At 45.5% G+C, this 113503-nt stretch carries 91 protein-coding genes, 3 pseudogenes and 1 riboswitch; of the genes and pseudogenes, 41 read left to right on the top strand and 53 right to left on the bottom strand.

Going from position 1 to position 113503, the window contains the following annotated elements:
* Positions 1-225: 225 nt before the first annotated feature.
* The 7 genes and pseudogenes from QUA10_RS05200 to QUA10_RS05230 form a co-directional block, all read right to left on the bottom strand.
* Positions 226-816, bottom strand: a complete 591-nt coding sequence (locus QUA10_RS05200; protein ID WP_333085750.1) for a class I SAM-dependent methyltransferase — start codon at positions 814-816, stop codon at positions 226-228.
* Positions 817-1129: 313 nt separating this feature from the next.
* Positions 1130-1321, bottom strand: a complete 192-nt coding sequence (locus QUA10_RS05205) for a hypothetical protein (RefSeq protein WP_333085751.1) — start codon at positions 1319-1321, stop codon at positions 1130-1132.
* A 14-nt stretch (positions 1322-1335) separates the two neighbouring features.
* Positions 1336-1710 (bottom strand): hypothetical protein, encoded by a 375-nt coding sequence (locus QUA10_RS05210; protein WP_333085752.1) that lies wholly within the window; start codon positions 1708-1710, stop codon positions 1336-1338.
* A gap of 153 nt (positions 1711-1863) precedes the next feature.
* Positions 1864-3125 (bottom strand): annotated as a pseudogene (locus tag QUA10_RS05215) (ISAs1 family transposase).
* Positions 3126-3209: 84 nt separating this feature from the next.
* On the bottom strand, positions 3210-3524 hold the full coding sequence (locus tag QUA10_RS05220) for a hypothetical protein (protein ID WP_333085754.1): 315 nt from the start codon (positions 3522-3524) through the stop codon (positions 3210-3212).
* Positions 3525-3672: 148 nt separating this feature from the next.
* On the bottom strand, positions 3673-5298 hold the full coding sequence (locus tag QUA10_RS05225; RefSeq protein ID WP_333085758.1) for a cation:proton antiporter: 1626 nt from the start codon (positions 5296-5298) through the stop codon (positions 3673-3675).
* 91 nt (positions 5299-5389) lie between these two features.
* Positions 5390-5478, bottom strand: a riboswitch (Fluoride riboswitch).
* 472 nt (positions 5479-5950) lie between these two features.
* Complete coding sequence (locus tag QUA10_RS05230) at positions 5951-6961, bottom strand: Gfo/Idh/MocA family oxidoreductase (RefSeq protein WP_333085755.1); 1011 nt, start codon at positions 6959-6961, stop codon at positions 5951-5953.
* 524 nt (positions 6962-7485) lie between these two features.
* On the opposite strand from QUA10_RS05230, the gene QUA10_RS05235 reads away from it, so the two are divergent.
* Positions 7486-7785: a ferredoxin gene (locus tag QUA10_RS05235; RefSeq protein WP_106149950.1), complete on the top strand. Its 300-nt coding sequence runs from the start codon at positions 7486-7488 to the stop codon at positions 7783-7785.
* Positions 7786-8129: 344 nt separating this feature from the next.
* On the opposite strand, the gene QUA10_RS05240 is transcribed toward QUA10_RS05235, so the two are convergent.
* Positions 8130-9785: a SpoIID/LytB domain-containing protein gene (locus QUA10_RS05240; protein ID WP_333085756.1), complete on the bottom strand. Its 1656-nt coding sequence runs from the start codon at positions 9783-9785 to the stop codon at positions 8130-8132.
* A 209-nt stretch (positions 9786-9994) separates the two neighbouring features.
* Positions 9995-11185 carry a M20 family metallopeptidase gene (locus tag QUA10_RS05245; RefSeq protein WP_333086193.1) on the bottom strand — a complete coding sequence of 397 codons (1191 nt, stop codon included), beginning with the start codon at positions 11183-11185 and terminating at the stop codon, positions 9995-9997.
* 528 nt (positions 11186-11713) lie between these two features.
* Between QUA10_RS05245 and QUA10_RS05250 the strand changes: the two are divergent.
* Both QUA10_RS05250 and QUA10_RS05255 read left to right on the top strand, forming a co-directional pair.
* A pseudogene (locus QUA10_RS05250) lies at positions 11714-11782 on the top strand (NAD(P)H-quinone oxidoreductase); the annotation flags it as partial.
* Between the two features lie 173 nt (positions 11783-11955).
* Positions 11956-13794 carry a hypothetical protein gene (locus QUA10_RS05255; RefSeq protein ID WP_333085935.1) on the top strand — a complete coding sequence of 613 codons (1839 nt, stop codon included), beginning with the start codon at positions 11956-11958 and terminating at the stop codon, positions 13792-13794.
* A gap of 128 nt (positions 13795-13922) precedes the next feature.
* On the opposite strand, the gene QUA10_RS05260 is transcribed toward QUA10_RS05255, so the two are convergent.
* The 3 genes from QUA10_RS05260 to QUA10_RS05270 form a co-directional block, all read right to left on the bottom strand.
* Positions 13923-15101, bottom strand: coding sequence for a M20 family metallopeptidase (locus tag QUA10_RS05260; RefSeq protein WP_333086187.1), 1179 nt, complete (start codon positions 15099-15101; stop codon positions 13923-13925).
* A gap of 117 nt (positions 15102-15218) precedes the next feature.
* Positions 15219-15398 (bottom strand): ribbon-helix-helix domain-containing protein, encoded by a 180-nt coding sequence (locus tag QUA10_RS05265; RefSeq protein WP_332957637.1) that lies wholly within the window; start codon positions 15396-15398, stop codon positions 15219-15221.
* Between the two features lie 202 nt (positions 15399-15600).
* Positions 15601-15813, bottom strand: a complete 213-nt coding sequence (locus QUA10_RS05270) for a ribbon-helix-helix domain-containing protein (RefSeq protein WP_333082533.1) — start codon at positions 15811-15813, stop codon at positions 15601-15603.
* 140 nt (positions 15814-15953) lie between these two features.
* Between QUA10_RS05270 and QUA10_RS05275 the strand changes: the two genes are divergently transcribed.
* A complete protein-coding gene (locus QUA10_RS05275) occupies positions 15954-16187 on the top strand; it encodes a hypothetical protein (RefSeq protein ID WP_333082532.1) in 234 nt (77 codons plus the stop codon).
* Positions 16188-16230: 43 nt separating this feature from the next.
* On the opposite strand, the gene QUA10_RS05280 is transcribed toward QUA10_RS05275, so the two are convergent.
* The 8 genes from QUA10_RS05280 to QUA10_RS05315 all read right to left on the bottom strand — a co-directional run bounded on the left by QUA10_RS05280 (position 16231) and on the right by QUA10_RS05315 (position 31763).
* Positions 16231-16989 carry a DUF3226 domain-containing protein gene (locus QUA10_RS05280; protein WP_333082529.1) on the bottom strand — a complete coding sequence of 253 codons (759 nt, stop codon included), beginning with the start codon at positions 16987-16989 and terminating at the stop codon, positions 16231-16233.
* Positions 16986-18083, bottom strand: coding sequence for an AAA family ATPase (locus QUA10_RS05285; RefSeq protein ID WP_333082528.1), 1098 nt, complete (start codon positions 18081-18083; stop codon positions 16986-16988). Before QUA10_RS05285 ends, QUA10_RS05280 begins: the two co-directional genes overlap by 4 nt.
* A gap of 87 nt (positions 18084-18170) precedes the next feature.
* Positions 18171-19964: an aspartate--tRNA ligase gene (gene aspS / locus QUA10_RS05290; protein ID WP_333082526.1), complete on the bottom strand. Its 1794-nt coding sequence runs from the start codon at positions 19962-19964 to the stop codon at positions 18171-18173.
* Positions 19965-20118: 154 nt separating this feature from the next.
* A complete protein-coding gene (locus tag QUA10_RS05295) occupies positions 20119-20706 on the bottom strand; it encodes a hypothetical protein (RefSeq protein ID WP_333082525.1) in 588 nt (195 codons plus the stop codon).
* A gap of 381 nt (positions 20707-21087) precedes the next feature.
* Complete coding sequence (locus QUA10_RS05300; RefSeq protein WP_333082524.1) at positions 21088-21717, bottom strand: macro domain-containing protein; 630 nt, start codon at positions 21715-21717, stop codon at positions 21088-21090.
* A gap of 349 nt (positions 21718-22066) precedes the next feature.
* Complete coding sequence (locus tag QUA10_RS05305) at positions 22067-23041, bottom strand: diguanylate cyclase (protein WP_333082523.1); 975 nt, start codon at positions 23039-23041, stop codon at positions 22067-22069.
* A 10-nt stretch (positions 23042-23051) separates the two neighbouring features.
* On the bottom strand, positions 23052-26147 hold the full coding sequence (locus QUA10_RS05310; RefSeq protein WP_333082522.1) for a response regulator: 3096 nt from the start codon (positions 26145-26147) through the stop codon (positions 23052-23054).
* Positions 26148-26273: 126 nt separating this feature from the next.
* Positions 26274-31763: a PAS domain S-box protein gene (locus QUA10_RS05315; protein WP_333082521.1), complete on the bottom strand. Its 5490-nt coding sequence runs from the start codon at positions 31761-31763 to the stop codon at positions 26274-26276.
* 2012 nt (positions 31764-33775) lie between these two features.
* On the opposite strand from QUA10_RS05315, the gene QUA10_RS05320 reads away from it, so the two are divergent.
* From QUA10_RS05320 to QUA10_RS05335, 4 genes are all read left to right on the top strand, one after another.
* Complete coding sequence (locus QUA10_RS05320; RefSeq protein ID WP_333082520.1) at positions 33776-35119, top strand: nitrate/sulfonate/bicarbonate ABC transporter ATP-binding protein; 1344 nt, start codon at positions 33776-33778, stop codon at positions 35117-35119.
* A gap of 124 nt (positions 35120-35243) precedes the next feature.
* Entirely contained in the window at positions 35244-36980 is a 1737-nt protein-coding gene (locus QUA10_RS05325) for an ABC transporter permease subunit (RefSeq protein WP_333082519.1), read from the top strand.
* Positions 36981-37174: 194 nt separating this feature from the next.
* Positions 37175-38575, top strand: a complete 1401-nt coding sequence (gene mgtE, locus QUA10_RS05330) for a magnesium transporter (protein WP_333082518.1) — start codon at positions 37175-37177, stop codon at positions 38573-38575.
* Positions 38576-38828: 253 nt separating this feature from the next.
* On the top strand, positions 38829-39752 hold the full coding sequence (locus tag QUA10_RS05335) for a hypothetical protein (RefSeq protein ID WP_333082517.1): 924 nt from the start codon (positions 38829-38831) through the stop codon (positions 39750-39752).
* A gap of 346 nt (positions 39753-40098) precedes the next feature.
* On the opposite strand, the gene QUA10_RS05340 is transcribed toward QUA10_RS05335, so the two are convergent.
* Positions 40099-40617, bottom strand: coding sequence for a hypothetical protein (locus QUA10_RS05340; RefSeq protein ID WP_333068371.1), 519 nt, complete (start codon positions 40615-40617; stop codon positions 40099-40101).
* A gap of 20 nt (positions 40618-40637) precedes the next feature.
* The gene (locus QUA10_RS05345) at positions 40638-41720 is read right to left on the bottom strand and encodes a ParM/StbA family protein (RefSeq protein ID WP_333082516.1); all 1083 of its coding nucleotides are present in this window, start codon (positions 41718-41720) and stop codon (positions 40638-40640) included.
* Positions 41721-42043: 323 nt separating this feature from the next.
* Between QUA10_RS05345 and ftsH2 the strand changes: the two genes are divergently transcribed.
* The 5 genes from ftsH2 (at position 42044) to QUA10_RS05370 (ending at position 50194) form a co-directional block, all read left to right on the top strand.
* Positions 42044-43930 (top strand): ATP-dependent zinc metalloprotease FtsH2, encoded by a 1887-nt coding sequence (gene ftsH2, locus QUA10_RS05350; RefSeq protein ID WP_333082514.1) that lies wholly within the window; start codon positions 42044-42046, stop codon positions 43928-43930.
* 133 nt (positions 43931-44063) lie between these two features.
* Complete coding sequence (locus QUA10_RS05355; protein ID WP_333082513.1) at positions 44064-44474, top strand: hypothetical protein; 411 nt, start codon at positions 44064-44066, stop codon at positions 44472-44474.
* A gap of 138 nt (positions 44475-44612) precedes the next feature.
* Positions 44613-45902: an aminopeptidase P N-terminal domain-containing protein gene (locus QUA10_RS05360; RefSeq protein ID WP_333082512.1), complete on the top strand. Its 1290-nt coding sequence runs from the start codon at positions 44613-44615 to the stop codon at positions 45900-45902.
* Between the two features lie 128 nt (positions 45903-46030).
* Complete coding sequence (locus tag QUA10_RS05365; protein ID WP_333082511.1) at positions 46031-48958, top strand: PAS domain S-box protein; 2928 nt, start codon at positions 46031-46033, stop codon at positions 48956-48958.
* Positions 48959-48964: 6 nt separating this feature from the next.
* Positions 48965-50194 carry an ATP-binding protein gene (locus tag QUA10_RS05370; RefSeq protein WP_333082510.1) on the top strand — a complete coding sequence of 410 codons (1230 nt, stop codon included), beginning with the start codon at positions 48965-48967 and terminating at the stop codon, positions 50192-50194.
* 15 nt (positions 50195-50209) lie between these two features.
* Here QUA10_RS05370 and QUA10_RS05375 read toward each other — a convergent pair whose 3' ends face one another.
* From QUA10_RS05375 to QUA10_RS05390, 4 genes are all read right to left on the bottom strand, one after another.
* Complete coding sequence (locus QUA10_RS05375) at positions 50210-50791, bottom strand: HAD family hydrolase (protein ID WP_333082509.1); 582 nt, start codon at positions 50789-50791, stop codon at positions 50210-50212.
* A 282-nt stretch (positions 50792-51073) separates the two neighbouring features.
* Positions 51074-52219, bottom strand: a complete 1146-nt coding sequence (locus QUA10_RS05380) for an ATP-binding protein (RefSeq protein WP_333082508.1) — start codon at positions 52217-52219, stop codon at positions 51074-51076.
* Entirely contained in the window at positions 52216-54186 is a 1971-nt protein-coding gene (locus QUA10_RS05385; protein WP_333086188.1) for a WD40 repeat domain-containing protein, read from the bottom strand. The genes QUA10_RS05380 and QUA10_RS05385 overlap by 4 nt, the downstream gene beginning before the upstream one ends.
* Position 54187: 1 nt before the next feature.
* Positions 54188-55561, bottom strand: a complete 1374-nt coding sequence (locus QUA10_RS05390; RefSeq protein ID WP_333082506.1) for an AAA family ATPase — start codon at positions 55559-55561, stop codon at positions 54188-54190.
* A gap of 360 nt (positions 55562-55921) precedes the next feature.
* Here QUA10_RS05390 and QUA10_RS05395 point away from each other — a divergent pair, with 360 nt between their 5' ends.
* Positions 55922-56131 carry a hypothetical protein gene (locus QUA10_RS05395; protein WP_333082505.1) on the top strand — a complete coding sequence of 70 codons (210 nt, stop codon included), beginning with the start codon at positions 55922-55924 and terminating at the stop codon, positions 56129-56131.
* Positions 56132-56269: 138 nt separating this feature from the next.
* Here the strand turns inward: QUA10_RS05395 and QUA10_RS05400 are convergent, their stop codons facing one another.
* On the bottom strand, positions 56270-57232 hold the full coding sequence (locus tag QUA10_RS05400) for a glycosyltransferase family 9 protein (protein WP_333082541.1): 963 nt from the start codon (positions 57230-57232) through the stop codon (positions 56270-56272).
* A 172-nt stretch (positions 57233-57404) separates the two neighbouring features.
* Here QUA10_RS05400 and ispD point away from each other — a divergent pair, with 172 nt between their 5' ends.
* Together ispD and QUA10_RS05410 are read left to right on the top strand one after the other, a co-directional pair.
* On the top strand, positions 57405-58091 hold the full coding sequence (gene ispD / locus QUA10_RS05405) for a 2-C-methyl-D-erythritol 4-phosphate cytidylyltransferase (RefSeq protein ID WP_333082503.1): 687 nt from the start codon (positions 57405-57407) through the stop codon (positions 58089-58091).
* 85 nt (positions 58092-58176) lie between these two features.
* Entirely contained in the window at positions 58177-58500 is a 324-nt protein-coding gene (locus QUA10_RS05410) for a hypothetical protein (protein WP_333086189.1), read from the top strand.
* A gap of 153 nt (positions 58501-58653) precedes the next feature.
* Here QUA10_RS05410 and QUA10_RS05415 read toward each other — a convergent pair whose 3' ends face one another.
* The gene (locus tag QUA10_RS05415; protein ID WP_333082501.1) at positions 58654-59586 is read right to left on the bottom strand and encodes a LysR family transcriptional regulator; all 933 of its coding nucleotides are present in this window, start codon (positions 59584-59586) and stop codon (positions 58654-58656) included.
* A 239-nt stretch (positions 59587-59825) separates the two neighbouring features.
* On the opposite strand from QUA10_RS05415, the gene QUA10_RS05420 reads away from it, so the two are divergent.
* From QUA10_RS05420 to QUA10_RS05435, 4 genes are all read left to right on the top strand, one after another.
* On the top strand, positions 59826-60119 hold the full coding sequence (locus QUA10_RS05420) for a hypothetical protein (RefSeq protein WP_333082500.1): 294 nt from the start codon (positions 59826-59828) through the stop codon (positions 60117-60119).
* 91 nt (positions 60120-60210) lie between these two features.
* The gene (locus QUA10_RS05425) at positions 60211-60477 is read left to right on the top strand and encodes a hypothetical protein (protein ID WP_333082499.1); all 267 of its coding nucleotides are present in this window, start codon (positions 60211-60213) and stop codon (positions 60475-60477) included.
* A gap of 184 nt (positions 60478-60661) precedes the next feature.
* Positions 60662-61726, top strand: a complete 1065-nt coding sequence (locus QUA10_RS05430) for a tetratricopeptide repeat protein (RefSeq protein WP_333082498.1) — start codon at positions 60662-60664, stop codon at positions 61724-61726.
* Positions 61727-61958: 232 nt separating this feature from the next.
* Positions 61959-62468 carry an N-acetyltransferase gene (locus QUA10_RS05435; RefSeq protein ID WP_333082497.1) on the top strand — a complete coding sequence of 170 codons (510 nt, stop codon included), beginning with the start codon at positions 61959-61961 and terminating at the stop codon, positions 62466-62468.
* A gap of 243 nt (positions 62469-62711) precedes the next feature.
* Here the strand turns inward: QUA10_RS05435 and QUA10_RS05440 are convergent, their stop codons facing one another.
* Positions 62712-64289 (bottom strand): adenylate/guanylate cyclase domain-containing protein, encoded by a 1578-nt coding sequence (locus tag QUA10_RS05440; RefSeq protein ID WP_333082496.1) that lies wholly within the window; start codon positions 64287-64289, stop codon positions 62712-62714.
* Between the two features lie 88 nt (positions 64290-64377).
* Between QUA10_RS05440 and QUA10_RS05445 the strand changes: the two genes are divergently transcribed.
* The 9 genes from QUA10_RS05445 to QUA10_RS05485 all read left to right on the top strand — a co-directional run bounded on the left by QUA10_RS05445 (position 64378) and on the right by QUA10_RS05485 (position 70851).
* Positions 64378-64638, top strand: a complete 261-nt coding sequence (locus tag QUA10_RS05445; protein ID WP_333082495.1) for a hypothetical protein — start codon at positions 64378-64380, stop codon at positions 64636-64638.
* Between the two features lie 288 nt (positions 64639-64926).
* Positions 64927-65757: a prepilin peptidase gene (locus tag QUA10_RS05450; protein WP_333082494.1), complete on the top strand. Its 831-nt coding sequence runs from the start codon at positions 64927-64929 to the stop codon at positions 65755-65757.
* A gap of 61 nt (positions 65758-65818) precedes the next feature.
* Positions 65819-66040: a DUF2007 domain-containing protein gene (locus QUA10_RS05455; RefSeq protein ID WP_242719282.1), complete on the top strand. Its 222-nt coding sequence runs from the start codon at positions 65819-65821 to the stop codon at positions 66038-66040.
* Between the two features lie 122 nt (positions 66041-66162).
* The gene (accD, locus tag QUA10_RS05460) at positions 66163-67113 is read left to right on the top strand and encodes an acetyl-CoA carboxylase, carboxyltransferase subunit beta (protein ID WP_333082493.1); all 951 of its coding nucleotides are present in this window, start codon (positions 66163-66165) and stop codon (positions 67111-67113) included.
* A gap of 380 nt (positions 67114-67493) precedes the next feature.
* Positions 67494-67685, top strand: a complete 192-nt coding sequence (locus tag QUA10_RS05465) for a translation initiation factor IF-2 (RefSeq protein WP_333058460.1) — start codon at positions 67494-67496, stop codon at positions 67683-67685.
* A gap of 145 nt (positions 67686-67830) precedes the next feature.
* Positions 67831-68319, top strand: coding sequence for a photosystem II cytochrome c-550 (gene psbV, locus QUA10_RS05470; RefSeq protein ID WP_333035576.1), 489 nt, complete (start codon positions 67831-67833; stop codon positions 68317-68319).
* 154 nt (positions 68320-68473) lie between these two features.
* Positions 68474-68974, top strand: coding sequence for a photosystem II cytochrome PsbV2 (gene psbV2 / locus QUA10_RS05475; RefSeq protein WP_333059362.1), 501 nt, complete (start codon positions 68474-68476; stop codon positions 68972-68974).
* A 125-nt stretch (positions 68975-69099) separates the two neighbouring features.
* On the top strand, positions 69100-69438 hold the full coding sequence (gene petJ, locus QUA10_RS05480) for a cytochrome c6 PetJ (protein ID WP_333068405.1): 339 nt from the start codon (positions 69100-69102) through the stop codon (positions 69436-69438).
* 393 nt (positions 69439-69831) lie between these two features.
* Entirely contained in the window at positions 69832-70851 is a 1020-nt protein-coding gene (locus QUA10_RS05485) for a CHAD domain-containing protein (protein ID WP_333082540.1), read from the top strand.
* A 356-nt stretch (positions 70852-71207) separates the two neighbouring features.
* Here the strand turns inward: QUA10_RS05485 and QUA10_RS05490 are convergent, their stop codons facing one another.
* The 3 genes from QUA10_RS05490 to QUA10_RS05500 all read right to left on the bottom strand — a co-directional run bounded on the left by QUA10_RS05490 (position 71208) and on the right by QUA10_RS05500 (position 74451).
* Positions 71208-71705, bottom strand: a complete 498-nt coding sequence (locus QUA10_RS05490) for a 2TM domain-containing protein (RefSeq protein WP_333082538.1) — start codon at positions 71703-71705, stop codon at positions 71208-71210.
* 169 nt (positions 71706-71874) lie between these two features.
* Positions 71875-72711: a cyanoexosortase A gene (gene crtA / locus QUA10_RS05495; RefSeq protein WP_333082491.1), complete on the bottom strand. Its 837-nt coding sequence runs from the start codon at positions 72709-72711 to the stop codon at positions 71875-71877.
* A gap of 1014 nt (positions 72712-73725) precedes the next feature.
* A complete protein-coding gene (locus QUA10_RS05500; protein WP_333082490.1) occupies positions 73726-74451 on the bottom strand; it encodes a PEP-CTERM sorting domain-containing protein in 726 nt (241 codons plus the stop codon).
* A gap of 1460 nt (positions 74452-75911) precedes the next feature.
* Between QUA10_RS05500 and QUA10_RS05505 the strand changes: the two are divergent.
* Positions 75912-76112, top strand: a pseudogene (locus QUA10_RS05505) (DUF255 domain-containing protein); the annotation flags it as partial.
* On the opposite strand, the gene QUA10_RS29060 reads toward QUA10_RS05505, so the two are convergent.
* Both QUA10_RS29060 and QUA10_RS05510 read right to left on the bottom strand, forming a co-directional pair.
* Positions 76049-76180 (bottom strand): hypothetical protein, encoded by a 132-nt coding sequence (locus QUA10_RS29060; protein WP_445243571.1) that lies wholly within the window; start codon positions 76178-76180, stop codon positions 76049-76051. The pseudogene QUA10_RS05505 and the gene QUA10_RS29060 sit on opposite strands and share 64 nt — an antisense overlap.
* A 189-nt stretch (positions 76181-76369) precedes the next feature.
* Positions 76370-77944 carry an outer membrane protein assembly factor BamB family protein gene (locus QUA10_RS05510; protein ID WP_333082489.1) on the bottom strand — a complete coding sequence of 525 codons (1575 nt, stop codon included), beginning with the start codon at positions 77942-77944 and terminating at the stop codon, positions 76370-76372.
* Between the two features lie 127 nt (positions 77945-78071).
* Here QUA10_RS05510 and QUA10_RS05515 point away from each other — a divergent pair, with 127 nt between their 5' ends.
* Entirely contained in the window at positions 78072-80159 is a 2088-nt protein-coding gene (locus QUA10_RS05515) for a thioredoxin domain-containing protein (RefSeq protein WP_333082487.1), read from the top strand.
* A gap of 246 nt (positions 80160-80405) precedes the next feature.
* Here QUA10_RS05515 and QUA10_RS05520 read toward each other — a convergent pair whose 3' ends face one another.
* From QUA10_RS05520 to QUA10_RS05540, 5 genes are all read right to left on the bottom strand, one after another.
* A complete protein-coding gene (locus QUA10_RS05520) occupies positions 80406-81494 on the bottom strand; it encodes an ABC transporter ATP-binding protein (protein ID WP_333082537.1) in 1089 nt (362 codons plus the stop codon).
* A 219-nt stretch (positions 81495-81713) separates the two neighbouring features.
* Entirely contained in the window at positions 81714-82775 is a 1062-nt protein-coding gene (locus QUA10_RS05525; protein WP_333082486.1) for a spermidine/putrescine ABC transporter substrate-binding protein, read from the bottom strand.
* Positions 82776-82826: 51 nt separating this feature from the next.
* Complete coding sequence (locus QUA10_RS05530; protein WP_333082485.1) at positions 82827-83678, bottom strand: ABC transporter permease; 852 nt, start codon at positions 83676-83678, stop codon at positions 82827-82829.
* A gap of 111 nt (positions 83679-83789) precedes the next feature.
* Complete coding sequence (locus tag QUA10_RS05535; RefSeq protein ID WP_333082484.1) at positions 83790-84635, bottom strand: ABC transporter permease; 846 nt, start codon at positions 84633-84635, stop codon at positions 83790-83792.
* Between the two features lie 85 nt (positions 84636-84720).
* Positions 84721-85935 carry a transposase gene (locus tag QUA10_RS05540; RefSeq protein ID WP_333082482.1) on the bottom strand — a complete coding sequence of 405 codons (1215 nt, stop codon included), beginning with the start codon at positions 85933-85935 and terminating at the stop codon, positions 84721-84723.
* Positions 85936-86126: 191 nt separating this feature from the next.
* Between QUA10_RS05540 and QUA10_RS05545 the strand changes: the two genes are divergently transcribed.
* Positions 86127-87638, top strand: coding sequence for an FAD-dependent oxidoreductase (locus tag QUA10_RS05545; protein ID WP_333082481.1), 1512 nt, complete (start codon positions 86127-86129; stop codon positions 87636-87638).
* A gap of 77 nt (positions 87639-87715) precedes the next feature.
* Here the strand turns inward: QUA10_RS05545 and QUA10_RS05550 are convergent, their stop codons facing one another.
* From QUA10_RS05550 to QUA10_RS05570, 5 genes are all read right to left on the bottom strand, one after another.
* Complete coding sequence (locus tag QUA10_RS05550) at positions 87716-90529, bottom strand: chloride channel protein (protein WP_333082480.1); 2814 nt, start codon at positions 90527-90529, stop codon at positions 87716-87718.
* Between the two features lie 169 nt (positions 90530-90698).
* Positions 90699-90881 carry a hypothetical protein gene (locus QUA10_RS05555; protein ID WP_333082479.1) on the bottom strand — a complete coding sequence of 61 codons (183 nt, stop codon included), beginning with the start codon at positions 90879-90881 and terminating at the stop codon, positions 90699-90701.
* Positions 90882-90895: 14 nt separating this feature from the next.
* Positions 90896-91852 (bottom strand): GDSL-type esterase/lipase family protein, encoded by a 957-nt coding sequence (locus QUA10_RS05560; RefSeq protein ID WP_333082478.1) that lies wholly within the window; start codon positions 91850-91852, stop codon positions 90896-90898.
* Between the two features lie 114 nt (positions 91853-91966).
* Positions 91967-93262 (bottom strand): TldD/PmbA family protein, encoded by a 1296-nt coding sequence (locus tag QUA10_RS05565; protein WP_333082536.1) that lies wholly within the window; start codon positions 93260-93262, stop codon positions 91967-91969.
* Positions 93263-93572: 310 nt separating this feature from the next.
* Entirely contained in the window at positions 93573-94433 is an 861-nt protein-coding gene (locus QUA10_RS05570; RefSeq protein WP_333082477.1) for a Tab2/Atab2 family RNA-binding protein, read from the bottom strand.
* Between the two features lie 271 nt (positions 94434-94704).
* Between QUA10_RS05570 and QUA10_RS05575 the strand changes: the two genes are divergently transcribed.
* The 3 genes from QUA10_RS05575 to QUA10_RS05585 all read left to right on the top strand — a co-directional run bounded on the left by QUA10_RS05575 (position 94705) and on the right by QUA10_RS05585 (position 97596).
* Positions 94705-95490 (top strand): nucleotidyltransferase domain-containing protein, encoded by a 786-nt coding sequence (locus QUA10_RS05575; protein ID WP_333082476.1) that lies wholly within the window; start codon positions 94705-94707, stop codon positions 95488-95490.
* Between the two features lie 61 nt (positions 95491-95551).
* Entirely contained in the window at positions 95552-96274 is a 723-nt protein-coding gene (locus tag QUA10_RS05580; protein ID WP_333082475.1) for a pyridoxine 5'-phosphate synthase, read from the top strand.
* Positions 96275-96849: 575 nt separating this feature from the next.
* Positions 96850-97596 (top strand): hypothetical protein, encoded by a 747-nt coding sequence (locus QUA10_RS05585; RefSeq protein WP_333082474.1) that lies wholly within the window; start codon positions 96850-96852, stop codon positions 97594-97596.
* A gap of 93 nt (positions 97597-97689) precedes the next feature.
* Here the strand turns inward: QUA10_RS05585 and QUA10_RS05590 are convergent, their stop codons facing one another.
* Together QUA10_RS05590 and QUA10_RS05595 are read right to left on the bottom strand one after the other, a co-directional pair.
* On the bottom strand, positions 97690-98712 hold the full coding sequence (locus tag QUA10_RS05590) for a tetratricopeptide repeat protein (RefSeq protein WP_333082473.1): 1023 nt from the start codon (positions 98710-98712) through the stop codon (positions 97690-97692).
* Positions 98713-99066: 354 nt separating this feature from the next.
* Positions 99067-99429, bottom strand: coding sequence for a hypothetical protein (locus QUA10_RS05595; protein WP_333076518.1), 363 nt, complete (start codon positions 99427-99429; stop codon positions 99067-99069).
* A gap of 397 nt (positions 99430-99826) precedes the next feature.
* Here QUA10_RS05595 and deoC point away from each other — a divergent pair, with 397 nt between their 5' ends.
* The 4 genes from deoC to QUA10_RS05615 all read left to right on the top strand — a co-directional run bounded on the left by deoC (position 99827) and on the right by QUA10_RS05615 (position 104668).
* Positions 99827-100507: a deoxyribose-phosphate aldolase gene (deoC, locus tag QUA10_RS05600; protein ID WP_333082472.1), complete on the top strand. Its 681-nt coding sequence runs from the start codon at positions 99827-99829 to the stop codon at positions 100505-100507.
* A gap of 234 nt (positions 100508-100741) precedes the next feature.
* Complete coding sequence (gene recO / locus QUA10_RS05605; RefSeq protein ID WP_333082471.1) at positions 100742-101617, top strand: DNA repair protein RecO; 876 nt, start codon at positions 100742-100744, stop codon at positions 101615-101617.
* 225 nt (positions 101618-101842) lie between these two features.
* The gene (locus tag QUA10_RS05610; protein WP_333082470.1) at positions 101843-103414 is read left to right on the top strand and encodes an MFS transporter; all 1572 of its coding nucleotides are present in this window, start codon (positions 101843-101845) and stop codon (positions 103412-103414) included.
* A 27-nt stretch (positions 103415-103441) separates the two neighbouring features.
* On the top strand, positions 103442-104668 hold the full coding sequence (locus QUA10_RS05615; protein WP_333082469.1) for a glycosyltransferase family 4 protein: 1227 nt from the start codon (positions 103442-103444) through the stop codon (positions 104666-104668).
* A gap of 230 nt (positions 104669-104898) precedes the next feature.
* Here the strand turns inward: QUA10_RS05615 and QUA10_RS05620 are convergent, their stop codons facing one another.
* The 3 genes from QUA10_RS05620 to QUA10_RS05630 are packed head-to-tail and all read right to left on the bottom strand — an operon-like array spanning position 104899 to position 107667.
* On the bottom strand, positions 104899-106578 hold the full coding sequence (locus QUA10_RS05620) for a phosphatidylglycerol lysyltransferase domain-containing protein (RefSeq protein WP_333082468.1): 1680 nt from the start codon (positions 106576-106578) through the stop codon (positions 104899-104901).
* Positions 106579-106589: 11 nt separating this feature from the next.
* Positions 106590-107510, bottom strand: coding sequence for an alpha/beta hydrolase-fold protein (locus QUA10_RS05625; RefSeq protein ID WP_333082467.1), 921 nt, complete (start codon positions 107508-107510; stop codon positions 106590-106592).
* A 4-nt stretch (positions 107511-107514) separates the two neighbouring features.
* Positions 107515-107667 carry a hypothetical protein gene (locus QUA10_RS05630; RefSeq protein WP_333086190.1) on the bottom strand — a complete coding sequence of 51 codons (153 nt, stop codon included), beginning with the start codon at positions 107665-107667 and terminating at the stop codon, positions 107515-107517.
* Between the two features lie 19 nt (positions 107668-107686).
* Here QUA10_RS05630 and QUA10_RS05635 point away from each other — a divergent pair, with 19 nt between their 5' ends.
* The gene (locus QUA10_RS05635) at positions 107687-108115 is read left to right on the top strand and encodes an NUDIX hydrolase (RefSeq protein ID WP_333082466.1); all 429 of its coding nucleotides are present in this window, start codon (positions 107687-107689) and stop codon (positions 108113-108115) included.
* 106 nt (positions 108116-108221) lie between these two features.
* Positions 108222-109139: an NAD(P)H-dependent glycerol-3-phosphate dehydrogenase gene (locus QUA10_RS05640; protein ID WP_333082465.1), complete on the top strand. Its 918-nt coding sequence runs from the start codon at positions 108222-108224 to the stop codon at positions 109137-109139.
* 271 nt (positions 109140-109410) lie between these two features.
* Here QUA10_RS05640 and QUA10_RS05645 read toward each other — a convergent pair whose 3' ends face one another.
* The 4 genes from QUA10_RS05645 to QUA10_RS05660 all read right to left on the bottom strand — a co-directional run.
* Positions 109411-109641 carry a hypothetical protein gene (locus QUA10_RS05645; protein WP_333082464.1) on the bottom strand — a complete coding sequence of 77 codons (231 nt, stop codon included), beginning with the start codon at positions 109639-109641 and terminating at the stop codon, positions 109411-109413.
* An 82-nt stretch (positions 109642-109723) separates the two neighbouring features.
* Positions 109724-110029, bottom strand: a complete 306-nt coding sequence (locus tag QUA10_RS05650; RefSeq protein WP_006635311.1) for a small RNA NsiR4-regulated ssr1528 family protein — start codon at positions 110027-110029, stop codon at positions 109724-109726.
* A gap of 281 nt (positions 110030-110310) precedes the next feature.
* Positions 110311-111297: a threo-3-hydroxy-L-aspartate ammonia-lyase gene (locus QUA10_RS05655; protein WP_333082463.1), complete on the bottom strand. Its 987-nt coding sequence runs from the start codon at positions 111295-111297 to the stop codon at positions 110311-110313.
* Between the two features lie 640 nt (positions 111298-111937).
* The coding region (locus QUA10_RS05660; RefSeq protein WP_333086191.1) for a calcium-binding protein at positions 111938-113503 on the bottom strand (1566 nt) is incomplete at its 5' end.

Raw genomic sequence — 113503 nt, forward strand, 5'->3', positions numbered from 1 at the left:
AACGGGACAATTCGGCATAGTTCACAAAAAACTTATCAAGGCTACTATCTTACCATCATTACTTCTTGGCCACTACCCATTTGGGATGCCACCAGAAGCAGACTCTTGGCTGTACGGAGAGAGTGCAACACCTTTGTGCAAAGATAGCTAACGGTTCTGGTCAGAGGTTGTTGGGATCTCTGCATCTCACCTAAGCAGATTCAGGCAATCCGCTGCACCAGAATGTTATATTTCTTTTGATGCGATCGCCTGAACTACTGCGCCAATGCCCGTGTGATAAATACCTTCTACTACATCACGCTCAAGCTCAATTAGATGCTTAAACTTTAAGCCAGCTAACTCAAGGCTTAAAGATTCTTTAGATTGCATCACATCTACTGAATTTCCGCCACCAGTACCATGCTTCAACTGATCGGGTGTATAAGCCTCAAGCATAAAAACACCGTTTCGCTTTAACGCTGCTTCAACTTTTTTATGAAGTTGTTTTCTTATTGAAGAGGGCAATGGACAAAATATAGATACAATTCCGTCCCATTTATTTTCGCCTAAATCATACTCTGCTAAGTCAGTATGAATAAACTCAACAATCACCCCATTATCTTCGGCCAGCTTTCTGGCCTTATTCAAGCCAACTAAAGAGGCATCTACAGCGGTTACAGAATAACCCTGTTTGGTAAGGAAAACGGCATTCCGCCCTTCTCCTTCGGCTAAGCTCAGAACTTTACCTTTTGGAATACTGCTGACGTTTGCTTCCAAAAATTTGTTCGGGTTTGTGCCATATGCGTACTCTTCGGCACTGTATCTTTCATCCCACATCTGTTTTCTCCAATTGTTGCTGTTGGCACATTTGATCCCAAAAAAATATAGCTATGTATTCCACCGCAGATATGCTGGATAATACCTTTAGCTTCGGTGGATTATCCATCATATCTGTTGGACAATATCCTAGTTTTAAGTAATTAAACAGAAACTTTGCAGGTTAAGTCCGGGTTCTTGGGTGTTATCCATCGCTTCTGATAGTTAATCCTGGAAATCAGGGGTGTTATTTGTCACTTTTGCTGATAATATCCTCTCTATCGGTCTTATCCAGCATTAACCTCATGTCGCAATCTACCGCTCCGATGCAGCTTTACCGCTTGCTTGAGGCGGAGCCTTCGCATAGCAGGAACGAGTGCGATCGCCCCTCGCTGTAGGTTGGGTTGAGTCTGTCACGTCCTTGCTTGTGAATCAGCAGGTAACGCGAAACCAAACAAATGGCGATCGCGCGTCGTGTAGCGATCGCCACGGGTAAGGGTATTCCGCTAGTTCCCTGAGTGGACAAGTCAAATAAAAAGGTTATTCCTCATCACCCGTCTGGCAAGTAATACTTTTAAAATAGGTTGTACACGAACGGCAAAACCACCACCTTGTGGCTTTTGTATCCCATTGCATAGTACCTGTACCTTTCTCTTCTCCTTTAAGAAAGTCCTTTTTGTATGTTAAGGCTCGGTCATATTCTTTATATCGACAAAATCTCTCTGCTCCTATTTTTTCCGCCGCGGGATCTGTCCCATCTTCTCCTTTCAAGACCGTGCCCACTAGAATACCGTCTATCTGAGGCTTGTAAAACACCTTCTTCCCTTCATCGTCTTGAGCAATAGCTACAAAAGTCATCATCACCATCCCAGCTACTGTAGCACTAGAAAATAAAATCCAATTTCTGTTAATCATTTAAGTTCTCTCCTGAGATTTTTTGGCTTTTTCCTTCAAACTTTAATTCTAACATTAAATTAATAGTCCGGACTGTTTTTATATAAACGCCTGAAACCGTCATTCTATCGTTGGCGATGCCTTCGGCTGGCTACCAGGGTAAGAGCGTCTCAATCATGCTTGACAAAAGGAATCCGAAGAATCTAAGATCTTGTCAAGAAAACAATAACTGATAATTTGAATCAGATAATCATTATCCATAGCTGCCCGTTTCATTTTTTGTCGAAGACTACGTTTGTAAGTAGGTTAGCAGTTGAGGGCATTCAGCGCAATACGTCGCAGGAGGGCCAAATTTCGGGGACTGTGGAAAGAGCATTTCCGGCAAGCATCTTCTGCAAAGGTACAATCTAAAGTCCAATGAGCCTGATTTTCAATCCCCCAATGTTTGCGGATGGCTCGACCCAAAAGTTGGGCAATTCTATCTAAAGAAGTTAGATAGAATTGCACTTCCCTCCTTAGTTTTGTTCCAAAGATGACGCACTCGAACAACCATGACCACACTTTTTAATCCCGCCCATAATCGCGGTTGGTAAAGCTAACCAATGACCGTAATTGGCACAGACCAAACTTGACGAATTTCTCGCCGATGATGACCGGACTCAATCCGTTGCTCATCACTGACATCAATCCCGGAAAATTGCTGTGCAGAAGCTGTCTCAAACCATTCTTTAACCTGATGATGGAGAGTCGGATGATTAGCTTTAAGTGTCAGGACATAATTTCCTTTTTTTTCAATAATCTTTTGAGCAATTTCAGTTTGAGTACCCATAGCATCAATAGTAATGATAGAATCAGTGATGTCTAGCAACTCTAATAATGCCGGAATAGCCGTGATATCATTCGATTTATCCTCCACTTTCATCTGTGCCAAAACCAGATGTTGTTCAGAAGACCAAGCAGTAATAACATGGAGTGCCGATTTGCCTTGATTGCGGTCATAAGAACCTCTAATTGTTTTACCATCAATGGGAATAATTTCTCCTCCTGTCTTAGTGACGAGAGTTTCTACCCATCGTCCAAAGCATCGATTCAATGCTTTTGGGTCAATGAACTCAAATACTCGACGAAAAGTGTCATCGGAAGGGATGCCATAAGGTAATACCAAAAACTCTTCTAACCACTTTTTTTTACTAATGCCATAATTCTCGATGTCTTCCCACCCTTGCGCTCCGGCGATGATAGCGAAAATTGTGATCGCTAGGATATCGGTGAGTTGATGTTTCTTAGTTCGCTCGACTCTGGAGTCTTTAATATCTGCAAAATGTGCTATTAAACGGGCGTTGAATATTTTGAATCTTTGCTACTTCCCGGAGCGGTAGTTGAGGAAGAGAGCTTTTTTTGCCAGAGGTAGATTTAATCTCAAAACCCTGAGACATAAAGTGTATTCCTAAATATTTTATTGGGCGGCATTGTTGTCATCTCACTTATTTGACTCATTGTCAACTACAATTTATACCAAATTAGATGAGCTTACCCTGCATTCGTAAGGAAATAATGCTTTGGGGATGATGAATCTCTTCGAGTAAAAGATTATTTCCGGCTTGTACTTTTTTGCTATATTTATGGTAAATCCAACCGCTGAATAATCCACCTAGCGGTAGTAAGGCGATCGCCCATAATAAATGAGATTCTCGCCAATTAGTTGCCCATTCTAAAGATGCGAGGAGAGCGGCGGAACCAAGACCAAAAAGCATACCAACTATACAAGAAATAATGAACCACTTGCTGAGTTGCGGAATGATGGTGAACTGCTCAAATTGAGGGCGACGTTTCATAAGAAATGATTCTTTGGGGTAAAGTTAGGCTCGTTGCGAGCGAGCCAAAATCTGCGTTAATTACCGCCTTGATTATGAACCGCAGAGGGCGCAGAGGACACAGAGAGGGGAGAAGAGTATCAAGGAGATATAAAACCCATATTTCGTATTACTTGTAACTAGATTCCACCAAAATGACAGGAATAGGACTGGTTTCTAAGACGGCTTGAGAAACTGAACCTACTAGCACTTGTTCCCAAGGTTGATCCCCTCGTTTCCCGATCGCAATATATGCCACTTGCCGAGCTTGCGCCACGCGGATAATCTCTTCGGGAACTGTACCAGAAACACTCAGGAACTCATAGCGAATATCTGATAATATTCGTTGTGCTTGTTGTTGTAATTGTAAGTTTGTGCTTTGATCTCCCACATTATCTACATACAAAACAATCACATCCCCATCACTGCGCCGAGCTAAGTCTGCGGCTTTAGTTAAAACATCTGTTGTTAGGGGGGAATCGTCTACTGCGGCGAGAAAAACTCGACGACCGGAAATAGGTACTTTGGTAGCGTCAACTTCGCCTTTTTCTAATAGTTTGGGGGCAAAAGTGGGAATTGCCCAAGCACCCAAGGGAGCTGTTAGTAAAATTGAGAGGGCTGCGATCGCCAAAATCGTCTCGCCACCAGCAATGCCCTGAGCTAGGGGAATTGCCCCAATTGCCGCCTGTACCGTTGCCTTAGCGGAATTTCCTGCTAGCAAAAACAGCCGTTCTTTCCCAGTCCAATTACTACCTAAAGTGGAAAGATACCAACCGAGCGATCGCCCAATCAGAGTCCCGATCGCCAACACCAACAGACCAACCAGCAAGGTATTGCCTAATACATTAAGTTGAATACTGGCTCCCAGCAGCACAAACAAAATAATTTCGGCGATCGTCCACAAACTGTCAAAGCCACCCCGCAATCTTCGTGCTAAAGGCGCATCCAACTCAATCAGGAAAAACCCCGCAGCCATGACAGCTAAATAGCCAGAGAAAACCGGAATATGTTCGGCTGATACTACCAGCCCTAGGGCAAAACCAGCAGCCACTAGGGAGTCCTGAACCGCAGTTTGAGTCCAGTTTTGCTTGACTAATAGTGACACCAAAAGTCTCGCAGCCACCCATCCCAAAAGCACCCCCAAGGTAATTTGGATGATGATTTGAAATGGCAGCAATTGCAGAGGGCTGAGGGTGATTCCTCCCAGCAGGGTAATGGCTGTAGCTTTCCCTTGGGAGAGAAATGCTAGCAGTAGGCTAAACACTAGCAACAGCAATACATCTGACAAGGCACTTCCCGTCAGAATCGCATCGGGAATTCCTTTTTTTACTCCCCAACCTAAACTTTTTAACCGCAGCATTCCGGGAACAATTACTGCTGGAGATTCCGCGCCAATGATGCAGCCTAGCAGTAGCCCCGTCAAAAAATCAAACTGAAGTAACCACATCGCAGCGACAGCAATGGCGATGGCCTCGCAAGCAGCAGGCAGAAAGCCTAATCGCAGCGCCACGGTTCCCTGTTGGGATAGCTTTTCGCGATCGATTCCTAACCCCGCTTTCATCAAAATCACCATCACGGCAATGGTGCGAAGAGAATTCGCAGCGGCCAAAACCTCTGGGCTAATGACATTCCCCAGTTGCGGGCCTAATAAAATGCCCACCAGCACCATACCTACGAGTGCTGGAGCTTTCAGCCGTCGAGCAATCTGCCCGACAAAAAAGCCCATTAATAAAATCCAGATCATACTTTCTAACATCACGCTACCTTGAAGCTGAATGGATAAACGTGACTTGTAGGGGAAAGATCGATCGAGGCATCCGCACCATCCTACCCTTCCGCCACAAGTCGGAACAGTAGGAGCCATCAGCCTTTTAAACGTTATGAAGATTATTAATAACGCAGGGCGGTTTCGGCGAGCTCCATCGCCATCATTACTTTTATAGCACTATTCAAGCTGATAAGCTGTTCGGCATTTAAAAGACGATAGTATGGTGCGTCAGTACAGAAGTGTTTCCCGCATAAGCGCGTAAGTGTTCACTCCTGACGCACCCTACAAGCCTCGTTAGTTGTTTAAATGCTCCACAGCTTATTCCATTTCCGTGCCTCCCGGAATGCCTACCCTTGTTCATAGACTTCGACGGTTTGAACTTATCTTTTTGGGATGGAAACTAGCTCATATCCTGGAAGGAATGCTATAGCATTCCTTCCAGGAGTCTTACAAAGATGTAGGGGTAATGCCTTTCTTTGCCTACCCGGCTCCATGGGGGCAACCACGGGGGGTTTGCCCCTACAAGAATTACACAAATGATGCGAGCGAGGATTGCTATAGGTAATTGAGAACGGTGCAATATCTCAGTTATATTTGATTTTTCCCAAATTTAAATAACCTTCCTTTTCCTAGCTTTTTATCAATTTATAAGGGCGATGGTTTGCCTAATTTCGCTCGATTGCCTCGCAGTATCTGCCACCTTCAATGTGTACAAACTACTAGCATTGTCTACGTACAAAGGCGTACCGTTTGACAAATATTCCAACACCATATCGGTGTCTTTGGCAAACAAACCGCGCCGCGTCCCTACTTTGAGGGTGCGCCGATTTTCTCCCTGAATTAATTGACCGGATTCGGGAGTAAAAACCAGCGTTCCTGTTTCTCCGTAGATGGTAAAAATGTTTTCCGACTGCCAAAAAGTCTCTCCTTTTCCATAAACAGCTTCAGCGACAACCCCATTGGCAAAGCGCAACTGTGCGTTGCACAAACAAGCTTTGTAGAAATCCGGCTGACTGTCCCAAAATTGAGCTTGACAGTTAACGCTTGTTACTTCCCCGAACAAATCGGTAAATCGGTGCAGTCGCGAAATTGCACCAACTAACGGAAAGCCAAAGAGGGAATGTTGATAAGTCCACCGCTGCGGGGCTGGATGTTGAGGAGTCATAGTAATGTAGCGGGCGTAAAAAACTTTACCGATTAAGGGCAAAGATTCTTTGATTGCTTGGTGCAACCCGCCTAACAGTTCGATGTGTTCGATGTGGAGGAGTTTTTGCTTTTGGGTGGCAAGTTCGATCGCCCTTTCTGCTTCAGATACGTCTAAAGATAGAGGATATTCCACCACAACGTGCTTGTCATTTTCGAGCGCTGCCAGGACGATCGCCCCGTGATCCCGATTCACCGTACAGACAATCACCAAATCTAAATCGTCTCTTTCTACCAGCTTGCGCCAGGAAACCGCAGCTTCTGCCCCGAAGCCTTGACAAAATTCTGCGGTTTTCTCCGGGGTGTGGCCCGCAACCGCTACCAAGTGCGATCGCCCATCAGCTTGAATTGTCTCGGCCCTCAACTTAGCGGCAAAACCAGTACCCACAATCCCCACGCGAATTGGAGAATTAACCGAAAAACCAAAGTGAGTATCAATATTAGTCATGGGATTTGAGATTTAAGATTTTAGATAGTTACAGACTTGCGGTGCAGGGCTTTAGGGTTCTGTCGCCCCGATTTTAAGCTGTGGTTGTGGTGCGATTTATTCGATCGAGCCTTTAACACCCAAGCCTTGATGCGATCTAACTATACATTTCAGCGCCTGCTGGGACTTGCCTGGCAGCAAGTCTTGCTGAAATTCGATCAATACACCGCATACCAACAACCCGGTTTTTGTGCTGTAGGGATCAAAATAGGATTTTTCCTAGAAACCCGGTGGTTTAGCGCAAGGCTTGCGGCAACAGTATCACAAGGCTGAACCCAACATAGGTATAAGTAATCAAGATGAAATTAGAAAAAGTTATAACTAATCCCATTCAAATGTTTTGTAAATAAGTGTGTCAACCTCCCTTCTATCCCCTACTATCATAGAGGGAACAAACCTAAGACCCAACCTCAAAGCTAATAGAGCCTTGAAGGTTGCATTAGGAAAAATTATAGATCTTGTTGAATTTTTGAGAGGATTAGTGCATGGCAACTTACAAAGTTACCCTCATCAGCGAAGCCGAAGGAATTAACCAGACCATTGACGTTGATGACGATACTTACATTCTTGATGCTGCTGAAGAAGCAGGACTCGACCTCCCCTACTCTTGCCGCGCTGGAGCTTGCTCCACCTGCGCCGGCAAAATCACCAAAGGCGAAATTGACCAATCCGACCAATCTTTCTTGGACGATGACCAAATCGAGGCCGGATTTGTCCTCACCTGCGTCGCCTATCCCAAGTCTGACTGTACGATCGAAACTCACCAAGAAGAATCGCTCTACTAAGAAAGGACGCTCTGCGTGATACCCTAAGAAACCCGGTTTCTCGTTTCCAGAATTAAGCTGAAATAGCGCAATTATGTTAAGAAACCGGGTTTCTGTGTCTAACATTGCAACAAAGCCGCCAGCAGTCTGTCACTCCTAGCTATGAATTCCTAGCTGTTTGAGCAGATAGCTGACCAAATAATTTTAGATTTTAGATGGCAGATTTTAGATTAACTGTGAAACCAATCTAAAATCCAAAGTCTAAAATCTAAAAGTTTAACGGCTAATATTTAGTCTCGCGTTGCGCGGACTTTGTTTGTGTAGTGGCGATTTAAATTGCCAACTCTTAGGCAGACTTTGATCGACTATTCGCGCCAAAATGTAATGTTATCGCTGAGCGGCACAACTTGAGCGCCGGGAAAATAAAAGCTCAGAATTTGAGATCCATTCCAGCCCAAATTAGCCAAATTGTAAGAACCAGTCTGACTCATTCCCACCCCGTGTCCGAAGCCGCCTCCGACAAAAGCATAACCGTTGAGAGTTTTGTCTGGATTGTAAATTGGTTCGAGGTAAAAAAGCGTGCTAATCGGCGGGTAAAAAGCATTGCGAATCTCGTCTTTGTCGATATCGATCGAGCCCAAGTCAGTTTGAACCTTCATTTTCAAAACTCGACCTGCGGGCGACCTTTCTACCACTTCCACTTGAGTGACAGTTTTAAGATTAGCCAGCGGGTGCTGTTTCTTCTGAAGATACTGTTTAAGAAATCCACCAATCGCCGTCAAAGAAGCTGGTTCGCGCCACCGAAAAGTGTCTTCTTTTTCCTCATTAAACCCTTTTTGCAAACTGATAAAGCGGCGGAAGTTGTTTTCGTCAGACAAACTCTGCTTGGACAAATCCCAGACATTATTAGGGGAATCGACGATCGATCGCAAATATGGACGTTCCGCGCCCTGCCACACATCGTTAAAAGAGGCTGTCACGCCGCCGCTAGACGCGGAATAGAGCGCGTCTACTAGCTGATTTTCGTAAGTTAGCACCAAACCGCTCGTTTGCGCGATCGCCTTATCACTTTGCGGGTAAACCTCGGTCAAACCTTGATAAACTTGGCAGTTAACATCAGCGCACAACTCATAATTATCCACAGCAAAACGGCGCAAATTTCTCAGGGCGTAAGTTCTGGCCAAAATAGTTTGAGCGACAATCGCAGCGTAAGGCGAAAAAGCCCCTATTTCGTGAGGAACAACACCCCGCAAGTAAGTTTCCGTCAGCACTTCATTCACCAAAGTATAAGTGCCGTAAGCATTTTTTTGCAGCCGCAAATTGCCACCATAACGGCGAGTTTGTTGAATTGCTTTTTCGGGTTCAGTAGCTGTCGCCTCGTGGGTAGTTTGTTCCAATACCTCAATCACATTTTTCCCGGCCGTCACATCCAACTCATTGCGATTGAAACGAAAGCCGTTTAAAACCCAAAATGCCTGGGGTATTTGTTTAACAACCTTGGAATCCAAAAAAGCTGTTGTGTTCCCTTGAGCTTGCAAACTTTGCAATAGCCAGCGCCGCACCAAAGGAGAGTTGTAAGTATCTCTTTTCGCCCAAACTTGCCAGCGCAAAGGTTGAGCAATTTCTACTTCTATTCCCTTAGCGCGCCACTGATTGGCGCTGTCTTCCGCACTCTCGAAACTGCGGTGAGAACTTAGTACCACTCGTTCTTCTACTAAGGGCGATTCCAGCGGTTTGGGGGCTATTTCTAACTTGACGCTAGCAGCAGTTTTGGTTTCTATGCCTTGAGGAGTTTTGTAACGCAAAGTTAAGCTGTCGCCCGGTAATGCTTTCAGCGTCAGTTTGTCGGTTGCTTTGGTGCCAAACCGCTGCACTACGCCAATTTTGATCGGTCTATTTTGGGGAGTTTGGGCGTATCCCGCAGCGCTGAAAATGGGCAACAGGCACAATGCGGTGAAAACAGTGCTAGAAACGCAGCTAAACCATTTGTAATTGGGAGTGGGAGGTGCTTGAGCGAACACGGTTATCTGTCTCGCGATAGTTGAAATTGAGGGATTTTTGATTGTACGTTAGCACATTTGGCCGCTGCTATAGGGGAATTGCCGAAGATTAGCTGGTTTGGTTGCCAGAATTCTGTTAAGTCGCTAAGCGCAAATAAACTTTACATCAAGAAATTTTGAGCCATTACCCACCCCACAATCTTATTATGGGTAATTCAAGGAAAGCGAATTTACCTACTTACTTGGTTTTTCCAATATTGGTAAGCCGCATAGGCCAAGGTGGCAGCGCCGGTCACAATGGCCGCTTCATCAACCTCAAATTGCGGGTGATGGAGGGGATAGTTCGGTTTGTCAGTCAGTCCCACTCCTAAGCGAAACATGGTTCCCGGTGCGTGTTCTAAGTACATCGAAAAATCTTCGGCGCCGAGGGAGGGTTCTGGTAAAATTTGGACGCGCGATCGACCTAAAGCTTCTAAAGCCGCACTTTCGACTAATTGCGTGAGTTTTGGGTCGTTTTGGACTCCGGGCACGCCGCGCTTGTAGGTGAGTTCGTACTTAGCGCCGTAAGTCGCGCAGACGCTAGAAACAATTTGTTCGATCCAAGCCGGCAGTTTTTCGTGGGTTTCCGGATGCAGCGATCGCACGGTTCCCAGCAATTTTACTTGATCGGCAATCACGTTCGGCGCTCGTCCGCCGTTAATTTGCCCGATCGTCAAAACCAGTGGTCTCAAAGGATTTTGCGTGCGGCTAATGGCCTGCTGCAAAGTGGTAATTATCTGAGAAGCAATCCAAATTGCGTCGATCGCCTCGTGGGGACGCGCACCGTGGCCGGATTCGCCCATCACAATCAATTCTAGGTCATCTGCTGCCGCTGTCAGTGCCCCGTGGCGGATACCGATGCAACCGCCGGGAATCGTCGGAAAAACGTGCACTCCGAGGATGCCGTCAACATCTTGCATCGCCCCATCTTTAATCATCCATTGAGCACCTTGGGCAATCTCTTCCGCCGGCTGAAACAAGAAGCGGACGTGACCGGGCAGTTTTTCCTCTAGCTGAGACAATATCATTGCTGCGCCTAAACCGACGGTGGTGTGGATGTCGTGGCCACAGGCGTGCATTACTCCCTCGTTGCGGGAGGCAAATTCTAAGTTTGTGCGTTCTTGAATCGGCAAAGCGTCCATATCGGTGCGAATTGCCAGCCACCGGGACTCGCTGCTGTTGCCTTTGATTTCGCCGATGACGCCGGTTTTGCCGATTCCTTCGATGGCGCGGACTCCGCTGGATGCGAGAACTCCGGCTACATAGGCTGCGGTTTGATATTCTTGGCCGCTGAGTTCGGGGTGGGAGTGGATGTGGCGGCGAATTTCGATTAAGCGGGGGGCGAGGGTGGCTGCTAATTCTTGGATGCGGGAAGCATGAATTTTGCTGGGGGAAAGGTAAGATATTTAATCAAATACGGTAGCGCAAGTTTCTGATTTTTTACGGGCGATCGATGCGGGTTAAACGCGGAACAATTGCTGTTGTTTGATGGGAATATTTTTTTATGTCCCGAACAAGTTTTTTTATTAACCGCAGAGAACGCAGAGAACGCAGAGAAAGAGTTAGAGAGAAGTTGTAAGGAAATAAAATTTCGCGTTTTGCAGTCTACAGCGGGTCTGAAGGATTTGTGTAAATAAAAGAAAAATGGTAAGCTGAAACTTAAGAAAAAAAAGGAGGAGACAAGAGTTAGTGGGAGCATCGGGCGATCGCGCTCATGTAGGAAAGAAAAAAAGCAGAAAAAAATGTTAAATAAGTCACCAAAAGATTTGATAGAGTTACAATTAGAAGAGTTGCAAAACTTTATTTTACATACAAAATATATCATGGAGTGGAAAAGAGGGCAAGGGGAAAAGTCAAGAAAGAACGGTAGTCAAATCGAATATTTGACGGTTTTGCGAACTTGAGAACCGCGAATTAAGGTAGTAGTGGAAATAGGAGGCGATGGCGCCTTTCGCTGGACTCCCCTAAAAGATGCTTGAATCGCAGCTTAAACTCAAGTTGAAGGCGATCGCAGCCATTTTAGAGTTGTGATTGTTATTTACGCACTGCTTGCTTGCATAGGCTGCTACATACAAGATATTGAGGTGCGGTTTAAGGTACTTGAGGATCGAGATAGGTAGAATAGCTGCTAAATGTTGAGGGTGTATAAACAATGACTATCCCAAGTTTAAAACTAAAAATTGCTAATAATGATGGGAACCCTTGGTTTCATCCATTGCTGGTGCTAATATGGATAGCCATTGGCACAGTTTTACGCTTTACTAATTTGGCAGATAAGCCACCTTCAACAATTGAGATAGCAACGTTAATTTTTAGTTTGGGAAATAGTTTGCAGACGATACCGCTAGATAGTGCGATCGCGCTTGATACCCTCTTGCAGCCATTACAAGTGAATTCTCAAGCTAATATCACCTCAGTCATCCACAATTTGATGACAGAAAGCACCCATCCTCCAGTTTATTTTGTGCTGGCTCATTTGTGGATGAAACTATTTTCGACCGAGGCGGGTTTAGTTTCTTTATGGGCCGCTAGAGCGCTTCCTGCGATTCTCGGTGTCGCCTCAGTTCCAGCTATGTTTTGCTTTGGTTTTGTAGCATTTCGATCTCGTTTAATAGCTCAAATGGCGGCCGCAATGATGGCGGTTTCTCCCTACGGGATATTTATCGCCCAAGAAGCTCGACACTACACTTTACCAGTTTTATTAATTATCGCTTCTTTGTGCTGTTTGGTAATAGCAACTCGCACTATAAATAATCGTAAAATTTTACCAATTTGGGCAGGATTACTTTGGGTAGTAGTTAACTGTTCAGGGATTGCAACACATTACTTTTTTGTTCTCGTTGTCGCTGCTGAAGGTTTAAGTTTAATAGCTGTTATTTGGATAAAAAAACGGACAGAGCGCCAGGAAAAATTAGAGTTAGATTCGACTCAAGATTTAACCCTCAGTCCTCAATTACTAATTTCCAATTCTCTATTCCGAATCTACACGGTTGCTGCGGGTACGTTGGTGGGATGTTTAGTTTGGCTTCCGGCATTGCGTACAGCTTCTGAAAGTGAAATGACGCGCTGGATTTATGAGGGAAAAAACCCGATTGAATTGCTAGAACCAGCACCCAGAGTTTTAGCGTGGATGGTGACAATGTTGGCATTATTGCCAGTGGAAGGAGTATCTTTACTAGCGATTTTTGCCTCTGGTTTGGCATTGTTAATTTTCATATTTTTTGCTTTGCCAATTTTGATTAGAGGTCTTAAAATTAAGTTAGGAGAATCAGATGGTAGCTTAATTACTCAAGTTTTAGGCGGGTTTATGTTGGGTGCGATCGCCATCTTTTTAGGGATTACCTACATTTTGGGTGCCGATCTAACTTTGGCGGCTCGTTATCAGTTTGTCTACTTTCCCGCTGTTATCATTTTGCTCGCAGTAAGTTTGGCTGTTTGTTGGGAAAATCAATACTTAGAAATAAACAATAAATTAAGTCAATTTTTAAAATTGCCAATTCTAGCGTTAAAAATAGACGGAAGAAAAGCAGTAACAATCATCTTATTAATGGGTTTACTTGGTAGTATGACAGTTGTTTCAAATTTTGGCTTTCAAAAATCCAAACGCCCCGATATTTTAGTTCCCCACATTGTTAAAATACAGTCAGCATCGCCAAAGATTCCTGTTTTAATTGCCACTGTTCGCAAAAGCCACTCAGAAACAAGAGCTATGATGGGGATAGCGTGGGAATTTAAACGTTTATCTAGTTCATCTTTGAGTACAAAGTCTCAACCAAATTATCCTCAATTTCTTTTAGCAAAAAAAGATAGTGATTCTCAAACTGCGACAGATGCACTGCACAAAACTTTAGCTCAAATGCCAAAAATTTTGGATTTGTGGACGATAAATTTTACAGCTTCAGTGGAAGGAAAAGGGCGAAACTGTACGATTGATTCGCAACCTCAACCCAAAATAGCTGGCTATAAATACCGATTTTATCACTGTTTATAATTGTAGAATTGGAGGATTATGACAATTTATTTCTACAGCTTCTATAGCGTTTCTCTGTCTGGTGAGGTACATAAACGATTCCCCTAAATCCTCCTTAATAAGCTATTCGCGAGGTAGAAGTGTCAACCTTAATCCTGTTTCCAATATTGGTAAGCCGTATAGGCCAAGGTGACAGCGCCGGTCACAATGGCCGCTTCATCAACCTCAAATTGCGGGTGATGGAGGGGATAGTTCGGTTTGTCAGTCAGTCCCACTCCTAAGCGAAACATGGTTCCCGGTGCGTGTTCTAAGTACATCGAAAAATCTTCGGCGCCGAGGGAGGGTTCTGGTAAAATTTGGACGCGCGATCGACCTAAAGCTTCTAAAGCCGCACTTTCGACTAATTGCGTGAGTTTTGGGTCGTTTTGGACTCCGGGCACGCCGCGCTTGTAGGTGAGTTCGTACTTAGCGCCGTAAGTCGCGCAGACGCTAGAAACAATTTGTTCGATCCAAGCCGGCAGTTTTTCGTGGGTTTCCGGATGCAGCGATCGCACGGTTCCCAGCAATTTTACTTGATCGGCAATCACGTTCGGCGCTCGTCCGCCGTTAATTTGCCCGATCGTCAAAACCAGTGGTCTCAAAGGATTTTGCGTGCGGCTAATGGCCTGCTGCAAAGTGGTAATTATCTGAGAAGCAATCCAAATTGCGTCGATCGCCTCGTGGGGACGCGCACCGTGGCCGGATTCGCCCATCACAATCAATTCTAGGTCATCTGCTGCCGCTGTCAGTGCCCCGTGGCGGATACCGATGCAACCGCCGGGAATCGTCGGAAAAACGTGCACTCCGAGGATGCCGTCAACATCTTGCATCGCCCCATCTTTAATCATCCATTGAGCACCTTGGGCAATCTCTTCCGCCGGCTGAAACAAGAAGCGGACGTGACCGGGCAGTTTTTCCTCTAGCTGAGACAATATCATTGCTGCGCCTAAACCGACGGTGGTGTGGATGTCGTGGCCACAGGCGTGCATTACTCCCTCGTTGCGGGAGGCAAATTCTAAGTTTGTGCGTTCTTGAATCGGCAAAGCGTCCATATCGGTGCGAATTGCCAGCCACCGGGACTCGCTGCTGTTGCCTTTGATTTCGCCGATGACGCCGGTTTTGCCGATTCCTTCGATGGCGCGGACTCCGCTGGAAGCGAGGACTCCGGCTACGTAGGCGGCCGTTTGATATTCTTGGCCGCTGAGTTCGGGGTGGGAGTGGATGTGGCGGCGAATTTCGATTAAGCGGGGTGCTAGGGTGGCGGCTAATTCTTGGATGCGGGGAAGCATGAATTTACTTGGGGAGTGCGGTACAAGCTGTAGTCAACTAGGTTAACGCAAATGTTTGGGCGTGAACCTACATCAAGCACCATTCTCCAGAACAGACATCCTGCCTGTTCCAGCGGATTAATCGTCTTTGGATTCATTAAACTTGCCTTCCTTCTGCGCTCTTTCGAGTCCTTCTTCTACCAAAAGTAATGCCATTTGGGAAATAGAACGACGCTCAATGCTCGCCAGTTTTTCTAACTTCTCCTTGATTTCGGGCGGCGGGTAAAAGGCAACTCTGGGAGATTTTGCAGGACTCACATTGTTTGGGGGTAGCGTGTTAACGATGTTATTTTAGCTGACTGCAAATTTTTTAGAGTTTTTTTAAGCCAAGGTAGCACACCACAATCTAGTTTAGGCTATAGCAATCTAAACACCCCAAAACCAAACCCCACTCCAACACAAAATCAACGGCCCGACAGGTTGGCAGTTGAGAATGACTCATCAGCGTAGAGATCAAAGGTTAATTGCTGCTGGGTTCATCTTCTGTAGTCTTTTTAGCCAAATAAGCATCTACAGCTTCAGAGACAATCCGACTTACGAGATTGCTGACTGTTCGGTCTTCTTCCTTGGCCCAATCTTCCAAGACGTTGTAGGCGTTTGGAGGAACGTAGCTGGTGACTCGTTTTAGGTTTTTTGCTGGCAAGTTAGGCAACTGGGAATTTACTTCATGCATCGATCGTACTTTCTTTGTACGCCTCTTGCATAGTGACACACGGTGTAATACCGTGTAAATAGTCAAACACAAAACCCCCACCGGTCAGACTCACGATCGTTCGGTGGGGGCTTGAACTCCCATATTTAGGAGGAAACTCTATGATATCACCGCCAAAGTCAGTTCCCGAACTGCTCCGGGAAGAAATTCCTGACGTACCTCAAGGTAAACAACCGATTCGTTTGCTGTTGTGTGGCGCTCCCAAAGCAGTAGACAGCATTGTTAATCTGCTGCACGTTTTAGGTTTTGCAGAAGTTGGGGAATGGAGCCCGCCTCTACCATCGCCGATAGCGGGTGAGGTGATTCGGATTTTAACCCGTTACTGGAAAGAGTAATCTTTGAGGGCGATCGCACGAATTCCAGAAGTGCGATCGTCCATTAACTCACTTCCAAAAGTTGACTCAAAAACTGAATAAAATTTGCCAAAGCCGGAACCTGCTGCTGTGTCTGTTCGCTCACCCAATTATTATCAGCAATACTTGTTGTATTAGTCTTTCCAGGTTTGAGAACACTTACAACAGTAGCAACTAAAGCCTTCCGATCATCAAACGGGCCCCAGTGATTTTTGTGTGCCTCAGACAGTCCATTCAAATAAGCCAGCCCGCAATTCATAACTTCAGGATAGACAACGTTGCCGCACTCGCACAATAAATTATCTAAAACACCTTGCTGCTGATTATCTGGCAAAACATAAATTCCTGTTCGCGGTGGCCCTTGCTGACAAATTCCCGCCTGATTGGGAAATCCAGGAAAATCATTCTGAAACTGCTGATAATATTCTCTAGCAACAGTATCAGGATGCTTCTTGTCAGAATCAGCAACTATTCCAAAGGCTGCAATATCTGTTTTATATTCAGGATGGTTAGCAAAACTTGCTTTAAGATTTCTTCCCAAATTGCTACCCTCCCCAGAATAGATAGCCACAGAAAGAGTCTCGGTCAACAAAATAGAAGGCATATCAAGACGCTTGTATAAGTTTCCCTGTCTGGGATAAGGAGGTATGAAATTGCGCCAAAACGGCTCTAATTTCGATTCTTGTCCGTCAAAAGATTGAAACCCGAGGAACTTCAGCACTTTGCCTACAAATGCTTGATCTTGTGGGCCTTCTACTCCGATGAGTGCGTAACTGCGGTTCACCTGCGAACCTCCTGTCCCAACTCATCCCGAACTATATGGAGTGTTTCTCTATCTAACCGAATAGCTTTAGTTTGTGACTCCCGTTTCTCTAAACGATAAAGAACTAAGTCTGTCTCCGAATCGCTAGCATCCAACATCGCATCAACCGTTTCTAAACTGTGGGTAGTTGCAAATAATTGAACATTCATTTGCTTGCACCACTGCACAATCCAAGCAAATGAACTGCGAAGTGCTTCAGTATGAATTGCTGTTTCTATCTCATCAATTAGCAAAACTCCACCTCTGACTTTTGTCAGCGTTAGAGCAATAAATAGCAAGCGACGTACTCCATCACCAAAAGAACTTAATGGTGCAATTCCCACTTGTTTGTGGTCAATATAGAGACTGCTACGATTGCCGCCATGCGAGAGAATCACTAAATCAATAATTCCTGAATCCATCACTTGCAATAGCTTAATCACTTCCGGCTTAAAACGCTGAAAAATAGCTTCTGAGAGCAAGCCAACTTGTGACTGTTCTATGCGGTGAGAAAAAGGTGTCACAGTATCAACTGACAGCATTGCATCTGAGCGAACTCGCCGATTAGTTAAACGCTCATTTTCCCAAATTTCAAAAAATTCAGATAATTCATTTGGTGAATCCGATATAATAGCTTTTAGCTCTATTTCTGCACCTCGCAGAGTATTATCAAATCCAATATCGTCTGAGGACTGACTTTCGTCATCTTCCGATAATTCCACTCCCTCAATTTCTTGGTAAATTGCCCTCGACTCTCTCACTAAAAACTTACCATTACCAGAAACACGAGTTTCCAGTTGGTAAAAATCCAATTGTTCTTCTTCTTTATTTTGAGGAAACAGCCATTGTAGTGCCTCCAGTCTTGGCTTGCGAGAATATTTGATTTCTCGCCGCCACGATGTGTTCAGCCATTCCAGCGGATCTAAGGGGCGACAATAGGTTGATATCGCCTCTAAAACGCTGGTTTTACCTGAGTTATTCCCACCAACCAATATGTTGATTTGACCCAAGTCCTGCAAGTTCAAATCTCGCAGACCTCGGAACCGATGAATGGTTAAATTGTCAAGGTGTTTCATAATTATGACTTAGGCATTTCAACGTAATTCTGAGATGCTTCCCTTCTCTCAGCATGACACATAGGCTTTGCCTAAGTCCCGATCGCCTTATGACTTGGGCGTATAAGTCGATCGCACTTGCAACTCCTTCAACTGCTTCTCATCCACACCAGACGGCGCATTTGTCAACAAACACCCCGCTTGCTGCGTCTTCGGAAAAGCCATTACGTCCCGAATAGATTCCTCACCAGCTAACAGCATTACCAACCGATCCACACCGTAAGCAATGCCTCCGTGGGGCGGAGTTCCATACTCAAACGCATCCAACAAAAAGCCAAACTTATTGTAAGCTTCCTCAGTCGATAAGCCGATAGCCTCAAACACCTTTTCCTGAACTTCCCGCTGATAAATCCGCAGAGAACCGCCACCGACTTCTGTACCGTTTAACACCAAGTCGTAAGCTTGAGCTCTCGCAGTTTTCAAATCATTAATATCGTCAGGATGTGGCGCAGTAAACGGGTGATGCAATGCTTCCAAACGCTTCTCGTCAGCGTTCCATTCAAACATGGGGAAATCTGTCACCCACAGCAGATTCATCTTGTCTTTGTCAATCAATCCCAATTCGTTACCGACAAACAAACGCAATCTATCCAAAGTCTTATTGACAGTTGCCACATCAGCCGCTGCGAATAACAACAAATAACCTGGTTGCGCGCCCGTGCGATCGAGCAATTGCTGTTTTTGTGCTTCCGTCAAATTATCCTTAATAGCACCGATCGTATCAATTTCGCCATTATCCCGCACCCGAATGTAAGCCAATCCCTTCGCACCGGCGTCGCTGGCTTCCTTAAACAAATCGCCTTTCGGGCCCGGTTTAATCCGCACGTTAGAAATCGCATCATTCCCGCCAGGAATCGGCAAAACTTTCACAATTCCGCCCGCAGCAACCGCCCCGGAAAATACCTTAAATCCCGAATCTTTCATCAAATCGGAAACATCGACTAATTCCATACCGAAGCGAGTATCCGGTTTGTCGCTACCATAGCGATCCATTGCTTCAGCGTAAGTCAAGCGCGGAAAAGGACGAGGCAATTCTACGCCTTTGACACTATGGAAAATATGGCAGACTAAACCTTCATTTAAGGCAATTACTTCTTCCACAGACATGAAACTCATTTCCATGTCCAATTGCGTAAATTCTGGCTGTCTGTCGGCGCGCAAATCTTCATCGCGGAAACAGCGGGCAATTTGATAATATCTGTCAAAACCAGACACCATCAACAATTGTTTGAACAACTGCGGCGACTGCGGCAAAGCATACCATGCACCGGGATTGACGCGGCTGGGAACTAAATAATCTCTCGCACCTTCGGGAGTCGCCCGAGTTAAAATCGGCGTTTCAATTTCCATGAAACCTTCGACATCTTCCAGGTGGCGGCGTATGGCTTTGACAACTTGGTGGCGAAGCTGCAAATTGCGACTCATACGATCGCGCCGCAAGTCCAAATAGCGATATTTCAGCCGCAAATCTTCCCGCACGCTTTCATTTTCCGCCGTCGCCACCTGAAACGGTAACTGTTTGCGAACCGCATTTAACAACTCAATTTCGTCAGCGTAAATTTCCACTTCACCCGTAGGCAATTTCGGGTTGAGGGAATCTGCGGGGCGGCCGGTGACTCGCCCGGTAATTTTAACCACGTATTCGCTGCGTAAAGCCTCAGCCCCGTGATAGGAATCGGGGGTGCGTTCAGGATCGCTGACAATTTGCACGATACCCGATCGATCGCGCACATCCAGAAAAATCACCCCGCCATGATCGCGGCGGCGATCCACCCAGCCGTAAAGGGTGACAGTCTCTCCGATGTGTTCGCTTCGCAGTTCGCCGCAGTAGTAACTTCTCATGGTTGGGGGTTATGGATTAAAAATAAAGCTTTTTGATTATAGCGCTTAGTGTCAAAACCTTTTATGAACAGGCAAGATGCCTGTTCCACAAGAAAATTAAATCTTTGTGGAACAGGCATCTTGCCTGTTCTTTAAAATGGTGTCATATCTGAGTTTAATGCTTCTTGTCAAAAAACGCCGTTAGCGCATTCCATGCAGACTTAGCGGTTTCTGTCAAGCGAGTGTTGATCGACTCAATTTGCTTCACAATAAGGTGCCAATTCTTTTCAGCTTCCGTCTGAATGTGGTCAACAGCTTGTTCGATGCGATCGCGTTCGATCAATTTATTTTGTTCCACCGCTTCTCGCGCTTGTCGCACTGCTTTCAAATAAGCTTCACGACTGATTTCGCCTGCATCTTGCACCTGCGCTTGCGCCCGCGTTTTAATCGCATCTACCACCAGCCAATTTTTCTCAGTTTCTTGTTTAATCAGCCTGACTGCTTCTGTGAATCTCTCGTGGGCGAGATCCTTATTTTCTTCGATCGCCCCGGATGCCTTATTCACAGCTTTTAAATAAGCTTCGCGGGTGAGTTCGCCCGCTGCTTGCACTTCCGCGGTGGCGCGTTTTTTAATTGCTTCAAACAGCGCCGCAGTTTCTGCGATCGCCTCATCAGTTGCGTCGGGCATCTCTTGTTTGACGAGCTCCGTCGTTTCGACAGTTGCCTCTAAAACTGGTTCCTCGGTTACTTTTGGATCTGTCATATCAATCTTCTCCTGTGGTAGTAAACATTTTCAAAAAATCTCACAGTCCCTGGATGCAGACTTTGTAGGTGTAGCGCCAGAAAGAATTGTGGTCTTTTATACAGACTTTGTACGTGTAGCGCCAGAAGGAATTCTGGCATTTAATAAGAACTAGGCAATTCTTGTTCCAGCTTTATCAACTTTTGTATCCGCGCTTACCTAGTTGGAATGACCTCAGTTCTATTACATTATATCTACCAAAGTTGCTCTCGTGTGTAGGATACCGCCAAATTGCAGGTACGGTTTAGCGCACTTAAATTTGTGATAACTCTCTCTACCTAAAAAAACACACACTAATAAACTTGGTTTCTCAACACAATAAAACAGGCAAATTTAAGAGTTTCAATTTTCCAACTGCCAATCTTCGCTTTCGTCGGTATATAACAAGTGGTGACATCTTTGAGCGTGCAGTAAAGATTGAGGAAATTCGTACTTAGATAAGAGGTTCTCTTCGAGTGCAACTTTCATTTGATTGGCGCAGATATGTGGAGGCACTTTGCCCATTCCCGTACCCATGCCGGGAATAGCGATAGTTTCAATGATATGTTTGACTGGCGTTCCATCTGGGACTGAGCCAAATTTTACGATAGTCAAAATAGCGCGGGTTGCTAGATAAACATTTACTGTTTCTCTTAAAACTGTGGGAACGCGCATAATTGGTGCCGCGATTAAATAGGGAATTTCAGCATGATCTGTATCTACAACTTCTGCCATTCCTACTAATAGTTCCCCGTGATGTCGAGCCTGAATTAGTTTTTGCAAGCGTTCAAGAACCTGCCCTCCAAAATATTCCGAAATTTCTAACTCTAAGCCGTCGTCCATGAAACCAAAACTATTCCCCGGACTCACAATAGCATCGCATTTCACATCAAATATTGAACCGTGATGTATCTTTACATTTTCCATACTGCCGCAAGTGCTTTCCCACGCTCTAACTAAACCATCGTCTAAGGTAGCCAGCACAATTTGCATAAATACTCTCTCTTAATTTTAATTGCGAACAGCCAGAGCGATCGCCAATTTAATCCTACAATACTTTACATAAGTCGGCTGAATTTTAAATTCAGCTCGATTTCAACTACCAAATGTTCAATAGCTACGACATTTTTTGATCGCACACACCATTAACCTAATACAGAGAGAGCTTTTAACCCGGTTGCTACCCTGTCAGGTTTAGGTGTGATGATGTGTACTGCATCGTGTTTTCCGGCCCAGGGGCTAAAGTCTGCAAGCTGTTTCCCTCTCTTGTTTTCAGTTTACTCTTTCTCGGTTGAACTCACGTTTAATAAATAATGCTTATGGCGCTCCAATATCCTTGTTCTCAAAAGAACGGTTGAGGATTTAAACAGCGTTTGGTGCGTTTATGCTCGTACATGAGTTTGTCAGCCTTTGCCAGCAATTGTTCTAATAAAAATTCATTGTTTAAATCCCCAAACTCCACACCAAGACTTATTGATATATAAGCTCGCTCGGACTGTTGATTAAAGCGATCTATATTTTCTTGCAGCCGAGAATGGAAATTAGTAGATGAATCACCCGAAAAGTTAGGAATAAATAAAGCAAATTCATCTCCTCCCAGTCGAGCCACAATATCCGCCTCACGAAAGGTTTGCTTCAATATTTGAGCTGCGTCAACGATTACTCTGTCTCCCATTTCGTGTCCTAAAGTGTCGTTAATCTTTTTTAAACCATCTAAGTCAGCGAACAAAATAAAATAGGGTGTTTGCGTGCGTCGAGCAATTTTTAGTTGTTGATCTGCTAGTAAAAAGAAGCCTCGTCGGTTATATAATCCAGTTAATTCATCGGTTACAGATAGCTGTCTTACTTCTGCTTCTGCCCTCAGACGTTCCTGGATTTCGTGTTCTAAACGTTGATTTTGTTCTATAAGTTGTTGGCGTTGCTGTTGGATGAGTAATTGATTTTTTACTCGCATCAGCACTTCCTGCTCTTGAAAGGGTTTGGTAATATAGTCTACACCACCCAGTTCAAAGGCTCGTACCTTGTTTTCCAGTCGTTCGAGCGCGCTGATAAAAATAACAGGTATCTGAGAACTCGTTTCCGATGCTTTTAACTTTTGGCAGACTTCGTACCCATTCATCTCCGGCATATTAATGTCAAGTAAAATCAGACTCGGTGGGTCGCGCTGAACACCTTGGAGTGCCATTCTGCCGTTGAGCGCTTTACGCACAATATAGCCCTGTGACTCTAGAATTTTGGCTAACAAGCGCAGATTGTCTGGGGTATCATCGACGATGAGAATATTCGTTTGGGCCACAAGTTTGAATAAAGCTGTCATGGTCTTATTCCTAAATCTGGGTGAGAGTTGCGATCGCTTCAAGCTGAAAGTTATCCACCAAAGATGTCATCGCCGCGATGAAATCTTGTTTCTCCTTGGGAATTTGAGCAATAAGTTCATAAAGCTTATTATCACTAAGATCTAGTGCTGCTTCATGAACTTCTGCAATCCACTTGGTTGGCATGGTTTTCAAGTCGGGAGTAAATATCTTGGGTGGGGAAGCTGATGAGTCTGGCCCAACTTTTTCGGCGTAGCAGTACCGGACGCCCAAGTGATGAGCTATTTTGTTGAAAAGTGTGTCTTCAGTAAACGGCTTGGCAATGTAGTCATCGCAACCGACTTGCAGGCTGGCGAGACGATCGTCTTCAAAAGCATAGGCAGTGAGGGCAATGATGCGTGTAATTTGTCTTTTGTCCTGTGACATTTGCCCTGAGTTATCTGCTGATGACTCATGAGTCATGACTAATGACTGTTGTGTTCGAATCTGTCTCGTGGCTTCATAACCATCCATGACAGGCATTTGAATGTCCATCAAAATCAGGTCAGGGTGCCATCTTTGCCAACGAGCGATCGCCTCTACCCCATTTTCCACCGCACACACATCAAACCCAACTGATTCCAGCAGTGTTACCAGCAGTTGCCGATTTTCTGGAACGTCTTCTACTACTAGAATTCGGTAGAGAGGTTGCCCAGGTTCGATCCCGATAATCCGATCGCTAATTTCAGGTTCCTCTAAATCAAGCGACTCTGGTAGTTCCAAAACAACTTGGCAGGTAAAAGTCGAGCCTAGATTCAGGGTGCTTCGCACGGTGATATCGCCTCCCATCAGACGCGCAAACTGACGACTGATAGACAGTCCTAAACCTGTTCCTCGATCGTGACGACCGCGATTGGTTTGCATGAAAGCGTCAAAAATTGATTCTAAATCTGAGGGAGAAATGCCAGCTCCGGTATCCTCAACTTCGAGACACAGGGTAATAGTTGGTTTAATATCGGGTGGATGAGTAGCGCGATCGCAATTTGTACCGGATGGCATATCCTCTGATGAAAAAGCTCGTCCGCGCAGCACGATCGTTCCTGTTGTTGTAAATTTGATCGCATTCCCCAGCAGATTAATCAAGATTTGGCGAAGTTTTGCTTGATCGCCACAGACATAACGCGGGACAGTAGCATCCCACTCGCTGCTCAGATGTAACCCTTTCTCAGGCGCTTTGATGGTGAACATCTCGTTAATAGAACCCAGCAGTCGATGCAGATTAAAACAGCTTTTACTCAGTATCAATTGCCCTGCTTCAATCCTAGACATTTGTAAAACATCGTCGATCAATGTCAGCAGGTGTTCTCCACTACGGGTAATGATCCCTAAATGCTCTTGAAATTCTTCTGGGATATAGGGGCTGCGGTTCATAAGCTGGGTAAATCCCAGAATCGCGTTGAGTGGCGTTCTGAGCTCGTGGCTCATGTTGGCAAGGAACTGGCTTTTGGCACGGTTGGCTATAGCTGCCCTTTCTGCAGCGTGTTCTAGGGCAGCTTGCGAAAATTCTAACACCGCCAGCATGAGGATATGTCTCATTTCGGCAGCAGCTTCTAACTCTGCAATCTGCCACGGATAAGACATCTGGCGCACTGTCTCTTGCCACAGTTCAAAGGATTTGCGGGGACACAGGTGCATTTTTCCAATTTCGTCGATCGACACAGCATCCTGTGGATTACCTGCCCAGTTTATGGTTTGAATTTGTTCGGGTCGGAACCAAAGGATATGGTATGACTTTTGTATGGCGTAGCATAAGAAGATTGAGATTGCTAAAACACCGCTAGCTCGCTCTTTGAATTGCTTCGCTTGGGGATACAACTGAGACAAAGAAGCTGTTGCAAACACTCGTTCTTTGTTCTGTTCTAGCAACCATTGCAGGAGTTCGTCAACCTCAGCTTCAGATGGTGTTTGACCCACCAATGTGAGACGACCATCGAGAATAATTGCCGCTCCCTGAGCATGAACTAAATCTAGCAATTGAGAAGCATTTTCGGTCAATACCTGTTCGATAAAATTAGAATCTCGCCGGAATGCCTGCTGAAGTTGATCCTGAATTGTTTTCGCTTGCGATCGATAAACGTTCAATTCTCGCTCTTGCTGATGCACCAGTTCTATCGAGGCAAATTGTCCTAAAAATTCACAGGTTTTGCGAGTTTCGTAATCTACCAATCGCGGGCTGTAATGGTGACAGGCAATTAATCCCCAGAGACGCCGATCGTCAATTAACGAAATCGTCAGTGTCCCAGCAACTCCCATATTCTGCAAATATTCAATGTGGTAGGGAGATACTCCCCTTAACACACAAGCACTTAGATCCTGGGGTGTATCGCTTACGGGATGGTTGGTAGGAATTAGGCGGGCCGGAGTGTAATTGATATTGGGAATTTGGCGTATCCAATTGCGGTAAAACAATTTGCGGGCGGGTACGGGAATATCGATCGCCGGGTAATGCAACCCCAGGTAGCTTTCTAGATAGCTTTCTTTCTCTTCCGCAATCACCACCCCATGGTCATCGGCTTCAAAGCGATAAATCATCACGCGATCGAACCCGGTCATGGCTTTTACTTCTTTAGCAATGGTTTGAGCTAAATCCGAAATATCGATCGCACTGCGAAAGTTGAGGATAACTGTTTGCAGACGCTGATAAAAATCTATTGAATGATTATTTTCAATAGTCAATTGGGGTTCTAGCTCCAGAATCAACTCATCTGGTAGTTGATGCAGTGTGCTTCTAAATGTTTGAATTTTGCCGTCTTTTAGAGGTATTTTTAGATCGAAAGTATTATGAATGTTGAGTTCTTCTTGATTTAGATGCCTGACAATTTCTTGTACTTGCTCGTACCCCAATAAATTTGGCAATGGCTGACCTAGCAATTCTAGGGCAGAAATGCCAAAAAACTGTTCTACATTTTCGCTAGCTTGTAAAATATTGAGGCTGTTTCCTTGCATCAATAAAACGATTCCGTGGGGCTGAATATGACCGGGAGCATACACGGATTCTTCACTGCATTCCTCTAAACTTGTTAAAGTTAAAGGAGTGATTTGGGAAAATTTGGTAATTTTATGAGGCATTTTAGAGCAGTAATTTTCAATAAAAATTAAGGAGGTTTTGGTCAAGAATTACGAATAACTAGATTGTATTCTTGTTGGCTGTTCCTAATTCCCTAGTCCTAATCAAACGTTTAACTGCACAACAGCTTATAAATCCAATGGAGGAATTCCACTTGGGAAATTACCGTGAATTAGATTAATGATTTTCTCAAATTGATACTGGTTGGCGAGTTCCGTCAGATGAGTACCGAATTGAGCGAGTTCTGAGGAAAGTTGAGCTACCAGTTCAATTATCGCAACATCATCCCCACATAAAGCAGCATCTTCCAACTGAACCACCCATACTTTTGGTAATGTTGCCAAAAGCATTGGATCGAGGGAATCTGAAACGGAAGAGGCAACAGAACAGAGGTAAAAAGGAAAACAATCTGTTCCCCGTTCCCCTTTTTCTGTTTCCTCTTCCTGATATACATACTCTAAGCCTAGGTATTCCGCCATCTTAAGAAATAGGGTCTGTTCCCGGAACGGCTTGCTGATGTAGTCGTTGCAGCCAGCAGCCAAGGCGAGGGCGCGATCGCTCTGGGAAGCCTGGGCCGTAAGTGCAATAATGATACTGTTCTGTCCGTCTTCCATTGCCCGAATTTGCTTCGTAGCCTCGTATCCATCTAACACGGGCATCCGAATGTCCATCCAGGTTAGGTCTGGTTGCCATTGTTGCCAAATCTGCACAGCTTGCTGTCCGTTGGTAGCTTCTTTTACCTCTAATCCTAATTGTGTCAGTAATCTGACCATTAGCAAGCGATTTTCTGCTTGATCGTCAACCACCAAAATGCGATGATCCCCTTGACCGGGAGCCAGCCCCATCACGAGGCGATTATTCTCTTCGGGTGTAACATTAACTCCACTGATGGGGCTGACGGGAAGGGTAAAGGTGAAGGTACTCCCCTGTCCCACAGTGCTGCTGACAGAAATTTTTCCGCCCATGAGTTCCAACAATTTGCGGCTAATGGTGAGACCTAGCCCCGTACCGCCGGTCGATCGCTTCCCAGCTTGAGCTTGCACAAACGCATCGAAGATAGTATTGAGTTCGACCGGTGCAATGCCTAAACCTGTGTCAGCAACTACAAACTGGAGAATCGGCCGAGTTGTGCTTAATGCCACTGTACCGGAAGCCTCAATGCTGACTTGCAAAGTAATGCTTCCCCGATCGGTAAATTTGATGGCATTACTCAGCAGATTCAGCAAAACCTGGCGCAGTTTTTGAGCATCGACAAGCATAAATTGGGGAACTTCTGGCGCAATCTCGAAACAAAGGTCAAGTCCTTTAGAACTTGCTCGTTCCGCCAACATATTTCGCAGGGAATGCAGCAGCGCAATTAAGTCCAATCCGCTTTGTTCAACTGTGCAGTGTCCCGATTCAATTTTCGAGAGATCCAGCACATCGTTAATCAAACTCAAGAGGTGATCTCCACTCCGTCGAATTGTTTGCAGGTCTTGTTTTTGGTTGGGAGTTAGGGAGGGGTCATGGGTCATCACTTGGGCAAATCCTAGAATTACGTTGAGAGGAGTGCGTAATTCGTGGCTCATATTGGCTAGGAAGGTACTTTTTGCCAAGTTCGCTGCTTCTGCTGCTTCCATGGCGTGCTGCAGTGCCAGTTCTTTTTGTTTGCGATCGCTGATGTCTTTGTGCGTTCCAATCATCCGTAAAGGCTTACCATCTTCATCGTAGGCAACGACTTTCCCGTAGTTAGCGATCCACTTCCACTCACCTGACTTGCAACGCACACGATAGTCAAAGGCATATTTGAGAGAGCTATCTTGCAAGTTACTATTGAGAGCCTCAAAAACCCATAATTTATCATCAGGGTGAATCATCTGTTCCCAGACGTTCACATCAATCACCAACTCACCGGGCTTGTAGCCCAGCATCTCCTGGTAGTAGGAATTAATGTAAATTTCTCCAGTTTCAATTTTCCAATCCCATAGTCCATCTCCAGAGGCTTCTAGTGCCAGCATTAAGCGTTCCTCACTGCGTTGTAAAGCGGTTTCCGCTCGATGTTGTCGTGTCACATCGATCGCCACACCACCTACTAGCATTTGCCCAGGTAAGTCGGGGATGAGAAATTTGTAAACCAGAAACTCACCCAGGGTTCCATCTCGACGGCACGCAATCTCAATCGTTTCAATTAGCCGGTTGGTTTGAGCAACCGTTTGGATATTGTCTAGAAATTGTTGAGCGATGGCGACGGGGTAAAGTTCAAAAATGGATTTTCCAATCACATCGTCAGTGGGTAACTCCAAGGTATTGAGATAAGTCTGGCTGGCATAGAGCATTACACCATTTTCATCGGTAATCCAGGCAGGGGCAGGGCTGTGATTCATGAAGGCTTGGAAGCGAGTTTCACTCTCTCTGAGTGCCTGTTCTGCTTGTTGGCGTTCGGCTTCGTGGCGTTTGCGATCGCTAATATCCCGGCAGATACAGAAGTTCATCATCTCATCTTGTAATTCCACCCGGTTCCAGCTAATTTCCACGTCATATACAGAACCATCCTTACGGCGATGTCGCGTCTCAAACAGCGGAATAACCTCCTCTCTCTGGAGCATAAGTTGTAGTTCTTCCCTCGTCCATTCAGCATCCCAATCAAACACACTCAGATTCAGGGTTTCTTCTAGGGTGTAGCCCAGCATTTGAGCAAAACTGGGACTAGCTTCGACAACTTTTCCGATCCAATCCATGACAACAACACCGTCCAGGGAAGTGTTGAAGAAGGTTTTACTCCGCAGGAGTTCCTGTTCTAGTGCAAGTTCGGCTTTTTTGCGATCGCTAATATCTTTCATGAAGCAGTAATGCCCCATAAATTGGTGCTGTTCGTCGTAAGTTGAAATCATCACCAATTGCTTATAAAAAACCGAACCGTCTTTACGGACCCCTCTAGTTTCAACTTCAACTCTGCCCTCTTGCACCATCAGCCCATAGGCTGCAACCAGTTTTTCCAACTCATCGGGATCTACGGTTTTTTCCCAGGACATCCCGATCATGTCTTCTGGCTGATAGCCTGTCATGTCAGCATAAGCTTTATTCACATAGAGGTAACGTCCTTGAGTGTCTATTTTGGAAATGCCGGACACCGCATTTTGCATCACCTCACTCATTTCTTTACGCTCGGCTTCTGCGTGTTTGCGATCGGTGATATCTTCTGAAAAACAAAGTAGGTACTGGGGCTGATGCTGCTCGTCGTAAATGGGAATCTTCATTGTATGCAGCCAACGTTGACCCAGGCTATGACTGTCAATAACTTCTTCGAGAATATCCTCAGTTTTACCTTTCTCAAAGGCTTCTCTATCCTTTTTGTCGAAAAAGATAGCCTGTTCTACTGGGAAAAAATCATAACAGCTTTTGCCTATCGCTTCTTCGGCTGAGATGCCAAATAACCGTTCGCTGGTTTTATTCCAAAACTGAAATACGCCAAATTGTTTAGGCTCTGCGTCCTTAACAAAAACCGCCACCGGTAAATTATCCAGCAGTGCTTGTAAGAAAGTGCCAGTTTTTTGGATTTCCAGCTCTACTTTTTTGCGCGTACTAATATCAATAAACGTAACTACAACCTGTGTAATTTGACCATTTTGATCGAACTCCGGGTAGGCATTAACTAATACCCAAACACAACTATCAATTTCTTTTTTAATTCCTAAAACATAATTTTTGAGGGAACTTCCACTGGATAAAACCTGATTTACCGGATATTCCTCTAGGGGCATAACGCTGCCATCTTCCCGCACAAAATGCCAGGCCGGAGATATCGCAGTTTTTCCCAGCATTTGATCCATTGAAAGCCCTAGTAATTCACCGGCCGTTTCATTACATAATTGAATGCTGGTATCTGTCGCATGAATCACAAAACCCGCATTTAAGTTATCGATCAATTGCCGATATCTGGCTTCGCTTACCTGTAGAGCAACTTCAGCTTGCTTGCGCTCCGTAATGTCGGTGTGAGAGCCAGCCATCCGAATTACATTACCTGCATTATCCCAAAGCGCCTGACCGCGATCCAAAATCCATTTGTAGGAACCATCTTTGCAGCGAACACGATGTTCTGTGATATAAAAAGGAGTTTTTTTGGCAAAATGGTCTTGAACGGCTTGCATCATCCATCCCCAATCATCGGGATGTACCAGGTTAGCCCATTCGTCTAGAATGTTTGGGAGTTCGTGGTCTTGATAACCCAACATTTGCTTCCAGCGACTAGAAAAGAAGACCTCGTTGGTTTGAACATTCCAATCCCAAATGCCGTCATTATTCCCACGTACAGACAGTTCCCAGCGTTCTTCACTTTCACGTAGTGCTGCTTCTGCTTGTTTGCGGTCAGCAATATTCCGGGCAATCTTTGAGGCTCCAATTATATTCCCTGCTTGGTCTTTAATGGGGGAGACACTCATCGAGACATCGATTAATGTTCCATCTTTCATCACCCTCTTGGTATCGTAGTGTTCGATGCGTTCTCCTCGCTGGATTTTGGTGAGAATTTCGTTTTCCTCATCTCGATAGTCTGCGGGAATCACTTTTCTCCCTGATTGCCCTACTATTTCGGCCGCTGTATAGCCAAAAATTGTTTCGGCTCCTACATTCCAACTTGTAACTACACCCTCTAAATCTTTACTGAGAATGGCATCTTCCGAAGATTCAACGATCGCAGCTAGTCGAGCGATCGCAATTTCTGCCTGTTGTCGCTGGTGAATTTCCCATTGCAACTGGCGATTGGCTTTTTTGAATTTATCGACTTTGCAATAACTAACTTGTGCGAGATACATGACCCACATCAGCAGCCCAACTAAAACTAAGCCACCAATTAATACAAGTCTAGGCCAATAAAACTTGACTCTTTCTACTAAATCTAAATTTGGATAAACATCGATTTTCCAGTCTACACCATAGGCTTTCACTACAACTGTTTTATGGTCGGCATATTGAGAAAAAGACTCTTGACCGTAGAGCAAAGTTGTGCCATCAGAGATAGCCACCTTGTACCCTGGGGACACTTTTAAAATACTTTCAAACAGAGTTTTAAACTGAAAAACTCCGACAATAAACCCATCAAAACGTTCACCTACAAACAAAGGAAAACTTGCTAAAAATCCTTGACCACCTTGAACAAGTGAAATATTGCGACTTAAGATAGGTTGACGCAAATCACGAGCCACTTGCAAAGTGATTTTGCGACGCAGTTCACGATTAAAATCTAGGTTTTGCGCTGCCTCATTCCCAGCCAGTGGCACAACCGATCGCACTTTAAATAATGGATCGACTAATGCGATCGCCTGATAACCGTAGAAGTCCTTTACATAACCCTCAGCATCGGCTTCCCAAAGAGCCTTTGGTGTACCGCCATTGGCTTCCCAGCGATTCGCCATTTGCCGAAGTGTCAACACCCGAATTGATAATCCTTCGCTCAGTTGTGACTGAATCGCATTGGCTTCCTGCTGAATTAAATGCTCGATGTGAATTTGTCCGTTGATGGTTAGCTGTTGCCACGTAAATAAAACAGCAAGAGAAGCCACCACACCAAGCAAAAGAGGTAGCAATCGTTTAAGTTGTGTTTGGTCTAAACTTATAATTACTTTCCGTCGAGGGATTACCATAAATTAAGCAATAGATGAATAGAGCTGTCTTCAATTTTTTGGGCTATACTTGGGTAATTCAATGATGCAATAGAACTAAGTATTGAGCCTGAAAACCAGTTAGCGATAAGGCACTCTCTAAACTTTATACCCCCTAAGTTGATCTGTTAACTTCCCTCTGTAAAGAATGTTGTTCCTGAACCCCTAGCCCTTTAACTAGATTTATAGAGGGCAATGAGCCACATCTGTTCAGATTGTAAATAGGTATTGTTTGCCAATATTGACGACAAAAGCAGTAGATTTGGCGATCGCAAACGTGACGCAGCATTTGATTGGAGCAGCAGGGGCAGTGTGTCATAAAGACCTCTTTTTTAACTAAAGGGTATTTCACTGTTGTTGCAAAGTGCTCTAAGCTCGCTAGAAGCAACCATAACAAGACTCTCGAAAAAAAAATAAAGATTTGGTAAAGAATATAAAAGGGTTAAGGAAAAGATACAAGTTTAAACATTCCGTAATAAAATTAAGAGCGCAGAGAATTTTTATCCCACAATACGCAGCTTGTAATGTCCGATATGGTGTGTTATAATCCTACACTATTCAGATGCAGCTTGTGAAGTCCATTCCTACCTTAAATAGTTTTCCTGTTCCCTGTTCCTTAATTTGATCGGAGAGTCTAAATCCCAGCGCAACACATTGGCAGTTTGAACAGGAAGCATAGCTGGGTCGAGGGGGTTCACTATCACTGATTGTAGGTGATATGGACAGTTTTAATTAATTGTTAATGATCGCAAGGTAAGAAGGTGTTAAACCAATTATTGCCCAACATTTCTTTTTGTGTATAACCCGTGAAGGTGAATAAGAAAGAATTTAGGTAGTTAACATTTCGCGATCAATCGAGTCGGACGACGCTCAACTGCACGTTATCCAATAACGATCGCTAGCGTAGTTATTGATGATAGCCGATCGCACGGGCACAGCAATTGGGTTATCGGTTCGGCTGTGCGATTGTGGCTGTGGCAGCTTTTTTTGTGGCTGAAATTGCTGTTGGTACTTCAGCAAATTTATCTTAATCCGCGCGATTTTGAAGCAGGAGCGTTGGGAATCAAAGGGAAGGGCGGCCGGGGCTGTTTTGGGTTTCTTTAGATGCTTTAGGGCTGATTGGGGCTGGCTATGGAGATTTTCCCTTCATTGCCTTTAACCCTACCTAAAAACGAATATAAGCCCCCGACTCCTTTGGTGGAGAGATAAAAATTTTAGACTCTTGTTCCACCTCCCAGATTCATCTGTGGAGTAAATCAGAAATCTTAAATCCTTCGACTGAGCGCTCACAAAGAACTCTCAAATCTCAAATCGACTTACTTTCACAGAAGTGCGATCGCATTTGACAGCCAGATTCCTATATTTTAGCTTTGGGCAATGGGGAGTGAGGCGATCGCATCCCGGATTTTTGTCGATCGCCTCGGTCTCTTAACCCTAATGTTTGCAGTGATTTTTTGTTCACTGTTTGCCCCATTGGTATTGTTCAGAAATGGGCAGGGGGGATTGCTAGGAATGACTTTATAGGGTATAGGTATGGGAGTCCAGGAATCGATTTTGAAAGTCGCGGTAGCTCGACTCGTGCCTGCAAACAAGAGAGGTTCCGTCTATGGGGTTAACACAGGCTAGGACTGATCGTGATTTCTGGGCAGTTGGGCGATGATATTTTTTTACGATCGCTCAATTACTTGGCTGGTTATATTTTCAGTTGCGCTCCAACTCGCTGCTTTTCCAGTCTTGTTGCTGCTAACAAAGCGATCGCCTGTCACAGAAAACTCACTGAATACTCAGCAGTCATACCATTTTTGATTTTCGATGGATAATGACAGACTGTATCATGGTTTGGGCTGGCCTGCAGTTGCTTATTTTACGAAACTGGTATCAATTAGCCGTTATCAGTTGTCAGTTTCCCAGAGTTTTTAACTACTGACTACGGACTACTGACTAATAACTACTGACTACTAACTAAATTTAAACAAAACATAGGAGATTTAATTGTGGTAGTTAAAACAGCAACAGAGGGTCTCATCACCTTAGAAGGAGTTAGCAAAGCTTATCAGCAGCCCAATGGTCAAAAAATCTCTATTTTAGAGTCAATTAATTTAGATATCCGACCGGGAGAAATAGTAGCTTTGCTCGGTCCATCCGGTTCAGGAAAATCAACATTAATGCGGATGATTGCCGGACTTATTCCGCCCACAGAAGGTCAAGTTCTATACCACAATCGTCCTTTAGTCGGCTTAAATCCGGGAGTGGCAATTGTATTTCAAAACTTTGCCCTTTATCCCTGGCTGACGGTACTAGAAAATGTAGAATTAGGCTTAAAAGCTAAAGGAGAATTGCCCGAACCGCGCTTGCAAAAAGCCTTGCGAATGATTGATATTATTGGTTTAGACGGATTTGAAAATGCTTATCCGAAAGAACTTTCCGGCGGAATGCGGCAGCGGGTGGGATTTGCTAGAGCTTTGGCGGTAGAACCCGAATTGCTTTGCATGGATGAACCGTTTTCAGCTTTAGACGTGCTGACGGCAGAAAACTTGCGGTTTGAGTTATTAGATTTGTGGCTGGAAAAAAAGATTCCGACTCAAGCTGTGTTAATCGTAACTCACGGGATTGAGGAAGCGGTAATTTTAGCTGATCGCGTTGTAGTCTTGGGCCGCAACCCAGGGCGAATTCGCGCCGAATTGACGGTGACTTTGCCGCATTACCGCGATCGTAAAACTCCGGAATTCCAAGCTCTGGTAGACCAAGTTTACAAAATTCTCACCAATCCCGAATTGAGCTGCGACACAGTGACTGCACTGGCTGAAAGTGTAGCTACTGTCTCTCAACCTCAACCCCCTCAAAGCGCTAAATACCAATCTCTGCCGCAGGTGCGAACCGGGGCGATCGCGGGTCTGTTGGAGCTCTTGGAAGACCGCAAGGAAAAAGACCTCTACCGCCTCGGTCAAGAATTAATGTTAGAGGTTGACGACATTTTGCCGATCGTGGAAGCAGCAAAATTAATGGAATTTCTGGTAATCCAAGAAGGCGACCTCCTTTTAACACCAGTTGGCATTCAGTTTATTGCAGGCGGAATTGACCAGCGCAAAGAAATTGTTCGCACCCAAATTCTCAGCAATATTCGCCTCGTACAGCAAATTTCTAGAATGCTTCAGTCCAAGCGCAATCAGCGCATTTCTGAAGAGTTGATTTTGGATATTCTCGAAGCCCACTTTAGCCCCCAAGAAGCAATGCGGCAATTGAAAACTGCTATTGATTGGGGACGTTATGCAGAGTTGTACAGCTACGACGAACCAGGGGGCGAAATTTTCTTAGAATCGGAAGATAAAGCTGAGTAGTTATTTGACTGTTGTCTGTTGACTATTGACTGTTAAGTGTTGTCTGTTTTCATTAGTTACCAATGCCCGATACCCGATGCCCGATGCCCGATGCCGGATGGCCCACTCCCAATAATTAATTATTATGACAAGACCTCTAACACCAGCAAATAAAACTTTAGAAAGGTCAGCTTGGACTTGGCAAGACGGTTTGCTGATTCTAGCAATCTTCTCTTTGATTTGGGTAATTGTCCAAACAGCTTCTCAATTCACCAGTGACTACAACCCAAATTTTAAAATTGAGACCACGCTAAATGTCTTGCCAGCATATACAGCCCAGAGTCTTTTACGTATGGTAGCCGCCTATTTTTTATCGCTGCTGTTTACCCTAGTTTATGCTTATTCTGCTTACCGTTTTCCCCTGGCTGCCAAAATTTTAATTCCCTTGTTAGACATTTTGCAGTCGATCCCTGTTTTATCTTTTTTGCCCGGAGTTGTTTTAGCGCTAGTCACTTTATTTCCCGGTCAAATAATTGGCGTAGAACTTGCATCGATTATCTTAATATTTACTGGGATGACTTGGAATATGACCTTTAGTTTCTATCAGTCGCTTTCCGGCATTCCGAAAGAACTTAAGGAAGCTGCTCAAATTTATCGGCTCAATGCTTGGCAGCAATTCTGGACATTAGAATTGCCCGCTGGTGCGATCGGACTCGTGTGGAATAGCGTCATGTCAGTGGCGGGCGGCTGGTTCTTTTTGATTGCGATCGAATCTTTTACCTTGGGGGACAAAAACTTTAATTTGCCCGGACTCGGTTCCTATTTGGGTAAGGCCGCCAATGAAGGCAACTTTGGGGCGATAGGCTGGGGTTTAGCAGTCTTAATTGGGGTGATTGTAGCCATAGACTTTTTCATCTGGCAGCCTTTGATTGCTTGGGTAGAAAAGTTTAAATACCAAGCGGGGGAAGCTACCAATGTACCGCAGTCAAATGTGTTAGATTTTTTCAGGCGATCGGCGACGCTGCGCCTTTTGAAGTCGCATATTTCGCCGATCGGCGATAGTTTTGATCGTGGTTTGGCAAGAGCTTTTGCACCTGTTAATTTACCAGCAAATCCTCGCCAACGAAACCCCATCGGAAATTGGATAAATTGGATATTTTTCAGCGGGTTTGCCGTCATTGTGCTTTGGGGAACTTGGGAAGCGGTGCTGCTGCTGCGGTTGCTGAATTTGTCTGACTGGCAAAAAGTTATGACAGGTGCATTTTTCACAGCTTTGCGCGTCATTTGCGCGCTATTTTTATCGCTGTTGTGGACAGTGCCTGTCGGAGTGGCGATCGGTCGAAATCCCCGTTTAGCTCAGATTTTGCAACCCTTGGTACAAATAGCCGCTTCTGTACCGGCAACTGCTTTATTCCCAGTGTTGCTACTAGCTTTAATTCACGCTGGAGGAGGCTTGCAAATTGGTTCAGTAGCGCTGATGATGTTGGGTACAATGTGGTATTTGCTATTTAATGTTATTGCCGGGGCTCAATCGATACCTTCCGAGTTGTTTGAAGCCGCGCAAGTTTACAAACTTTCCCTGGTTCAGCGATGGAAAACTTTAATCCTACCCGGAATTTTTCCTTATTTAATTACAGGAATTATTACGGCGGTTGGCGGAGCTTGGAATGCCAGTATTGTCAGTGAATACGTACAGTTTAAAGGTGAAATAATTACCACAAGCGGTTTGGGGGAAACGATTTCTCAGGCGACTGCATCGGGAAATTTTCCCTTGCTTTTGGCTGCTACTTCTGTGATGTCGCTGTTGGTTGTAGTGACTAACCGTTTAGTGTGGCGACCACTTTACCGTCTGGCCGAAGAAAAATATCAATTGTTGGTTTAAGTAAATCAATATAAAAAACATCATACCAAAAAACCCGGTTTCGAGAATAGATATTCGTTTGGGTGGTGAAGCCTCCACGAAGAAACTGGGTTCCTAACCCCGCCCGTATAACTCGTATAACTGCAACCAGTGGCGTCAATAGGCTCTAAACTGGATTCAGGAAGGCGCGCAGCACAGGTTTAGGAGGGTCATCAGTGACAACAGAAAAAAATTATCAATCGTCTTCTCTACCCACCTACGCGCGAAAGGAACTGCGGGAATTAGTTCGATCGCAGTTAAGGGCCCTGTTGGAAGAAGGAGACTTTAAAGGAGCAAAAGCGATTTTGCACCCGGTGCAGGAAGCAGACATAGCTGAAGCTATCGAAGGCCTGCCAGAAACCATGCAAGTAATAGCTTTCCGCTTGCTTTCCAAAGACGAAGCAATCGCAGTTTACGAATATCTCGACTCCAGCGTTCAGCAGTCCCTATGCGAAAAATTCAAACGCCAAGAAGTCATTGACATTGTAGACAAAATGTCCCCGGACGATCGAGCTAAACTCTTTGACGAACTGCCGGCAATATTAGTCCGTCGCCTGTTGGGTGAATTGAGCCCGACGGAACGGGAAGCAACGGCCCAACTTTTGGGTTACGAAGCCAGTACCGCCGGCAGGATCATGACCCCGGAATATATTTCTCTGAAAGAAAGCTTTACCGTCGCCCAAGCTTTAGACCGAATTCGCTCTTTGGCTAAAACTACCGAAACAATTTATTCTCTTTACGTCACCGACGCCGGACGCAGCTTGACCGGCATTTTATCCCTGCGGGATTTAGTCACTTCGCCCCTCGACAAAACAGTCGGCGAAATTATGACCCGCGACGTAGTTTCTGTTCAAACAGGAACGGATCAAGAAGAAGTAGCTAGGCTGATCCAGCGTTACGATTTTTTAGCTGTGCCCGTTGTAGACCGGGAACAGCGGCTGGTCGGGATCATTACAGTTGACGACGCGATCGACATTTTAGAACAAGAAGCAGCCAAAGATATTTATACCTTGGGCGGCGTCCAGTCCGGCGGCGACAATTATTTTCAGACCGATTTAATCACTGTTGCTCGGAAAAGAGTCGTGTGGCTGTTTGTTCTGCTTTTAACTAATACTGTCACCGGCGCAATTATTAGAGCTCAAGAAGATATTTTGAACCAAGTAGTCGCCTTAGCAGCTTTTATTCCCCTGCTGACTGGCACTGGAGGCAATGTCGGAGCTCAGTCCTCAACAGTTGTAATTCGCGGTTTGAACACTGATGAAATTACAGCAATGGGGCCGTTTCAAGTAATTGTTCGCGAGGGGATGGCGGGAGCGCTGCTAGGAGCTATATTGGGGACTGTAGCGACGGGCTGGGCTTATACTTTGCAAGGGAGTTTACCAGTGGCACTCGCGGTGGGAGTGAGTTTGTTTGCGATCGCAATTTTAGCTTCTCTTGCCGGTTCAGCTCTGCCGTTTCTATTCCGTTCTTTGGGTTTAGACCCGGCTTTAATGTCTGCTCCTTTTATTACCACCGCAGTGGATGTCCTCGGGGTCTTGATTTATTTCACTTTAGCTCGACAAATTTTGCAGCTTTAATATATTTAATTACATGGCTGTGAATAAAAAACTTAATCTGTTTTTCACCACTGTTAAATTCGGGGTTTACGTGCGATTACATACCGGATATCTGCCATCGCGCGTACTTTATTTTTATCCGCATACTTGTACGAGTTGAAAAAAATAATGCAACTATAAGCCCGTGCTCTAAACTCCGAGCTTCATCAGTCATTCCCAATCTAAAATCTAAAATCTAAAATCTAAAATCTAAAATCTAAAATGGTATTAGCCTATGTCATCATCCAATTCACCAACGAAAATCCAAAATCCCACGTCCAGCAATTTGTTAGAAACTGCTGAAGTGGTTTTTATTGCTGCCTCTGCTGTGGGATTGGCTGCTAGCTTGGTTTGGGAACAGAGCGTTTATACTCAAGTGCCTGTAGTGATTGCGTTGGTGTTGAATTTTGTGAATCGGCAGAAGCTGCACAGGCAAGTTAAAGCAAGTACGGCGGCCACGTTCGATCGCGTAAATCAACAAGCAGCTACTACCGATCGCGCGATCGAGCAATTGCAACTTGCTGTAAATGCTTTAGACGAAGCTGTTGCTCAAACATCTCGCGAAAATCTCAATGTTGGGCCTGGAGAAAACGTACACTCTCTAATTTCAGCCATTGAGAACCTGCGCCAGCGACTAATAATTTTAGAAAAAACTATTAAAATGATTCAAAGCGAGATCGAACTCACCAGCCGCCAATTCAAACAGCGACCGGAGTTGCAACAAGTCGAAACTTTGACAACAATAATTCTCGACTTGCAGCAGTTTATCAACGAACTGCCGCAGTGGGGCAATTTGCAGCAGCGGCAGCTAACAGAACTTCAGCAAAAAGTAGACAATGCTCTGGCTGAACTCTCAGAAGAAATTGCTGTGATTCCCAACCGCGTGCAAGAGGCGCTAGCTAGTCGCAGTGGGGAAATCAACCCACAGTTAGGTTCGGGTTTGAATGCAGATCAAAAGAATGGTTATCGACCTAAAACCCAGAATGAGAAAATTCGCCAGAAATATCCCAGAGCTTATGTCAAGTGGAGTCAGGATGAAGACGAAAATTTGAAGAAAGAATATGCTAGCGGTCAACAAATTGGCGAATTAGCTCAGAGATTTCAGCGACAGCCTAGTGCCATTCGTTTGCGCTTACAAAAATTAGGATTAATCGAATAAGGGTAATTGGTAATTGGTAACCACACAAAACAGACAAGCGTCAACAGTCAACTGACAACTAACAAATAATATCAAATCTGTTAGTATCGCAATTATTCCTATCTCTCTGATATTCATCTGCGTGAATCAGCGTCAATCCTTTGTCATCTGCGGTTAATAAATTCTCTTTTTTTAACCGCAGATGAGGGCAGATAAACACAGATTAACGCAGATGAATTGATATAACAAAGCGATCGCCCTTTTTTTTCAAAAGAGCGATCGCTTTGTTTCTGTATTCAGTACCGGCTGCCAACAGCGGGCCACTAACATTACATCTCAAGGCTTTTAAGCCTAGGTCTACCTCATTTTAGAAATCTTGGGGTAACAAAGAACTTAAACGCTCCAACAAAGGATCGGATTCCCGACGAGGAGCAACCTCAGCGTCAGACACTACATTATCATCCGCCACAGACTCAGACTCAATGGGGTCAGGCTCTACTACTTTTGAAACTGGGGCAAAAGAAACTTGAGCAAACTTACTGTTAACACTCCCCTGCAATTGATCCAACTGCGCGCTGAGTTGAGTCAGGTGATGTTCCAGTCCCTCCAAACGGCTTAATTCCTCTGCCGAAACATTGTGCTCAAACTCAGCAAATTTGACCACAAGTTCAGCAATACGCTGTTCCAACCGCTGAAAGCTCTGTGTAGAGCTCGTAGACTCAGATACAGATAAAAACTGCCACAAAGCCTGCTTGCAGAGATTGCTGAAAGTCTGATACTTCGTGAAAGCCAACTCTTTTTCAATAGCGGCCAGCAAAGTTTGATCCGCGGCATCTTCCGTAAACGCCACCGAGAAATTCGCCTTATTTTTTGCCCACAGTGCCATAGGGTTCAAGCCTTAATGCGTTACTTTATCGTGGCTAGCTGAGCCTCAGCATAAATAAACTGTCCCAAAGCATTAGCTTTCCGAGAAGGCTGAGCCAAGTGAGCCTTAAGATTGGCGTCTTTAAGCAAAGGTTGCAAAACCTCCCAGAAAAACTCGCCGCCACCGCCAGTCAGAACCACATCCGTCACACGTTCGGGCAGCCACTGCACCAAACGTTCGGACAGTTCGTTAGCGAAAGCCTCCCGCAAATCCTTAATAATCGGATCTAAATTAGTCGGCTTAGTCGCTCCTCTGGGACGGTAGAAACGCTGGCCTTCGGGTTTATTCACCGCTTCCAGTAAAGACAGAGATTGAGGGTCTGCCCCCGGAATCTTTGAGGCAACTTGTTCGTAGAACTTGTTCATTGCGAAGGAATCGCTCTTGGAAGCCGCCCGGGCGAACCGGAAACGATCGACCATTAACAAATCGGTAGTTTGGTGTCCGATATCCACAACAGCCACCGACAGTTCCGGCAACTCCGGCGTAAACTCCTTGTTATCTTGAGCCTCGCACCAAATCAGGCTGCCGAACCCTTCCGGCATTACCCAAACGTGACTGATGTTAATATCCACACGCTCGCCCCGGTAGACCACAACGTGGGGAGAGCGCAGTTGGCTGATAATCTCTTCCTTTTCCTTCTCAAACTGATCCTGCGAATAAAACGGCAAACCCAGCACAACTGCTATTTCGCCTTTCATCTGGAAATATCCAGCACAGGAAAAGACCTTAACCAAAGCATCTACTACTTTCGACTGGTCAGCGCCACCGAGATTAGCGCCAAAATCTGCCGCCAATTGACCTATAGCGTAACCCCTGCCCTGGTACTCCAGCCACATATCCAACAGAGGGTCTGTTGCTTTGGACTCAAAGCTGCCGCCCCGCACCTTTTCCACGGGCATAGTAGCCACGTTGGCAGGGATGAAAACAACGCTACTAGGGTTGCGACTCACGCAAGCTTTAGTTGCCGTCCGACCCAAATCTGCACTAATAATCGATTTGTTAGAAGCGACTTTAGTCTGCTGGGTCAGCATAGCCGAATTAGGAACAAGCTGTCTAGTTGTCATTGAAATGTATTACCTCACTGAGCCTCACCATTATCATGCCTTATCCCTTGACACTGCCACGCTTAAAGACAGTGGGTGAAAGCGGCGATTCTTCTAACTCTACCTAGATCGGTATCGAAATCAGCACCAAACATTATATTCGGGACGATCGCCCTTACCGTAACTAACCTAACTTTTTCTGGAGCCATCGTCCTCAAAGCTCTGTTGCCTGAGAGTGCATTGTTAAGTTAAATTTAGTTAAGATTCTGAGTGTAAACTTTTGTCGCACTTCTCCGACACCGCGATCTTACCCGATCTGTCCCCAATTCAAGGCATCCGCATTTATGAAAATTTCTTGGCGAACTATACTACTTTGGACTTTACCCGCCTTAGTCATCGGCTTTTTCTTGTGGCAGGGGGCCTTTGCCCCATCCCCCGCTGAAATGAGCAAGAACACTGCCAGCACCCGCCTGAGCTACGGTCGATTCTTAGATTACTTAAACGCCGGTCGAGTGACCAGCGTTGACCTTTACGACGGAGGTCGGACGGCGATTGTCCTAGCAGTCGATCCCGAACTGGACAATCACGAGCAGCGGTGGCGGGTAGACTTGCCCTCAAATGCCCCGGAACTGGTTTCTAGGCTCAGAGACTCCAAAATCAGCTTTGACACTCACCCACTACGCAACGACGGCGCTGTCTGGGGACTTTTAGGCAATCTAGTCTTTCCCCTCTTGTTGGTAGGAGGCCTGTTTTTCCTCTTCCGCCGCGGTGGCAACGTTCCCGGCGGCCCTGGCCAAGCCATGAACTTTGGCAAATCCAAAGCTCGCTTTCAAATGGAAGCTAAAACAGGCGTACTGTTCGATGACGTAGCAGGCGTTGAGGAAGCAAAAGAAGAACTTCAAGAAGTGGTGACATTCCTCAAAAAACCCGAACGCTTCACCGCAGTCGGGGCGAAGATTCCCAAAGGCGTGCTGTTAGTTGGCCCTCCCGGAACCGGTAAAACCTTGCTGGCCAAAGCCATCGCAGGCGAAGCCGGCGTGCCTTTCTTCAGCATCTCCGGTTCAGAATTTGTGGAAATGTTCGTCGGTGTCGGCGCTTCCCGCGTCCGCGACTTGTTCAAGAAAGCTAAAGAAAATGCTCCTTGCATCATCTTCATCGATGAAATCGATGCAGTGGGCCGCCAGCGTGGCGCCGGTATCGGTGGCGGTAACGACGAACGGGAACAAACCCTGAACCAGTTGCTGACCGAAATGGACGGTTTTGAGGGCAATACTGGCATTATCATCATTGCTGCCACGAACCGCCCCGACGTGCTCGACTCGGCGCTGCTGCGTCCGGGACGTTTTGACCGCCAAGTTAGCGTAGATACGCCGGATATTAAAGGCCGCTTGGAAATTTTGGAAGTTCACGCGCGCAACAAAAAGCTGTCTCCAGAGATTTCTTTGGACGCCATCGCCCGCCGCACTCCTGGTTTTACCGGCGCTGATTTGGCTAACTTGCTCAACGAAGCGGCTATTTTAACCGCCCGCCGCCGCAAAGAAGCGATTACGATGCTCGAAGTTGACGATGCAGTCGATCGCGTGGTAGCAGGTATGGAAGGCACTCCTTTGGTGGACAGCAAGAGCAAGCGCTTGATTGCTTACCACGAAATCGGCCACGCGATCGTCGGTACAATCATTCAAGCCCACGATCCTGTTCAAAAAGTTACCTTAGTTCCTCGCGGACAGGCCCGCGGCTTGACTTGGTTCATGCCCAGCGAAGACCAAGGTTTGATTTCTCGATCGCAAATTTTAGCCCGAATTAGCGGTGCTTTGGGTGGCCGCGCAGCCGAAGAAGTAGTTTTCGGTGATGCCGAAGTAACCACCGGTGCCGGCAACGACTTGCAGCAAGTCAGCGGTATGGCGCGGCAAATGGTGACTCGCTATGGGATGTCTACCTTGGGCCCGATCGCCCTAGAAGCACAGCAAAGCGAAATTTTCCTCGGCCGCGACTACACAGCGCGATCGGAATATTCCGAAGAAATAGCCTCTCGGATTGACGGACAAGTTCGATCGATTGTCGATCATTGCTACGACGACGCCCGCCGAATTATTCGCGAAAATCGCACTGTGATCGATCGCTTAGTCGATTTGTTAATTGAAAAAGAAACCATCGACGGCGAAGAGTTGCGCCTAATCGTCTCTGAATACACTTTTGTTCCTGAAAAAGAACAATACGTTCCTCAGCTTTAAGACTTGTTTAAAAAATAGGGACACGGCCTTGCTGTGTCTTTAAAAAGTAGGGACGCAGCACTATTGCCACGTCCCTACTTTTTTATTAAACTGTCAATAATATTAAACCGCCCCTAAATGCCAATTAACGCAGATGAATACTACATTTGCCATAAATACTAAGAATTTGTCATTTTTTTTAATAGCAACTTTGATTTTTGTTTCCCTCAATACTTTGAGCGCCCGCGCTGAAAAATTAAGATGTTTTGTAGATATTTGCCTCGACCCCAGCAGCGTTGAATTAAGTAAATCCGATATTCCCGGTGCTCATTCTTATCCAGTCAGAACTATTTTAGGAACTCAACAGTTTAGTAACGAGAAATTGTTGGCGCAAATGGAAGTTAACTGCCAGCAGCGACAGTTTAGAACTGTCAGAGTTAGCCAAGATGGCGAAAATTGGTCGAATTTCGATCCGAGATGGACTTTAGTCGATCGCAACTCATCTTTGTCTGGTCTGGTTGACTATACTTGTCAATTGGCGATCGCAGAACAAGAGAATAAATAAGTAGATCAAGAAAAAAAACCGATCACCTATATCTTCAACCCTGGGCTTGCGGGTGCAAGTTTGACAAGCACCGCTTGAAACCGCCGAGTGTTAATATTAAATTTAATCTAAAATCTAAAATCTAAAATCTAAAATCGAATGACAAACCCCACCGAGTATCGGCAAAGACGCGAACAATTAATGGCAAAAATTGGCAGCGGGACGGCGATATTTCGCAGCGCGCCCGCAGCCGTCATGCACAACGATGTAGAATACGCATACCGACAAGATAGCGATTTTTTCTACTTAACTGGTTTCAACGAAGCTGCGGCGGTAGCAGTGCTCGCGCCGCACCACGAAGAACACAAATTTGTGTTGTTTGTGCAGCCAAAAGACTTGGAAAAAGAAACTTGGCATGGTTATCGCGCCGGAGTAGAAGGGGCTAAGGAATTGTACGGCGCGGATGAAGCTTTCCCCATCGCCGAACTTGCCGAAAAATTGCCGAAATATTTAGAAAAAGCCGATCGCATATACTATCACTTCGGACGCGATCGTAGTTTCGACCAAATAGTCCTCAATCACTGGCAGCGCTTGATGGCAACCTACCCGAAACGCGGCACGGGCCCGACAGCAATCGAAGATTCCAACATCATTTTACACCCGATGCGGCTGGTGAAAAGCGAAACTGAATTAGCATTAATGCGAAAAGCCGCTAATATCTCAGTTGCAGCGCACAACCGCGCCCAAGAATTCGCCAAACCGGGCAGATACGAATATGAAATTCAAGCTGAAATAGAACATACTTTTGGCTTAAATGGCTGCACTCCCGCTTACCCTTCAATTGTTGCATCAGGTTACAATTCCTGCGTCCTCCACTACATCGAAAACAACAGGCAAATGCAGGAAAACGATTTGCTGCTAATAGATGCCGGTTGTGCTTGCGGCTACTACAATGCTGATATTACTCGCACCTTTCCTGTTAGCGGCAAATTTACAGCCGAACAACAGATAATTTATGACTTAGTTTTGCAAGCACAATTGCAGGCAATTAGTCAAGTATATCCGGGAAATCCTTACAGCAAAATTCATGAAACAGCGGTGCGCGTTTTGGTGGAAGGTTTAATGGATCTAAAACTTTTGGTGGGGGACATTGAAGAGATAATTAAAGAAGAGAAATACAAGCCATTTTATATGCACCGCACTGGTCATTGGCTGGGATTGGATGTGCACGATGTCGGCGTTTATCAGTACGGCGAAAATCCGCAAGTTTTGCAGGCCGGACAAGTGCTGACGGTGGAACCGGGGATTTATATTTCTCCTTATATTAAATCGGTTGAAGGACAGCCGGAGGTTCCTGAAAAATGGCGTGGTATTGGCGTGAGAATTGAAGATGATGTTTTGGTGACAGTGGAAAGTCATGAAGTCTTGACGGCGGGAGTTCCTAAATAAATGCAAAGTAGAAGGCTTTGGGCAGAAGTCAAGAAAGATTGATTAATTAAGTTAGCAGTGAAGGCTTGAGCTTTGTTAGTATTGGCTTGAAAAAGCTCAAGTCCGCAACTGCCAAACAAAGAGCGCTTATGTGTATTGATCCTACCAAGATCGATCGACCTCTGGAAACCTGCGAAGCATTAGTAGCAGAGCAAACAGCAAAAATTCGGCAACTCGAAGAGAATTTGCAGCAGCAGAGAGAATTGTGCCAGAAATTAGAAGCACAACTCAAAGCAGTCGAGAATGCTGGCTTTTCGGGTTCGGTAACTGAATTTGATATCACCGATGACGATCGCCTTCGGTTAATCGCATCTCTGGAAAAAAGTCAGGAAATGTACCGAACTCTCATCAAGCATTATCCAAATGGCTCGGTGTTGTTGTTCGATCGCGATTTGCGCTATACTCTGGTTGACGGTCAAGGTTTGGCAGCAGTTGGTTTGTCTAAAGAACTGTTGGAAGGCAAAACCTTGTGGGAAGTATCCCCACCTGAAGATTGGCAACTTTTTGAGACTAAATATCGCGCGGCTTTGGGGGGAAAAGAAAATACTTTTGAATATAAATACGGAAATCGCGTTTATTTAATAACAGTTGCTCCAGTCAAAAATGACCGGGAAGAAATTTTTGCAGGAATGCTCGTTACTCAAGATATTACCGAAAAAAAACAGGCAGAAATAGCGCTGGAAGAAATCAAAAATCAGCTAGAAATTAAATATCAAAAGCGCACTGAAGACTTGAAAACAGCAAACGATCAATTGCAGGAAGAAATTCTCTCTCGCTGGCGCGCCGAAAAAGATCTGCGGGAAAGCCAGGAACAGCTAGAATTGTTTTTCTCTCAATCTTTAGATGGTTTTTTCTTTATGATGCTGGACGAACCCGTGCAATGGGACGATAGAGTTGACAAAGAAAATGTTTTGGATTACGTATTTACTCACGGGCGGGTAACGAAGGCAAATGATGCTTTGATAGCTCAATACGGAGGTATTAGGGAACAGTTTATTGGCCGCACCCTTGACTCTTTATTTTCGCACAACTTGACTGGTAGCAGAGAGATAATAAGGCAATTTTTTGATACTGGAAGAATTCACATCGAAAATGAAAATCGCAAGTTTGACGGTGTTCCAGTTTGGGTGGAAGGCGACTATATTTGTATTTACGATTCCCACGGCAGAATCGTGGGCTATTTTGGCGTGCAGCGCGATATTAGCGATCGCAAAAAAGCAGAAGCAACCCTCAGAGATAGCGAAGAACGCTTTCGGGCAACCGTCGAACAAGCGGCAGTAGGTATTACCCACCCTGACCAAACAGGTCGCTATTTGCGAGTCAATCAAAAATTTTGCGAGATAGTGGGATATACTGCGACTGAACTGCTGTCGCGAACTTGGATGGACGTTACTTACCCAGAAGATATAGATGCAGATTTAGAACAAAACAATAAATTATTTGCCGGGGAAATTGACAATTTTAAAATGGAAAAACGCTTGCTGCACAAAGACGGGAATTTAGTTTGGGTAAATATTACAGTATCGCTAATCAAAGAACCGCTGAGCGGGGCAATTTACAATGTAGTAGTGACAGAAGATATTAGCGATCGCAAAGAAACCGAAGCAGCACTAAAAGAAGGCGAAGAAAGGTTCCGACAGCTAGCAGAAAACATTGAAAGCGTGTTTTGGATGGTAAACGTTATAACCCAGAAAATTATTTATATCAGTCCGGCTTACGAAAAGATTTGGGGCAGAAGCTGCGCTGATTTGTATGCTTACGGGCGCTTTTTTGCAGATTCCCTCCATCCAGAAGATCGCGAGCGTGTTATTGCTAGTTTAACGAGAAAAATTGAGTCTGAAGACGAGATAGAATATCGAATTGTCAGGCCGGATGGCAAAACCCGCTGGATTCGCGATCGGGCTTTTCCGATTAGAAATCAATCTGGTAATATCTACCGCATTGTGGGCATTGCAGTAGATATTACCGCCCGCAAACAGGCAGAACAAACCATCCGCGAAAGTGAAGTACGCTTCCGCCAGCTAGCAGAAAATATCCAAGATTCCGTCTGGCTAATGTCTGCGGAATTCACCGATTTATTGTATCTGAGTCCAGCTTACGAACAAATCTGGGGGCGCAGTCGCGAAGAATTGTATGCTGATCCCTTAAAAATGATGGAGTGGCTGCATCCAGAAGATAAACTCCTGTTGGAAGAGGCAATGGGGCGAGTGTTGCAGGGCGAGTCTACCAATACCGAATATCGGATTTTTCTGCCAGACGGCACAATTCGCTGGGTGTGCGATCGAGCTTTTCCCATTTACGACGAATCGGGCAAAATTTACCGCATCGCGGGTATTGGCGAAGATATTAGCGATCGCAAATTTACGGAAGCCCGCATTCAAGCAGCACTCCGCGAAAAAGAAGTATTGCTGAAAGAAATTCACCACCGAGTCAAAAATAATATGCAGGTAATTTCGAGCCTGCTGCAACTTCAAGCTCAATATATTGAAGACGAAGCGACGCTAACTTTATTTGAAGAAAGCCAGACTCGCATCCATTCAATGGCTCTGATTCACGAGCAACTTTATCAATCCGAACATCTCGATCAGATCGCCCTGGCGCCCTACGTCGAAAACTTGGTTGCTAATTTGTATCAATCTTTTGGTTGCGGCAACACTTCCATCCAGTTTAACCTCAAAGTTGACCCCATTTATTTAAACATAGAAACAGCAATTCCGTGCGGTTTAATTATTAACGAACTGGTTTCTAACTCTTTAAAATATGCCTTTGTCTCTAGTTTGGCTGGTGAAATAGCCATTAATTTCAATGAAATAAATAAACACCAATTTCATTTAATTATTCAAGATAACGGTCGCGGATTTCCGGCTGATTTTGACGTGGAAAATACTGAAACATTAGGATTGCGATTAGTGAAAATGTTGGCTTATCAATTAGACGCGAGTATTGCCATTGACAGTCAGCGTGGAACCTGCTACACTCTGATTTTCCAAGAGTTAAATTATCGGCAGCGTATTTAACGAAAAATGAACCCTATACAAATTTTGGTTGTAGAAGACGAAGTTATTGTAGCCCAAGACATCGCAGGTCGATTAAAAAAACTGGGATATGGAGTAACAGCTACAGTTTCTTCAGGAGAAGAAGCAATTCAAAAAGCGATAGAAAACCCCCCAGACTTAGTGTTGATGGATATCGTGCTTAAAGGTGACATGGACGGGGTAACAGCGGCCGAGAAAATCAAAACTAATAAAAATGTGCCGACAGTATTTTTAACAGCTTATGCCGACGATAAAACGCTGCAAAGAGCGAAACTTACAGACCCACTCGGTTATATTATCAAACCATTTCAACAAAATGATTTGCGGGTGGCGATCGAGATTGCCCTGCACAGACACGAAATCGAAACCAAGATGCGAGAATCTCTCAAAGCTGCCGAAGCAGCCATAGAGTCGGTGGAAGAAAAATCGCACCGCCAAAACCAGTATATTTCAATGGCCGCTCACGAATTGCGGAATCCCCTCAACGCGATTTTAATTTCTGCGGAACTTCTCGATCTCGATCGAACTCGCAGCAGGGACGAATCCCAAGTTAGAACCCTGCGGCTGGTGCACTCAGCTACCCAAAAGATGAACCAGCTAATCGACGATATGCTGTTCATGGGCAGAGCAGAATCAGGCCAACTCAAATGCAATCCATTACCGATAAATTTAGTCGAATTTTGTCAAGACTTGCTGGCTCAATTGCAGTTAGGAAATGAAGCCAAGCACAAACTAACATTCATCCCGTCAGATGTTACCAGCGCGATGTTAGATCAACAATTGCTGCACGGCATTATTTCTAACTTAATTGTCAACGCCATCAAATATTCTCCCAACGGCGGGCAAGTCACCTTGGAATTGGAATGCCGTCCAGCAAGCGAAGGAGACCAAGAAGCTATTTTCGGCTTGTCTCTTCAGTGTTTGTTTCGCAATTCCCACTTTACAAATATTAACTCTCCCTTACTAATTCTGCGTATCCGAGACGAAGGTATCGGCATCCCCGAAACCGAAGTAGGGAAAATATTTGAAATGTTTTACCGCTGCAAGAATACGGGAAAGATTAAAGGTAACGGTTTGGGATTAACAATTGTTAAAAAAGCTGTGGAATTGCAAGGAGGGGCGATCGCCTGCGAAAGCACAATGGGCATCGGTACAACCTTCACAGTCGCGCTTCCTTACGTAGCACTTTCCTGTAGGACTCAACGAGAAACAACTTAAGTACCACTACAAACACTAATCAAAGTGTTGCAAAATCCACTCCACCGCCGCAGCTAAATTTGCTGCAATAAAATCCGGTTTAGTATGATGCTGATACTCCCCACTCAACACACTTTCTCCGTAACCAGTCTGCACCAAAATACCAGTACAGCCCGCATTGTGAGCCATATCTACATCAGTGGCTTTATCCCCGACCATAAAACTATTTCGCAAATCTAAATCCTGTTCCCAAGCCGCCGCTACCAACATCCCTGTATTTGGTTTTCGCCACGTCGTATACCGCGTAAATTCTGGGTGGGTTCCGCCTTCGGCTGCGCTTAAATAAGGACAGTAATAAAGAGCATCTAACTTGGCTCCCGCTTCATTTTCTAATAGCTGACACAGGCGTTTGTGCAAATCTTCTACGTGGCTAACCGGATAATAATCTCTCGCTGGGCCGGATTGATTGGAAACTAAACAGCAAAATATTTCTTTGTCATTTAAACGGCGTACAGCTTGGGCTACTCCGGGGATTAAATGCAAATCTTCTACTTTGTGAATGTAGCCGGCTTCGATATTGAGAACGCCATCTCTGTCAAGAAATACTGCTCGTTTCATTGTTGTATTGTTGCTTTAAAATTGAGTTTAGGGTGAGGCTGCGGCAGTGTTCGTTGGTGTTAACTTAAGCCTAAAAACCTTTGTATCTATCGTTTATAGTCGAGTCTAGATCCCCCTAAATCCCCCTTAAGAAGGGGGACTTTGAGTGTTGCAGTGCTCCTCTTTTTCCAATTGGGACTTTGACTCCTCTTGTCCCCCCCTTATTAAGGGGGGTTAGGGGGGATCGGGAAGACTGGACAAGGAAGACTATAGGCGGGCACAGCGAAAATCTAGGTAAACTCATCATTCTAAAATAGATTGTTTGCCTAACCATTCGCGGAAACTATTATGATACAAACTATAGCAAATTTCTCCTCCGATTTCCTGCTTATTTAAGAACTCGATCCAATTGTCTAACACTTTTTCAACATCGTATTCATCCTGATCAATTATATTGGCGATCGCACTTACAGATAAACTTGCTGTTGATTGTACCAAAACATTCAGCACAGACAACTCGATCGCCGATAAAGCATCACCTCTCATCCGCAGCCAGTGGTTTTGATAATACGCTGCTAAACCGGGAGGAAGTTCAGAGACAAGTGAGGATTCCCCCAGATTAGCATCGGGGTGTGAATTCTCGTTAATGGCAGGTAAGATCTGACTCAGATACATGAAATTGTTTTCGCTGACAGTTGCGAGTTGTTGGCCCAATTCCGGTGCAGTTAAATCCGGTGCGGTTGATAGGTATTGCTGAATGTAGTTAAGGGTATCTTCGCGATTTTGGGCGGGATAATCTCTTAAATCGAGAGTTTGAGAGGGGGTTTCAATTAACAAACCGGATTTCTCTCTCAAAAACGGGCGGCGGGCGAGGATAAAATAAGTACGATCGCCCAAATATCTCGGCAGATAAAACAGATTTGTGCTGGGAGGCTGACTCGTGCGGGCGATCGCGTCTACAGAATCAATGACTATTATCAACTTTTGGCGATGACGTGCCGTCTCGCAAGCTACGGCTAATTTGTCGCTAATTTGCTGAAGCAACAAAGACAGAAACCAACTCCCATCATGGGATTCGAGATTTTGAAGTTGAGATTTGAGCTTGAGAATTTCCGATGTTTCCCCATTGGCGGCAAGGTATTTGTCAATCAGTTGAGTGCAGACAGAAGCGAGAAAATCTTCAGCTCGATTTTTGCCCTCAACTCCAGCGTTGTAATAGATACTGCGAGGATGGGCGGTGACATATTGGGCGAGGATGGAACTTTTGCCACAGCCGGGTGTGCCGACAATTGTGAAATAACCGCGGCTGTAGGAGGCTAGAAAGTCGGAAATGGCAGAAAAAACAAACTTGCGCCCGACAAAATTCTCGGTTTTTTCTCGCAGGAGTTGCTGAAATTCTTTTGGGTAAGAATCGGTAGAGATGGGAGTTGGCAGAGGTGAGGAATTCATGTTAGTTCCTCCATGCCTTCTAACCGCAGGAAATAGACGCGGCCATAGTAGTCGCCTGCGACAATTGTGACTCCATCTGGTGCAATAGCGCAATAGGCGATCGGGCTTTCAGCCGTGAAAGTGGCAATGACATTTCCACTCGATAAATCCCAAACTTTGATGGTGTTGTCCCAAGAACCAGAAATCGCCCGATTGCCATCAGCAGTGACAGCTACTGCATTTACCCTGGTGTGACCTTTGAGAGTAAACTGTTGCTTTCGAGTTGTTAAATCCCAGACTTTGAGGGTATTGTCATCTGAACCAGAAATCGCCCGCTTGCCATCAGCAGTGACGGCTACTGCATTTACCCAACCAGTGTGACCCTTGAGAGTAAACTGTTGCTTTCGAGTTGTTAAATCCCAGACTTTAAGGGTTTTGTCAATTGAACCAGAAATCGCCCGATTGCCATCAGCAGTGACAGCTACTGCATTTACACTGGTGTGATCTTTGAGAGTAAACTGTTCCTTTCCAGTTGTTAAATCCCAGACTTTCAGGGTTTTGTCACCTGAAGCAGAAATCGCCCGCTTGCCATCAGCAGTGACAGCTACTGCATATACCGATTTGGTGTGACCCTTGAAAGTAAACTGTTCCTTTCCAGTTGTTAAATCCCCGACTTTCAGGGTTTTGTCAATTGAAGCAGAAATCGCCCGCTTGCCATCAGCAGTGACGGCTACTGCATTTACAAAACTGGTTTGACCTTTGAGAGTAAACTGTTCCTTTCCAGTTGTTAAATCCCAGACTTTCAGGCTTTTGTCAATTGAAGCAGAAATCGCCCGCTTGCCATCAGCAGTGACGGCTACTGCATATACCGAACGGGTGTGGCCATTAAGAGTAAACTGTTCCTTTCCAGTTGTTAAATCCCAGAATTTGAGGGTTTTATCAATTGAACCAGAAATCGCCCGCTTGCCATCAGCAGTGACGGCTACTGCATATACCAAACTGGTGTGACCATTGAGAGTAAACTGTTCTTTTCCAGTTGTTAAATCCCAAACTTTGAGGGTGTTGTCCCACGAACCAGAAATCGCCCGTTTGCTATCAACAGTAACGGCTACTGCATTTACCGAACTGGTGTGACCATTGAGAGTAAACTGTTCTTTTCCAGTTGTTAAATCCCAGACTTTGAGGGTTTTGTCTCTTGAAGCAGAAATCGCCCGCTTGCCATCAGCAGTGACGGCTACTGCATTTACCCAACTGGTGTGACCATTGAGAGTAAACTGTTCCTTTCGAGTTGTTAAATCCCAGACTTTGAGGGTGTTATCATATGAACCAGAAATCGCCCGCTGGCCATCAGCAGTGACGGCTACTGCATTTACCGAACGGGTGTGACCCTTGAGAGTAAACTGTTCCTTTCCAGTTGTTAAATCCCAGACTTTGAGGGTGTTATCATATGAACCAGAAATCGCCCGCTTGCCATCAGCAGTGACGGCTACTGCATATACCGAACTGCTGTGACCTTTGAGAGTGCGCAGCAGTCCCCGGCCAGGGAGAGTTAAACAAGATGTCAAAGGACGCAACCAAGGTGCTGCTTTCCACTGCTTAGCTACCTCTGCCATTCCCTGAATTGCCGGAATGTTAAAGTGCAGCAAGCGCCCTAACAATTGCCCTGCCAGTTGCGTCTTATCTAGAGTCAAAATATCCGCTGACATCCACAGTACCGCTTGAATCAAGTTCAGGGCTTCAACTTTTTCTGAGTTGTACTCTGGGTGAGTTAATGCTTCTGAATCGTCAACCAAATTGAAATCATCAATCAGTGCCTGCAGTCCAAACTCAGGATGCTGAATTTTTGCCATCAGGAAGTTAAAATCTGTCAGCGTTTGATAATATTTTCCTAAATTTCCCGACTTGACATAATTTGGCAGTAAGCTGCCCAGATAAGCACGTTGAAAGAAAAGTGGTTTGGCCTCTAACTTCTCAGCAAATTCTCCCATCTCACGCCATCCTCTTTTCTAAATACTCAGTAATCCGTTGATTTACTTCGCGAAAGAGCTTCCGCTTTGAATCCATCTCCCGTTTTGCTTTCAGAAAGTCAAGGAAACTAGCATGATAGATGCCGTAGCAGATTTCTCCGTCTACATTCTGCCTTTTCAAATACTCCACCCACTCATCTAAAACCGCTTTTACGTCGCATTCATCTTCCTTAGCAATTCCAGCAATCATCTCGCAGTCAATCGGCGTGTTCATCTCTAACAAAATATACAAGACAATCTCCATCAATTGCCCAGGCTTAGCTTCCAGCCCCATCCGCACCCAGTGGTTTTGATAATACTCTTGCAGCCCGTCTGGCAATTGCTTTAAACTTAAGTCATTGTAATCGCCCTTAGCAATTGCTGGCAAAACATAGCGCAAATACATAAAATTATTTTCGCTTTTGTTTGCCAATTGTTCGACAAAAGTTGCATCAAGAATGCCCCGCTCTTGAATCCACTTTCTCAGTCCCTCCTTATAGTCAGAATCGGCATTTATAACAAATAGAATATACTCTTTGATATCATCTTGATTAAAATTGACATACTGGTCATCTCTCAAATCTAATTCTTTAACCGGAACTCCCGGAGATACAGACAGTCGCTTTTTACCGAGGTGATAAGGTCGCCTAGTCAGCAGGAAATAAACGTTATCTGGCAGAGTTGTCGGTAAATGTAAAAGATTTTCTCCCAGTTCTTGTTCGACTTCATCCAGTGCATCAATCGCAATTACCAAACGCTCGCCAGCAGGGAGTTTTCCCGCCACCTTTGCGAGTAACTTCGGTAAATCTGCATCTGCTGAATTTTGCAATTCATAGCGGTGAATTAATTGCTGGCGAATGCTCTTCAAAAACAATTCTGGTCGGTTGCGTCCTTCTACCAGAATATTGAAATAGCAGGGAGATTTATGTTCGGAGACGTATTTGGCAACGATCGAACTTTTGCCCATTCCCGCATCCCCGATGATTGTAAAATAACCGTGAGGATTTTCGGTGATAAAGTCCTGAAAAGCCTTAAAAACAAATCGTCGGCCGCAAAAGGTTTTAATTTTTTCTGATATAAGTGATTCAAACTCGGGCGGCAGCGAATTTTCGGCATTCCAATCTTTTGGATCAACAATATCTGTTGGTTCTATCCCTAATGCTTTAGCTATGTTGGTAACTTGCCATCTTTCTACACCATTAGGACATGGTTTTGTACCGAGTAAGCGCTTAAGTGTGTCCTCACCAACCTTAGCTTTTGTCGCTAGTTTTGCTATCGTCAACTCAGCTTCTTGGTATGATTCTCTGAGCTTGATTTTTCCAGTTGGACTCGATTGAACTTTATCGGATTCGCGCATAGTAGGTTTTTAGGTATGGTTGTTAGTTTTTTAGTTAATTCGATAATTCGACAGTTGGACAGTTAGATCGCACTTACATTCTATATTTATTACGCACTCCGAGGCTGATCAACCGGGTTTTTCCCCGGATCTACGAGCTACAACGAAGTATTTCGGAAAAACCCGGTTTCTGGAACCCATGCGTAAATCCTAATTTAATTACTTGTTTCTGACTAGGGCAGATAGGTTTTAATCTCCTGCCCTATCTGCCCTAAATTTTAGGGCAGAACACAAATTAAAACTCGCCCTATCTGCCATTGAGTCTCCCTTTTTGCTCCAGTATTCTAGTTATAGAAACACTATTTAGAAGAGCAAATCGTTATGAACCACAATATTAACCGTGCCGTCAGATCCTTGCCAGCCGTGATTCTCATGGTAGGTGTAGGACTTCTATATTCTCATAAAATCTCAGTGGATGAATTCACTGCTTCCGCCAAGGCCTTGATAGGTTTTAGCAGAATTGAGTATGCTCAATCTAAGGAAAAGAAGAAGGTATTGCAGCAAAAGAGCGATCGACGAAAAGGGAGCTAAATCTAGGCGACGGAGGACACGGCAATGCCGTTTCCCTACCCCCAAAATGATCGATCGCACTCCATGATAAATTCAACCATCCTCCAATTAATTGTAGGGACACGGCACGGCCGTGTCCTGACTTAGATATCCTAGTTTTTAGCCGCCCCAAACCTTCTTCAAAACATCTTGAGGAGAGATGTCTGCCATTTTGCCAGTAGGAGATTTAATGCCCAAAAATCGATCGCTCTTTGGCAACAATTTCGCCGGTTCAGTCGGGCCAAACAAAGCTATTGTATAAGTTTGAACCGCCACAGCTAAGTGCATCGGCGCACTGTCAGTACATATCATCAAATTAGCAGCAGCAATGGTGGCAGCCAACTTGCCGACATCATCCGGCGAGATAACTTTTACTTTTGGACATAACTCGACTAACTTTGTCACGAACTCTGCATCTTCGGGCCCTTTCACAACAACAACAGGCAAATTCGGCTGCCGCTGCTGACAATCTTCAATTATTTGCTTCCAGTTGTCTGTAGGGTAAATTTTGTCAATACCTTTAGACACAGCTAATTGACTGGAACCGCCGTGAATTAGAATGTAACCGCTTTCTTTTACGCCCAACCGCTGCTGTTCGGCTTCCGCCCACTGAATGTCCTGTTTTGGTACATTAATTGCCACTGGCGGACAAGGATTTGTAATGTTAAATCCTTGCAGCAAATCGTGGTACATTGAGGCGGCGTACTGTTCAGTTTTCAGCGGTACAGCAGCAGTGAGAAATCGAGCGCCGTTGGTTCCCGAATAGCCAACTCTCTGCGGAATGCCGGTCAGCCACAGCAGCAGCCCTACAGTCCAGCGCTGGCCAAGGGAAATCACTGCTTCGTATTCGCGATCGCGAATTACGCCCAGTAAATTGCCCCAATCCGCCATCGCGTTGCGGTCTTTGAAGTTGTAAGTTAAGACTTCTTTAACAGACTTGCAGACTCGGTAAGCACTTTTTGCCCTCGGTTCGACAATGACATCAATTTGCGCGTCGGGATAAGACTGCTTGAGGTCATCAAGAGTGGGGAAAAATAAAATTTGGTCGCCAATCCCGCCAGGGACAAGTGCTAGTATTCGCATCATAAACGATCGGGCTATTATTGATCGAGGTAGCTCTCAGAGATCGGCTCTCAACTATCAGCTTATAGTATTTCTAGACCTTAAAAGCTACTGGCTGACAGCTAAACAACTGACTCAAAAGTACAGGACGCTCTTATTATATATATCTAGTTGGGTTAAAAACGGTTAGTAAATGCACTTATTAATTCCTGCAGCAGGTTCGGGGCGACGGATGGGGAGTCAGCGGAACAAACTGCTGCTGACTTTGCTCTCTAAACCTTTGCTGAGTTGGACTTTGGCTGCGGCTGAAGCTTCGCAGCACATTAGCTGGATTGGCATCATGGGTCAGCCAGACGATTTTCCTGATTTTAAAGCAATTCTGAGCGATTTATCTTTGGTTAAGCCCGTGGAACTGATTCAAGGTGGCGCTACCCGGCAAGAGTCAGTTTACAACGGTTTGCAGGCTTTGCCCCCCAATGCCGATCGAGTATTGATTCACGACGGCGCGAGGTGTTTGGCAACTGCTGAATTGTTCGATCGCTCTGCAGAGGCCCTCTTGAGCTGTCCCGGCTTGATTGTCGCCATCCCGGTCAAGGATACGATTAAGGTCGTAGATGAGCGTCGGATCGTGCGAGACACCCCAGACAGAAGCAATTTGTGGGCAGCCCAGACTCCCCAAGGATTTGAAGTGACATTGTTAAAGCAGTGTCACGAAGAAGGGCGACAGAAAGGTTGGGAAGTTACAGACGATGCAGCTTTGTTTGAAAAATGCGGTTTACCAGTGCAAATTGTGGAGGGAGAAGAGACGAATTTGAAAGTCACAACACCCGTAGATTTAGCACTAGCGGAATTTATTTTGCGGCAGAGACACGGGGAATAATTTTGAATTGTGTAATGGGGAATGCGACTCGGCTATGTTGTCGTCATTAGGAAAAAATCTGTAATACAAGTGGAGGATGAAAGCAATGGAATATAGCGGTACATGGCGGATCACAGAGATGGCCATGTGGGATAGCGATTATTTGGACATGGAAGTTGAAGCCTATATCGAGATTGATGAAACAGGTTCAGGAGAATTTCAATTCGGTTTAGTATCAGGTGAAATTGACGGCGAAGTCATAAAAGATGGAAAGGATCAGCGATTTGAGTTTACATGGGACGGGAATGATGAGAACGATCCTGCCTTTGGTAGCGGTTGGCTCAAATTAAAGGATAAAAACTCGGTAGACGGTCGAATCAAATTCCACCAAGGCGACAGTTCTAGTCTTGTAGCTAAGCGCATGAAATAGGCAATCAGCGATCGCACTATTTTAGACCATTGTTTTTAAACCGCAGATGAACGCAGATAAAATCCCATCCGCGTTCATCTGTCTCCATCCGCTGATATCGCGGTAACAAAATCCCCATCTAACCAATAACCAATAACAACTGACTGAGGTTTCTCATGAAGGATTAATCGGAAACTCACCCTCACTATCAACCTCTGGAGCACTTTTAACTAAATCCAAAAACGCAAATACGGCCGGAATTAACAGCCCATCCCGCAAAACAGCCACCCCGATTACCCTCTCAAAATCCGACGGTAAACTGCAAACTTTCACCGAAGATGGTATCGGTTCCGCGGCCAAACGGGGCAGAATAGCTGCACCCAAACCTTGCATCACCATACTGACAATCGTTGAATCTTCGCTGAGTTCGTAACCGATATTTATGGGAAAGTCCGCAGTTGTCAAATACTTGCGAAGCGGTATCGAACAAGCATTTTCAATCGGCTGCAAAATCAGCGGATAATTCGCTAATTCTTCCCAGGTAATCTTAGCAGTTTTACATTGCGCCTTCGGCGGCAGCAAAACCAGATATTTATCCCGCAAAATTTCTCTAGTTTCAAATTCATCGGAGATGGGAAGAGAGACAAAGCCGATGTCTGCTTTGCCCGATCGCAAAGCCTCTTCCACAGCTTGGGTATAATAAACTTCGGTAATGCTGACCGTAATTTTGGGAAAGCAACTGCGAAATTTAGCAATAATACCCGGTAGGATATGAGTGGCGACACTCCGAAAAGTAACTATCCGTACCTGGCCTCCCTGCAAACCTTTTTCTAAATCCGCTTCTTTTACCATCATTTCTAACGATCGCACGATTTGACGCCCGTGACTCACTACCCTTTGCCCCACCGGCGTCAGTTGAGCACCGTGTCGCCCCCGGTGAAATAGCTGCACTCCCAATTCTGTTTCTAAAAAGGCGATGGCGTGGCTGACTGCTGACTGGGAAAGTTCCAATTGCAAAGCCGCCTCGCTAAAGTTTTCACACTCTGCTACAGCTATCAAAGCCTGAATTTGAGAGAGTTTCATCCGCCGGGTATTGATTTCATTCATAGCCTTTTGCCTGAGATGTCAATCTATCTATTTTATTCATACAATCTATGCAAGCAATGCTTTGATTGTCAATTCCCGGAGAGTTAAAGTTAATGTGTTAGGTAAGAGATTGACTTGGACAAAAGTTGCACGCCAACAAGAGTGTGCTGTAATTGCAATAATAATATTGCTTTTGTCAGCTTTTTTTTTAACTTTATTAGTGCAATTTTTGTGAAAGTTATAAGTTAAAGGTGTTGGTTATGTCTACTTGCAAAAATTGGATTAATACCCCCAAAACTCAAGTTGTTTCGATTGCCGATCGAGCTAGAACATCCGAAAAACATAAAGGGCTATCTCTCTTTTCAGCTATCAATAAAATTGGGCAGTTTTTGCTCTACCTCATTTCTAGTGAGGACGAACTGAGAATTTGGCAGACGTGCGATCACTATGGTAACACTTGGTGGCACGGTTGCGATCGGGCTACAGGTCGCTCTACCTGTGTGGCAACGGATGATGAAATGCGCGCTTGGATCGATCGGCGTTATTACCAATAGTAGTGTGTGGGTTGCGTGGAAATGAAGTGAAATACAGCCCTCGATTAGCAATTACCAATTAGCAATTACCAATTACCAAGTAGGAGATGCTATGCTTCAAATATCTTCCGAATGTGCAGCGCCAGATCGCATTATTCTGATGGAAAACGAGGTATACCGATTGCCTCAAACTCATCGAGAAATTCAAGTTTTGTCAGGAATTGCTTGGATCACGGTTGACCAACAGGACATCATCTTGCAAAATTCTGAAAAAGTATCGCTTCCACCCAGCAAAAACTTTGCTGTCATATCCGCTCTCAACAATATGCCGCTGATTATGGCCGTCTGGCAAGATAAAAACCCAGTCATGCGATTTTAGATTTTAGATTTTGGATTGAAGAATTGGGAACGACTGATGATGTATGGGTTTGAAGCACGGGTCTACAGTTGCCTTCTTTTTTGAAACTGGTATCGGAACCTAGTGATTGAGAAAAAATTCGGCAGGAACACCCCAAAAAGCTCTATCTTAATAGTTATCACTTAGCTATTGGAGGACTCGATCGGTGCACTGCCGCTCTTATCACTTCAGCTATCTCGCAGCTATAAGTATTGTGTTATCGCCCGCACTCAGCTTGCTGGCAATTTCAGACGCCCGCGCTTATGCCCCAATTATAAATGCCAGGCGCGCCCAAGCGAGCGACCAGGCTCAGGCAACTGACCCCAAAACGCAAGCAGACGAACTCTTTGAAACAGGAGTAAAACAGCACCGCGAGGGTTTGTTTCGAGAAGCAATCGAGACTTTTGAGCAAGTTTTGGCAATCCGCAAGCAACTCGGCGACCAAGCAGGAATCGGAGAAACCCTCAACAATATGGGGGAAGTTTATGGCGAAATGGGTTTGAGGCCCAAAGCTTTGGAAGTTCTGCAGCAAGCTTTAGTCATTCACCGAGAAATCAGCGGAGGGCGTCGTATCGCGCGCACTCTCAATCTCATCGGTTTCGTCAACCGGATTGGGGACAATTTTTCCGAAGCGATGAAACTGCACCAAGAAGCTTTGGAACTTGCCAAAACTACCGACGATCAAATTGAAATTGGAGAATCCCTCCACAACATCGCGGCCGTGTACGCAGAACAGGTAAATTACGCCAAGGCGATCGAATTTTATCAGCAAGCGCGGACGATTCGCACGGCATCGGGCGATAAACGCGATTTAGGCCGTACCCTCAATAATATGGGTGGCGTCTACTACAACATCGGCGACTTTAATAGAGCGATGGAATTTTACCACCAGGCTTTAGCAATTCGCCGGGAAATCGGAGACCGCGCTGGCGTCGGCCGCCTCCTCAACAACATGGCACTTACCTCCCGCAAACTCGGCAAAGATACTCAAGCGCTGATATATTTTCAGCAAGCAATACCGATGTTAGAAGCAATCGGTGACAAGACAAGTATCGGACGCTTGCTCAACAATATGGGCGCAATTCATGAAAGTCTCGGTCAAAATGCTCAAGCTCTCGAATCCTACGAGGAAGCTTTAAAAATTGCTCGTGAGGGCGGTGACAAAGCCGGAGAAACTACAGCGATGGAGGGCATTAAGCGATTGTCTTCCAGTCAGCTTGTACCGCAATAAGGAGAATTAAGCGGTTCCGCATCGGGCGTGAAGATTGGAAGCGATCAACTTTGGCGATGATTTGACATTCATCTGCAAGTCGTTGTATAATTGATTGCCAAAAATAATAACTAAAAAAGAGGAAAAAGGCTTCAGGGGCGCTATAATTTGATTAAAAGCGTGATCGCAAGATAGAAACAGTTTCTGTAGTAATTGGTCTGCCAGAGCGGCTGCACAACACTTAATCTAAGCTATGGATATCCGTACCGAAAAGCCAGAAGATGTAGAAGCTGTTCGCAACATTAATATTGCGGCATTCGGGCGAAAAAATGAGGCTAACTTAGTCGATAAATTGCGGGGAATTGCATCTACATTTTCCTTCGTTGCGGTACAATCCGATCGCATTGTCGGACAGATTTTCTTCAGTCCGGTTGTCGTGGAAGGAAAATGTTCCAGGAATTTGTCGATTCTAGGGTTAGCGCCAGTCGCAGTTCTACCCAACTATCAGCGGCAAGGTATAGGAACGCTGCTGATCCAGCACGGTTTAAAAGAATGCGGGCGATCGGGATTTCAGGCAGTAGTTGTGCTTGGTCATCCAGATTTTTATCCGCGTTTTGGGTTTATTCCTGCTAGTAGAAAGAGCTTAAAATGTGAATATGATGTGCCCGATGAAGCGTTTATGGTGTTGGAGTTAGAAAGTGGAGCTTTGCAGGATTGCAGCGGCACGGTGAAGTATCGATCGGAGTTTAGTCTATGCGAGTGATATTAATTCCGATGAAGGACGGAATTATTCATCTCTCTCTGATTTCCCTCTGCGTTCTCTGCGTTCTCTGCGGTTAAATCATTCCGATGCAACCGGAACTGATCTGACGCAGTGGCGGTTTTTATCGTGATCTATCGTAAAAAATTATAAAAATAACCTTTAGTATTCACAGTGGAAAATGGTTGTGCTGTACTTGCCTTTGTGAACCATAAAACTTCTACAACTATTACCCAGGAAAGTTATTTAAACGCCCCCTTTTCCCTTCTCCCCTTTTGCACATTGCAAAGCAAACACCGGAGTCAGAGCAGATTTCCCCTTCAGAGCAAGAGATCCCAAAGCCTCGCAAATAAAGTTTAGCTCGATCGACTCATACACCCTTTCAGCAATCAAAATTTGGTTTTCCCCCGCCTTGCTCATCAACCGAGCCGCCGTATTCACCGTATCGCCGAGGATATTAAACTCCCTGCGCCCTCGCGGTTCCCCAACCTCAGCAGCAAACACCGGCCCCCGCGACAGCCCAATTTGACAGCTTACTTTTACTTCTTCACCCGCGATAATTACCAGAGGCCAACCTACAATCAGATCTCGGATCGCAATCGCCGCACTAGCCGCGCGGCTGGCATCATCTGTGTGAGCGTCAGGTACGCCAAAATAAATCAACATATCCGAACCGTCTAAGTGCGCCGTTACTTTTTGCAACACGCCTCCTTTAGCTGAGACTACAGCATCAATCGACGCAAACACCCGAGAAAAAGCCACTATCAGATTGACTTCTTCCTCTAGCGAAGCTTTGTCCACAGACTCCGGTAAACCAATCAAGTTGACAAACATCACCGTCGGTTCAGGAAAATCCGGCGGAATTTTCCGCCTGTCTGCATTTTCCACCAGCAGTCTCAGGATAGTTTTGGGAATATAACTAGCAAGGGGTTCAAGCCGATTCACAGCTTCCCCGATTTCTTTTACCAAGCCCGCCACGCTGCGATCGAGCAAGACCGAACTCGGCATCCGCCGCCCAGTCAAAGTGATATCATACTCTCCGAGTCGATCGTCCGTGAAATCGTCCGCCACCAAAAAATAACCCGGTTTCCCGGGTTCAAAACGAAATTGCTCTCCCAAAGACTCTCTAGCAGTTTCCGTCACACACACCCGCCCCACAGTTCCAGAACCCTCAGCTTGCTTGGCTTGCTGCACTGAATGCCCCAGCAGTACGTGGGCCATCCGCAGCGGGGTACCGATGTCAGCACTAATATAGCGACCGCAATGGATGCCCACCCGCATCCTCAAAGACAAAACACCCCGCGCCGTTTCAATATTGGCAAATTCAGCCATCGCCCGCTGCATCCGCAAACCCGCCCGCACCGCCCTGGCTGTATCCTCTTGGTAAACTCCTGACAGAAACTGCACCAGCATCGCATCTCCGGTAAACTCCAGCAAATCCCCGCCCGATTTGCTGACAATTTCAATCATCGAGGCAAAATAGTCGTTAATCACGCCCAGCAGGCTTTCAGCTCCCTTGCGCCCTAGGGTCGCATTCGCTTCCAACAGCGAGGTAAACCCTGCCAAATCCGTGAACAGTAAGGTGCCTGTTTGCCACTGGTAGCGCACCTCGCCCGGATTGGGCGGAGATTCGGACACGAGCCTCGGTACGTAGTCGTGGAGGATGTAGCGCAGAGTTCGCAGGTGCTCGAAAACCCCCATGAGCGTTGCCGGGGAAGGATCTACCCACGCAGCAGCGTACAGTTGAGCCGAAAGGAGCGATCGCAGCCGCAGTTCGATCGCAGCCAAGGGAGGATTGTAGGTTAATCTATTAATAATTTCCACCTAAGTTTATTCTTAAAAAATAGGGTAAGTTCGATCAATCTAGAGGCAACACCAATAACTCGACCTATACCATTATGATAAGTTTCCAGTGACTCTATACCAGTCCAACCCACAACCCACGATAGAAACTTCCGAAAGTCACAGCTTGCTAGCTCCCGATTTGATCCGAGCTGCTCGCTCTGCCTATGGTATGTATCTGAAAGTGCATTCCGATCAGATGCAGCGTCCGGCGGGTGTAGTTGTCAGTCAAGGAAGCGATCGAGGCCAGGTAATTTTTGCTTCGCAGCCGATTTTATTGCCCGGTGAACGTTTTGTTACTTTTGACGAAATTGAATCTCAAATGTATTAATTGCTAATTGGCCAAACAGGGCATTGGCCAAACAGGGCATTGGGCATTGGCCAAACAGGGCATTGGCCAAACAGGGGATTGGGCATTGGCCAAACAGGGGATTGGGAAATTGACAACTAATATTTATGTTGGCTCGAACGATTGTCAAAAAATAGGTTTGTAGTGAGGACTAAAGTCCTCAGAATTTGACTCTTGACTAAAGTCCCTACTACAAACCTTATGAGTAATTGACCGGACAATATCTAACAATTAATAAATAACCACAGTCAACAGACAACAGTCAACTTAATGGAAATTATCTTTAATTGCCTTGTCATGGCGATCGTCTTTATTGTCGGAGCGGCTATTGGCAGCTTTCTAAATGTGGTAGTCTATCGGTTGCCTGCGGGTTTGTCGGTGATCAACCCTCCTTCTCGCTGCCCCAAATGTTTAAATCAACTCAGAACTTACGAAAATATACCCGTTTTCGGTTGGCTGTGGCTGCGGGGACGCTGCAATCACTGCCACAGTCGGATTTCAGTCCGCTATCCGCTGGTGGAAGCAGCTACGGGTTTGCTGTTTTTGTTAATTTTCTGGCGGTTTGGGGTGACAGTGCAAACTCTGGGCTTTTGGGCTTTGTTTAGCTGGTTGTTGGCTTTGTCTTTGATTGATTGCGATACAATGACTTTGCCTAATTCTTTAACTCGATCGGGTTTGGTGCTCGGATTGGTTTTCCAGGTGGCGAAAGGTTGGTGGCCGACTTTTAGTTTGATCGACTCGATACACTATCTGGTACTCGATGGCATCGCCGGAGCAGTTGTCGGGTTGTGGCTGTTTGACGCGATCGGACTCGCCGGGACGATCGGCCTGGGGCAGAATGCTATGGGCGCCGGAGATACCAAATTGGCCGCCTTGATGGGAGCTTGGCTGGGCTGGAAATACTTGCTGCTAGCGGGATTCATCGCCTGTATAGCCGGGGCTTTTGCCGGTGGCGGGGCGATCGCCCTCGGCTTGCTCGATCGGCGTCAACCCATGCCTTTCGGCCCGTTTCTGGCTCTCGGTACAGCAATTACAGCTCTGTGGGGCGAAGCCATATTATCTACTTACTTGCAGTTGTTTTTCCCGAATTTTAGTTTCTGATCGGCAGGTAGTCAGGCGCGATCGGACATAATATTGTCTCAAAAATTGGTAAAATTGTTCCGTGTCTTGGATTACACTTACAACCACTAGCTTTCGTTGGGAAGCGGAATTAATGCAGCAGCTCCTAGCTGCTCATGAAATACCGGCCCGGATTGTAGACTTGGGCATAGCATCTTATTTAGGGGCTGGAAGTGCTACAGCCCTGCAAGTTCTTCCAGAACACCAGCGAACTGCATCGCTCCTCATCAGTCCCGTTGAAGATGAGTCTGAATCGGGTGATTAGTCATTAGTCATTAGTCATTAGTCACTAAACAACTAGCAATTGACAACTAGCAACTGACAACTAACAATTACTAATTACCAATTCCCAATTACCAATTACCAATTACCAATTACCAAGTTTTAATGTCTCTATTTGATTGGTTTGCAAATCGACGAAAATCAGTACCGAACTCCCAAGAACGGCCGGAACGAGAAATTGCGGACGGGCTTTGGAATAAATGCGAAGCTTGCGATGCCCTGAGTTATACCAAAGACCTGCGAGCAAATCAAATGGTTTGCTTGGAATGCGGGCATCATATCAGAGTTTACAGTGACGATCGCATCGAGCAGTTGATCGATCCCAATACCTGGGTACCCATTAACGAAAGACTGCACGCCACAGATCCCCTGAAATTTCGCGATCGCAAAAAATATAGCGATCGACTCCGAGAATTTCAAGAAAAAACAGGCCACCTAGACGCCGTAGAAACAGGCATCGGCAAACTCGAAAATTTGCCAGTCGCCCTCGGAGTCATGGAATTTCAGTTCATCGGCGGCAGCATGGGCTCAGTAGTCGGAGAAAAGCTAACTCGCCTCATCGAACACGCCACGCGGGAACGCTTGTCCGTAATCATTGTCTGCGCTTCCGGTGGTGCGAGAATGCAAGAAGGAATGCTCAGCTTGATGCAAATGGCTAAAATCTCCGGGGCTCTGGAACGCCACCGGGAAGCGAGACTGCTTTACATCCCGATTTTGACCCACCCGACCACCGGCGGCGTCACCGCCAGTTTTGCCATGCTGGGAGACATTATAATTGCAGAGCCAAAAGCTACTGTGGCCTTTACGGGCGGCCGGGTAATCGAGCAAACTCTGCGCGAAAAGCTGCCGGAAAATTATCAAACTTCCGAATACTCCTTCGCCCACGGTTTTGTAGACTTGATTGTACCTCGGACTCAATTAAAGAAAACTCTTGGTCAGCTCATCAGCCTCCACCAGCCCCAGCCTTTCTTGGCAGACTCAGAATTCCCCGCCCTCGAAGCCAGCGACAACCACGTTTTGCCGCCGCAGACTCACGCTTTCAAACTTTCTCCCTAAGCTGCTGCGCCGGAGGATTGTCTGTTGGTGAGTCCCGGGCACAGAGGGAAATTTCTGAGGAATTGCGAAAAACCTGGCTTATACCAAAAATATTGAGTTTGTTAACGAGACGTTCACGCAGACACGGGGTTTTTAACCCCGCCCGCGCAACTCCTATTGGTAATAACGACCCAGCAGTGGGATGATATTGATCGGAAGTTGATTGGCGCTGAAGTTAGGCTGGGCAAAAATGCCTAGTCGCAGTTAGCGGTTAGTTAGCTTGCGATCGAACAAAATCTCAGAACAAACTAACAGAACAAGCTAACAGCGCTTTCTGAAATTGTCCGGCTTTCAGTTAATAGCCGTCAACTCAATTTTGACCTGTCAGCGACCTAAAAATTATGGGTTTTGCAGACCTGTCCATCGCAGAAATAGCAGAGGACTTCAACGTCCCTGTTGAAGAAGTGATCCGCTTGTGCGATGAGTTGGAAATTGCCTACAAGCACCCTCAAACCCGTTTGGCTTTGGAGGATGTTAAGGCAATTATGTCCACTCTCGAAAAAAGGCGCGACTCAAAACTTCTTGCAGATTAGATCGCAAAATTCCTCTACCTTTAAAGGTATGGCTGCACCAACTTTCGCCAGTTGTTGCAGAAAGAGGGAATTTTGAACACAAATCTGTTTGCCAGCTATACTCTCTTAGCGTTCAATAATTTGCCGGATTTTTTTAAGGAGAACCATGCTTAAAAGATATTTCATTGCTCTGACCGCTGTATTCTTGAGCTTTCAGTTATTTGTCAGCAGTGCGATGGCTGTCGAACTGAGTCCTGAACTTCGCACTGTGACTTTGAATGACAAGGGTGCTCCGGTAGTGCTGAGCCTCAAACAAGTTCAGCAAGGCAAACGCCTATTCAATTCGGCTTGCGCTCAATGTCACGCTGCGGGCATGACAAAAACTGACCCGAACGTGAATTTGAGCCCGGAAACTCTGGCTTTGGCTAACCCGCCCCGGAATAATATTGAGTCGCTGGTGGACTTTATGAAAAATCCCACCACTTATGACGGGTTTGAGGAAATTTCGGAACTGCATCCGAGCATGAAGAGTGCAGATATTTTCGCTGAGATGAGAAATCTCTCGGATGACGATTTGTACGCGATTGCCGGTCACATTCTGTTGCAGCCAAAAATTGTCTCCAAGCAGTGGGCTGGTGGCAAAGGCGCTCGCTAATCGATTTTAGATTTGAGATTTGAGATTTTGGATTTTGGATTGGGAGAGGGCTGAAGTTCGGCAATAATTGCTGGCTCGTCGTTTTTCGCTCTAAAATCTGAAATCTAAAATTTACCTCCGGCTCATTGATTCTCGCAAAAGGTTGTAGTCCCTCATGCTGCGTCGTGGTGCTTTTGTCTGCTTTCTGTTGGGGATGTTAATTATTTTGCCGATCGTGCTGTTGGCTCCTCAACCTGTTTTGGCTGCTGCCGATTCTTACGTGAATAGGTATTTACAAGCCAGCGAACCTGTGGCTCTGGAGTTGGACTCTGAGGGACATACTCGCTTGTTTTCGGCTCAGGATTTGTCTGCGGGCAAAGTTTTGTTCGAGCAAAATTGCTTGAATTGTCACGTCGGAGGAGCTAATTTGCCCGATCCGACGATATCTCTGTCTTTGGCTGACCTTAAGGGGGCAACGCCTCCCCGCAACAACATCAATAGTCTGGTGGGGTATCTGAGAGAACCGATGACTTATGACGGTACTGAGGAGACTTTTTGGTGCCGCCAAGTGCCGGAAAGCTGGATGCCACAGGCTGAGATTGAAAATTTAGCGGCTTTTGTGATCCGGGCTGCTCAGAAAGCTCCGGGCTGGGGCGTGGAGAATTTTGAGAGTTGAACTGCCACTGCCAAAAAGTGGTAAATTACTCGAAAGAAGGCGATACGACTGCGCGATCGCGCCTGTTTTAACAGGTAAAATATCTAAAGAATCACCCTTTGCGTGTCCATTAGAGGAGAACTGCGTTGAAAAGACTCTTATCGATCGCCCTGTTAGCGATCGCAATTTTTACTGTTGGCTTTGGCCGCCCTGCTTTGGCAGGAGATGCCGCTAACGGAGCTAAAATCTTTAGCTCGAACTGTGCTGCTTGTCACATCGGTGGCGGCAACGTGGTTATGGCCATGAAAACCTTGAAAAAGGAAGCTCTTGAGAAGTACGGTATGAATTCTCTCGAAGCTATTACCACTCAGGTAACTAAGGGCAAAAATGCTATGCCTGCTTTCGGCGCCAAGTTGAAGCCCGAACAAATTGAGGATGTAGCAACCTACGTGCTCTCCCAATCTGAGAAAGACTGGAAAGGCTAAACTGCCTCTTTGAAGTCGGGAAACCTGGGCGGGTTTGATTTAATTTAAAACTTGTCCTCCCGATCGCACCCTCTCTCACCCTTTGGCGAATAAATATCGGTTTGCAGCGATCTTAACCTATTGGGGAAAGCGCGCCAGAAATCCGATTTTTATTAGCTCAAGGGCGAGGGAGGGTAATTTTATTTTAGATTGAAGATTGAAGATTGAAGATTGAAGATTTTAGATTGAAGATTGCTCAATGCTGATTTAGTAGAAATTGTCAAGCATTTTATATAAAGATTTATTGTGGCTGCGATTCCTAAATTAAAAGTGTGTGCTAGGATATAACCCCTTATTAGCAAAGCTTTGAAATCGAGATTAAAGTCGATCTGCAAAGTGGAATCTACACCTGCCATGAACGTAAAAACATCAGCAAAAGTTAAAACTCAAGTTAAAACTCTCGGAGACGCTGCATCTGGGGCGATTGAGAAATATTTCCGCAAAAGTGTAGCGCACGAGGCTGAAGTTATCAAAGACAAAGACGCGGAAGAACTTCATCAAATGCGCGTGGGATTGAGACGTTTGCGATCGGCTGTGACTGGTTTTGCTCCGGTTTTAGATTGGCCAAAAGAGGCTTCTGAACGTAAAATTGGTAAGGTGGGGCGGATTCTGGGAACTCTCAGGGATTTGGATGTGATGCTCGAAAGTCTCCAAAACCGCTATTACCAGAATTTGCCGACTGAAGAACAGGAAGTTTTAGATAAGGCTTTGTTGAATTTGCTCAAACAGCGACACCGCGCTTTGAAAGGGGTGAGGGCGATTTTAGAGCACAAAAGCTACGAATCGCTAAAGCAGTCGATCGACGATTGGTTGGAAGAACCGCAGTTTCAGGCGATCGAACATTTGCCAATTGCTGAGGTTTTGCCAGATTTACTGTTACCTCAAGTCAGTGAGTTTTTCCTGCATCCGGCTTGGCTGTTGGGTACAGAATATGAAGATGGTAAAGTTAAAGTTGTTGATGATTTAAATGCTGAGGCTGTCGAAGAGAAGTTAGCAGCCGAGGGAACTATTCTGCATGATTTGCGGAAGCAAGCTAAGCGGGTTCGCTATTTGATGAATCTGTTTGGGGATTTTTACAGCGAGACTTACGAAGTTTATGTCGAAGATGTCAAAGCTATTCAGGAATGTTTGGGCGATATTCAAGACAGTGAAGTTTTAGGCGAGTTTCTGACAGATTTTGTCGATCGCGATCTGAAAAAAGAGTTGCCGAAATTGGCTGGTTTATTGGCCGAAAATCGCTATGCAGCTTGGCAAAAATGGCAGATTTTGCAGCGCAGGTATTTGAGTTCGGAAATTCGGCAAGGTTTGCGATCTACTTTAATTCATCCTGTGGTTGAAGATGCTGCTAAGGGAAAGTTGCCCCAGGAAAGTTAGGTTTTTCGCGAGGAGAGAGTGCGATCGACTGATGGGAGGGACTAAAAGAGGGATATTTGTAGGGACACGGGATTGCAGTGTCCTTCATTGTGTAACTCAATCAAGGGCGATCACTCTTAGGGATAGGTTCAAGAAAAAACCTTAAAATTACTCTTTCAAAAATAACTAGGACGGGCAAGATGCCCGTTCAAAAAAACATTTTTTCTTGTGGAATGGGCATCTTGCCAGTTCCACAATTTTATTAAAAGGACTTTTGCAAGAGGTCTAATTACTCTTTTCAGTAACGAGTTAAAATCCGAATTACTTCACCAGTGTGAAGTAAAAGAAAGGGCGATAGCGTTTTTTACCATAGCAAATCACGACTGCAACCACTTCATAAACTTATTCGTCGCAGTACCAATAGACTCTCCGACTTGTTTCTTCAAACGCCACCGCTGAAACGCTTGATCGTAATCTTCCCCTTCAGTTTGATACACATTCCAAGCATTTAGCGACAATCCCAATCCCCACGTTAGTAAAATGAACAGCGACCAAGAAAGCTCGTGGGATCCAGCTAGATTAAACAAAACTAGAAAACTATTGATAATGCCGTACTTGGTCACATTTTTCTGCAATTTGCGACGACGGTAAGAGTTAAAAACCAGCTTTTCTTGAAATTCTCCTCTAGTTGCTAACCATTGCTGTTCCGCCGCCACAATATCCTGTTCGGAAATGCCCAATTCCGCTGCAATCTCGAAAAGCTGCACTCTAGATAATTCCCCTTCATCCTGTCGCCGCGCGATCGCAAGCTGTAAAATACCTTGAGCATCCTCTGAACCGTAAATTTGATTTATTTGACTTTCATTTGTCGCCATAACAGGTTTCCTATAATTTCTGACATCCTTTCTATGATAGAGATAGACGCCGTTAAACGGCAGGTAGTGACATTGGCGGATTTCAACACCCGGACATTTGAGCGATCGAGACTCCTGACTATGGAAGGGGAAATCAAATAACTGATATATTTCCTCAAATTGCAACTAATTAATTTCCCGAACTTTGACTAAGTTTGCTATCTCGTTTCAACATAAATTGATAAAATATCCCAAACAAAATCACCGCAATCATTCCCACCACTAAAGAACCTTCACCCTCATGCCAATATTTAAACAAATCTAGGCGATTAGATGCAACTAACAAAGCCATTCCCGCCACCCGAAAAGCATTAATAATAAAACCACAAATGACAGCGAAACCTATTACCAAAGCCTTATTTTGTTTAGTAGGAAACATCAACAAACAAATTACAGCTAAACCTAGTAAGTAATTCATTGCCTCTATACCCGAACAACCCCCATTTACCAACACCCTTCCTGTCGGTAAAGCAACATAATTACCGTCACGTGTTACATTAAAACCGACATACCACAATGAATAATAAGCAAATTTAGCAGTAAGCGAGGTAATAAAATCCACTAAAGGTAACGTAAGGACACTGGGGGTGCCATGAAAAAATAGTATTACCAATTCACGCCAATATAGTTTTAAGTTCTGAAAACCTACCGCAAGCAGGCTTAAACCTAAACCCGACAAAAAAGGTGCAAGTCTTAAAAAAGGATCGAATTTACTGGAAACCACAGCACTTTTAAATAAAATAAAAGCTATTAATAGCGTCCCTGCTACTTTCGATAATAGGTCACTTTTTATCTCACTCTGTTTGAGAATATCCTGGTTATCCCAAAGCAGGGAACCCACAGCGAACCAAAAAACTATACTCATCCAAAAATGAGCAATATCGTCCAGTTTCCACAGGAGTGTCATATTCAGAGTTACTAAAGCTGTGGCGATAATGATGAGCCAAAAAAGTTTTCTCTTGAACATTTTAGATATTAGTTATTAGTTGATTGATGAGAGCCATACTTCGGACAGTTTTTGATTGCCAACCGTACAATAAGGGTTTCAAGGCGATTCGGCAATCAAAGTACCAACGAAAAATCGAGGGTTTCAGACTACGAACTAAAAACAGTCTAGACTATTGTTAGATCATATCATAAAAATAGTAGGGGAGCTGGAAAACTCATTAGCTTGAAACCCTCCTACGGCAAGGACTCGGACGATTTTAAGTGCCGTAAATCTTTGAGATGAGGTTAGTAGACACTCAGGAATTTGATGGGTGGTGAAACTCAGATGCAACCCATAGCTCAGGATTAGGATACCTATTGAAAAGACGGCTACTCGAAATGATTGGTTGGATGCCTAGCACTGGCTTACTCAGGCGCTGTAAGCAAAGACTAACAAGGAAGTGAATCAACAATAATTAAAAATAAGTAGTCTTAATGAGGCTTGGGTTTCTTGAGAGTAGACGCAATTGGTACAGCGGATGGCGTGACACTGAGGTTTGAGTAAATAAGGCTGAGCGAGTGAGAGCTCTAGCAATGATCCATGGTGATTATCTCCTTTTAAAGAATCTCAGTGTCTTTAGATAAATTATTAAGAAACAGCCTTATGGTAGTTCTTAAATGCGCTGTCTAGGGGCGACTTGACGTTCAATATCACTACCCTGGGGTGCTGTAATTACGCCACCCAACTAGCGATAATTGATCCTTGAACTGTGCCGCATCAATTCGGCTCAGTCGGTTGCGGACATTGCTCGCCCTCTAAGAGGTTTCCATGCCTAGTTGATAGACGGGATTCCTAGGACTCAATTATATATCTTAATAACAGCCGTAGCGCTGCAAATGTGTTTGAGCTCGGCTTCCAAGTCCGGGGTTTTCACGGTGGCGCACTATTAGATAATAAGAAACCTGGTTTCTTGGTGAAACCAGGTTTTTAGTTCTCTCATAAAATAATCAGTTTGACATCAAGCCAGGATGGAAAACCAGTTGAAACGATCGCCTATTCAGCCTTTTGAGCCTGAGCGCGTTGTTTTTTGAACATAGTACCAAACCCAACAGCGGCTCCAGCAGCCAGCATTGTTAAAGGTTCAGGAGTAGCTTCAGTGTTGCTAGTGCTGATACTGCTGACAAAAGTATCGCTACCGCCATTAATACCCTGGACGTGCAACCCTAGTCTCAAACTACCCGCATTCAACGCGGAAACTACGTTAGCATAATTACCATTAAAGCTCAATCCCAAAACTTCACCACTTTGGACACCGTTAGACGCAGAACCATTTTTCGTAGCTGAAAAATCAGTAGACCAAGCAGTAAGGTTCCCACTTTGTGGCATATTAGCAGCTCCATTATCTTTAAAATCAACGCTGCCAGTATTACCAACATCAATGCCAAAGGCGCTCAATAAATTGCTATTAGAACCTGTGTCAAAGTAAACTGAACCAATAAATATGCCGGGTACGGATGTATTTTTATTGGCAATGTTGAACAGAACTTTATTTAAGCCATCCTGTGCAACAGTAAAGCTAAAGTCCTTAGCATAAGCGTCTCCAACCGTGTCGCCACCAGCGATATTACCAAAGCTGAAGGCGGATGCAGGTGCTGCAGATACTGCACTAACAGCGGCGACACCGGCAACAGCTAAAATAGATTTGACTAAGTTTAATTGGAATTTCATGGTTGATACCTTTATTTTTAAGTTGACTGGAAGCTGGTTTTTTTCTTTCACATATTCAATCTAAACCGAAGCACAAGTTAATGCAAGTAGTTTTGATAAAGATTCTATGAAGATTGGGAATACTCTTATTGGATTTCGGCAAAATGCCTAAATTGATGGCTTCTAGCTAGCTATTTCCTATGGCGTGCATCAAAAAATAGGGGTGCTGCCACCCGGATTTTAGTCCTGACTTTACTCTCTTTTAAAAATCTCTAACCCAGCTTCCTAAACTGGGTTGTCACACAGCATAATTACTGATAAAACTCTTTCTAAACTCTAAATTATGCCCTTTAAAAGTTTTTTATCGGTGAATGTACGGTATAAAAGTTTAAGTGAGAGGTTGATTGCTGGGTAAAAATAGATAAAAACCGATGGTGACAGTTGAAGTGGCAGAATGTGGGCTATAACTTAGTACAAAATCTTGGATCGTATTCGGTGGGTCGATTCTCGCTTTCGGATTCAGCAACAAGCGCCATTTAGACTTATATATTGCACCATTACCAAGAACCGGCTCTCCGGCCCGTTCCACAAAGAATGAGTTTTCTTGTGGGGAGTAGGGGTCGGGCAGCAGAGCCCGCCGAAAACAGGCTTATTGATGATGGTGCAATATTTCAGTTTGGAGAGGAATGGTTTCGGTGCTCGTTATTATCTGTGACGCCGGAACTTTGGCCGAGTAAAGGGACGACTCGACTTTCTACGACATAGTTTTCGGAAAGCCTCTACCGTTACGGCTGTTTCATTCTCATGAAAAGCAGCTTTTTGTACGGGTCGTACCAAGAATGCGGACCCGATTCCTTCACAATTTCTTAAGCATTTGGTGGGATGGGGACAGCCACGAGGGGCAGCCCCTACAAGAGAATGAAACAGCCCTGCGTCTACCGTAGAAGGCGCGGTGGTTGTTATCTAAAAATGTTGGGACTAATAATTCTATTTGTGGGTCTGCTTTCGCTAAAAATTGGTTAATATTATTTTTCTCAAAAAGCTCGCTCCGAAGGTTTAACGGGTGATAAGCAAGTAGCAATACTTGATGCAGTAAGGGTTTGAGTAGCTTGCCGTCAAAAAAATGTGTGCGTGCGATCGCTAATTTGTAGACTTTCTGCAGGGTCTAATCACGATCGTTCGTGTTTGCTACCATCAAAATGGTTAATAAACTTGTGATAATTACTACTCTATTGAGGAGGTTGAAGAGCCTAAACCCTCTAAATATCAAGGTTTCAGTGGCTTTGTCACTCCGTCAATTCCCAGATTCAGTTTGGCACTGTTTGAGGACAGCAGCAGGAACCGCCGCAATCAGCAAAAATTTTCCCAGCCCTTGATTGAAGGTTCTCCGAGAGGATGCACTCATTTGACATCTAAATTATCAGCGATCGTATGAAAACAGGATTATCAGCAGCAACTCAGCTAAAACATCTCGCGCTAAACTGCTAGAGAACTGACAAGGTTAACCCGCACGAGTTCAAGTGGATTTGATTGTGGTCAACCGTCTTGCTCAATCCCAAACCCTTTATCTGCCAAAACACGCCGAAAATCCGATCGACTGGTGGGCCTGGTGCGACGAAGCCTTATAAAGGATCTGGAGGGAAAATCAACCGATTTTTCTGTCAATTCGTTATTGTAGCTGCCACTGGTTTAGGGTGATGGCAGGTGAAGCATTTTGCGATCGGGCGATCGCAAGCTGTAAAATACCTTGAGCATCCTCTGAACCGTAAACTTGACTGATTTGAGTTTCATGAGTTGCCATAACGAGTTTCCGATAATTTCCGAAATTATTTCTCTCATACATATAACCGCAGTTAAACCGCAGGTAGGAATAGGTCGCGGATTTCAACACCCTTTTAAGAACAGGCAAGATGCCTGTTCCACAAAAGATTTTACTTATTGTGGAACAGGCATCTTGCCTGTTCCCGATAGAGGTACAAAATACCAATAACTAACCCAAAGTATACATCCAGCCATCCCTCGCGCAAATCCTCACAATTCCGTCCCAAACTACAGGCGTCGCCTCAAATGACAAACCCGGCTTAAATCTCCCCGATTCTATTACTTTCAGACGGTAAAACTCCCCTTTAGCATTTTTCAAAGCATTCTGATCCCCCGACTTCGCTCGTTCCCAATTCAAATTGAACAAATAAACACCGTTGTATCCCGCACTGATCAGTTTATTGCCATCGGTAAAAATCGGAGTTGAAATTGAAGAACCAATCGCTTTTTTAAAGACTATTACCGGAGTATCGTAAGACTGGTTACGCCAAGGAACAGCAATTTTTTTACCTGTAATCATATCTTGGGAACCGATGTACAAATTGCCGTCGAGCGCATTTGTGGCAAACAGCGCCGGAAACTCCCCTGAATTGTACTCGTCATTCAACGCCACAGAGCCAATTATCCCGCCTTCCCAGCTAGAAACTCGGCGATTCCCAGTCGGCAAAAACCATTCAACACTGGCATTCGGTTCCTTGTTTGGATTTAGCTTCAGCACTCCGCCGTTGCCCTGAATGTATTGTTTTTCAATGGCACAGAACAGTTTACCTGATTTAGAAATTACAGCACTTCCATCCAAATCTGAACCAGTATAAAAATCCCAAACTATCTTTTTAGTTTCAATGCTAATACCGTAAATATGACCGGAACCAGCAGCTATAAAAATTCTATCTTTGAGCCTAGATGGTGATGACTCCGCTACCAAGTTGCCGCCGTGTTTGCTGATATCTCCGGCTGCATAAAGCTGTACTTCCGACAAGATACTTGGCTGCTTGATGCCTTGTTTGATTTTTGCATTGCTTGTGGAACTATCGAGAAAATAGCCGATCGCATTTTCCCCTGCATTGAACAAAACGCCACCGCCAATGTCCAAAGCGCTGCTGTCATTATCCCGGCTGTAGCTGGGCGTTCTCCTGATGTCCAATTTCCAGAGTTCCTTGCCAGTTCTAAAAGATATTGCCCTAAAACTCGGCACGACTCTTTTGCCACCCCCGCCACTGCGGCTGCCTTGCAAAATCACAATTCTGTTTTCAGCGCTCGCTTTTTCATCGATATAAATTGTTGATGAACCTTTGATTATATCATCAAATTTATAGCGCCAAACTTCTTTATTGGTAGCAATATCTATTTTTCGCAAATTGTGGTCATAAGCACCGATAATTAAATAAGTTTTTCCCCCGTCTCTGGTAATAGTCGGCTGTCCTGTCCAACCGGCACCGCTCCAAACTACAGACCGCCTTCCCAGAAAAGTCCGGCCACTTCCTAGTGGAAATTTGTCGATTAACTTCAAGCTTTTCGGAACACCTCTGCCGTAGAACCGACGCTTGTCATTACCTAAAAATGTTGGGACTAATAATTCTATTTCTGGGTCGGCTTTGGCCAGAAAATTGTTAAGATTAGTTTCTAATAAAGCTTGTTCCGACGATGCAGTTTGACTCAGTTTGATAACAGCAGGAGGAACAGCAGCACTCAGCAAAAATTGTCCGAGCTGTTGATTGAAGGTTCTCCGAGATGATAAGCTCATATTGGATCGAGATAATCAGCCTTAATATTAAAACATAATTATCAGCGACAACTCAACTAAAACATCTCGCGCTAAACTGCTAGAGGACTGACAAGCTTACCCAGCACGAGTAAAAGTATATTTGATTATGGTCAACCGTCTTGCTCAATCCCAAAGCCTTTACCTGCGGAAACACGCCGAAAATCCGATCGACTGGTGGCCCTGGTGCGACGAAGCCCTAGAAACAGCCCGAAGCGAAAATAAACCGATTTTCCTGTCAATTGGCTACTCTAGCTGCCACTGGTGTACGGTGATGGAAGGGGAAGCATTTTCCGATCGCGCGATCGCCCAATACATGAATTCGCATTTTATACCGATAAAAGTCGATCGTGAAGAACGCCCGGATATCGACAGCATTTATATGCAAACCTTGCAAATGATGACCGGTCAAGGCGGTTGGCCACTCAACGTTTTTCTGACTCCAGACGAGCGAGTTCCCTTCTACGGAGGCACTTATTTTCCTGTAGAACCGCGCTACGGACGGCCGGGATTTTTAGAAGTTTTGCAAGCAATTCGCCGCTTTTACGACACAGAAAAAGGCAAAGTAGAAGCCTTCAAAGCAGAGATTTTAGGCAACCTCCAACAGTCTGCCGCGCTGTCAGGAGTAACTGCCGAATTAAATCGCGAACTCTTCCAAAAAGGCTTAGAACTCAACACCGGAATTATTGCGGGCAACAACCCCGGCCCCAGTTTTCCGATGATACCTTATGCTGAACTAGCACTGCGCGGAATGCGATTTAATTTTGAATCAAAATACGACAGCAAACAAGTCTGCACTCAGCGCGGATTAGATTTAGCATTGGGCGGCATTTACGACCACGTAGGCGGCGGATTTCACCGCTATACGGTTGATGCGACTTGGACTGTGCCACACTTTGAAAAAATGCTCTACGACAATGGTCAAATTGTTGAGTATTTAGCAAATTTGTGGAGTGCGGGAATACAAGAACCGGCTTTGGAAACTGCGATCGCGGGGACAGTAGAATGGTTGAAGCGAGAAATGACCGCGCCAACAGGCTATTTTTATGCTGCACAGGATGCGGACAGCTTTAACACTTCTGAGGAAGTTGAACCGGAAGAAGGAGCATTTTATGTCTGGAGTTATGCGGAACTGGAACAACTATTAACTGCTGAGGAATTGGCGGAAATTAAAGCACAGTTTACTGTTAGTCGCAGCGGCAATTTTGAAGGCCAGAATGTATTGCAGCGCCGCCACCCAGGAAAACTGAGCGACACGGTAGAAACGGCTTTGGCTAAACTCTTTGCTGTTCGCTACGGTGGCAATCCCGATACTGTAAAAACCTTTCCGCCAGCCCGCAACAATCAAGAAGCTAAAAACGACAGTTGGCCGGGTAGAATTCCCGCAGTTACTGACACCAAAATGATTGCTGCTTGGAATAGCTTAATGATTTCGGGTTTAGCCCGCGCGGCAGCGGTTTTTGGAAATTGGGAATATCTGGAATTAGCTGTGACAAGTGCTAATTTTATTTTAGATAATCAGTGGACGCATGGGCGGTTTCAGCGGTTGAATTATGACGGACACTCTGCTGTAACGGCGCAGTCGGAAGATTATGCTTTGTTTGTGAAAGCATTGTTGGATCTGCATCAAGCGAGTTTGACTTTAGGCAACGGGGAAAAGGCAAAACTGTTGCCGAATGCTCAGTTTTGGTTGGAGAAAGCTGTGCAGGTGCAAGAAGAGTTTGATGAGTTTTTGTGGAGCGTGGAATTGGGAGGATATTACAATACTGCTAAGGATGCTAGCGGAGATTTGTTGGTGCGGGAACGCAGCTATATAGACAATGCAACTCCGGCGGCGAATGGAATTGCGATCGCCTCTTTGGTTCGTCTCGCACTGTTGGGGCAAAATTTGGAATATCTCGATCGCGCGGAGCAAGGTTTGCAAGCTTTCAGCAGTATTGTACAAGATGCTCCGCAAGCTTGTCCGAGTCTACTTTCGGCGATCGACTGGTATCAGCACTCTACCCTGATTCGCACGTCGAGCGATCGAATTTCTGGCTTGATTTCCCAGTATTATCCGACTGCTGTCTGTCAGATTGAGGCTGATTTGCCTGAAGGGGTTATCGGGTTAGTTTGCGAGTGTTTGACTTGCAAGGAACCTGCGAAAAGTCAAGAGCGACTGTTGGAGGAAATTTTGCAAAGTCAAACGCGGGTTTAATACCAATACTGTCTATATTATTGAACCGCGAAGACGCGTTAGCGAAGCGGCGCGTTAGCGCTAGAACGCGAAGGAAGAAGGAGGAAGCTGGAGGAAGAAGTAGATTATCTTCTACCGGGAAGGAAGTACATCTTCAATCGGCTCCTCAATCTTCTAAAATCTCAACATAAGTTTTCCATTGTTACGTCGCTTGGCCTTAGCTTTACTGGTTAGACGGCGCTTGACGACGGTAGCGATAGTTAGATGTCAAAAAATGCAAATACTTTCCGGCGGCACGGCAACTCGAACGCTGTCGCCGACTTGGTATCGCTGCAAGTCATCTCTGTGCAAGTTTTGTCGGCGAAGGGCGATCGAACTTTTAGCAGTCAACCGCACCGTATAGCGCGTGTCAGTGCCAATATAAATAGCCTCTTCTACTATTCCCGGCCAGCTATTTTCAGCGTCATAATTAGCCGGGAAAATAGCAGCTTTTTCTGGCCGCAGCACCAGGGTGACAACTTTCCCAGCGGGCATATCTTCTGCTGTCGCCACTAACACGGGCAACTCCTGGTCAACCAAGACTATTATTTGATTGTTTTGCTTTTCTACTACTTGCCCGCTTAAAAAATTGCTGTCGCCAATAAAATCAGCAACAAACCGCGTTTTAGGATATTCATAAATATCAACAGGCGTGCCTACTTGTTGCAGTTTTCCTCCATCCATCACTGCAATTCTGTCCGACATCGTTAGTGCTTCCTCCTGATCGTGAGTTACATAAATAAACGTAATTCCCAATTTTCGCTGCATTTTTTTTAATTCTAATTGCATCTCTTTACGCAATTTTAAATCCAGCGCTCCTAGGGGTTCATCCAAGAGCAAAACAGACGGCTGTTTGACTAATGCTCTTGCTAGCGCTACTCGCTGCTGCTGTCCCCCTGACAGTTGGCGGGGATAGCGTTTTCCTACCTCGGTTAACTGTACTAATGCTAAGGCTTCAGCAACGCGATCGCGAATTGTTTTCTGAGGCAAATTCTCCATTTCCAACCCAAAAGCGATATTTTGTGCTACTGTCATGTGCGGAAATAAAGCATAGTTTTGAAATACCGTATTTACTGGGCGGTGAAATGGCGGGCGATTTTGCATCGGTTGGCCGTGAATGTAAATTTCGCCGGCTGTGGGAATTTCAAAACCGGCGATCATTCGCAAAGTTGTAGTTTTGCCGCAACCGGAAGGGCCGAGTAAAGAAAAGAATTCTCGATCGTAAATTTGCAGGTTGATGTTATCTACAGCTAAGAAATCTTTACTGCGGGCACTTTTAAATATTTTGGAAACTTCTAAAACCTCGACAGAGTGCATTGTGTTAGTATGTGTGAGTAATAAAAATCTGAGTTCGAGTCCGGTTAAACTGATATCTTGCACCATTCTCAATTACTGGTTTAGGAACGGGCAAGATGCCCGTTCCACAAGAAATTTATTCTTTGTGGAACAGGCACTTGCCTGTTCGGGAGAATGGTGCAACTCCAAAACAAGCTAAAAAAATAAGTAAACCAGCCCCGGCAGAAACCTGTTTTATATCTACTTTCCAGCCCCTGCTTTAACTTCCGTCCACGCTCGATCGTACAATGCAGTTGCTTTCCCGACATCCTCCAATAATTTCATTTTCCCAAACACCTCAGCCGGCGGGTAAATTTGAGGATTATTCAAATCTTTCTGATCGATTAAACCTTGATCAATTGCTGCTTTGTTGGGCGATCCGAAGTGGGTAAAATTGGAAATTTGGGCGCCTACTTCTGGCTGCAAAATAAAGTTAATAAATTTCTCCGCTAACTCTTTCTGGGGCGCACCTTTGGGAATAGCCATATTGTCAGAAAAAATGATTGTTCCTTCTTTGGGAATAGCGTAACGGAGATTAGGATTTTCTGTCATCACCTGAAAAATATCACCGCTCCATTCCATTGTCAAATTTACTTCTCCTTGATCTAGCATATTTTGCCCGGTGTCGGGGACAAAAGCTGCAATGATATTTTTACTTTTAATCAGCAAATCGCGGGCTTTGTTAATCTCTTCGGGATTGGTTGTATTTGGGTCAAATCCTAAATACATTAAAACTCCTGCTAATGTGTATCTGGCATCGTCTTGCCACGCGACTTTTCCTGTATATTTCGGGTCGAACATCACCCCCCAACTGTTAATTTCTCCCTGGATTGTTTTCACATTGTAGCCAATTCCCATGGTTCCCCACTGGTAGGGCAGCGAATATTTATTTCCTGGATCAAAAGCTTGATTTATAAACTTAGGTTCTAGGTTCTTTTGGTTGGGAATATTGTTTAAGTTCAGCGGCTCAATTATATTTTCTGCGATCATGATTTTCACCATGTAATCGGCGGGAAATATTAAGTCGTAACCGGGGTTTCCCTGTTTGAGTTTGGCATATAGTGCGTCGCTGTTCTCGAAAGTGTCGTATTGAATTTTAACATTGTTCTCTTTCTCGAATTGGGCGATCGTTTCTGGGGCGATATAACTTGCATAATTGTAAATGCTGAGTACTTGCTGTTGGTTGCCACCTGTGCGGCTACACCCGAAAGCCATTGTTGCACTCATCACGAACAAAAGTAGGAAAGTCAGCAGGCGTTTCATAGGTTGTGTTAGTTGCAGACAAAAATAATTATGACACAGAAAGCAATTATTTTAACTTTTCTGAACTTTTAACGATGATACAACCAGCAATAAGGAAGCCAACAACATCAAAGTTGAAATGGCATTAATCGCTGGCGTCACTGAGAACTTTATCATGCCGTAAACAAATAATGGTAGCGTCATGGAACCGACGCCAGTGGTAAAAAATGTCACGACAAAATCGTCCAGCGACAGAGTAAAAGCCAGCAGTGCCGCGCTGAAAATAGCGGGCCAAATTAGAGGGAGAGTGACTCGCCAAAAAGCCCGCCATTCGTTAGCGCCTAAGTCAAAAGCTGCTTGTTCTAATTGAGGATCTAGTTCCGCCAAACGCGCCCTGACAGTAATAGTCACAAAGGAAATATTAAAGACAACATGACCGATAATTACGGTAGGTAAGCCGAGATTGAGGCGAATTCCCGTGAGATTTTCTACGATCCGAAATACTAGGGTAAAGAAAACTAGCAGCGAAATGCCGATCGTAATTTCGGGCATAATAATCGGCAAAAACAGTAAAGCTTCTACTGCTTTGCGCCCCGGAAAATGAAAGCGTTCCAGTGCTAGCGCGAGCATTGTACCAAAAATGCTTGCTAGCACAGTCGAAATAGCTGCAATTAGCAAGCTATTGTTGAGTGCTGTCCAGATTCCGGCACTGCTACTCGTAGCAATCGTCGCGCCTGCATTGCTAAACAAACTGCGGTACCAATCGAGGGTAAAGCCGCGCCAAACGGCATTGAATCTGGAGGCGTTAAAGGAGTAAATAATTAAGATGAGAATTGGCAAGTAAAGAAAGGCAAATGCTAGTACAGCTTGTACCCAAAGCCACTTTTTGCCGATCGCCCGCACGAGTAAATCTAGTTTAGTCATTAGTCAATAATAGGTTAGCCTGTAGGGGCGGATTTTACAGACAATCTGTGCCTAAGACCAATAATCTCATAAACCGGTCCGCCACCCAACTGTAAATCTCAATCTACCTGTTTAAGTTTCGTCAGACACGCGGAAGTAAATTAACACCGGAATCAATATGATTACCGTCAACAGCATAGAAAGCGCCGAACCAAAAGGCCAATCTCGGGCTCTCATAAACTGATTCTGAATCAAATTTCCCACCATTACTGTTTTAGAACCACCTAATATATCCGGTGTGATGAAAGCGCCGACAGCGGGAACAAAAACTAAAATAGAGCCTGCAACAATACCGCGAGTTGTTAATGGTAAAAATACGCGCCAAAAAGTGCGAATATCATTTGCACCTAAATCGTGAGCGGCTTCTACTAATAAAAAATTGAAGCGTTCTATGCTAGAATATAAAGGCAGAACCATGAAAGGTAAATAGCCGTAAATAAGACCGATCGCCACAGCGAAAGGCGTAAAAAGCAAGTTTAACGGTTCGCTAATAATTTGCAGGCTTTGCAAGGCTGTGTTAACTACTCCTTCGCTACGCAGCAGTATGATCCAGGCGTAGGTTCTCACTAAAAAATTAGTCCAAAATGGAATAATTACCAGCAAAAGCAAAGCATTTCGCCAGCGAGGAGAACGGGTGGCAATGAAGAATGCTAGGGGATAGCCAACTAACAAGCAAGTGGCTGTTGTTAGAAAAGCCAGCCATAGCGATCGCCCAATTACTCCTAAGAAAAGTCCACTGAACAAACGCTGGTAATTGCTGAGAGTAAATATCCAAGTAACGCCGCCGTAAGTACCGCGTTCTAAAAAACTGTACAACAGTACAATTAGCACGGGCAAAATGAAGAAAACCATCAGCCATGCCGTAGCGGGAAATAAGAGCAGCAACAGGTTAGTCTGCTGGCGGTTTTTGACACTCATTATTCACTCAAGCGAAATTTAGCACATAATGCAAAACATTTTATATCAAATCCGGATTTTATGAATTATTTGACACTCCCCACGGCTAGAAGCCGGGGGATTCTTGCTTCACAGGGATTCCAAGGAATTTACCCTCAGCAAGCATCTTCACCGTATGCCCTACGGCTGCCAGTCCTCTAACTAAAACTACTTGAGCGGAGGCTACATCTCTATCTGTTATATACCCGCAGCTTGAACAACTGTGAGTGCGTTCTGATAGGTCTTTTTTGCCTGTTTCTGTACCGCAATTTGGACAAATTTGACTTGTTTTTCTGGCATCTACTTTTTGAAAGTACACACCACGTTTAAAACAAGTTTGTTCGAGAATGTTGAAGAATTGACCAAAACCAGCATCTAAACAATGCTTGCCCAAGATTCCTCTCGATAACCCGACCAGATTCAAATTCTCGACAAAAACCATCCCTGCATCATTGCAGATTTTGTGTGATAGCTTGCGATGCCAGTCTTTTCGGCAGTTGGCTACGTACTCGTGCAGCAGTGCCACTTTTTTCTGAGCTTTCTTCCAATTATTTGAGCCTATGCGTTTTCTACTGACACTCTGTTGCAGTAATTTAAGCTTGCGTTCTGCATCAATAAAAAACTTTGGACGTTTAATTAGAAGCCCATCCGAAGTTGCAATAAAATTAGTCAAGCCAACATCAAGCCCCACTGGGTTTCCATGTGGAATGATATCGGGGATTGAAACGTCCCATTGCAAAGCTAGCATTGCATACCAGCCAGACACACGCTTAACTACGCGCACTTGTTTTAGTATGGCATCACTTGGTATTTCGCGACTTGGGCGAAACTGCACCCAGCCAATCTTAGGTAGTTTAACAGCACTATTTTTGATAGGTTCTACTCCCATCTGAGGAAATACAAAAGAGCGCATCTTCCCAACTTTTTTGAAGCGAGGAAATCCGTGTTTTTGTTCCCACATATTTACAAATGCGCGTTCAAGCCGTTTAAGAGTTTGTTGCACAACGTGCACTTGAAGTGCTTTCAGTGCTGGTATAGTTGCTCTAGCTTGAGTTAAACCCTTACACTGACTGGCGTAGGTCGGTCTGGGTACAGAGGCGGGAATTATATATTCAACGCGAATTGAGCAAGCGTTAATTTGACAACTACGAGATTTAAACCAATCTTTGCGCTCTGCCAGCGCCCAGTTGTATACACGACGGCATTGTTCTAGCCAATCTTCAAAGATTGTTACTTGTACTACTGTGGGCTTAAGTTTGAATTCGTAGGTCAGATTGAACACTTACTTTACCTCCTTGACATATTCTACTCTTTTCTTGAGTTATCGACTGAACGTTTTTTCCAGCAATACAAGAGAACACGAGCTAAATATTCAAGGCGGTTGAAACCGCTACCGACTTATCCCCATGTCTAAAGCCGGGGGCTTGTGTCTCGCTTTTCGGTCATGATTAATAAATTATCAAGAGGTACGCAATGTCAGCAGAATCGTCAACCCCCAAAATAGTCGTCGTCGGTGCAGGATGGGCCGGTTTAGGCGCTACCTATCACCTAGCACAGCAAGGCTATGATGTCACCCTGCTAGAAGCAGGCCCTTATCCGGGTGGCTTAGTTGCAGGGTGGAAAACCGCCGGCGGGCGTTCCGTAGAAGCTGGGATTCATGGCTTCTGGTATCCGTACAAAAATATCTTTTCCTTAGTCAAGCAATTAGGACTCGATCCCTTCACACCTTGGACTCGTTCTTGTCAGTATTCACCGGCCGGATTGGAAGTAGAATCGCCGATTTTTCAGGACGAACCGCGCCTTCCGACACCGTTAGGAACCTTTCTTTACACCAGATTTAAAAGACTGCCATTAGTCGATCGGCTTTCAGCCTTGCCCTTACTCTATGCCGTCCTAGATTTCGACAATTCCGACGAAGCTTGGCGTAGGTACGATCGCGTCACAGCCCGCGAACTATTCAAACAGTTTGGCGTTTCTGCAAGACTGTACCGCGATGCTTTTGAACCGATGTTATTAGTAGGTTTATTTGCACCCGGAGAACAATGTTCTGCCGCCGCAGCTTTGGGAATGCTTTATTATTTCATATTAGCCCACCAACCTGATTTTGATGTAGTTTGGTGTCGCGGAACTGTCGGAGAAAAAATCTTTTGTCCCTGGGTTAATCGCCTGGAAAAACTAGGCGCAAAAGTATTGACAAAGCAGCGAGTTACTGACTTAGTAGTTGACAGCAACAACAGAGCAACAGGCGTTGTTTGCGGCGAAGAGACCTTCGATGCAGATGCTGTTATCTTTGCAGTTGGCGTCACGGGAATGCAAAAAATAATCAGCAGTAGCCCAGCTTTGCAAAGTCGCCAAGAGTTTCGGGACGCGATGAATTTGGGTGCAGTTGACGTGTTAGCTGTTCGCCTGTGGTTTGACCGAAAAATTGACATTCCACTGCCTTCTAATGCCTGTTTTGGATTTAGTTCAACTACAGGCTGGACGTTTTTTGATTTGAATGCTTTGCACGACGAATTTCGAGACGAACCGGGAACAGTTGTGGAAGCTGATTTTTATCACGCAAATCAATTAATTCCCCTGAAAGATGAGGAAATTGTTTCCTTAGTTCAGCGGGATTTAGCCACTTGCATCCCCGCTTTTGGGGAAGCCCAAGTAATTGACAGCAGCGCGATTCGGCTGTCGCGGGCGGTGACGCATTTTGCTCCTGGCAGCTATCAATATTTGTTGCCTGCGGTAACAAGTTATGATAATGTATTCATGAGCGGCGATTGGGTTGTGACCCGCCACGGTTCTTGGTCGCAGGAAAAGGCTTATGTTACTGGTTTGGAGGCTGCCAATTTGGTAATTTCGCGTTTCGGAATCGGAAACAAAGCGGCAATTATTCCCGTGGAAGCTGACGAACCGCACATTCAAATGGGGAGAAAGATTAATCAGTTTACTCGCAGTTTGACTAAAACTTTCATTCCCGATTTTTGGCTGCCATAAGAATAAGGAAATTCGGCAACCGATGCGGTAAGGCATTTAACGGATGTCAGGAAGAAGGGGGATTGCCGTATGGTTAGCTAAGAAGCCGATCGCACTAAAATGACTGTACAGTCGCACCCGCGCGCCACAGCTTCCGGGATATTCCCGTGAATCACCTGCTTCAGCAGCCCTTCACGGCTTGCTCCCAGGACGATCGCATCGCACTGATCGTTCTGAGCCAAATCAATTAAAGCATCAGAAACCGATTTAGCGCAAACCGAAGTCGCTATTATCGAACAGCTAACCCGGCGCTTGATAAACTCCGCCGCTTGCTTTAATTCTCCGCGATCGGGTTCTGCAACAGAAGGCTGATGAACCTGACACAATTTAATCTCCGGTACAGCACTCGCAGCCACCAAAGCAGGTAATAGCCGCAAAGCCGCAGCTTGCTTGTAACTGCCGCGAATAGGCACCAACCAGCGATGCAAACCCATCAGCGTGTGCAGTCCCAATTCTGGCCCTGGAAGGTCTGAATTCGGCGGGGAAAGTTCCGTCTCTGGAGTCGCTGATGAATCTGAGGATATCGCCAATGCGGGATTATCTGCACCATCAACTCCTTCGGTATTGAATTCCCATTCAATAGACGTATATTTTCGCCCGCTAAAAATGGGGGAAAACTCATTTTTCTTACGTGTTGCTAATAGTTTTTCGCTCCACTTCACCAAAATAACCTCGCAGCCTGCTTGCCGAATTACGGTATCCACCACATCGCCAAAAATGCGTCCTTTTGTGGAAAATTCGCCTTGCCAGCCCATCAAAATTGAATCGATATGTCGCTCCTTTATTGTCTCCAAAATCGCGTTAGGCACGTCGTGAGCTACCCGTATTTGGGTGTGTACCGGCAAGTTCCAATTGCGAATTATTCGCTCTGCTTGTTGTAGCAGGCGGCGGCTTTTGGTTGTCCGCACTGCGCTTTCTGAGGGGGAACTGTTGCGCGGTACTATGATGATTTGCAGGCATTCTAATTCGTAATTGCGATCGCGCGCAATCGCCGCCGCCAGCCGCAGCAAAGCAGGTGCTGTTTGGGGGTTGGAAAGCGGCACTAATAAGCGGCCGTTTCCGACTTGCGGAGCTCTGGTTTGATAGACAACATAGGAAGGTTCTGGATGCGGGCCCTGGGTTGTTTCTCCGCTGAGGCGATCGGATTCAACTCGGATAATGTCGCTGCGGGTAATAATTCCCACCAAACGCCGACCTTCTACGACTGGCAAACGGCTGATATTGTAGTTGTTGAGCCTGTACAATACCTCGCTTAAAGTATCGCTTGCTTTGACTGCGATCGGCTGTACAGTCATAAATTCTTTGAGCAGGGAGTTGCCGGACAAATTGCGCTCTCTGGCATTTGCCAAATCGGTTTGACTGACAATTCCTACTAATTTGCCATCTTCAACTACTGGAAATCCTCGGTGGTGCGATCGCGAAAAAGCCTGCATCACTTCATCGAAATTCAGTAGACTCGAAAGAGTTTCAACTCGGCGCTGCATCACGTCATCTGCGTGCAAGTCGCTCAAAGTATTGCTCGCAGCTTTTGCCTTTGTCAGTTGAATGCCGTTAAAATCTAAAAGGCGATCGTACAAAGAGCCACTGTCCACCTTTTCGGCGACCAAATAAGCAACTACAGAACAGATCATCAAAGGCAGCACTAATTTGAAATCCGCCGTAATTTCAAACACAATTACTACCGCAGTAATCGGCGCTCTAGAAACCGCGCAAAAAAACGCTCCCATTCCCGCCAAAGCGTAAGTTACCGGCAAACCGACACCCAGGGAATCTGCCTGCACAATTCCCACCATGTGACCGAGTGCAGAACCCATAACTAGGGCAGGGGAAAACAATCCTCCCGGAGCTCCAGAAGCAGCGGAAATAATTGTCAGAAAAAAGTGAGCTACAAAAGCAATTAAACTCGTTATCCCGCTTGCTTCACCGGTCAGCATAAACTCCCGTAAACCCGTATTATCGCGGAAAGTTGCTGGAAGAAAAGCTATTACAGAACCGCAGATTATGCCAGCTAAAGCCATTCGCACAGGCAAAGCTAATTTGAGCGATCGCCTGTTAAATTGCAAGCTAGCAATAATCCCTTTGGTGAACAAAGCTCCCAGCAATCCCGCTAAAACTCCTAACAGTATATAAAAGGGGATTTCCTGAGCATCAAAACTGGTTTGGTACGCGCGAAGGTTCAAACTTAAACTATCGCCGCCCAAAAGCTGCGAAACAACTGCACCGATAAATGAAGCGATAATTGCAGTTCCTAAAGTCAATCCCGAAACGTCGTGCAGCAGTTCTTCAACTACAAACAAAACTCCTGCAATGGGAGCATTGAAACCAGCAGCCAATCCGGCGGCAGCACCGCAAGCAATCAATTGTCTGCGGTAGTCTGGGGAAGTGGGCATCAAGTGACCTATCCAGCCGGCCAAAGATGCTCCTATTTGCACAGTCGGGCCTTGCCTTCCTAAAGTTAAACCGGAACCAACTGCTAAAATAGTCGTCAGAAGTTTGGCGACAGCTACTCGCAAATCTAAGGAAAGATTGACTCCGCCGAGAGCAGCTTTGACGTGAGGAATGCCACTGCCGGCAGTTTCTGGAGCAAAACGCTCTACCAAGAAACCTGTCAGCAACCCGCCCAATAAACCGACAGCCGGAAGCAATATCCAAGCTGGAATTAATGTCGAGGTAGCAACTCGCCAACTGCCAAGCCATCCAACTCCTGATTTGAGCAAAACCCCAGCCAGCCCTGAAATTAAACCTATCAGACAAGCTTCAAAAATGGCTAGGCGTTTCGGCCGTAAAAAAAGTTGAGATTTGATGACCCTGGAAGGTTCCCTAAATTGTTTAGGGATAGTTATGTACGGCATAAATAGCGTAGATGACCTGAGAATTGTCTGCTCGATCGCAATTTAGCGAAAAATCCTTCGATACTTACCTAAAATCTCTTGTAATTCCGATGCTACCGGATTTGATATCAATCTGCGATTTTTTTACCTTATAGCCTCCACCAGTGTTTTTAAATCCGGCACTTCTAAATCAGGCTGGCCGCTGGCCGGCAGTGTCGCGCAAAATCCTGTTTTTTCCTGTCTGCGATTTACCAAAATATATCTCGTGACTTGACAGCAATTGTCTCAAGACTAGCAGTATTCCCCTTTCCCCATCTCTCAGAGTGCCGTAGCAGTCAAAACTCACTACTGAAAATTGATTAAATTCAAGCATAGTTAGCTCCGAGTTTAGGGTTGATATTCCGCAAAAATCTCAATTTTGCCCACAATGTTTTGATTAAATTGAGCCAATTCTTCGGCAGGAATCCAATATTCTTGGTGAATCGAACTGCCCACATTTTGAACTGGATATTTTTTTAAGAATTCTGTCGCCACCCGAAAGCGAGTGACATAGCCGAAATATCCCGATGCTGCATCTCTTGTATTCCAATCTCTCGCGATTTGTATGGCATAGGCTTTGTGAAGTACGGGATAAAAAGTAGGCTGAAAGGATAAGCGTGGCGGAAATGCCAGAAAATCGCTTTCTTTAATCAGTTCCATTTCTTTTTTGCCGACGGCTCGGAACAGCGTTACTGTCTCTTGATCTGATATATTGATATTTTTAAACCAAGCTTTCCAACCGTCCCAATTGTGAACTATTTTCGCCAATTCAGCGTAACCGGCGGCGCGGGGATGGGAAACGTCATTTTCGGTAAGTTCTTTATGCCAAATTTCCGAGTTTTGCAGCGGGGTGCAAACATCTAAATAAGGCACATTTAACTCGTTGCAAACTTGGGCAAACTGTTCGGATAAGTTGGCAATCCGGCTTGTGCGATCGCTATCGATAACTGGCGGTGGCCCTACCATTAATACTGGAAATATTTCTTGGGCTGATGTGAGAATACAGCGAGCATTTTCAATTGATTTTTCAACTTCTATGCGATTTGTTTCGTTTTCTCGGTAAGTGTCGTTGACGCCAAAAGAAAATACTATTCTGCCATCGCCGTAGTGAGGTAAGCGGCGAGAAACTTCGTTGAACCAACGAGTTTCTATATCGGCACTGGTTTCTCCCCTTATTCCTAAATTGTAGTAGGTAATATCGTGTCCTTGTCCGCAAGCGGCCGCGCAAATCCGTCCTGTCCAACCGAGACATTTGGGATCGCAAGTACCGTTTACAAAAGAATCGCCGATAAAACAAATACGCATATTATGTGTGGGAATTGTTGACTGTTGACTGTTGGCTGTTGACTGTTGACTGTTGACTGTTGGCTGTTTACTGATGATTGATGATTGATGACAACAGACAACTGCCAACTGACTTTAATTCTTGCCGATGACGGACAATCCCTCTACAATGAGAGACGGTGTTTGGCAAGAACCGTTCCACTCGGAGTCTCCTCCCAATTCTACCAATTGTTTAAGGACGTTGTAGACATTGCCAGCTACCATTGTGTCTTTGATTCTGCCGACTATTTGACCTTTTTTGACTCGGTAGCCGAGATCGACATTAATTGAAAAATCGCCGGAAATTCCAGCACTGCCACCAAGCATTTGATCGACTACAATTCCGTCGTCTAATTTAGCGATTAAATCGATTAGCGAAAGCGAACCTGGCTTAATCAAAATATTGAACAAACTCGGCGTCGGATAGCTGCCCAAACCCGGCCGAAATCCGTTGCCGGTGGTGCCACTGCCCAAGGCTCGACCGGTGGTGCGATCGGTATAAAATAGCTGCAACACTCCGCTGTTGATAAAGACGATCGCCCGAGTGGGAGTGCCTTCGTCGTCAAAGGGACAGCTATAGGGCCCGATATCCGGCTGCTGCGAGAGGGTGACAAGCGGCGATGTCACTTGTTGGCCTAATCGATCGTTCCAAGGCGAAGCGCCTTCGAGTACCTGTTTGCCGTTCAACGCCGCACACACAGTCCCCCACAGCAAATCGGCTGCTTTGGCTGTAAATAGCACCGGCACGCGGCCCGTGGCGGGAGCAACATTCTCTTTTGCCCATTCTAAACGCTGCAAAACCCGCTTGGCGCTCGTGTTTAAGTCGAGGGTGCCACGTTCGGTTTCGCCTTCCCAAATGTTGAGGAAATCTTCTCCCCGCACTAATTCTGCTGACAAGTAACCGCTGAGGGTGGTGTCGGTGTGACTGGAATCCAAGCCTCTGGTGTTCACCAAGCGGGTGCTTTCGATTTCGCAGTCGAGTTCGGCGGTGCAGAGGCTTTCGGGATAAGCTTCGCGGACGATCGCGATCGCCTCTTTGCCCCAGTTTACTAGCTGTTCGGCAGGCACCGACACTCCGCGATCAGGATAAACAACTTTCTCACCGGTGCCGAGTTCGATGGTTTCCGGTTCGTTAAGTTGCGAAAGCGCGATCGCCCTGTCCACCAAAATTTGCAGTTCCACTGGCCCGTAGGCCACAGCCAAACCCGGCCGCCCATCCCGCCACAGCCGCAGTGCAATGCCTTCTGCTTGGGCAGTTTCTAGCTGTTTGAGGCGGTTTGCTTCAAAAAAGACCGGCCGTGAGAGCGATTGCGATTCCAATACCTCAGCAGCTTCTGCACCTGCTTTGGTGGCTAGTTCTAACAGTTGTTCTGCTGATTGGTGATTGGTCATTGTTGTCGGTGGTTGGTAATTAGTCAGTTGGCAGTTGGCAGTTGTCAGTTGGCAGTTGTCAGTTGTTAGTTGGCAGTTGGCAGTTGGCATTAGTCAGTAGTTATTAGTTATAGCCTTTCTCAGTAACATGAGATGCTCGTAGAGCATAGGCCTCGCGGGTCTTGGACTGAAAAGCATACCTCAATTATTGAGAACCGCTATATGAGTTATTCGTTATTAGTCAATCTAGCTGTTAACTCTAGACTAACTAACGGTAGATTATTAACTGCTACTAACAACTGACTACTAACAACTAACAACTGACTGATGACTAAATAGTTAGTTCGTGCAGCAGCCAAAATCCTGCAAAAGATTCCGATTCGGGATTCGACTGAATTGCTAAAAAATGTACTTTTTTTGCTTGGTTTTTAGCTGCTTCAAATCCTTTCGCTTCTCTCTCAGTTGCTGCGTCTCTGAGATTAGCTAAAATCCAGCGATCGTTAGCTCCCGTATCTAATACCAGCCTAGCAGGTGGGCCGCTCTCAAATTTTAGGAAAGCCAACTCCAATCCCGACATCCAACCTGCCAGGGCTGTGGCTCTCGACGAGTAGATAATTAGTCCCGGAATTTGCGTTTCTGGGGCGAGGCGTGTCATCGGCAGTCCGAAAGCTTCGCCAAATCCGATATCCCACTCGGACATTTCGTCAAAAGCTGCGATCGGCAAACTCACAAACGCCCATTTTTCCCCGATTAAAGCATCCGGCAGCGCAACGGGCGTTTCTGGTACAAATTGAACGCTCGGGTTCACGACCGGTTGATAGCCCGGTTCGGCGGGATAAACGTCTTGCATCCGTTCTTCCAGCCACAGGCTAAGGGCCAGGGTGCGGCGGCTGCAGGCGGCGGGAATGTCCAAGTCATCGCAGGCTTTAGTAATCATGTTCGCCATTTGGCGGCGGAAAAAGCGGATTTTTTCGGGGCGTTTCGGTGCTGCGGCGATCGCATCTTTAATAGCACCCGCCAGCCACAGGGAATTTACGGTAGAACTGGAGCAGAATTGCGAGTAGCGAAACAGAGATTCGGCCTTGTCGCCTACATTCAGCGGGCTTTCGCAGATCAACACTTCCCATTTTTTTTTCTCTCGCTCGTCTATGATTGGACGGCTGTAAAAGTCGAGTTCCCAAATAGTAGCCATGCCGCGCTGTTTAAAATTAATCCTTTATCATGTTACCGGACAGCGGGCAAGTTTCTGATTCTGACAATTTAAGGCTGATTTTCAATCGCGGGCGATCGCACTTTCCCTCATATTGCCACTTTCCCTTGCAGCTTCCCGTGTAATTTTTGGCAGCAGTGCACAACCGGAAGCATTAGCAACTCCTCGGACAACTGTCGCGGAGCAATCTCAACACGCGATCGTTTGTTAAACTTGTGCAACCCAGGGAAAACAAACAGTATAGCTTGATTCCATGAGACAAATCATTCTCGAAAAGATTGTTTCCACCTTAGAACCTTTAGATTTTGTTCGCGCTTTGTGGCAAGGAGGTTCAGCAGCCCACGGATACACCGACGAGTGGTCAGACCTCGATATTGCGGTTGTGGTTGAAGATAACTGGGTGGAACAAACCTTTGATATTGTTGAAAAATCCCTCGCAGAAATTGCCGAAATCGAACTCAAATATCGAGTTCCCGAACCCGCTTGGCACGGTCAATCGCAGTGCTTCTGGCGGCTCAAAGAAACCCCGCCGTTTTTGCTAATTGATTTCGCCGTTTTCCGGCGCAGCAGCCGCAACGATTTCCTGGAAATAGAGAGACACGGAAAAGTGCCGATTGCCTTCGACAAAGTTAATCTAATTGTACCGCATCCTGTCGATATAAGCAAACATTTATCTACAATGCAGTCGAGATTCAACGACCTAAAAATCCGTTTTGATTTGCTGCAACCTCTGGTTAAAAAAGAGATTTATCGCGGACATTTAGTAGATGCGATCGGCAACTATCACAATTGGACGCTTCTACCCTTAGTCGAACTGTTGGGCATGATTTACCGTCCCCACAGATACGATTTTGAACTAAAATATTTCAGCCGAGACTTTCCGCCAGAAATAGTCGATCGCGTTGCACCCCTTTTCTGCATCGCCCACCTTGAAGATTTGGCAGCAAAACAGCAAATAGCTGAGGCTTTATTTGCAGAAAGTTTACCGCTTGCAGAAGCTAATTTTTACTTTGATAACACCCTAACACTACCGCAATAGGCTCAAGGTTTCGTACCGAAAGCGATAATATAGTAGCATCAACCTTAAAGAGTAACATCCCGTGACAAAACTCAGCGTCAACATCAACAGAATCGCCCTCCTCAGAAACTCTCGAAACATCGGCATCCCCAGCGTTACTGAAGCCGCAAAAACAGTAATTGCCGCCGGAGCCCACGGCGTTACAGTCCATCCCCGCCCCGACGAAAGGCACATCAAAGCTGCGGATGTTTACGAATTAGCTAAAATGCTAACCGTTGAGTTCAACATCGAAGGAAATCCGTTTCAGCCGCCATTTATGGATATAGTTTGCGACGTAAAACCGGCTCAGTGTACCTTAGTCCCAGACGCTCCAGACGTGCTAACATCGGATAGCGGTTGGAATATTCCCGAAAATCGCGATCGGCTCTTACCAATCATTGAAAAATTAAAAGACAATGGTATCAGAGTCAGCTTGTTTATGGAGGCAGATGCTGCTCTCATGCCGCTAGCAAAAGAAGTTGGAGCAGACCGAGTAGAACTGTACACGGAACCCTACGCAACTGCTTTTCGCGAAGGTAGAGTAGAATTTGTTTTTCAACAATATGTCTTAGCAGCTCAAGCCGCTCAATCAGCAGGTTTGGGAGTGAATGCCGGACATGATTTAAATTTGCAAAACTTAGCTAAATTTTGCTCAATTCCTGATATACTCGAAGTATCAATTGGTCATGCTTTAATTGCGGAAGCGCTAGAAATGGGGTTGTCCAAAACAGTAGAAGCTTACCTAAAAATTCTGGCAGGTTCGTAATACAAATTAACCTTGTCTGGTAGGGCAGATTTGGCAGTGATAAACCCGTTTGTATCAGAGACTCTGACTAAATCTGCCCTAGGAAAATACAGGATCAAAACTTACGAAAACCCGGGTTGGACGTGCTACAAATATGGTAAGGTGCGGTTTGCAGCGCCCTACATAATTAGGCGATTGTCAAAAACGAAGTAATACGAGGGGCTGTAACCCCGTGGGGGTCTAGCAGTTGTCTAGTAGTAAGGCAGAGCCAGAATCCAAAACACCGCGTTTTTTGGGTGTGGGCATTTTTTTAACAAGATCCTGGGAAACAGCTTTAATTTTCCTCGACCCAATTACTAATATTCTCTGATGATATTATGCGTAGGTAGTATGATTGAAATGTCCGGAAAAACAGAGCCTACTACTTAGGTCCCGCACTGCCAATCTGCTATCATCAGGTTTTGTGCAAGTACGGGATATTTACGTGTATCCTCTATGCTGCTGTAGCCTCTGTGCGATCGCCAGATTTAATCCGGTGAAAACAGGCAAACACAAGTAACCATATACAACTCCTTACCCCCCCTCAGAAGTGCGACATGAAAAAACTAATTTTACTGACTGGAATGCTACTCATGATGACGGCAAAATCAGTATTTGCCAGCCCAGTAGCCCCCAAAATTGCGCCGAGCGAGCTGATGGCTGCCTCGGAAATTACAGAAACCCTTAACAAATCCGTTACCTCTGAATCAGTTTCAAACCTCGAACCAATCAAGCGAATGTCAACCTCGGAGATCCGAGAAACCATCAACCAACCCACCACCTATATTTTTGAAGGCATCAAAGGGCGAGAACTCACTCTCTCCTTGTGGGCGGGACAACTGACAGCCGAACTGTACAGTCCCAATGGTGAAAATATGGGGGTTATTGAAAAAGCAGACAATCAGTGGATTGGCCAGTTGCCAGAGTCAGGTATCTACCGCGTGCGAGTTACCCCCAAAGGTGAAACCACCAGCTTCGTCCTGGGACGCGACTTTAACGCCAAGTGGACTTATAGGCCCGATCGCGCAATTCCCATAGCATTCAAGGAAAAACAAGCCACAGTCAAACTCAAAATGTCCGGCTACCAAATCCAGCCTATCACCGTTCAAGGCAAGCAGGGACAGACAATTAGAGTCACAGCTAGCACCAAAAATCTAGATCTGGCGATCGAATCTCCGTCGGGACAACTCCTGGATCAAGGCGAAGGTCAAACATTTGCTCAACTCCCCGAGTCCGGCACTTACCGGGTAATCGTAGTTGCCAAGAGGCCGGTCAAGCCCTCAATCCGAGTTTCTGTGCAATAGCAAAGATTGCAGAAATACTCTTGAGGGCGATCGAATTTGCGCCCGCCAAAAAAAACAGCTCCCCAATCGGGCGAGCTGTTTTTTTGCGTAAAATCAACCTTGGATCAGCGCTTCAAAACGTTCTTGTTTCCAAATGCAGCTTAAATCAGAGTCAGCTAAAGCTAGCTCTCGGTATAAATTAGGGATCAACTCCATAGCCCGCTGCAAATTGTCAAGGGCTAAATCAGCAAATCCCAGTAGAGCATAACAGCAAGCTTTATTGTAAAAAGCGTTAGCAAAATCAGGATTTATTTCTAAAACTGTTTCGTAGCAAGCAATCGCCTCAGAGTAGCAGCCTTTTCGCGCCAATTCCACACCCCGGTTGTACCAGATCAAATAATCCTCAAAGGGACGCTCAGAAGTGGGAGTAAACTTACCATTTCTCTGATTTAAACCTACTAATTTCTCCAAAGCTACTCTCCGTTCGCCCACAGCCTCGGCTCTGCCCGGTTGTAGAGCGATCGATCGGCTAAAACTAGCCACTGCTTGTTTGTAAAGTCCCATAGAGTTCGCAGCTATACCGCGATTGTACCAAGCCTTCGCATCGTCAGGCTTAAACTCGATCGCCCGCTCAAAACTGTTGAGTGCCTGATAGTAAAGCTTGAGTTCCAATAGGGCATTACCTCGGTTGTACCACGCCCAAGCAGCCTCCGGGTACAAATTTAAACAGCGATCAAAACTCAGAACCGCCTTCTCGTAAAGCCCCATATCGATCAGCGTCAGTCCTCGGTTGTGCCAAATACTCGCCGCGCACGGACTGAACTCCAGAGCCCGGTCAAAACTATTAAGAGCCTCCAACCACTCGCCCAACTTTCCTAAAGCAATAGCCCGGTTGTGCCAGCCAAAGCTCGCATTCGGCTGCACCGCCAAGGCTTCATCAAAACTCTTCAGCGCCTCTAAGTGCCGTTCTAAATTCCCCAAAGCCATACCTCGGCCGAACCAAGCCTTATAATGATCTGATTGCAACTTCAAAGCTCTGTTAAAGTTCGCCAGAGCACCATGATCATCGTTAGCTTCGAGGTGGCGCGAACCCAGATGGTAATACCAAGCCGCTTCCAAGTTTTGGATTAAGTTCATAATATTTTGTATCTATCTTAGGGATGATTCTACATGAAACCATACCTGGAATAAAACTGTAATTCCACTAAAAATCTGAAACATTTGATACATAGCGATTGCCCGTACACAGGAACAGTAACAACCTCAACAATTTGCTGTCGAAACTAACTATTTTTCTCTCGTAAAAATCTCTTTTAGCTAACCGCACTCATCGCTTATTGAAGCGACTGCGAATCTCTAATCAGCCTGCTGAATCACCCCACTATTACCGCATCCCAAATTAGGTTTGCAGTCACACAAAGAGTGCTAGAGCGCCCAAAGTCCAACTGCAAATCTCATAGTGCTAATAGATCCAACTTCTGCTTGCCCAATTCAAGCAACCACAACCGCTGTTTTAGCATTCTCACTCAACATCAACTGGCCTCTTCCATCAATACTAAAATCTTTCCCCAGCACAAAACCCTTGCCCATCAACCGCTGGCAGACAACCACCGCAGTAATCCGGCGAATTTCTTCCATCACGTCAGCAGGAATCAAATAACTCAAACTCCAGATCACGGACTCGCAGTCAGACCAAATCAAACGCTCCATACTGACAATCATCAAAGCAGCTAAACTGTCAACAGACAGCCGCCCTCTGAGATCCGCAATCAAATCTTTACCAATTAAACTATTGCGACTCATCATCGCTATAGCCATTTTCCCAATTTCTTGTTCGAGTTCTAAATGATTCATGCTTGGCACTGGCTTTTATGTTTTTAAAGCACTACTAAGAGTAAAAACAGTAGACGCTACCAGGCTATGCCATAGCGTAGCTGGCGCAGGCTCTACCGCAACTCTTTTTAACAAAGTATACCTAAAGAAAGAGGAAAAATGTATCTAAAGGCAGATACAAAAATATTATTTTTTAGAGATTAATTGGTTTACCAATTCCTACCAGAGTTGGTACCTGCACATCGAGTATTTGTACTCAGGTACTCAGTCGGGGCCGGAGTAAAGTCAATCGATTGGAGAATTGGAGAAAGCGACCTCACGGATGAATTCAGAGGGGTTCTACCCGGGCTGCTTTCGGTGGAAGATTGGTAAATTCGCTACATAATAAGGAAGTAGTTACTTCGGAGAAAAAACAGCAATGGCTGCAAACCAGGCAGACATCGATATTGCCCCCTTGATCGACTACGGCCTGATCGACCCCACCGCTACGCCAGAGCAAGTAGAATACTGTTGCCAACAAGCAGAGAGATTTGGGTTTGTCACAGTTTGCGTGTATCCCGCCTATGTCAGACAAGCAGTTGAGCTGCTGCACGGCAAACGTCCCAAAGTCTGTACAGTTATAGGTTTTCCCACCGGTGCTTCGACTTCAACGGTGAAAATTTACGAAGCTTTAGAAGCAGCAGATAATGGAGCCGTAGAGTTAGATGTCTCCGTTAACTTAGGATTGTTGAAGGCTGGAAGAATCGACGAATTCCACCGGGAATTAGCCCAAATTTGCGAAGAAACCAATCTCACCATTAAAGCAATTATCGAAAGTTCGCTCCTTTCCGATGCCGAAAAACAATTAGCGGCTGAGATTTGCATGGAAGCTGGTGCCGCGTACATCAAAACCAACACTGGCTTTTTTGGCCCGGCGAAAGTTGACGATGTGCGACTGCTAAAGGAAGTTACGAAGGGCAGGATTGGGATTAAAGCGGCCGGTGGAATTCGTACTCATGAACAAGCTTTAGATTTGGTAGTAGCTGGGGCAACTCGTTTGGGGACTTCTCGTGGCCCCGAATTACTTCGCCAGCGGGATAATTTAGATAAAAGTCATTAGACAGTTGTCAGTTGACAGTGGGCAATTGTCATTAGTCATTAACTGCTTCCAAGGCTCGGCCTGGGAATCCATATTTAGAGGCTCTGCCTCGGCTGGGATTAGGAGGCAGAGCCTCTGGATCTGCGTTACCAGGCAGAGCTTGGTAACGAGTATCTAATAAAAGTTCTGCGTCGCGGACTGTTTTTGCTACTGTCCTTGTAAATCTAAAATCTAAAATCTAAAATCTAAAATCGAGTGACTCGAACTTACAAAGCAACTGGCATTAATCTCAAGAGTGCGCCGATCGGCGAATCCGATCGAGTGCTGACAATTTTGACGCGGGAATTCGGCTTAATTCGAGCCGTAGCACCGGGTGTTCGCAAACAACGATCGACCATTGGCGGTAGAAGCGAATTATTTGTCGTTAACGAATTGCTAATTGCCAAAGGCCGATCGCTCGATAAAATTACCCAAGCCGACACCATACAATCCCATCCGGGTTTGAGCCGCAACCTCGGAAAACTCTCCGCCGCGCAATATCTGGCCGAATTGGCGATCGCCAGCGCCCTTTCCGATGAGCCCCAAGAAGAACTCTTTTGGTTGCTGGGCGAACATTTGAGCCGTTTGGAGCGTTTGTCCGATCGCACAGAAATCCAATCCGCCGCCGTGCTTGTCGCCCACCTCAGCCACGGCATTTTTCACCTGCTAGCCTTAGCCGGCCTCGCGCCCCAAGTCCAAGTTTGCTGCGCCACCAGAGGGCCGCTCATCCCAAATTTCACCGATCCGAACTGGCAAACCGGGTTTAGTATACCCTCTGGGGGAACCTTCAGCTTGTCCGAGCTAGCTAACCTAGAGGCAGAACTCTCTTCAGAAATCGGTAGCTTGTACAAATCCACCTCCCGTTCCCGACAAACAAATGGCAGCAAACACTTGACAAATTTCGAGATAAATGCTAAGGAATTAGCAGCGCTGCAACAGTTGGCTAGTCCAGAACTAGGAGAGGGGATTGCCGATCAAACAACTTGGGTATCAGTAGAAAATATTTTGCGACAATATGCCCAGTATCATTTAGGTTGCACGATTCGGTCGGGAAGCTCGATCGACACCTACCTAGAGAGTTTTGAGTTTTAAATTTTGAGTGTGGATTTAAATAGGTGAAGGGGCGATCGTACATCGCACCCCCAGCCTGCCGGATACCCGAACCTGTAGGCAATTTCAGGTAAATTCTCAAGGTTGTTGCGACATCAGATAATAGATAAAGTTACGAGATTATTAATAAACTTAGGGGTTAATACCTCTATTTTAAATTCCCATCCCCCCAACCTCCACCATCCCAGGCCATCCACCCCAAATCCTATGATGCGACTGTCCGATTCTGATTTGACAATATCTGTTTTAGCCGTAACCCACCACAAGATGGAAGAACGAGAAAATTTTCCAGAGTTTGACTCTTATCCCGTCTCCGCCGATCGACAATGGAGCAACGTCCCAGACCCAGAAATGGATAAATACCCCACAACTCCAGCACCAGACTGGAACAATGGCAAAAGCCAAGAACCCGAAGCAATCCCCCCGGTTCCCACACCAGAGCCAGCAGCAGAACTCTCCCAAGCAGTAGCCGAAATTCCCGAAAAACAAACGGGATTTCTGCCAGTGCTCAAAAACCCAAATTTTCTAGCATTGTGGAGTGGGCAAGTTTTCTCCCAACTAGCAGATAAAGTTTATCTCGTACTGACGATCGCCCTCGTGGCGAGCCGGTTTCAAGCGCCAGATCAAACCATCAGCAGGTGGGTATCGGCAATCATGATCGCCTTTACCATTCCCGCAGTGCTGTTCGGGGCCGCCGCGGGCGTGTATGTTGATCGCTGGTCGAAAAAAGCAGTGCTCGTCGCCACAAACCTGCTGCGGGGAGCCTTTGTGTTAACCTTGCCCGTGCTGCTGTGGCTCTCTGACGGGTGGGAACTTGGTCAACTGCCACTCGGATTCTGCTTGCTGCTGCTAGTAACATTCCTCGTTTCGACTCTAACTCAATTTTTCGCCCCAGCAGAACAGTCAGTGATTCCCCTAATTGTGGAACGCCGCCACCTGCTATCAGCAAACTCCCTCTACACCACAACCATGATGGGGTCGGTGATTATTGGCTTCGCAGTCGGAGAACCCTTACTAGCTTTAGCCGATACCCTATTTTCCAACCTCGGCGGCGGACTCGGCATCGGCAAAGAATTAGTAGTAGGCGGAAGTTACGCCTTCGCCGGAGTGCTGTTGCTGTCGATGAAAACAGGCGAAAAAAACGAAGTCGAACACGAACCGCCGCACCCCCTAGCAGATTTGCGAGACGGCCTGCGTTACATCAACGATCAACCGAAAGTCCGCAATGCTTTAATTCAACTAATTATTCTATTTTCCATTTTTGCAGCCTTGGCAGTTCTAGCAGTTCGGCTGGCGGAAATCCTCCCAGGTATGAAAGCATCACAATTTGGCTTTTTGCTGGCGGCGGTGGGCGTTGGCATGGCTGCTGGGGCGACGACAGTCGGCTATCTTGGCCATAAATTTTCTCACTCCCAACTGAGTTTAATCGGCTCGATTGGCATGGCACTTGCTCTGATGGGCCTTTCTGCATTTACACACCATTTGTGGCTATCGGTGCTGTTCATTACCCTGTTGGGTTTATTTGCCTCATTGGTGGGAGTGCCGATGCAGACTACAATTCAAGCAGAAACTCCAGAAGAAATGCGGGGAAAAGTCTTCGGGCTGCAAAACAATGCCACTAATATCGCTTTGAGTTTACCGTTGGCTTTGGCCGGGGTAGCGGAAACATTTCTGGGTTTGCCGACAGTATTTTTGGGTTTAGCAGGATTAGCGATGGCTGGGGGTGTCTTAACCTGGTATATTTTCCGTAGCAGTAATAGCAAAGTCGATCGAATCTAAATAAATAACAAACTCTGATTTACTGGAATGCACATCGCTTGGCTAGGAAAAAAATCACCTTTTTGCGGTAACGTCACTTACTCGAGGGAAGTAACCAACGCACTATTAGACCGGGGATACCAGGTTAGTTTCCTGCATTTTGCCCAAGAGGCGGACTCACTGGACAGGAACAATACGGGGTGGAGTATGGCGAATGGTTCATGGGGAAAGGGAATTGCTCAAACCTCATATACCAATTCGCTCTCGTCCGCGAGTTGCAACGAAGTCTCTTTACCCTGTCACTACAAATCGCAAATTTATACGATTCCGACTCTCAAGTCCCGCACAGTGCTGATGAAATCTCTGCGGCGGCTCAAACCCGATGTTGTTCACGCTTCCCTGACGCTTTCGCCTCTAGACTTTCTGCTGCCAGAAATTTGCCAAGAATTGAATTTGCCTCTGGTGGCAACTTTTCACCCGCCGTTTGATCGCAAATTGCGGAATTTGACATCGGGAACCCAACACCTGATGTATCAACTCTACGCTCCGTTTTTGGCGAACTACGACTCGACGATCGTATTTTCTCAGATTCAGCGGGATATATTGGTGAAGTTGGGAGTGCCACAGGAACGGGTGGCTGTGATTCCCAACGGCGTGGATGCTGTTAAATATTCTCCAGGGCCTTCGGGGTTGAAGTCGGAATTAAAGGCCGATCGAATTTTTGTTTACCAAGGCCGCATTGCCCCGGAAAAAAATGTTGAGGCTTTGCTAAAGGCCTGGAAACAGTGCAATTTTGGCCCTGGGAACGTATTGGCGATCGTAGGCGACGGGCCCCTAGCAGCCTCGCTGCAACTGTTTTACGGCGAAGATGATGGCATTGTGTGGCTCGGATTTGTTGCCGAGGATGAACGCCGGATCGAAATTCTGCGGGGTGCAGACGTATTTATTTTGCCTTCTTTGGTGGAGGGACTGTCGCTGTCGCTACTGGAAGCGATGGCCTGCGGTTTAGCTTGTTTGGCAACCGACGCCGGTGCTGACGGCGAAGCCTTGGAGGAAGGCGCGGGGATAGTTTTGAACACTCAGCGGGTACGGAGTCAGTTGCAAACCTTGCTGCCGCTGTTTTGCGATCATCCTGAGTTGGGAATGCTGCTTGGTCAAAAAGCACGCCAACGGGCGCTCGATCGCTACACTCTCAGTCAGAATATTACTGAGTTGGAAAAGCTGTACTCAGAGGTTTTGCAAAAGCAGCGCGTACTAATTCGCGGTTTAGCATGAATGTTTTGATTGCTCGTTGCCAGGCTAGAGCCTGGGAACGCAGATCCGGAGGCTCTGCCTCCTCCTTTGGCCCAAGCGAGGCTCTTTTACTCGTTACCAGGCTGGAGCCTGGGAACCAGTTAAGGCAGAGCCTCGGAACCAGTTAACGGCACTTTTCGGCAAACGCCTGGGAATCACTCATTCCTCCCCAATCTAAAATCCAAAATCCAAAATCTAAAATCCAAAATCGCCTAACCTCCCGGGCGCAAATAATCCAAAAGTTGATCGCCCGAATCGGCCCGAATCAAAGCAACCACAACATCCGGCAAACTTCCCAAACTCGGATAAACAAAATAACGCGGTTCCCACCGCGGCCCAAACTTATCTTTAAAACTGTGCAATCCCTTAAAATTATAAAACTTGCTCAAGTGTTCCGAAAGATAAATCAAAACCTTTTCCAACCGCCCAGATTTCTCTGCCTCTCCCACTCCCGCCAAAGCCGACAAACCCAAATCAAATTCTTCATATCCCAATTCTTGACAATGCTGCAACATCGAAGCAAACAAACACTCCATCGTGCCATTTTCCACCTCAGTGCGACGCCGCATTAAATCAACTCCGACTACCCCATTTCCCGCCGATATCATATTAGCAAAAGCACTAATTCTACCGTCGGGAGTGTGGATGGCTGCGGCGCGAGTTTCCCGCACATATGCCTCGTCAAACCAACCCACCGAAAACTTTTTTTCCGCACCCTGAACCATTTGCAGCCACTCTTCGCTCACGAGTTTCATTTGCCGCATCAACTCGGAACTTAAAGGAGGTTCGTAAAATTCGATTTGATAACCCGCTTTTGTAAGTCTGTTGATAGCAGTTCTCAAGTTTTGATTGCTCTTGCCTTTGAGAGTAAAAGTTTTGAGATTGACCATAGCTTCTTCGCCAATTTGCACCACTCGAAAACCGAGAGTAGAATACATTTCTAGATCCTGGGGCAAAGTTTGATAAAATGCTGGATACCAATCGTTGCGATAGCAAAATTCTTGAAACCCTAGAATTGCTTCTTTGCGGTCTTCAACAGGCCCGATGGGGTCTCCCAAAGCGATCGCACCTCTACCTTTCGGCACATAGGCGATCGTACTTTTTCCCGAAGGACTAAAATAATAAGATTTATCCTGAAGCAATGCCAGTCTTGCTAGCGTTGTCCGCCCATATTTTGCTACAACTTCTTGAGCTTTATTCCGTTCCGAAATACTTGCCGAATTTCGCAGCAGTACCGGCCGCAGCAGCATTAAAAGTGCGTAACCAAGCGTTACTGTACCTACAGCATAAATCGAATCTGCAAAAAAGTTAGCAAACCGATTTTTCGGAACCAATCCCGCATTGTCCGCCGTAAAGAACATGGCAAAAGTCTGGAACAAAGCTGTGTCTAAATCAAAATTAACCGCTTGTCCGTTAACTTTAAAACCCCCATCCAGAATGTAAAAACCCGCCGTTCCGTAAGCCAGCGTAAACAGCAAAGCCCCCACCAAAACCCTGATTCCTTGAGCAATTGAAGGGCGATCGGATTTAGCTGTAAACGTCTGTCGCATCACCAACAACTGAAACAGCAGCACCCCAGAAAGCAAGCTTTCTTCAACATCCAATCCCTTGACTAAATGAATTACAATAGAAACGAATAACAATCCCACCGTCAGCAACCAAGCAATCCGCTTGCGCCGCAACAAATTAGTGGCCAGAGTTAGCAGCATAAAGCCGATAACTGCTGCAAAAAAATGGCCCCCCGCACGCACGGGAAAAGGAAAAAACGGCTCCAACCAATTTCGGCGATCGGGTAAACTGGGAGTTACAGCAGACAGCAAGTTAATAACTCCTACCAATCCGGTTAAAAATGATGCAGTCCAGAGTCCAATCCTAGTTTTTTGGGGTAACACTGTTGACCTTTCTAATTTTTCTGTGTTGCCAGTGATATTTTAAACTGTTTTCCAACATAGCTCAAAGAATCGGCTAAATGCTTGTGCCAATAATTCCAACCGACATCCGGGCCAACAATCCCGTGTCCTCCGGGAAATTTGTTAAACTCGTTGGCTATACCCAAACTGTTTAATTGCTCGTGAAACTGTTGAGTGGAAATCAGAAATTTTTCGTCTGCTTCCCCCGCATCCAAATAAGCGCGCAACTGCTGTTTATCTTTAACAGGGAGTTTTTCCACTAAATATTTAGGACTGTTAGCCTTGCCGCTTTGATCTGTAAAATAACCGCTGTGGCTGAACAGAATATTAAAATTATTCAAGTAGCGCAAACCGATATTAAAAGCTCCCCAACCCCCCGAAGATTGTCCTCCCATTGCCCAGAATTTGGGGTCTTCCAGGGTTCTGTAGCGCGATTTTACGATGGACACTAACTCGGAGCCGATCGCACTTCCCACCTTACCGTTGGGCCCGTCAAAATACTGCGGGTCCCACAAAGGACTCGTACCCCGCTTGTCGTTCCCGTCAGGAGTAATTACAATTGATGGCGGCAATCTTTTGCTTTTATATAAATCGTGAAGCACAGAAGTAACAGCGGCTTTGTCCTGATAAGCGCGCGCGTCTCCGTGCCCGCCGTGGAGCAAAAAAATCACTGGATAGCGCTGTTTGAGATTTTTTGCGTACCCAGGCGGCAAAATTAAGCCATAGGTGCGCTCTGAATTCATAGCTGCACTTTTATATGTTTTGAGTTCAAAATTTAAGTTGGCATCTACTACTACTTTCGGAGGGTCTAACTGAGGTGCCCCGGCAATAAAAACGTACCAGTATCCAGTCGCACCGAGGAGGATGATTGTACCCGTACCGATACCTAAAACTTTTCCCAGCCACTTAGGCATACTTTCAATCTCTCTTTTTGGTCGGCGATCGCAATCCGTACATTATATGCAAGTATATTGTAGAACTGTAGGTGAGGTCGATCGCACATTGTGCAGCATTCTCAGTAACGGGCAAGATGCCGGTTCCACAGTTAAACTGCAACGATACATTATTCAATTCTTTAATCTAAAATCGTATGACTTATCGAAATCCCGCTCCTACAGTTGATATTATCATCGAATTAGCCGATCGCCCCCATCGGCCTATCATACTCATCGAACGCCGCAATATTCCCTACGGCTGGGCAATTCCCGGCGGTTTTGTCGATTACGGGGAAGCGGTAGAAACGGCGGCAAAACGCGAAGCTTTAGAAGAAACGAGTTTGAATGTACAATTAATTGAGCAGTTTTACGTTTATTCTGACCCAAATCGCGACGCCCGCGAACACACTATCAGTATTGTATTCTTGGCTTCTGCAACGGGCGAACCTCAAGCCGCCGATGATGCTAAAAGTTTAAAAATTTTTGAATCTTGGCAGATTCCTCGTGAATTATGTTTCGATCACGATCGCATTTTACGAGATTATTGGCGTTACCGTCATTATGGATTGCGTCCGCGTTTGTAGGAGGGGAGTTTTTAACCGCAGATGCACGCGGATTAACGCGGATTAATTGCTATGATTTATCTGCGTTGATTTGCGTGCGCGGTTTCATTCATAACAACTAAATTTTATGGCAAGTTTAACAATATTAGGCGGAGGTGCTTGGGGTTCGGCACTGGCAAATCTGGGAGGCAAAAAAGGATCTCGAGTTAATTTGTGGTCGCGCAGCAGTTCTGTTAATCTAGAATCAGTTATAACAGGTGCGGATGTTGTTGTTTCGGCAGTTTCGATGAAAGGAGTTGGAGCAACAGTCGATCGACTTTTGGCGTTAGAGTTAAGTCCCAGTACAATTATAGTGACTGTCACCAAAGGTTTAGACCCTGCGAGCACGCGCACTCCGTCTCAAATTTGGCAAAATGCTTTTCCTAACAATTCAATAGTCGTACTTTCCGGCCCCAATCTTTCCGAGGAAATTCAGCAGGGATTGCCGGCTGCAACGGTAGCGGCGAGTTCGGATTTAGCAGCGGCCAAGCAAGTGCAAAATATTTACAGTTCCGATATTTTTCGGGTTTATGTGAATGAAGACCCGCTGGGGACTGAGTTAGGTGGAACTTTGAAAAATGTATTTGCGATCGCCGCTGGTGTTTGCGACGGTTTACAATTAGGAACTAATGCTAAATCGGCTTTGCTGACTCGCGCTTTACCGGAAATGATTCGGGTGGGAGTTCGTTTGGGAGCTCGCGCAGAAACTTTTTACGGTTTGTCGGGTTTGGGAGATTTGCTCGCTACTTGCAACAGTCCTTTATCGCGCAATTATCGGGTTGGTTTCGGATTAGCTGAAGGCAAATCTTTGGAGCAAATTTTGCAGGAATTGCAGAGCACTGCTGAGGGTGTTAATACTACTAATGTGTTGATTGATTTGGCTAATCAACGCGGCATTGAAGTTCCTGTTTCTCGTCAAGTTTATCGCTTATTAAATAGTGAAATTACTGCCGAGCAAGCTGTTTTATCGTTGATGGAACGAGCTTTGAAACCTGAGATTTTATAGCCTGTACCACTAGATAGGTAAGGAATTAAGCAAAGCCTAATTCCCTACCCGTAGCTGAAGTTTCAAGAAGTGGTGTCACCAGTTGCTAGTTATGAATTAAGAGTTTTCAGAAACATTGGTTGAGCGGTCAGATTGATGTTTCCACCGCTCGGTAGATACAGAGTTTAAGGAATTGAAGATGAGTTGTCAATCCCAAACTCTTTAACTGAGCGCTTCTACTACTTAAGTCATAACTTATAACTGATAGCTTGCAGAGCTAGTTGCACCAGCTTTACATCTTGCCATGCTGCATTACCTGTTGAAGGTGCTGCCGAATTTCCTGCGCGTGATCCATGTCAGCTTGCTGCAATTTTTGAAACAGTTCAGCACAAGGTTGAGAACCCATTTCCTGAGCATCTTTCATGTAAGTTTCGTAGGCTTTCAAAGCTTCAGACTTGTTGTGCAAAACTGTTAGCAAATCGTACTCGAGGTTGCTGATGACTGTACTACCGTTAGTGCTCATAAACTTACCCTCTGCTAGGATTTGTGCCAATTTTGACCGATCCGGGGAGGACTGTTCATCTATCTAGAAGGGTAGATAATTTTTACTTTCCACCGTAATAAAACGCAACTTCTTTATCTTTCAGTGGGGCGAAGTCAGCAGCAACCAGCATTTTATCGAGTTCGTTTTGAGGCAGATGTTTGACACCAATTCGGACAATGCGCGATCGCATTGTATTTGACACGCCACTGCGCTGTCTGCCGGCTTCTAATCCCATCACTTGCTTGTAGAGGTCTAATTTTGCTTGCGGAATCGGAGTACCGTCAAAGTCGATTCCAGAGGCGATCGCAACATCGATCGCATCTGCACCAGTTGTAGATTGAGCCGCTGAGTTTGTTTCTGAAGACATTGTGCTATTAAATCGAAGTTTGTTGTGGAAGCATTTTATCAGATCACTCTTTACTTTAGTCAAATTCGTCAAGATTAATATTTTGCGTTTGCATGAATATTAGGCGTTTGCCCGAAAGTCCGCCAGGGGTTTAACCCCGTCTCACAGAGCAAATCCACTTCAGTGGACTAAAGATAAAAATAAAAAATACTTTCCAGTCGTTTTTAGAGAGCTTTTGCTATTAGACAGGGGTTTAAACCTCTGGCGGAGTTTCAGACGGACTAACTAACAAAGTGGCAGACTTAATTACAGTGAAAAAAAAGCTCGACTTCGCTCACATCCACATTTCCCCCGCTAACAATCACGCCAATCCTCGCATTTTCAGCCTGCACCACATCTGACAACAAAGCCGCCGCTGCCAACACTCCCGTCGGTTCAACAACTATCTTCATGCGTTCCCACATAAAAAACATTGTCTGGCGAATTGCCTCTTCTGAAACTGTTGCCATATCATCAACGTAATGCAGCACCAAAGGAAAGGTTAATTTTCCCAAAGATGGCGTGCGCGCACCATCAGCAATCGTATCCGGGTTAGTAACAGTTTGCAGTGTTTTCGTGCGGAATGATCGCGCCGCATCGTCTGCTTGTTCGGGTTCTACTCCTATTACTTTACACTGCGGAGACAAAGTTTTTGTGGCGATCGCGCATCCCGAAAGCAAACCCCCGCCACCGCAGCAAACCAGCAGCAAATCCAACTCCCCAACTTCTGCGATTAATTCCAGCGCCGCCGTACCTTGTCCCGCAATCACCCACCCATGATCGTAAGGAGGAATAATTGTTAAGTGTCGTTCTGCGCCAATTTTAGCGGCTAACTCTTCGCGAGAAACTTGAGTGCGATCGTACAAAATAATCTCTGCACCGTAGCCACGAGTCGCCTCTTGCTTGACTTTTGGCGCATCTGCCGGCATGACAACAGTAGCAGGAATCTGTAACAACCGTGCGGCAAGGGCGATCGCCTGCGCGTGATTTCCCGAAGAAAAAGTCAAAACTCCCCGCTGTTTTTCGGCTTCAGATAGCTGCATTAAAGCATTGCAAGCACCCCGAAATTTAAACGAACCAGTGCGCTGAAAGTTCTCGCACTTGAAAAATACCTGAGAATTTGTACGTTTGTTGAAAGTTTCCGAAGTCAGCACCGGCGTCTTGAAAGCTTTGCCCTGCAATCGATTTGCCGCCGCCTCCACATCGGTGAAACTGACTGACAAGGAATTTTGGGCAAAGTCGGCACTCATAGATTTTAGATTTGGGCGATCGAGAACTCTATTTGTAGGGTGGGCATTACCCGCTTCACTCCAACCATTAAATTATAATTTTTTATTATCAGCTTATTAATAATTATCATTAGCGGTGGCGCTTAATGGTTAAAAAAGCTGTTCACTACAATCAAAGTTATGACAATTTACTATCAAAAAGTAAAGGGGCGTTTGTACTTGTACAGGAGAGGGATTAATGAATACAAATTTAACCACCGCCCGATTAATTGTAGGGAAACGGCACGGCGCAGAGTCCTGATTTTGGGTAATATCAAATCCGTTGGCATCGTCCTGTATTCATCTCTCTCTTCCCTTTCTCTGTATCCTCTGTGTCCTCTGCGGTTTAATCATTCCGATACAACCGGAATCGATATAACGGGTAAAATAAACCGGATTGGATGGTGACATTGCCCTCGCGAGTGCGATCGACTCCAATCATCGACCACAAGGCAAAAGAGGACACCGCAATGCCATTTCCCACCCAAAAAATAGCGACTAAATTGTTTAACAATTACAAAAAAAAGGACACAGTATTACTATGTCCTTACCTCTGTATTGTAGGGACACAGCCATGCTGTGTCCCTAACCGTACCGATATCCCGATTAGGATTATTGCCGTTTAGAACAAGAACAATTCAGAATTACCGGTCGATCCTAAATTGACATCGACAGTAGCAAACAAACTGTTACCACCAACCGTAGAACCGTTGCTATCGTAATACAGTTTAGTAGACAAACCGTCGTAGATAGCCATGATGGACGGCCCGGTTAAAGTTGCTTCAAACACAGTTACATCAGACACTGTGCTGCTGTAAGCGTAGAAACTCGAAGCCAAAGACACTCCGGTGGTAAAGCCTGCAAAACCAGTGCTGTCGAGGTTAATTACATCATCAGCAATGCTGTAATTGGTAATTAAATCCCCGCCGCCAGCAGTAGTTCCGCTGAACACAAACACATCCAAACCAGCACCGCCGTTGAGAACATTGGTTCCCACACCACCTATTAAAGTGTCATCCCCGATGCCGCCGTTGAGAGTATCGCTACCGCCACCGCCGAAGAGGCTGTCATTACCATCGTCGCCGGAAATGCTGTCGTTACCCAAACCGCCGTCGAAAATGTCCGCACCGCTGCCGCCGCTGAAGATGTCAGCAAATTCAGTACCAGTGACGCTGTTAGCACTCGCATCTCCGGTAAATAAGACAGGAGATGTGAAGTTGTAACCGCCAGCACCAGAACCGAAATTGTTAAAGGCGACGGGGAAAGTGTTTCCAGCAGCAGTTAAATCCGCAACACTACCTGAGTTGGTAGTAGTACCAGTGGGAGAAGTACCAGTATCCGAAGATGCGATCGTACCTGTAAATACAAAGTCCGCCGTTCCCAGATTGCTAGCAGCAGTACCCAGATTCGCAATCAAGGTAGAACCATCGGCTGCGGTACCGTTCGAGTCAAAATACAACACCGTCTCGTTCGACGCATTAGTAAATGCGAAGAAACCAGCAGTTGTAGAATTGCCCAAGGCTTTAGCTTGTGCAGCTTCCAAAGAGGCATAACTGCCGCCAGTGAAAATCACTAACTCTTTGCCAGTAATGTCAGGATTTGAACCACTTACAGCGTCAAAGTTAGTCGTCGTCAAATTACCGAAAGCGCTCGCGGTAAACTGGAATTTGTCAGTTCCAGCAGTAAAGTCAGTAATCGTATCACCGCCTTCGCCTACTGCTTTGTAAACAAACAGATCCGCACCAGCACCGCCAGTCAGAACATCTGCACCGCTGCCGCCGCTGAAGATGTCAGCAAATTCAGTACCAGTGACGCTGTTAGCCTTCGCATCTCCGGTAAATAAGACAGGAGATGTGAAGTTGTAACCGCCAGCACCAGAACCGAAATTGTTAAAGTCGCTCGGATAAGTGTTCCCAGCAGCAGTTAAATCAACAATGCTACCTGAGTTGGTAGTAGTACCGGGCGAAGGTGCGATCGTACCTGTAAATACAAAGTCCGCCGTTCCCAGATTGCTAGCAGCAGTACCCAGATTTGCAATCAAGGTAGAACCATCGGCTGCGGTACCGTTCGAGTCAAAATACAACACCGTCTCGTTCGACGCATTCGTAAAGGCGAAGAAACCAGCAGTTGTAGAATTGCCCAAGGCTTTAGCTTGTGCAGCTTCCAAAGAGGCATAACTGCCGCCAGT

Origin of the sequence: Microcoleus sp. Pol8_D6, assembly GCF_036700965.1 — a bacterium.
Taxonomy (GTDB): domain Bacteria; phylum Cyanobacteriota; class Cyanobacteriia; order Cyanobacteriales; family Microcoleaceae; genus Microcoleus.

Bases quoted from the DNA above. Each gene is read 5' to 3' on its own strand.
- QUA10_RS05200 (WP_333085750.1), bottom strand. From the start codon at position 816: ATGTGGGATGAAAGATACAGTGCCGAAGAGTACGCATATGGCACAAAC.
- QUA10_RS05210 (WP_333085752.1), bottom strand. From the start codon at position 1,710: ATGATTAACAGAAATTGGATTTTATTTTCTAGTGCTACAGTAGCTGGG.
- QUA10_RS05220 (WP_333085754.1), bottom strand. From the start codon at position 3,524: ATGAAACGTCGCCCTCAATTTGAGCAGTTCACCATCATTCCGCAACTC.
- QUA10_RS05225 (WP_333085758.1), bottom strand. From the start codon at position 5,298: ATGTTAGAAAGTATGATCTGGATTTTATTAATGGGCTTTTTTGTCGGG.
- QUA10_RS05230 (WP_333085755.1), bottom strand. From the start codon at position 6,961: ATGACTAATATTGATACTCACTTTGGTTTTTCGGTTAATTCTCCAATT.
- QUA10_RS05235 (WP_106149950.1), top strand. From the start codon at position 7,486: ATGGCAACTTACAAAGTTACCCTCATCAGCGAAGCCGAAGGAATTAAC.
- QUA10_RS05255 (WP_333085935.1), top strand. From the start codon at position 11,956: ATGACTATCCCAAGTTTAAAACTAAAAATTGCTAATAATGATGGGAAC.
- QUA10_RS05260 (WP_333086187.1), bottom strand. From the start codon at position 15,101: ATGCTTCCCCGCATCCAAGAATTAGCCGCCACCCTAGCACCCCGCTTA.
- QUA10_RS05270 (WP_333082533.1), bottom strand. From the start codon at position 15,813: ATGCATGAAGTAAATTCCCAGTTGCCTAACTTGCCAGCAAAAAACCTA.
- QUA10_RS05275 (WP_333082532.1), top strand. From the start codon at position 15,954: ATGATATCACCGCCAAAGTCAGTTCCCGAACTGCTCCGGGAAGAAATT.
- QUA10_RS05285 (WP_333082528.1), bottom strand. From the start codon at position 18,083: ATGAAACACCTTGACAATTTAACCATTCATCGGTTCCGAGGTCTGCGA.
- aspS (WP_333082526.1), bottom strand. From the start codon at position 19,964: ATGAGAAGTTACTACTGCGGCGAACTGCGAAGCGAACACATCGGAGAG.
- QUA10_RS05295 (WP_333082525.1), bottom strand. From the start codon at position 20,706: ATGACAGATCCAAAAGTAACCGAGGAACCAGTTTTAGAGGCAACTGTC.
- QUA10_RS05300 (WP_333082524.1), bottom strand. From the start codon at position 21,717: ATGCAAATTGTGCTGGCTACCTTAGACGATGGTTTAGTTAGAGCGTGG.
- QUA10_RS05305 (WP_333082523.1), bottom strand. From the start codon at position 23,041: ATGACAGCTTTATTCAAACTTGTGGCCCAAACGAATATTCTCATCGTC.
- QUA10_RS05310 (WP_333082522.1), bottom strand. From the start codon at position 26,147: ATGCCTCATAAAATTACCAAATTTTCCCAAATCACTCCTTTAACTTTA.
- QUA10_RS05315 (WP_333082521.1), bottom strand. From the start codon at position 31,763: ATGGTAATCCCTCGACGGAAAGTAATTATAAGTTTAGACCAAACACAA.
- QUA10_RS05325 (WP_333082519.1), top strand. From the start codon at position 35,244: ATGACAAGACCTCTAACACCAGCAAATAAAACTTTAGAAAGGTCAGCT.
- QUA10_RS05335 (WP_333082517.1), top strand. From the start codon at position 38,829: ATGTCATCATCCAATTCACCAACGAAAATCCAAAATCCCACGTCCAGC.
- QUA10_RS05340 (WP_333068371.1), bottom strand. From the start codon at position 40,617: ATGGCACTGTGGGCAAAAAATAAGGCGAATTTCTCGGTGGCGTTTACG.
- QUA10_RS05345 (WP_333082516.1), bottom strand. From the start codon at position 41,720: ATGACAACTAGACAGCTTGTTCCTAATTCGGCTATGCTGACCCAGCAG.
- ftsH2 (WP_333082514.1), top strand. From the start codon at position 42,044: ATGAAAATTTCTTGGCGAACTATACTACTTTGGACTTTACCCGCCTTA.
- QUA10_RS05355 (WP_333082513.1), top strand. From the start codon at position 44,064: ATGAATACTACATTTGCCATAAATACTAAGAATTTGTCATTTTTTTTA.
- QUA10_RS05360 (WP_333082512.1), top strand. From the start codon at position 44,613: ATGACAAACCCCACCGAGTATCGGCAAAGACGCGAACAATTAATGGCA.
- QUA10_RS05365 (WP_333082511.1), top strand. From the start codon at position 46,031: ATGTGTATTGATCCTACCAAGATCGATCGACCTCTGGAAACCTGCGAA.
- QUA10_RS05370 (WP_333082510.1), top strand. From the start codon at position 48,965: ATGAACCCTATACAAATTTTGGTTGTAGAAGACGAAGTTATTGTAGCC.
- QUA10_RS05375 (WP_333082509.1), bottom strand. From the start codon at position 50,791: ATGAAACGAGCAGTATTTCTTGACAGAGATGGCGTTCTCAATATCGAA.
- QUA10_RS05380 (WP_333082508.1), bottom strand. From the start codon at position 52,219: ATGAATTCCTCACCTCTGCCAACTCCCATCTCTACCGATTCTTACCCA.
- QUA10_RS05385 (WP_333086188.1), bottom strand. From the start codon at position 54,186: ATGGGAGAATTTGCTGAGAAGTTAGAGGCCAAACCACTTTTCTTTCAA.
- QUA10_RS05390 (WP_333082506.1), bottom strand. From the start codon at position 55,561: ATGCGCGAATCCGATAAAGTTCAATCGAGTCCAACTGGAAAAATCAAG.
- QUA10_RS05395 (WP_333082505.1), top strand. From the start codon at position 55,922: ATGAACCACAATATTAACCGTGCCGTCAGATCCTTGCCAGCCGTGATT.
- QUA10_RS05400 (WP_333082541.1), bottom strand. From the start codon at position 57,232: ATGCGAATACTAGCACTTGTCCCTGGCGGGATTGGCGACCAAATTTTA.
- ispD (WP_333082503.1), top strand. From the start codon at position 57,405: ATGCACTTATTAATTCCTGCAGCAGGTTCGGGGCGACGGATGGGGAGT.
- QUA10_RS05410 (WP_333086189.1), top strand. From the start codon at position 58,177: ATGGAATATAGCGGTACATGGCGGATCACAGAGATGGCCATGTGGGAT.
- QUA10_RS05415 (WP_333082501.1), bottom strand. From the start codon at position 59,586: ATGAATGAAATCAATACCCGGCGGATGAAACTCTCTCAAATTCAGGCT.
- QUA10_RS05420 (WP_333082500.1), top strand. From the start codon at position 59,826: ATGTCTACTTGCAAAAATTGGATTAATACCCCCAAAACTCAAGTTGTT.
- QUA10_RS05425 (WP_333082499.1), top strand. From the start codon at position 60,211: ATGCTTCAAATATCTTCCGAATGTGCAGCGCCAGATCGCATTATTCTG.
- QUA10_RS05435 (WP_333082497.1), top strand. From the start codon at position 61,959: ATGGATATCCGTACCGAAAAGCCAGAAGATGTAGAAGCTGTTCGCAAC.
- QUA10_RS05450 (WP_333082494.1), top strand. From the start codon at position 64,927: ATGGAAATTATCTTTAATTGCCTTGTCATGGCGATCGTCTTTATTGTC.
- accD (WP_333082493.1), top strand. From the start codon at position 66,163: ATGTCTCTATTTGATTGGTTTGCAAATCGACGAAAATCAGTACCGAAC.
- QUA10_RS05465 (WP_333058460.1), top strand. From the start codon at position 67,494: ATGGGTTTTGCAGACCTGTCCATCGCAGAAATAGCAGAGGACTTCAAC.
- psbV (WP_333035576.1), top strand. From the start codon at position 67,831: ATGCTTAAAAGATATTTCATTGCTCTGACCGCTGTATTCTTGAGCTTT.
- psbV2 (WP_333059362.1), top strand. From the start codon at position 68,474: ATGCTGCGTCGTGGTGCTTTTGTCTGCTTTCTGTTGGGGATGTTAATT.
- QUA10_RS05485 (WP_333082540.1), top strand. From the start codon at position 69,832: ATGAACGTAAAAACATCAGCAAAAGTTAAAACTCAAGTTAAAACTCTC.
- QUA10_RS05490 (WP_333082538.1), bottom strand. From the start codon at position 71,705: ATGGCGACAAATGAAAGTCAAATAAATCAAATTTACGGTTCAGAGGAT.
- crtA (WP_333082491.1), bottom strand. From the start codon at position 72,711: ATGTTCAAGAGAAAACTTTTTTGGCTCATCATTATCGCCACAGCTTTA.
- QUA10_RS29060 (WP_445243571.1), bottom strand. From the start codon at position 76,180: ATGGCAACTCATGAAACTCAAATCAGTCAAGTTTACGGTTCAGAGGAT.
- QUA10_RS05510 (WP_333082489.1), bottom strand. From the start codon at position 77,944: ATGAGCTTATCATCTCGGAGAACCTTCAATCAACAGCTCGGACAATTT.
- QUA10_RS05515 (WP_333082487.1), top strand. From the start codon at position 78,072: ATGGTCAACCGTCTTGCTCAATCCCAAAGCCTTTACCTGCGGAAACAC.
- QUA10_RS05520 (WP_333082537.1), bottom strand. From the start codon at position 81,494: ATGCACTCTGTCGAGGTTTTAGAAGTTTCCAAAATATTTAAAAGTGCC.
- QUA10_RS05525 (WP_333082486.1), bottom strand. From the start codon at position 82,775: ATGAAACGCCTGCTGACTTTCCTACTTTTGTTCGTGATGAGTGCAACA.
- QUA10_RS05530 (WP_333082485.1), bottom strand. From the start codon at position 83,678: ATGACTAAACTAGATTTACTCGTGCGGGCGATCGGCAAAAAGTGGCTT.
- QUA10_RS05535 (WP_333082484.1), bottom strand. From the start codon at position 84,635: ATGAGTGTCAAAAACCGCCAGCAGACTAACCTGTTGCTGCTCTTATTT.
- QUA10_RS05545 (WP_333082481.1), top strand. From the start codon at position 86,127: ATGTCAGCAGAATCGTCAACCCCCAAAATAGTCGTCGTCGGTGCAGGA.
- QUA10_RS05550 (WP_333082480.1), bottom strand. From the start codon at position 90,529: ATGCCGTACATAACTATCCCTAAACAATTTAGGGAACCTTCCAGGGTC.
- QUA10_RS05555 (WP_333082479.1), bottom strand. From the start codon at position 90,881: ATGCTTGAATTTAATCAATTTTCAGTAGTGAGTTTTGACTGCTACGGC.
- QUA10_RS05560 (WP_333082478.1), bottom strand. From the start codon at position 91,852: ATGCGTATTTGTTTTATCGGCGATTCTTTTGTAAACGGTACTTGCGAT.
- QUA10_RS05565 (WP_333082536.1), bottom strand. From the start codon at position 93,262: ATGACCAATCACCAATCAGCAGAACAACTGTTAGAACTAGCCACCAAA.
- QUA10_RS05570 (WP_333082477.1), bottom strand. From the start codon at position 94,433: ATGGCTACTATTTGGGAACTCGACTTTTACAGCCGTCCAATCATAGAC.
- QUA10_RS05575 (WP_333082476.1), top strand. From the start codon at position 94,705: ATGAGACAAATCATTCTCGAAAAGATTGTTTCCACCTTAGAACCTTTA.
- QUA10_RS05585 (WP_333082474.1), top strand. From the start codon at position 96,850: ATGAAAAAACTAATTTTACTGACTGGAATGCTACTCATGATGACGGCA.
- QUA10_RS05590 (WP_333082473.1), bottom strand. From the start codon at position 98,712: ATGAACTTAATCCAAAACTTGGAAGCGGCTTGGTATTACCATCTGGGT.
- QUA10_RS05595 (WP_333076518.1), bottom strand. From the start codon at position 99,429: ATGAATCATTTAGAACTCGAACAAGAAATTGGGAAAATGGCTATAGCG.
- deoC (WP_333082472.1), top strand. From the start codon at position 99,827: ATGGCTGCAAACCAGGCAGACATCGATATTGCCCCCTTGATCGACTAC.
- QUA10_RS05610 (WP_333082470.1), top strand. From the start codon at position 101,843: ATGATGCGACTGTCCGATTCTGATTTGACAATATCTGTTTTAGCCGTA.
- QUA10_RS05615 (WP_333082469.1), top strand. From the start codon at position 103,442: ATGCACATCGCTTGGCTAGGAAAAAAATCACCTTTTTGCGGTAACGTC.
- QUA10_RS05625 (WP_333082467.1), bottom strand. From the start codon at position 107,510: ATGCCTAAGTGGCTGGGAAAAGTTTTAGGTATCGGTACGGGTACAATC.
- QUA10_RS05635 (WP_333082466.1), top strand. From the start codon at position 107,687: ATGACTTATCGAAATCCCGCTCCTACAGTTGATATTATCATCGAATTA.
- QUA10_RS05640 (WP_333082465.1), top strand. From the start codon at position 108,222: ATGGCAAGTTTAACAATATTAGGCGGAGGTGCTTGGGGTTCGGCACTG.
- QUA10_RS05645 (WP_333082464.1), bottom strand. From the start codon at position 109,641: ATGAGCACTAACGGTAGTACAGTCATCAGCAACCTCGAGTACGATTTG.
- QUA10_RS05650 (WP_006635311.1), bottom strand. From the start codon at position 110,029: ATGTCTTCAGAAACAAACTCAGCGGCTCAATCTACAACTGGTGCAGAT.
- QUA10_RS05655 (WP_333082463.1), bottom strand. From the start codon at position 111,297: ATGAGTGCCGACTTTGCCCAAAATTCCTTGTCAGTCAGTTTCACCGAT.